The organism is Rhizobium sp. 9140 (assembly GCF_900067135.1).
In the GTDB taxonomy this organism is placed as follows: domain Bacteria; phylum Pseudomonadota; class Alphaproteobacteria; order Rhizobiales; family Rhizobiaceae; genus Ferranicluibacter.
The window spans coordinates 57319-163068 of the sequence record NZ_FJUR01000003.1 but is presented as its reverse complement, the minus strand read 5'-3'; the positions used below and the strand labels follow the sequence as shown (position 1 = coordinate 163068).

Sequence of the window (105750 nt, the reverse complement as noted above, 5' to 3'; positions counted from 1 at the left end):
GTCTCCCGTCTCTGCTCGCGGGTCGTCGCCATGGCGCTGGGCAGGGCGCTTGCCGAGGGTAGCCGGCAGAGGTCGCGCGCGATCCCGCTGTCATCGAGGCCTATCTCGGAGCCATGGCATGAGCGCCGTCTCGGCTCCGCCGATGGGTCCGGCACTCGATATTCACGCGCTCGTCGCTGGATACGCGCCGCATCCTTGCAGATCGTCGCAATCGGCGTCGGCCTTTGCGCCATCCTTCTTCTTCGGCCCCGCGGCATTCTGGGCGAGCGCAGCGCGCTCGGCCGCCGCGAAAAACGCGGGCGCAGGCCCGGGAGACGTCCTGATGACCGAGCGCCCTGACCGCATTCGCCTCACACCCGATCTGGAGATCAGCCGCCTCGTCTGCGGCCTCTGGCAGGTCGCCGACATCGAAAAGAACGGCACGACGATCGATCCGGACATGGGTGCAGACGCCTTGCAGGCCTATGCTCGAAACGGTTTCGACACGTTCGATATGGCCGATCACTATGGTTCGGCCGAGGTGATCACCGGCCGTCTCCTGTCGCGTTACCCGAATGCACCGCGACCGGTCGCCTTCACGAAGTGGTGTCCCGAGCCCGGCCCGATGACGCGCGATATCGTGCGGCGCGGCGTCGAGGAACGTCTGACCCGGCTCGGGGTCGAGCGGATCGACCTTTTGCAGTTTCATTGGTGGACCTTCCAGCACCCCGCCTGGCTGGATGCCCTCAACGAGATGCAGCGGCTGAAGCAAGAAGGCCTCATCGGCGCGCTGGGCCTGACGAATTTCGACGCGGGGCATCTGGCGCTGGCGCTGTCCGACGGCATCGAGATCACGACCAATCAGGTCTCGTTCTCGCTGGTCGACCGCCGTGCCGCAGGCGCCTTGTCGGATCTCTGCCAGAAGCGCGGCGTCAAGCTGTTGGCCTATGGCTCGCTCTGCGGGGGCTTCTCTCCGAAAAATGGCTGGGTGCGCCGGAACCGGAAACGATACCCGACTGGAGCCGCTCGAAATACAAGCGCTTCATCGACACGGCCGGCGGCTGGGCCGCGTTTCAGGGCATCCTCGAAGCCGCATCGCGGATCGCCCGGCGACATCATGTCTCTCTGTCGAACGTCGCCAGCCGCTGGGTTCTAGAACATCCAGCCGTTGCCGCCACGATCATCGGCGCGCGGCTTGGAGAAAACGAGCATCGCGGCGACAATCTGAACGTTTTCGGCTTCTCGCTCGACGCGCAGGACCATGCGGATCTTAACGAGGCTTTCGCCGCCACCCAGCCCATCCCCGGCGATTGCGGCGATGAATATCGCAAGCCGCCGTTCCTTACCGCCTCCGGCGATCTCAGCCATCATCTGAGTGCCATTCCCTCGATCTACACCGCCGAGCCGGTTCCGGGCCGGCCGGGACGCAGCCGTGTCTCCTCCGGCAGCATCTGGGAGCCGATCGCCGGCTACAGCCGCGCCGTCCGCGTGGGCAACCGCATCCACGTCTCCGGCACGACGGCCACGCATGCAGCCGACCGCTGCGTCGCGCCGGGGATGCGGGAGCGCAGGCAACCTACATCCTCGACAAGATCGCCGCATCGATCGCCGCGCTCGGCGGATCGATGGAAGATGTGGTGCGGACCCGCGTCTATCTCGCGACGCCAGCCAATGGGAGCCGGTTTCCCGCGCCCACGGCCGCGTCTTCGCACCGTCCTGCCCGCCAACACGATGATGGGAGGCGGCAATCTGATCGGCGATTACGCGGTCGAGATTGAGGCGGAAGCCATCTGCGACGGAGCCGCAGGCGGTAGCATCAGTCTGTAGCCTCAGGCGCGCTTTCGACCGGGCAGCTTCGGCAGCAGGACAGTGAGCAGGCCAAGCAGCGGCAGGTAGGAGCAGAGCCGGTAGACGAACTCGATGCCGTAGCGATCGGCAAACAGGCCGAGGACGGCTGCGCCGATGCCTCCGAACCCGAAGGCGAAGCCGAAGAACATGCCGGCGATCAGCCCTACACGGCCCGGCACCAGTTCTTGCGCGAAGACCACGATGGCGGAAAACGCGGAGGAGAAGATGAAGCCGATGACGATGACAAGCGCCGAGGTCCAGAAGAGATTGGCGTAAGGCAGCATCAGCGCGAAGGGGATGACGCCGAGGATCGAGAACCAGATGACGACGCGGGCGCCAAACCGGTCGCCGATCGGTCCGCCGAAGAACACGCCGGCCGCGGACGCTCCGAGAAACAGGAACAACATGACCTGCGCATCCTGCACGCCGACGCCGAACTTCTCGATGGCAAAAGAATGTGAAGTAGCTTGAAAGACTGGCGAGATAGGCGTTCTTCGTTGCCGTCAGCACGGTGAGGACGGCCAGGGTCCACAGCACCTGATTGCGCGGCAGCGGCAGGGCGCGGTCGAGCGTTGGACGGCCAGCCGTCGCGCGGCGATGGCGTAGATACCATGTGCTGACGAAGGATAGCACGATGAAGCCGACGACGGCGATGATCGAGAACCAGCCAAGCGTCTCCTGCCCGCGCGGGATGACGACGAACGCCGCGAGCAGCGGCCCAATGGCCGTGCCGGCATTGCCGCCGACCTGAAAGAAAGATTGCGCAAGACCGTGCCGCCCACCCGAGGCGAGGCGAGCCACGCGCGAGGCTTCCGGGTGGAAGACGGCGGAACCAACGCCGATGAGGGCAGGCACCGATGACCAGCACCTCGAAACTATGGGCGAAGGCCAGCGTAAACAGCCCAGCGCAGGTGGCAAGCATCGCCGCCGGCAGGGAGAACGGCATCGGCCAACGGTCCGTCACCACGCCCACCAACGGCTGCAACAGCGATGCCGTCACCTGAAACGCGAAGGTCAGAAGGCCGATCTGGACGAAATCGAGCGCATAGTTCGCCTTGATCAGCGGGTAGAGGGAGGTCAGCAGCGACTGCATGATATCGTTGAGCATGTGGCAGAAGCTGGCTGCCGCTATGATCGAAAAGGCCATGGTGTCTGCCCGGACCCACTTGGTGTGGTTACGCTCGCCATGATGGGTCTCCTCCCGGTTTGGGCCGTCCGTTTCGGCGCATAACGCGCCGTTCGCTTTTCCTACAGACCTTGACGCTGGCCTACCTTTGCGCTCTGGTCCACTTCTTTCGTGAGTGGGCCAAATGCGGTTTGTGGATTTTCCGACGATCGGTGTCGATCTCGATGAGCATCGGCAGAGCCTGAAGCGGATCGATGCGGCGCAGGAGCCGCTCTATGCGATCGGCCGGAACTACAAGGCCGGCATGCGCAGCCCCCTGCACTCGCACCGCAAGACGCAGCTCTGGCACGCGCGCCGCGGTGTGGTCGTGGTCGGCACCAGCGACCGGCGCTGGATGATCCCGCCCGGCCATGGCCTGATCATTCCCGCCGGCCTAGAGCATGCATCGGAAACCATAAGCCCGGTCGAAATGCTGTCGATCTACGTCGATACGCAACTGGCCTTCGTCGAGCGGCCGAAGGTGGTCAACGTCACCACACTCGCAGCAAACCTGATGGACGAACTGGTGCGCGATACGCCGCCCTTTCCAAAGCCGCGACGGCGGGAGCTGATCATGGATCTGCTGCTAGACGAGATGCAGCAACTGCCTGAAGTCCCGCTCGGCCTGCCCTTTCCGAACGACCCGCGGCTTGCCGCTGCCTGCCGGGCCTTTCTGGAGGCGCCGCGCGCGGTTGCGAGCATTGATGACTGGGCCGCAACGCTTGCCATGAGCCGCCGCAGTTTTACGCGCTTCTTTCGCACCCAGACCGGCGTCAGCTTCGTAACGTGGCGCCAGCAGGCCTGCCTTTTCGCCTCGCTGCCGCGGCTCGCCGCCGGGCACTCGATCACCAGCGTCGCGCTCGATGCCGGCTATGAGAACATCGCGGCCTTCACCACCATGTTCCGCCGGATGATGGGCAGCCCGCCGCGGCAATATCTCCTCTCGCGCTGATCGAGCAATTTGCACAATCCGGCTGGCACTCTGCTTGGTTCAGCAAGGAATATGACAATCATCTGCCGTTTCAGTGAGCATCTGCGGTTGCTACCATCGACCTCTGAAACGAGGAAACACCCATGTCTGCCCTGCCTTCCGAAAAGGCCCTGATCCCCTTCGTCAGCGTCGAGAACATGATGCGCCTCGTCCATCATCTGGGCATCGAACGCGTCCTACGCGAACTGACCGACACGATTGAGGACGACTTCCGGCGCTGGGAGGTCTTCGACAAAACGTCACGGATCGCCTCGCATTCTCGGGATGGCGTGATCGAGCTGATGCCGACCTCCGACGGCGAGATCTATGGCTTCAAATATGTGAACGGTCACCCGAAGAACATGGCCGCCGGCCTCCAGACGGTGACCGCCTTCGGGCTGCTGGCCGATGTTGCCACAGGCTATCCCCTCCTGCTGACGGAAATGACGCTGCTGACAGCGCTGCGCACGGCCGCAACCTCCGCCATGGCCGCACGGCATCTCGCCCCGAAGGGCACGCGGGTGATGGCCATGATCGGCAACGGCGCGCAGGCCGAGTTTCAGGCGCTGGCGATGAAGCCGTTCTCGGCATCACGGAGATCCGGCTTTACGATATCGATATCAGGGCGACCGAGAAGACCATCCGCAACCTCACCGGTTCGGGCCTCGCATTGCACGCGTGCGAAAGCGCCGAACAGGCGATCGAGGGTGCCGGCATCATCACCACCTGCACGGCGGACAAACAGTATGCGACGATCCTCACCGACAACATGATCGGCAGCGGAGTCCATATCAACGCGATCGGCGGGGACTGCCCGGGAAAGACCGAGCTGCACCGGGATATCCTGCTGCGTGCCGACACTTTCGTTGAATATCCGCCGCAGACCCGTGTCGAAGGCGAGATTCAGCAGATGGCGCCGGATTACCCGGTGACGGAGCTCTGGAAGGTCGTGCGAGGCGAAGCGCCCGGCCGGCGCGATGCGCGGCAGATCACGCTGTTCGACAGCGTCGGCTTCGCAGTGGAGGATTTCTCTGCACTTCGCTATGTGCGTTCCGCCTTGGTCGGGACGGATTTCTTCCAGCAGATCGACATCATCGCCGATCCCGACGACCCACGCGACCTCTTCGGCATGCTCCAGCGCGCGGCGGCCTGAGCCGCCCGCGCGCGACGAGATCAAAAGAAGAAGTCGCCCTTGTCGAAATGGGCGAGCTTCACCCCCTTGAGCAGGATGCTGTCGCCACCGGTGGCATCGATCATCACATCGCTACCCATCTGCCGGGCATGGTTTTTCATCAGGTCGGTGAAGCTGGTGATCGCCTTCACACCGGTCAGGTCGAGAATGTCATGCGCCTTGCCGCTGGCGGCGAAATCGGTGATGACATCGCGCCCGTCGCCGCTGGCAAAGACGAACTGGTCGATGCCGGCACCGCCCGTCAGAATATCCGCGCCGCCATGGCCCCAGATCATATCGTTGCCGACCTTGCCGTCGATCCGGTTGTCGGCACCATTGCCGTGGATCTGGTTCGCCAGCGCATTGCCGGTCGCGTTCACCGCCGCCGTCCCACCCAGCGTCAGGAACTCGAAATTATCGGCCAGCGCGTAGCTGACGCTGGAGATGACGAGATCGTTTCCGGCATTCTTGGCTTCGACCAACAACGTACGGGCGTTGTCGATGACATACGTGTCGTGGCCGGCACCACCCGCGACCTTGCCCATGACGGTGCCACCGCGGCCATCGAAATAGTCGCTGCCGCCGCCCAGAAGCACATCGCCTTTGATCGTGCCGCCGTTCGTCAGCGACTGCTGGCCATCGCCGCCCTTGAACGCAAGACCGGACGCCGAGGACAACACGCCGCTATTGTTGAAGCTGGCGTGATCCGCCTTGGTGAAATCGACAGCGCTGCCCTTGGAGGCGGAAATCGTGCCGCTGTTGGCGCCTCGCGCGGCGTCACCCACGACGGCGATGCCGATGGCACCGCTTATCGTGCCCAGATTGTTGACGATCGCACCATTGGCGGTAACGCTGACGGCCGTGCCACCGACCGCAATCATCTTGCTGTTCGTCACCGTGCCGTTCGCGCCGGAAAGCGCGATGCCATCGACGCTCGCCTGCAGAGCACCGGAGTTCGTGATGACGGCGTTCTTGCCCTTCGCCACGATCGCACTGGCACCGCTGCCGACCGTGCCATTATTGGTGATGATCTCCGCGACGCCGGTTGCCACGATGCCATTGCCGCGCGCGCCGATCGACCCGTTATTGGTCACGGTCGAGCCCAATCCATCAATGACAATGCCAGCGGCCGTGGCAGACGAGATGTCCTTGTTGTTCGTCATGGCCATGCGGTCGCCGGAAAGCTTCACGGCATCCGTCTGTCCAGCCATCCGGCCGTTGTTGACGACCATGGCCGCGGCACCCACCACCGAGACAGCACTGCCGGCTGCCGACGAAATGGTGCCCTCGTTGGCGACATTCGCTTTGCTGCCGACCACGCTGACGCCGGCCTGTTTGCCTAAAATACCACCGCGATTGACGATATCCATGCCGACGGCCGTCGCCGATATGCCGAAGGCGCCCGCGACGATCGATCCGGTCTCCGAGACGACGACGGACCCTTTCAGGTCGCCGGCATTGGCCGCGCCGAACGTGACGCCGGACACACCGGCCGAAATCGTACCATCAACCACGACGGCGCGCGCCTTTGCAAGACCGGACGCAACGATGCCACTGTTGGTGACCGAAAGGATCACGTCTTTGACGAGCACCAGCGTGGTGTCGGCTTCGGTGAAGCTGACACTGGTCTTCGTGTTGTTCGTAAGGAACGTCATGGCCATAGGCGGCACGCTATCACTGCTGTGGGTTGATTGCCTCTTACACGATAAGGATGCGGAAATCGACCGGCGATACACCCGGAGGGCCTCCGATGCCGTCGGTTCTGCGATAAATGCGCAACATGTGTCAACGGCGGAGTAAAAAACCGGCCATGGGGCGGAGCAAAAGTCGGCCACTATGGCGCCGGCCTGAGACGGCCGGGAGGGCGTAGCCCGAGCGGGGGTCTTAGGCCGGCGCGGCGATTTTTTGAGGGGAGTTTTAGCAGGCCTTTCGGGCGCGACTTTGAGCGAGACGATAGCTTTCGCCGTTCATCTCGAGGATGTTGACGTGGTGGGTGATGCGATCGAGCAGTGCGCCGGTGAGACGTTCGGACCCCAGTGTTTCCGTCCATTCGTCGAAAGGCAGATTGCTGGTGATCAGGGTGGCACCACGCTCGTAGCGTTGCGAGATCAGCTCGAACAGCAATTCCGCCCCGGTCTTTGATAGTGGCACAAATCCCAGCTCATCGATGATCAGCAGCTTGTAGGCGGCCATCTGCTTCTGGAACCGGAGCAGACGCCGCTCGTCACGCGCCTCCATCATCTCGCTGACCAGGGCCGCCGCCGTGGTGAAGCCGACGGACAGGCCCTTCTGGCAGGCGGCCAGGCCGAGACCGAGTGCGACATGCGTCTTTCCCGTGCCGCTCGGGCCCAGCGCAATGACGTTCTCGCGGCGCTCGATCCATTCGCAACGGGAAAGCTCTAGCACCTGCATCTTGTTCAGCTTGGGGATGGCTGTGAAGTCGAAGCTGTCGAGGCTTTTGACGACCGGGAACTTGGCCGCCTTGATCCGACGTTCGACCTTGCGGCGGTCCCGCTCGATCATCTCCCGTTCAGCAAGCCGGAACAGGTAGCCGACATGATCGACGCCTTCGGTGGCGCATAGCCGGGCCAGCTTCTGGTGCTCGCGCTGGAAGGTCGGCAGCTTGAGGGTTTTGAGATAGTGGCCAAGCAGGATCTCTGGCGCGTCGCTGCTCATGCCGCTTCTCCCGCATCAGATGACAGGAGGCGCATATACGCCTTTGCTGACGTCTTCTCGACAGTCGCCGTCGGCAGGTAGGGATAGATCGCCAGATCCAACCGCGGCGGCCGGCGCTCGACCCGGCACAGGATCAGATGCTTGACCGCATCGAAGCCGATCGCGCCGAGCTGTATCGCCTGCTTCACCGCTGCATGTAGATCGGCAAGGTCGAAGCTTTCCAGCAGGCGCAGAACCTGCACGTATTCTCGCCGCCCATGTTTGGCCATGCGGCCTTCCATCAGCCGGCGCAGCGTCGCGAACTCGTCTGGCAGATCCCAGCCCTGCAATGGAGCCGCCTGATCCAGAGAATTGATCTTCCGCTCGATCAGCGGCAGGTAATGGACGGGATCGAAGACGACGTCTTCCCGTTCCCAGCATCGCGGATGACGCGCGATGATCTCGCCGCGGCAGCCGATCACCACCTGATCGACATAGCCCGGACCCAGACGTCCTGATGGCCGTAGGCGACCGGTACGGAATAGTCGTTCGTCTTGTAGCGCACCAGCGACTGGGCTGTCACAACAGCGCTGGCCTGGTCGCAGGCATCAAACGGCGACGCCGGCAAGGGACGCATGGCCGCAAGATCGCGCTGCAGCCGTTCGCCAATCGTCTCGCTCTCGCCCCGCAGCTTGTCGCGCTGGCGTTTGCGGCACTGCTCTTCCAGAAAAGCATTGAACGCATCCCATGTCGCAAACCGCGGGATCGGCACCATGAAGTTGCGTCGGGCATATCCGACAAGACCCTCGACATTCCCCTTGTCGTTGCCCTTTCCCGGCCGCCCATAGCGATCCCGGATCAGGTAGTGGGACAGGAAGCCGCTGAACAGCGCTGCCCGCTTGCGTGTGCCGTCGGGCAGGATCTTTGCGACAAGGCAACGGTCGTTGTCATAGACGATCGACTGCGGCACGGCCCCGAAGAACGCAAAGGCGTGGACATGACCATCCACCCAGGCTTCGGCCACTGCCGCCGGATAGGCACGCACATAACATCCGTCGCTATGAGGAAGATCCAGCACAAAGAAGCGAGCTTTCTGCTCGACGCCGCCGATCACCACCGTCGCCTCGCCGAAATCGGCCTGCGCATGGCCCGGTGGATGCGACAGCGGCACAAACACCTCCTGGCGGCGTTGATCCCGCTCGCGCATATAATCCTTGATGATCGTGTAGCCGCCGGTGAAGCCGCACTCGTCACGAAGCCGGTCGAACACCCGTTTGGCAGTATGCCGCTGCTTGCGCGGCATCACCATGTCAGCTTCCAGCCACTGCTCGATCGTCGAAACGAATGCATCCAGCTTCGGACGCCGGATCGGCGAACGTCGCTGATAGCCGGGCGGTGTCGAATACGACAGCATCTTGGCCACGCTGTCGCGCGATACGTTGAAATGCTTTGCTGCCTGACGCTGCGTCATCCCTTCGGAAACAGCCAGGCGAACCCTCAAATAAAGTTCCACGGTGTAGATCCCCTGTCCCTCCTGCGATCATTGCAGAAAGGAAATAGGTGGCCGGATTTTACTCCGCCCGCGGACGGACTATTCCGCCGCTACCGTGGCCGACTTTTCCACCGCCGCTCTCACCTGGGGTCGCGGTCTCATCAGCGACCGGGTGAATCAGCTCCTGGAATCGGAGATCATCGTTGACGGGGAAGCTGGCGTCTCGAGAGGCGGGCGGGCAGCGCGCGAACTTCGATTGAATGCTGGTGCGGGCGCGATCTTGGTTGGATTTGCAAACCTCACACACTTCCACGTGGGTGTGGCCGACCTCGCGGGACAGCTCTTGTCCACCCGCAGCCGTCCCAGCGATTTTTCCGCCGGCCCGCGCGACGCCTTCGCATTCGCGCAGTCGAGCTGGGAATCGATGCTCGCCGAACTCGAAATCGGGCGGGAAAAGGTATGGGGCGTCGGCGTAGGGCTGCCTGCGCACAGCAACCTTGAGACCGCCACCTTGATTGACTCGCCATCTCTCCCGACGAGCTGGATCGGCTATCCGGTGCGAGAGAGGCTGGCCTCGATATTCGACGCACCGGTGTGGCTGGACACGAGCGACAACATGTTGGCCTTGGCCGAGATGAGGACCGGGGTAGCGAAGGGCCAGCGCGACTTCATTTATCTGAATGCGGATCTCGCCATCGGATGCGGTGTTGTCAGCGACTCCAGGGTGATGCGCGGCGCGCAAGGCGCTGCGGGAAACATTGGTCACATTACGGTGGGTGGCGATGAACTTTGCAGATGCGGGCGACGCGGTTGCTTGGAAGCGGTAGCGGGTGGGGAGGCACTGCTCAGAGCGGCGGGCTCCGCGGGCAGAAGTGGCGAGAGTGCGTATTTCGCGCGGCTCCAGGAAGAGGGGACGCCCCTGCAGGTGGGTCACCTCGCAGAAGGCGTCAGATATGGTGACGAAACCTCGCAGCGCCTTGTTGCAATGTCAGGCATGACGATCGGAAGAGCTCTCGGCGCGACCATCAACGTTTTGAACCCCGCGGTCATCGTAGCCGGTGGTGCGCTGCCCCAGCTGGGCGATCTGTTTCTCGCCTCAATGCGCCAATCGATCTATGGCCACGCGCTTCCATTCGTAACCCGCGATCTCGGAATTGTTGTTGTCCAACAGACCGAGGGCTCGGGCCTCGTAGGGGCTGCACAGATGGTAATCGATCAGATCTTCTTGCCGCGTTGTCTTGCGAAATGGATTTCGGTTGGCCAGCCGACCTCAGCCGTTCACCGCTTAGGAGAGGCGTCCAATTAAAAAACCTCAATCCAAACAGAGTGAGTGGCTGCCAGCCGACCGCTTGAGTCACGCCTGGCCTGATGCTCATCGAAGTCAGTGGTTTCACCCGGCAGGAAGAGGGTTGATACGATGGTTCCGTCGGTGTCTTGAGTCCATCACTGCCGGGCGATCTGCCCGGCGAGCCGGAACGGAGTAGCGACCGCCGCGCCCGCCGCGTCGAAAACGAAAGCGCCAACGTTCCCACCGTTGCGTGCTCGCGCTTCGGCCTTTTCAAGTTCGCCGCCAAAGCGGGCGAGTGTTGCATACCGGTCGTGACCTAGGCCGTCGCTTGCCTCGACGGACGAGATATCGATGACCGAAACGTTCGCCTTTATTGCCGCATCCCTTATTTGCGGATCGGCTATGTCTACGAGACCAACACGGGGTCGTTCACCGCCCACCAGGCTCGACACGGATAACGCGCGGTCAGTCTTCGAAACAAGAAGTGTAATTGGGTTCTTCAGTCGACCTATGTCGAGGAGTTGTGCCCGGAACACATCGACGTCGATGTCCGGGGCCGCCAGGACAATTTGCAGCTTTCCGAGAACATCATCACGGCCTTCGAGCTTGAGCTGTCTTACCGCTTCCATAGACAGGAAGCCGCCCATGCTGTGACCGAACAGGATGATGCGCTTGACCTTCGGTGCTTTGGCAAGAACCGTCAGAACGCGCTCGAGCTCTGTCCTTGAATAAAGTGCCGCATCCCGGTCGGTGACGTATCCGGTCACGCTTGCTGCGGATGGCCAAGAGAACAGGATCGGGCTGATAGTACTGGCATCAGCAGCCATTTGTGCCGCCCTGAACAAGGCTTCCTGATACCGGTAGTTATATCCGTGAACGAAAAGAGCGACGGAGCCATCGGAGGTCGCCGCACGACCTGCGGCCTCAACCCACGACGCTTCGGTCAGTTGATCCCGTCCGGTGACCAAAAAATCCCGTCGTGTGTCCGGAGTACTGGACGGGTACCTGATGGCCGCGACCGTCCGTTCGCGCGGCACCGAGAAGTCGTAGCGTTCGTATGTCAGGTTCCCTGCCCAGTTGCTGCCGAAGCCACCGTCCTTTTCGACCTTGTTCCGGTTGGTGACGGCGAGGAGACTGACTTTCTGGCCCATATTCTGGCCTATCGAGACGGGCTCGAGGACCGTTGCTGACGGCCGCGATGCACATCCCGACAAAGAAGCAATCAAAGCTAAAAACACAAGCCTGCCGGATGACCGACTGAGAATGACAAAAAGCGATACGGGCATGAATGGATCCAACCGGTTGAGTTTTTTACGGGGCGCTTTCAACGCGCCAGTTTATACAAGGGTCACGCCGAGACGGTTGACACGTCTGCATCCTGGGCAGGTATCCGGAACCAGGCGATGTAGAGAGCCGGGAGGAACAGGAGCGTCAGGACCGTGCCCACAACGATCCCTCCCATCATGGCGTAAGCCATTGGTCCCCAGAATACCTCCCGCGAGATCGGTATGAGCGCGAGAGTGGCGGCCGCCGCCGTCAAAAGTATCGGGCGCATCCGGTGTTCGGTCGCTTCGAAGACGGCCTGCCACGGCGCGACGCCCTCGCTCCTCAGATGCTCGATCTGCACAACAAGAATAACCGAGTTTCGGATGAGGATGCCAATCAAGGCAAGCACGCCGAGGATCGCGACGAAGCCCATAGGCGCATTGCTAAGCAAGAGCGCCGCGACCACCCCGATCACGGCGGTCGGCGCGACGGCGAACACCAGGAAGAGACGGCTGAAGCTTTGAAGCTGGATCATAAGGATTGTCACCATTGTAAACAGCATCAGCGGCGCAACGGCGATGATGGGAGCCTGCGAGTCCGCGCTCGATTCCACCGAACCGCCGATCTCGACCTTGTAACCCACTGGAAGGGCGTCGGTGAACTTCTGCACGTCAGGTTTAAGCTGTTCGACAATGGTTGCCGGTTGTGTCGGTCCGACGACGGCGGCCTTTATGGTGACCGTCGGGATGCGGTCTCTTCGCGCGATCTTCGGTTGTTCGAGTTCGTAGCGGAATTTCGCAACGGCGGACAGCGGCACAGATTTGCCGTCCGCCCCCGGAAGCTGGAGATTGCGCAGCGTCTCGATCGATCCACGCTCGGCGTCTTCGGCCCGGCCGATGGCATCGATCAGATAGATGTCGTCGCGGATCTGGGTGATGGAAGTCCCTTGGACGACACTGTTCAGCACGTTCGCGATATCCTCGGACGACACGCCGAGCTGACGCGCTTTGTCCTGAAGAACGTCCACCTTCACGACACGCGTCGGCTCGTTCCAGTCATAGGTCATGTTAGACAGTAGCGGCTGGCGGTTGATCACCGCGCCGAATTTCAGCGCAAGATCGCGAACCCCCTGGATGTCGGGGCCACTGAGGCGGTACTGCACTGGCTTGCCGACGGGCGGACCAATGTCCAGCAGTTTGACGAAGGCATCGGTCCCCGGGAACGTCTTCGCAAGATAGGCCTGAAGATCCTTACGCAACCTGTCGCGCGAGTCGAGATCCTTGGCGACGATAACGATCTGTCCGAACCAGACAGCCGGCGTCTGCACGTCGTAGGAGAGGATGAAGCGTGGCGCACCTTCGCCGACATGGGTCGACCAATGGTCGATGTCGGTATTGCCTGTGAGCTTCTCGCGCTCAAACTTCGCCATCTGCCGGTCGGTCTCGGCAATCGTGCTGTTTTGGGGCATGCTCCAGTCCACAATGAGTTCTAAGCGGTCGGAAGCCGGAAAGAACTGCTGCTGTACAAGGCCGAGACCGCCAAGCGACAGTGCGAAGACAACCACTGTGGCGATGATCGTGATCCAACGCCAGCGCATGGCAATGCCCAGGAGCCAGGCAAAACCGCGCGCAACGCGGCCCTTCTGATCATGGTGAGATTTCATGGTTTTCGGCAGGATTGTCACGCCCAGCAGGGGGGTGAATAACACTGCCACCACCCAGGAAGCGACAAGCGAAACGGCAATCACGACAAACAGGGTGAAGGTAAACTCGCCCGCCGCGCTGCTGTTGAGGCCGATCGGGATGAAGCCGGCGACAGTAACGAGCGTACCCGTCAGCATCGGGAATGCGGTCGAGGTGTATACATGGGTCGCAGCCGTGCGCAGATCGTCGCCCACTTCAAGCCGCGCAACCATCATCTCGACTGCGATCATAGCATCGTCCACGAGAAGTCCGAGCGCGATGATCAACGCGCCCAGCGAGATGCGCTGAAGTGAAATGCCAGTGTATTCCATGACGACAAAGGTGATGGCCAGAACGAGCGGAATCGAGATCGCCACCACGAGACCGGCCCGAAAGCCAAGGCTGATGAAGCTGATCGCGAGAACGATTGCGATGGCTTCGAACAGGGCTCGGGTAAAGCCGGAAACCGCTTCTTCCACGACAGCCGGCTGGTCGGAAACCCGTTCGACTGTCACGCCGATCGGGAGATCGGCGACGACGCGCGTCATAGCCTCGTCCAGCGCCTCACCAAACGTCGTGAGATTGGCACCGGGGGTCATGCCGACGGCAAGGCCAATCGCCGGCTCGCCCTTGAAGCGAAACAGCGACGTCGGTGGATCGACGTAGCCCCGCTTTATCGTCGCAATGTCGGTCAATGGGAAAAAGCGGTCGTTGACCCGAAGATTGATCGCCTTGAGACTGTCCTCCGACGTGAACTGGCCGCTAACCCGAATTGCGATCCGTTCCGGCCCTGCGTCGACGAAGCCGGACTGGGCGACGGCGTTCTGCGCCTGCAGCGTCTCGATGACGGACTGCTGATCGATGCCAAGCGCGGCGATTCTGCGGGTCGAGAACTCGAGATACACGACCTCGTCCTGCGCTCCGATAATGTTGATCTTGCCGGCGTTGGGGACGTTCAGCAGTTTCACGCGCGTGTCTTCCACAAGATCCCTCAGCTGCCGCTGCGTCAGGCCGTCAGAGGTGAACGCGAAAACGTTGCCATACACATCGCCGAAGCTATCGTTGAAGAACGGACCCACTACACCACTCGGGAAGTCGCCCTTGATGTCGTCGATCATATTGCGGACGCGTACCCAGTTGCCTGCCACGTCCTTCGCCTTGGTGGTCGGTAGAAGGTCGACATAGACCGTCGCCTGTCCTGCAATCGTCTCGCTGCGTGTGAAGTCGAGGGCGTCGAGCTCCTCGAGCTTCTTCTCGATCCTGTCGGTGACCTGCCGCGTGACCTCTTCTGCGGATGCACCGGGCCACCGCACATTGATGATCATCGTCTTGACGGTGAAATTCGGGTCTTCCTCGCGCCCGAGATTCAAGTAGGAAAAGGCGCCAGCAAGACTAAAGACGATCATGAAGTACCAGACGAGCGAGCGGTGCTCGAGGGCCCACTCCGAGAGGTTGAAAGGTTTCAAATCACGGACTCCTGATCGATACGGACGGTCTGACCGTCTTCAAGCGTGTTGACGCCGGCGGTGACGACGCGGTCGCCGGGGTTGATTCCTTCGGTTACAGTCACAGTGCCACCCACGACCAACGGCTCGGCGATGGTCACCGAACGCGACGACACCTTTCCGGTCGGGACGTCGATGATCCAGACAAATGCATTTGCTCCGTCCACTCGCACAGCAGATGAAGGCAGTCGGATGAGCGGTGTTTCACCACTGCTGGTACTGGCCGTTATGACTGCTCCAAGTCGGAGCGCTTCCGGTGGATTGACGAGGGTCAGCCGTGTCCGCCGAGTGCGGGTTGTGTCCTCCGCTTCGGGTGCGATCTCGCGGACCAGCCCCTTGGCGTGGATCGCTGGGTCGAGTTGCAGGGCGACATCGAATTCCGCTCCAGGCTTCAGTAACACACCTGCAGCTTCGGGAACGTCGAGTACGGCATCGCGCTCATCCGGCTGCGCCAGGGTGACAACAGTCTGACCGGCGGAGACCACCTGACCGACGTCGGCGGAAGTTGCGGTGACAAGACCGTCGAATTCGGCAACAAGGCGCGCGTAGCCAAGCTGCTCCTTGGCCTTGTCCAAATTGGCCTGTGCCTTATTGACATTGGCTTCGGCGGTCTCACGTTCCTGTTGCGCGGTCTCGAACGTGGCCTTCGTCCCGCTTCGCCTCTCGAACAGGGTGCGTTGCCGACCCTCGTTGATGCGGGCGTTGACAAGTTGCGCCTGGCTGTTGGAGAGGTCAGACTGCGCGCTGCTGACTGCTAGCTCGAGCGCCAGCGGGTCAATAGTCGCCAGAACATCGCCCTTCTTCACGAAGTCCCCGACCAGCACCTTGCGGGTGACGATGCGACCGAGAATGCGGAAACCGAACTCGGTCTGCACCCGTGCTTCTACCGTGCCCGGCAGCGAGAACGCCGCCGATGGGGACGGCTCTGCGATCTGGAAAAGAACGGGTCGCGGTTGCACAATTGCGGTTTTTTCTTCCTTCTCACACGCCGACAAAAGCGCCAGGGTCGAAAGCAGCACCGATAGCTGAAGAACTCTCTTCATGGCGTCGCTCCTTCGAAAGTCACGACGTCGCCGTCACTCAGAAACTTGGTGCCGTTGGAAACAACCACGTCGTTTGCGTTCAGACCAGATCCCACAGAAAATCGTTCGACGGCGTAGCTGGTGACACCCACGGGATGAAGTGACACCGCCCGGGTGTTTGGGTCGACAAGCCAGACGGCGGGACGTCCATCTGAGGATGCCATGGACGACCAGGGCAGCTCGATCACCGTTTGTGGCTTGTATCTGGCAGTCACGACGACACTGCTGCCGAGCGGTGCATCAAGCCCACCTTCAAGACCAAGCTTGACCCGGATGGTTCCCGTCGTCGTGTCAAGGCTGGGTGAGACCTCGCGCACTCTTGCCTTGTACGTCCCGCCGCCGGACAAAAGCCTGACCTCAGCCACGTCTTCGACCCCGCGACCGAGCAAAGCGGCCTCATCAATATTGATAACGGCATCCCGCGGGCCGTCATAGGCGAGCGAAACAATTGCTTGAGCAGCTTGCACGACCTGACCGACCTCAGCATTGCGAGCCGTGATGATGCCGTCGGCCTCTGATTTCAGGACCGTTTGCTGCAATGTATCCTTCGCTGTATCCACCTGGGCCTCCGCCGACCGGACGGTGGCCTGTGCGGTGAGAAGGGCCTCACGCGCGCTGTCGACTGCGGCCTGGGTCGTCACGGAAGTAGCGATCAGGCTTTGCTGACGGGTATATGACAGTTGTGCCTGGGTCCTCTGCGCCTGTGCGGACCGGAGGTTTGCCAAAGCCACCTGCAGATCGGCCTTTTGCTCTTTGTCATCGATACGCGCGAGAACCTGCCCGGCCTTCACGTGGTCGCCGACGTCCACCATCCGCTCCGCAATTCGTCCGCCGACACGAAAGGAAAGGTCGGCCTGGATGCGTGCGCTGATTTTGCCGGAGGTCGAGGTGGTACCGGAAACTTCCGTCGCCTCAATGACGATCGTCTCGACGTATCGCGCCTCCTTGGGCACAGGCTGTTCCGCGGGAGCGCAAGCTGTTAGCAGTGCGAGCGATATCGCCGGACTGATGCGCGTTAGTAGGGCCATGATACGCTTCTCTTGGTGTTCGAACCCTCGGGACGAGTTCTGAAAGGTGTGGTGGCGGAGCTGGAATTGGCGCGGTCTGGGTATAGCGAGCCTATGGGCCGACCGGGCTGAGACACGCGCCACGAACCTCGCCATTTCAAGACGCGCCAAAGCACGCCGCACCCTCCGGTGAGTAAGGCGACTTTTTCTTGCGCGCCGCATTTTGGGTCACGAAGGACGCAACAAGCGCCGCCAGCCCGACGACAGACTGGACCGATCCGGCGTATTCGGCGGCGACGAGATGCGCCGAGAGAGCCAGCAACACATAATAGAGCATGCCGAGATAGGCGAGGTCACTCAGGAAGACACTAATCCGCGCGAGGATCATCGCGGGACCCACAAGCTTCACGGCCGTCAGGATTGTCGGGAGATATGCCGGGTAGACCAATGCCCCGTCAACCTGGCTGAAGGTGTCGCCTTGAACCATAGAGAAGATCGTCGCAACAGGGTAAATTACGCACAACATCGCTGTGCTAACCCAGTAGATGTATTTACGAACCATTATGGGTTCCCTCTTTATGCAAAAGTTAGTTTGTGAGGCCGGCAATCTTTAGCCCACCGAGTTTTCTTGTTTTGACGCCAGGACGCCGCCGGCCGCTTTGGGCGAAGCGAAAGAGGCAATTGGCATCCACAGCTATCTGGATGTGCCGGCCAGTTCGTTGCCCAGCTGGTCTGCCGCTGAGCGTACTCCGGCCCTCGCCGCGTCGAGCCCCCGGAAATTGGCGGTGATGTCGAGCGCGTTGGCGCTCCTGCTCGCAACATGGGCGTAGAGCAGGGAGCCGGTTTCAGCGTCCTCGATCTCGACAGCATAGGAAACCCAGCCTGAGAACGTGCCGCGGCCGCCAATTGCCTGAGCGCCGGCATTGACAACGAGCCCGCCCGGGAAAACATGCGAGACGGTGGATAGCACCGGTGTGCTTGCTTCCGCACCGGTCAGGGTCAGCCTGGCGCGTAACGTACCTGGCCCCGCCTGCGCTACGGGCTGAAAGCGTCGGCCAAGAACCTTGGAGAATTCCTGATGCATGTAGCTGGCGAGTGCCTGCTTATCTGTGGCGGACATCTTGCCAAACTGTGCGTCGGGCCCTGCGTAGATCATCGTGGGAGGAATAATGACGCGACTGTAGGCGGCGAAATTCGCATCCGGCCGACGGTACGCGTAGGGCCTCATCTTGTCCGAGGTCGGGCGTAGATATGCCGACGAAGACAGCGCTTGAGACGGTGGCGGCGTGGTTGCACAGGCGGTGACGGAGAGCGCCATCGCCGAGGTCGCCAGACCGCGCGCCCACATTGACAGTGTACCGGAAGGTCCGCTCCGGGCAGTCTTGGACAGACCGGAAGTCGGGGGGCGACTAATTGGGCGATGATCCAAAGTTGATCTCCTGTGCATGGTGCGTTGTTACGGTGTTTCTGCACCGGCAGGCTGGTCCACACCTTTTTGACCGAAGATGCCGAGGCGGTGAACCGCCTCAGCCTATCCGACGTCATGGCTGACGGTCCGGATTTGAACGGGAACGGCGTGCGCTTTCCTGCAACTGGCCACCCTGAAAGGTTCGCCTTAACGCTCTATGACGCCCCTGCGAAACTCAACTCCGCCACCAGGCCGCCGCATGACGGCACCACCGGCGCACCGTTCCGGTCCGCAAACTCCCCGCGCGGCCGCACCGCCGCCATTGGGACCGCGCACGACGCCGGAACCACCACAGGCCGGGCCTACACACCCTCCCCGCGCGGCCGCACCGCCGCCGTAAGGACCACGCACAGCGGCAGCGCGGCCACCTGGGGCATAATAGCTGTTCCACTGCCCGTGCCATGGTTGGCTGGCATAGTGGTTGTTCCAATAGGCTTGGTTAAACGCAACAACAGTCAAGCCGATCGCCGGAATGAGTGCCGGTGATATTGCGACCGTTTGACCCTGATAGTAGATGCTGACATAGTTCGAGGAGACCCAGCCGCGCGCACCACCCCACGACACATCGCACCAGGAGGCTGCGTCGAGGCACCCATAAACGGTAAGAGCTGCACTTGGCGGCATCGCGGTAACCACGGGATACCATGTTCCAGGCCCCGCCCTCAGATTGACGCTTGTGACCGTGGCTCCTCTTGCTGCCGCCAACGCCGGGCCTGACATTGCGGCCATCAGAATCGCTGCAAATGCACTCAGGATGATGCGGCGCATAAGCCAAATACGCGTTTTGTTCATTACTTTTTCCTTTTGAGGTGGTCGGGACTTTCCGAGCCTAGGCGTTGGGAAACTCGACCGATAAGGTCATTTCGCTCAGGTATTTAAAGGTTGATGCCGCTCCAACGACCTTCCTCCGGGCCTTCAGCCTCGGAAGCGTCGGAGTCGTCAAAGCGGTAGCTGCTGACACATTTCGTTGTCGAAGCCACCTCGTCGGACATGCACAACTCATATCCGTCCTCGTCAGCCTGGAGCGTTACGCAGAAAGCATCCCGCTTTCCGTCTTCGGTCGAGAGACAAAACTCCTCCGAGGGCTCCTGCACCCATGGGGTTGTCTCCCATGGAACTTTGGAAGCTTGCTCGTGAGCCATTCCAGCAACAGGGCCAGACATGCTCAGAAGTAACCCCAGGGCAAATTTTGAAAACATCAGCAGTCCTCCGAAATCGATGAAGTGCTACTGATACGGTGCCCGATGCCCGATGCGACATGGATGGTTGGATTTTTTTGCACGCAACGCCGTCAATGGGGGGAGCTAAAGGCCTGGGATTCTGCGACGAACAGCAATGTACCGCTCGACAAAACAGGGGAAGATGGGCTGGCTCCGAAACAGTATCGATTGCCGACCAATTTTGCCTTTGGAGCTACCGAAACTCATTGAGAATCAAGACGTCAAATTATGCTGATAGCGATGAAATTACCTTGTTTGCCAAGGTATTTTACCTCTATCGGACCCGGCGTCGACGGCCGCTTTGCAATTGCGTTCATTGAGCGCCCCGCCCCCATGCATTAGGCTTGGAGAGTGACGTGGGATACGCTCAGGAGATGGCACCGCCGCTTCGGGCTAGCGCGTGCCACTTCTTCATGGTCCAGTCGCGTTGTTTCACCTGATAGAGTTCACAGCGAGCCAGATAGCGGGGAACGTGGAATGCCTCGAACCAGGATTCCTCGACACGTTCGCGGAGCGCACTTCCGAAGGAAAAGACCGGATATCGGCTTGGTCTCGCGCTCGACCACTACCCGTTACGGCACGCGCATTATCCCCTTTGCCTTTTGATCGGCAACCACCCTGCGCCTGCCTTCGGGGGAAACTACACCCACCGCATCAACCAATGGACGCCCAATTGCATCCATGAATTCCGTCCACGCAGTCTGCGTTGCGTTAAGTGCCGTGAGGGTTGCGGCTGGATCAAATGGATCCGCCGAGACCTGCTTCAACATTTCTTGCCGAGCCTGGATAAGTTTCTCGACTGTTTGCGCGTATCGCGGTTTTTCCTTGAGGAGAGTCTCTCGGAAAATTTTGGCGTCTGAAGGAGGGAGGTTTGCTTCCGCAACAGCCAGTATGCGGGCCAGAGGATCATCACCACTCGGAACAGGTGGTTGTGAACGCAGCATCTGCCCTCCCCAAAAAGCGACAAGGAACAAATTCAACGCGAGCGATACGCCGAGGATAATTCGCATCCATTTTTGTCTGCCTGCCTGTTCGTGAACCATGTTCCTGCTCATTCCATGAAAATAGGGATTGACGCGACCTGAAGGGTTGAGACCAGATCGTTGGAGGCGGGTACACCCGGAAAATGCATTCCAATGAAAAGACCTGCAACCACCGCGATTCCACCGCTAGAGGCAAACCCGACCCAATTCAGATCCGGCCACAGTCCGCGAACATACGCAAAAAAACGTCCGGGCAGAAGGTAAAGTCCAGGTCGCTTAACCGCTATGCGCGCAGCGACGTTCGTTCTCAAGCGCAACAAGGCAGCGTTGCGCTCGTCAGCTGGCCACAAGGAGGTTTCCCGATGCCAGGGCGCAGCACTGATCGCATCATCAAGTTTGCATTCCTCTGCAAGAACAGCTCGAGCCTCTTTCGAGACTTCCAGCAGAGCCAGAGCATCGCCCCGTACCTCGATGGGCCACAGATCAAAATTCGCACCGTAACTTCGCGCGAGTGACGTAAAACGTTCGATCGACAACATGTCTATTCTCCCTATTTATCATGCTCTGCCAGCAACCATTCACGCAAAGTGGTTCTCGCGCGTGCAAGCAGACGCTCTATCGCCTTGGCTGACAATCCAAGAATGCGCCCCGCCTCCGCGCCGGAAACCCCTTTTTCGTAGACGAGCATCATCGCGGCCTGCTGACGAGGAGGCAGCGCACGGAGAGCCGCAGCAACGGCAGCATCGCGCTCGGCTTTTGCCAATATCTCATCCGCCAATGCACCAGGATCGACAGCGTCGAAGTTATCAGGAAGTGATACCGCTTCTCTGCGACGGCGCCGGTCGATAGAGAGATTGACGACGATCTGGTAGAGCCATGTTCTCAAGCGGGCGCGTTCTGGATCAAAACGACTGGCCTGATGCCATAGCTTGACCATCGCATCCTGGGCGACGTCCTCAGCATCACGAATATTTAGGGTCAAACGGCTTGCCACACTCAGGGCAAACGAACCGTGACGCATGACAATTTCGTCGAAAGCTCTCCGGTCTCCCTGCGCAGACCAGTACAGAAGCTCCCCATCAGAAGTCTCATTATAGGCCCGGGGTTTGACCATGCCCCTCCCCAGACTCCGCTTGATCAAGAATACGAGCGCGACCCATCTAAACTCCATCTCCTGCCATGGCGCCAATTCTCGTGCCCGCATGTGCACTGCTCGCTTTTCTCGGCTCTTGCAGCTTATACGCCGGAACCCGTGTGTTTCCCCCGCAGAGCGGTTGAAATATTTTCGGCCCGGCCCGGTCGGGTCCTGGGCCTCTTAACCTCAATAGATCGCTATCGGCGTTGTCCATGTCGATGAACATTTCTGCTCCGTCGCTGCTTAGACCCATATCTGTCTCTCGATTAACGTGCCAGATCGGGTTGGCTGTAGAGATACTGAGTTTCTGAAGATGGTTATAAACTTAGCTCGATGATGCCTCCCGCCAGCATTTCTTCGATCCGTCACCAATTATTTTATTTATTAAATTAATTATTGACCGACGAGGCGTTCTTTGATTTTTTACCGGCTGTCATTGACGGGAGGAAATCCGATATGAGATCAAAACTACAATTTCTGCCGACGTCTCGTCGTCGCTTTCTTCAGGGCACAGGCGCAGCCATTGCTTCCGCCGCGCTCTCTGCACCTGCCATTGCGCAGAGCAAACAACTAACCATCATTTCAAACCGTGGCAACGCGGATCAGCGCAAGGCGTTGGAGAGCATTGCCAAGGCGTTTGGTGATTCCAATGGTGTCACCGTGACCGTCAACAATATGGATCACGAGGCGCACAAGACGGCCATTCGCAACTATCTCGTGGCGAGCCCGCCGGATGTCTGCTTCTGGTTTTCGGGCAGCCGCATGCGCAGCTTCGTGGACAAGGGTCTGTTCGAGGACATCTCCGATCTGGTTCAGCGCGAAAAATATGCCGATGTTCTCGGCGCGACGCTCGGCTCCGTCACCGTTGATGGCAAGCAATATGGCCTGCCGACCGGCGGCATTCTCTGGGGTTTGTTCTATCGTCAGGATACGTTCGACCAGTTCGGCCTGAGCGTTCCAAAGACATTCGATGACTTCTTCACGCTGGCCGAACAGTCCAGGAAGGCTGGCATCATTCCCATGAGCATGGGCACGAAGGACCAGTGGCCTTGCGGCGGATGGTTCGACCATATGAACCTGCGCATCAATGGTCTTCAGCACCACATGGACCTGATGGCAGGCAAGGTGAAATACACCGACCCATCCCTGAAAGACGTGTTCGACAAGTGGGAACAGCTGATCAAGGCCGATTTCTTCACGCCAAACGGCACTTCATTTGCCTGGGATCCGGCAGCTGCTTCTCTGGTCCAGAAGAAGGCGGCGATGATGGATCTCGGCAACTTCATCAAATATGCCTTCCCGCCGGAAGACCTTCAGCATGTGCGCTTCGCGCCCTTCCCGACCATCAAGGCGGGCGTCGAGCAGTTCGAGGATTTCTCGGTGGATTCGATCCATCTGCCTTCCGGTTCCAAGAACAGGGAACTGGCCCGCGAATTCCTCGCCTTCTTCTACAAGCCGGAAAATCTGAGCGCCTATTTGTCCCCGGAAGGCAACGTGCCTGCTCGCAGCGACTGCGCAATCGGCGACGACCCGATCCTGAAAATGGCGGTCGAGGAGATGAAGAAGGTCAAGGGCACGGCGCAATATTACGACCGTGACAGCGACCCGGACCTTGCACTTGCAGGCCTCAAGGGCTTCCAGGAATTCATGGTCAAGCCGGATCGCCGTGAGCAAATCCTCACGCAGATCGAGCGCACGCGCCAACGCATCCACGGCTAAGCTCTGCCTGAACACCAAATGGGAGGCGTTGTTGCCTCCCCTCCTCACCGACAGGATGGTCTCATGTCTATCTGGTGGCGCCGCCATCGCAACTGGCTGACGCCTGCGCTTCTTCTCGCGCCGGGTCTTATCCTTTTTCTGGTCGTCATCATCGCATCATCGATCGAGACGTTCTGGATTTCCTTTCACGAATGGGATGGCATGGGCGCCAAAACATGGGTGGGCCTGGCGAACTATGCCGAACTGATCGATGATCCGCAGTTTTATATCTCCCTGAAAAACAATGCGATCTGGCTGGTGATGTTCCTGCTGGCGCCACCCCTGGGGCTCGCGATTGCGCTTCTGGTCAACCAGAAGATCGCCGGAATGCGCATCGTCAAATCGCTCTTCTTCATGCCACTGGTGCTGGCGGCGGTTACGGTGGGCGTCATCTTCGGCTGGTTCTACGACCCGACCTTCGGCTTGCTGGCCATCATCTATCAGGCCTTTGGGGCCACGGCACCGGCGCTGCTTTCGGACGAAAACCTCGTGACCTTCGCCGTCGTCATCGCAGCACTTTGGCCCCAGGTGGCCTTCTGCATGGTGCTGTTCCTGGCTGGCCTCAACAATCTCGACGAGGAGATGATCGGGGCTGGGCGGGTCGATGGCGCGCGGGGCTGGCCCATGTTGCGACACATCGTATTGCCGCAGCTGACGCAGGTGGCTTTCATCGCCGTCGCCATTACCGTGGTCGGCGCGCTACGCTCCTTCGATGCGATTTCGGTCATGACTGCCGGTGGTCCATTCGGCTCCTCCACCGTGCTTGCCTACCAGATGTACGAACAGTCGATCTTCTCCTACCGCTTTGGCTATGGCGCGGCGATTGCGACCGTTCTGTTCCTCATCATGTCCATCTTCATCGCCTGGTATCTGCGCGGCCTCGTCAAGGCCGAGAAGGGAGCGTGATCTGATGTATCCACGTCCTATCCCCGAAAACAAAACCGTGGCCCGCATTGCCTATATGACGATGGTATGCGTCATTCTTGCGCTGTGGCTTCTACCACTCTTTGCCGTCATCATGACGTCCTTCCGGTCATTCGACGATGTGATGGCAGGCAATTACTGGGGTTGGCCAACCAAGTTCAGCCTGACAGACAATTATGTGGCCGTGTTCCAGCAGACCAAGATGCTGCGCTACTTCGCCAACAGCATGATTATCACCATTCCCTCGGTGATCATGGTCCTGATCTTCTCGACGCTGACCGGATACGTGCTGTCACGCTACCGTTTCCGCGGCTCGATGGTGCTGTTCACGCTGTTCGTCGGCGGCAACTTTCTACCGCAACAGGTGATGATGATCCCGATCCGGGATCTGATGGTGTGGGCCGGGCTTTACGACACCTATTGGGCCCTGATGATATTCCACATCGCCTTCCAGACCGGCTTTGCGACACTCTTCATGCGCAACTTCATCGCGGCCCTTCCCGATGAGCTGTTTCAGGCGGCCCGTGCAGAAGGTGCGTCGCCCTGGCAAACGCTGGTCCACATCGTCGTGCCCTTGGTGCGGCCTGCACTGGCGGCGCTCGCCATCCTGACCTTCACCTTCATCGGGAACGATTATTTCTGGGCGCTGGTGCTGACGCAAAGCGACGCGATCAAGCCCGTGACCGCTGGCCTCTCCAACCTCAAGGGCGAATGGGTCTCTGCCTGGAACATCGTGTCGGCGGCAACGATCTTCGTCGCCGTGCCCCCTGTCGTGATGTTCTTCCTGATGCAGAAGCACTTCGTTTCCGGCCTGACCATGGGAGCCGTCAAAGGATGACCGCTTCCGCCAGCCGCACAACCCAACTCTCACCGATCAGCAAGGATACGACTGACATGAGCAGCGTCGAAATCCTCAACGTCCAGAAGCATTACACCAGCTTCCACGCCTTGAAGAACATCAATCTGACGATCGAAAAGGGCGAGTTCATCGTCATGGTAGGCCCGTCGGGCTGTGGCAAATCTACCCTGCTGAAGACCATTGCCGGTCTGGAGACGATCTCCTCCGGTAAACTGATAATCAATGGCCGGGATGTGACGAAGGAAGAACCGGGCGACCGTGGCATCGCCATGGTGTTCCAGTCCTATGCCCTCTACCCGCACATGACCGTTGCCGAAAACATGGGCTTTGGGCTGCGCATGGCAAAGCGCCCGAAAGCAGAGATCGATGCTGCGGTCAAACGCGCCGCCGCAATCCTGCGGATTGATGAGCAACTGGACAAGCTGCCAAAGCAATTGTCCGGCGGCCAGCGCCAGCGTGTGGCCATCGGCCGGGCGATTACCCGTTCGCCGGAGGTTTTCCTATTCGATGAACCGTTGTCGAACCTCGACGCTGCCCTTCGCACCCAGATGCGCGTCGAGCTTTCGACGCTGCATGCCGAGCTCGGCTCAACGATGATCTACGTGACTCACGATCAGGTTGAAGCCATGACCATGGCAAGCCGCATCGTCGTTCTCAACAAGGGCGAGATCGAGCAGGTCGGCTCACCGCTGGAGCTCTACGCCAACCCGAAAAACCATTTCGTCGCGGGCTTCCTCGGCGCGCCGCGAGTGAACTTCTTCGAAGGCAAGGTCATCAGAACAGAACAAGGCACTGCTGCCGTTTCCTTTGCTGGACTTGAAGAACTCCGCGTTCCGCTGACTGCCGACGCCTCGGTGAAGACGGGCGACACGGTAACGCTGGGTGTCCGGCCAGAGCGTTTGCAAACACAGGATGCCGACCCTTCGCTGATGACGTTCGACGCGAAGGTACGCCTTGTCGAGCATCTGGGTCGGGAAACTATTGTCCATGCGGATGCCTCACCACTGATGGCTGTCGGCTCCGACACCGGCACGCACAATGTCACGATCCAGCTTGGAAAGGTTGTGCCCTTCGATGTCGGCTCATCCATCCGCGTCGGCTTCGCCCTTGATGACTGCTACCTGTTTGGCCCCGATGGCAAAACGCTCACACCTCCCAAGCCTGTGACCCAAAAGTAAACTGGAGTTTCCGCAATGAAACGGACGAAACCTGCGCCGCTATCGGCCTGGCGCACCCTTAACCTTGACGATTTTTTGCTTGGTGTGCCGCACTATCCTGAACATGTGGACGAAAGCTACTGGCAGCGCGATGCTGACCGGATGAAGGAAGCGGGCTTCAATGCCGTGCGCGTGGGCGAATTTGCCTGGCACATCTGGGAGCCCTTTGAAGGAAAATTCGATTTCGATCTGTTCGACCGCGCCATCGAAGGCCTTGGTAAAACCGGCATCAACACCATTCTCTGCACGCCTACGGCAACGCCACCGCGCTGGTTGAGTATGAATTATCCCGAAATCCTCCGTGTCGACCGCAAGGGCCGTCGTGCAAGTCACGGCTCGCGCCAGCATGGCGACACCACGAGCCCCGTGCTGCGCCATCACAGCCGCCGCATCACCAAGGCGATGGCGGAGCATTATAAGGACAACCCATATGTCATCGGCTGGCAAACGGACAATGAACTGAACACCACCGTATCCGAGTCCTTCTCAGATTCCGCAACGCTCGCCTTCCGCAACTTCCTGCGCCACAAATACGACAGCATAGACGCGCTGAATTTTGCATGGGGTGGCCATTTCTGGGCGACCTCCTATGACAATTTCGATCAAGTCGTGCTGCCCTACCCGATGGCACCGTCCTATCTGAGCCCCGGCCATGTGCAGGATTATCACCGTTTCCTGGCCACGGCGACTGCCGCGTTCCAGCGCGATCAGGTGGAAATCCTGCGGGCGACGAACCCGGATTGGTTCATCTTCCACAATCTCGGCAATCTGACCGATATCGATTTTCGCGGTGACTTCGGAAAAGACCTCGACTTCATCGGCTTCGACATCTATCCGATGCTCTATGACGAGTTCCGACGCAACGGCGGACATGGTGCCACTCAGGCACTGAAGCTCGATCTCTGCCGCAGCTATACCGGCAACTTCATCGTGCCGGAACAGGCCTCGGGCCTGGGCAGCCAGCCGGCCTTTACCACCATGACGCCGGAACCGGGCGAAATGCGGCGCATGGCACTGTCATCCGTTTCGCGTGGGGCCGATGGCCTGATGTTCTTCCGCTGGCGTCCTGCGCATTTCGGTGCGGAAATCTACTGGATGGGCCTGATCGATCATGATGATGTCGGCCGCCGCCGTTTCGACGAAGCAAAGCAGTTTGCGCGCGATATAGCGAAGATCAAGGACAAGCTGCTCGGAACCTCGGTCCATATGGATATTGGCATCGCCGGTGCGGATTTCGACAATCAGGAAGCCCACAAGACCTATCCGATCGGCCTGCCCTCTCCGCAGGACGATGCGACCCTGCTGCATCGCCATTGCTATGAGCGCGGGATTTCATGCGGCTTCATTCATCCTGAAGACGATCTTTCCCGGCTCAAGGCGCTCTACATCCCCCATTGGGTCATGTGGAATCAGGAGTGGACGGCCAATGTAGAAGCCTTCGTTGAGGCCGGCGGCACGCTGATCGTCGGCGCCATGACTGGTACGCGCGACATCAACAACCATATCATCCGGGAACTGGCCCCTGGCGGGGCGCTTGCAAAACTCTGCGGTGTTCGCGTCGAAGAATTCGGTCGTATCACGGCGAGGGATGGTGATGGTCTCTTCCAGAAGAAGGGCGTGGAGGATGGCCATTACGTGCCCCCACATATCCTCCCCTCCTCCTCGGCCTTCCGCAAATACACGATCGACATCGGTGGACGCACCATCGAGGCCGAGCATCTCTATGAGTTGCTGACGCTCGATGATGACGTGGAGACCATCGCCACTTGGTCTAACCGCTTTGCCAAGGGTCGGGCAGCAGCGACGCGGCGCAAGGTCGGCAAGGGACAGGTGATCTATCTCGCAACCTATCTCACCGATGATCTGGTGGATGTATTGGATGACGTCGTCCTCGCAAAAGCTGGTATCGAACCGCTTATCGCGGATTTGCCGGAAGGCGTGGAAGTGGTGATGCGCACGGCAGAGGATCGCAAGCTGCTGTTTGTTCTCAACACGTTGGAAACCGACCGGAAGCTGACAAACCTCGCATCCGGTAAGGACTTGCTGACAGGAAGTGATGTTTCCGGTGAATATACACTCGAAGGCTATGGTTGCCTTGTCATCGAAATTGGCTAACTCAAGCCCGTAATGTTCTCCCAGAGGGGTGTAAATCCCCCGAAACGAGCGGCGAAGGTGTCACAAGCACCTTCGCCGCTTTGTTATGCGGGAAAGGCAGGCGTCGTCATCTCGAAATTGAACAGGCCTTGCGTCGCCAGAGCCGCCGCACCGCTGCTCCAGAAATTATCTCTCTCATCCGGCACGAGTGCAGGCGGTGGCGTGAAGCAGTTGAGCTCAAGCGCCTTTCGCATCGGGTTGAACAGCAGATCGCCGAAACTCACCGCTTCACCGCCGACAATGATGATTTCCGGATCGACGACAGCGACCATGCGCGCGAGATGAAGGCCAATGCCTTCGCCAGCCTCCTGCAGAATGTCCCTGGCAATTGAATCGCCTTGCAACGCGGCTTCCTTCATCGCGTAACGGTTCACGGCCAGGTCCTTGTCCAGACCCATTGCCTTACGCCAGCGTTCGACGATCGCGGGCTCGGAGTAAAAGGCCTGAAGACAGCCATGGCGCCCGCATTCGCACAGGGGTCCGTCAATCATATGCATCGAATGCCCGATCTTGCCCGCATCCCCGTGCGCGCCACGCTGCACCTTACCGTCCACCACCGTCGCGCAACCAATCCCGACCCCGATGGCCACCGCCGTAAAGACCCGGTGCTGCCGCCCAAGACCGAAAAGATGCTGCGCCAGCGCGAAGGCCAACGTGTCATCCTCCATCCAGACGGGTACATTCACACGCTCCTGTAACATGCTGGCAAACGGCACATTTTCCCAGAAAAAGCGATGGCTTTTGATGCAGATTCCCCTCTCCGCATCGATTGTGCCCGGCATGGAAAAGCCTACTCCGGTCAGCAGCCCGGCCCCTTCCGGCGCCAGCCGCTGCAATCGTGTCACCGCTTTTTCCGCCGCATCCAGAACCGATTGCGGGGAAGGATCCTTGAACTCGATAGTAAGGGACGAGAGCGTTGCAGTGGATAGATCGGTAAGTACGCATTCCAGACTGCCAACATTCATTTTGATGCCGATGGCGAGATGGCCGGCATAGTTGATCTCGAGCGGAATGGGCCTACGCCCTCCACCGCCTGGTATCGTCTTGCCTTCGATGAGATAACCTTCCGAGATCAGATCACTGACGACGAAGGTCACCGCCGCCGGGCTCAAACCTGTCGCGGCCGCAATATCCGCCCGGCTAAGCTGCTCTTCACGCCTGATGAGATTGAGGATTAGACGACGGTTCATCGCCCGAGTGGTTTGTTGATCGATTTTCACGTCGCTGTATGCCTTGGCTTTTCCGTAAGCAGACAGGCTTGAGGTCAACCTGTCTACCACCTTGTTCGCTCAGGATAGCGATCAATGGGCTCTGCGGAAAGCTAGGCAAGTCGATTGGTGCACTTGGTTGATTATAAAACTGGCTCAGCTCTCCTGCATCGAGCAGATCCTGCGACCTTGGCTATTTGCGCAATGGGTTCGGCGATGCAGGTTGGGGTCGACAATAAGGGCAGAGATCACATGGCCTGTGTCCGTTGGCCGACCTTGTTCTCGGGCCGGTGATTTCTAACGGATGTCGTTTGCCTTCACGTTTGGGGACTTTCGCCAAGCAGCGTCAGCGCTCGCTTGAAAGAATCTGCATCGGCACCCAATTCGTTCAGGAGCGTAGCCTGAAAGTCGGCCGCTATGCGCCCAAGGCGTTGCATCAGTTGTTTTCCCGATGGCGTGAGTTCAAGTGCAACGAGCCTCTGGTCCTGGACCGAAACGGTTTTCATCAGATAACCCGACCGCGCCAAGCTATCAGCGGCGCGGCTAACAACAGACTTTTCCAGATTCACCTTCCCGACAATATCGCGGACACTGACGGGTCCTGATCCATTCAGGTGCGCCAGAACGCGCCACTCAGGTACCGACAAGCCGGCTTCGGCTTTATAGAGCGCGGCGAAACGTCGGCTCACTTGCGCAGCCGCAACATTAAGACGGTAGGGTAGGAAATCGTTCAGCTGAAAGGTCATTGGCGTCCCCGTGATGTGCGAAGCATACATAATCGTTGCGAAGACAACAATCTTGCTCGATCTCGTATTTTTTGCATTGACATCGTTGCTGGCGCAACGTTTATTCGTTGCATGAGCAACGAGTTTTAGGGGTGTGCCCGTGGATATGCGCGATTTGAGTGAGACTACAATCCGGTCCGGCTCCAAAACAGGCACTGCCGAGGGCTATATGCCGGGGTTCGGTAACGACTTCGAGACGGAGGCGCTGCCCGGCGCATTGCCTCAGGGCCAGAATTCGCCACAGAAATGCAATTACGGGCTTTACGCCGAGCAACTGTCGGGCACCGCATTCACCGCTCCCCGCGGGCAGAACGAACGCACTTGGTGCTACCGCATACGACCTTCGGTCCATCACACCGGCCGCTTCAAGCCCATCGACGTACCGTATTGGAAAACAGCGCCAAACATCCTGCCGCATGATCCGAACCGGCAGAACATTATGAGTTTGGGCCAATATCGCTGGGATCCAATTCCGTTACCAACGGCAGATCAGGATCTGAACTGGGTCACAGGCATGCGGACCATAACGACCGCTGGGGACGTAAACATTCAGGTAGGCATGGCCAGTCATGTTTATCTCGTAACTCGCTCGATGAAAGAGGAGTATTTTTACTCTGCCGACAGCGAAATGCTGATTGTTCCGCAAGAAGGACGGCTTCGTTTCTGCACGGAGCTTGGTGTGATCGAGTTAGAGCCGAAGGAAATCGCGATCATTCCGCGAGGTCTCGTTTATCGTGTTGAAGTTGTTGATGGCCCATGCCGAGGGTTTGTCTGCGAGAACTACGGCCAGAAATTTGACCTACCGAACCGGGGGCCGATCGGGGCGAACTGCCTGGCCAATCCGCGCGATTTCAAATGCCCGGTCGCCGCTTTTGAAGACCGGGAAGTGCAAAGTCGCGTTGTCGTGAAATGGTGCGGCCAATTCCATGAAACCTGGATCGGACACTCCCCTCTGGATGTTGTGGCATGGCATGGTAACTACTGCGCATACAAGTATGATCTGCGCACCTATTCACCCGTAGGAGCGATCTTGTTCGATCATCCTGACCCGTCCATTTTTACCGTTCTAACCGCGCCGTCTGGGCAAGAAGGAACAGCCAACATCGATTTCGTACTTTTCCGCGAACGATGGATGGTAGCCGAGCATAGCTTCCGGCCCCCATGGTACCACAAGAACATAATGTCTGAGCTGATGGGAAATATTTATGGCGTCTACGATGCCAAACCCGACGGCTTTGCTCCTGGCGGCATCAGTCTGCATAACTGCATGCTTCCGCATGGACCGGACAAGAACGCTTTCGAAGGTGCCTCAAACATGGAACTCAAGCCGGAAAAGCTCGAAAATACCATGTCCTTCATGTTCGAGACCCGTTTCCCTCAACATCTGACCGAGTTCGCCGCCAAGGAGGCTCCGATGCAGGAGGAGTACATTGAGGTGTGGAACAAGCTCGAGAAAAAATTTGATGGTACGCCTGGGCTGAAATGATCTCTCAGATCGGCGGGGCCTTGCTGCCAGACAGACATATCCAGTGACTTCGATGGGACACAGAGCATGACAAAGCTGCTGAGAAGCAGGATCGCATCGGCCAATGAAGCGGATTGCGAGTTTCCGATACAAAACCTCCCCTACGGTGTGTTTTCCGTCGGCGCGCAAAAGCCACGATGCGGTGTGGCTATCGGGAATGCAATTCTGGACCTGGCGGCATGCGAAGAACGGGGATTGTTGAATGCCAACGGGACGTTCATCAAGCCATACCTCAACGACTTTATCGAGCTGGGTCGAGCAAAATGGCGGGAAGTTCGCTCAAGACTGACTGACTTGCTTCGAGAAGAAGCAACGGAGGAGCTTCCCCTGATATCGATGAACGACGCAACTTTGCATCTGCCCATCAGAGTCACTGAATTCACCGATTTCTATGCCTCAAAAAACCATGCGTTCAATGTCGGCGTCCTATTCCGTGGACCGGAAAATGCCCTGCCTCCCCAATGGACGCATATGCCAATCGGCTACAATGGGCGTGCCTCATCAGTTGTCGTGTCCGGCACGCCAATTCGACGTCCTATGGGACAGGTCAAGGGGGAGGACGGCCCCGAATGGGTCGCATGTCGCCGCCTCGATCTTGAGCTGGAGCTCGGCGCCATCGTCGGAGCCACTTCCGCCCTGGGTGACCGTGTCAGCGTTGATCAGGCCGATGACATGATCTTCGGCTACGTTCTGCTGAATGACTGGTCTGCACGAGATATTCAAGCCTGGGAGTATCAACCGCTCGGGCCCTTCCAATCCAAAGCACTTGGTACGACTATCGGAGCGTGGATCGTGACACAGGCAGCGCTCGAGCCATTTCGAAGCATGGGGGCTGAACGCACCAATGCGCTGCTTCCTTACCTTCAGGAAGAGCGACCTGGATTGTATGATCTCACGATTGGCTGGATGATGAATGGTCAGCGAATGGGACAGACCAACTACAATCAAATGTATTATTCAAGCGCTCAACAGCTTGCACATCACACTGCTTCAGGCTGCCCCATGCGTATCGGTGATCTCCTGGGCTCTGGTACGATCTCAGGTCCGGCACAGGTGAGAGCGGCGGTGCAAAATTAGACCACGGTAGCGGCGGGATTGTCCCGCTTCGGGCGGCGTAAAAGTCGGCCACCTATTTCTCTTCTGCAATGAGCGCAGGAGGGCCTGGGGATCTATACCGTGGAATTATATCTGAAGGTTCGACTGGCTTGCTCGGAAGGCATGAGCCGGCGTCAGGCTGCAAAGCATTTCAACATATCGCGCGACAGCGTTTCCAAGATGCTGTCCTATTCGACGCCACCTGGCTATCAGCGACAATCACCGATCCGGCGGCCCAAGCTGGATGCGTTTGTCTCGACGATCGATCACTGGCTGGACGAAGACAGACAAGTGCCGCGCAAGCAGCGCCATACGGCCAAGCGGGTGTTTGACCGGCTTCGAGACGAATGCGGGTTCACTGGCGGCTATACGATCATCAAGGATTACATGCGCGAGCGGGATCAGCGCCGCCAGGAAGTGTTCGTGCCGCTGTCGCATCCGCCCGGCCATGCGCAGGCCGATTTCGGTGAGGCGATGGTGGTCATCGGCGGTGTCGAGCAGAAGGCGCATTTCTTCGTGCTCGACCTTCCGCACAGCGACGGCTGCTACGTGCGGGCCTATCCGGCGGCAGTGGCCGAGGCCTGGGTCGATGGCCATGTCCATGCGTTCGCTTTCTTCGGCGCCGTGCCGCAATCGATCGTCTACGACAACGACCGTTGCCTGGTGGCGAAGATTTTGCCTGACGGCACCCGCAAGCGCGCGACGTTGTTCAGCGGCTTCCTGTCCCACTACCTTATCCGGGATCGCTATGGCCGTCCCGGCAAGGGCAACGACAAGGGGAACGTCGAGGGTCTCGTCGGCTATGCCCGGCGCAACTTCATGGTACCGATCCCGCAGTTTGCGACATGGGAGGCGTTCAACACCTTTCTGGAGGAGCAGTGCCGGAAGCGCCAGCGCGACAGGCTGCGCGGCGAGAGCGAGACGATCGGCGAGCGCTTGCGGCGCGATCTGGCTGCCATGCGCGCCTTGCCAGCCTCGCCATTTGATGCCTGCGACCAGGCAAGTGCCAAGGTGACGGCGCAGTCGCTGGTGCGCTACAAGACCAACGACTATTCCGTCCCGGTCGCCTATGGCCATCAGGATGTGTGGGTGCGCGGCTATGTCAACGAAGTGGTCATTGGTGGCCGTGGCGAGATCATCGCCCGCCATCCTCGGTGCTGGGAACGGGAAGACGTCGTCTTCGATCCTGTCCATTACCTGCCGCTGATCGAGCAGAAGATCAATTCGCTGGATCAGGCAGCGCCCCTCCAGGGCTGGGACTTGCCGCAAGAGTTCGCTACGCTGCGCCGGTTGATGGAAGGCCGCATGGCCAAACACGGCCGGCGTGAGTACGTGCAGGTCCTCCGCCTGCTGGAGAGCTTCGAACTCGCCGATCTGCATGCGGCGGTGAAGCAGGCGATCCAGCTTGGCGCCATTGGCTTTGACGCCGTCAAGCATCTGATCCTGTGCCGGGTGGAACGCCGGCCGCCCAGACTGGACCTGTCCATCTACCCGTATTTGCCGAGGGCGACGGTCGAGACGACATCGGCGAAGGCGTATATGCGTCTCCTGTCGTCGGATGCGGGAGAAGTCGCATGAACACCCAAGCACCCGAGATCCTTCTCACCCATTATCTCAAAACCCTGAAGCTGCCGAGTTTCCAGCGCGAGTACCAGAAGCTGGCCCGGCTGTGCGCCACCGAAGGCGTCGATCATGTCGGATACCTCACCCGGCTTGCCGAGCGGGAGATGATCGAACGGGACCGTCGCAAGGTCGAGCGTCGCATCAAGGCGGCCAGGTTCCCGGTCGTCAAAAGCCTCGACAGTTTCGACTTCGCCGCCATCCCAAAGCTGAACAGGATGCAGGTGCTGGAACTGGCGCGCTGCGAATGGATCGAGCGCAGGGAGAACGTTATCGCTCTCGGCCCCAGCGGCACGGGCAAGACCCATGTGGCGCTCGGCCTCGGCCTGGCCGCCTGCCAGAAGGGCCTGTCCGTTGGGTTCACGACAGCGGCCGCACTGGTCAGCGAGATGATGGAGGCGCGCGACGAGCGGCGTCTCATCCGGTTCCAGAAGCAGATGGCCGCCTACCAGCTGTTGATCATCGATGAACTGGGCTTCGTGCCGCTGTCAAAGACCGGCGCGGAATTGCTGTTCGAGCTGATCTCGCAACGATACGAGCGAGGCGCGACCCTGATCACCAGCAACCTTCCTTTTGACGAATGGACGGAAACCTTGGGGTCCGAGCGCCTGACCGGCGCTTTGCTCGACCGCATCACCCATCACGTCAGCATCCTCGAGATGAACGGCGACAGCTATCGTCTCGCCCAAAGCCGCGCCCGAAAGGCCGGCTGACGCCCTTCGAAAATCGCAACGCGCGCATGAGACCCCCGCTCGGGCCTAAGCCCTCCCGGCGGTCTCATGCGCGCGCCACAAGTGGCCGACTTTTGCGCCGCCGCGTGGCAGGATTTTACTCCGCCGTTGACAAGCTCGATGGCGCAGTAACCCGTAATCAATGATCAAACCGGGATCGGACTGCACCTGCATCGGATCAAACGTGCGGGCTCCACCCCTATCGCCTCAGCCCGCGGCGCCAGGGAGCCCGCGCTCCCCGCTTCCGTCTCAGTGCGGATGACGCGAAAGAGGTGACAGAGCCGTTCGCTTGGTGCCCCGCGCTCACGTTGCTGCCGGCGACATACAGAACCTTTCGTACGATACCCTGTTCGGGAGTTTTGTTCTTCGGTACTGGTGCCGCATGGTTTGGGCCGAAACCGTGGCGCGCACATTGACGCGGCACAGTCAACGCGGACCCTGGCGCGGCGGGGAAAGTTCCACCGTAGGTTACGTCCGCAGTTTGATGTCGAAATCAGCTCCGGTCTTGGCCTTTATTTCCTCCACAGTGACGTCCTCAGCGAGCTCGATCAGCGTCATGCAGACCGGGCCACGCTTTTGAATTTCGAAGACACCAAGGTCAGTAATGACAAGGTCTGCTACCCGTCGGCCGGTCAGAGGCAATGTGCATTCGGTCAGAAGCTTCGGCTTTTCCTTGGCCTGGTGTTCCATCACGACGACGACCCTTTTTACCCCGGCTACGAGGTCCATCGCGCCGCCCATGCCTTTGACCATGTGGCCAGGGATCATCCAATTGGCCAGATCGCCATTGGAGGCCACCTGCATGGCTCCCAGGATCGAAAGATCAATGTGACCGCCGCGGATCATGGCAAAACTGTCGGCACTTGAGAAATAGCTTGTGACGGGCAGTTCCGTGATAGTTTGTTTGCCGGCGTTGATGAGATCGGCGTCCTCCTCACCTTCGTAAGGAAACGGACCCATTCCAAGCATTCCATTCTCGCTCTGCAGGCGCACATCAATCCCTTTGGGGATGAAGTTGGCGACGAGCGTCGGGATGCCGATGCCGAGATTGACATAGAAGCCGTCCTTGAGTTCAAGCGAAGCGCGCGCCGCCATCTGTTCACGGGTCCAGGACATCAGATTGCCGCCTCCGGTTGCGCGTTTCGCTTTCTCGTTGTGCGCTGCTCTATGTGCTTCATGGGCGTGGGCACATGAACGAGTGCGGAGACGAAGATGCCGGGCGTGTGGATGTGATCGGGATCGATCTCGCCTGCTGTGACGAGATGCTCGACCTCGGCTACCGTGACTTGTGCCGCCGTCGCCATGACCGGATTGAAATTGCGGGCAGTCTTGCGGTAGACGAGATTGCCTTCCTCGTCGCCCTTGTAGGCGTGCACAAGGGCGAGATCCGCATAAAGGGCGCGCTCCATAATGTAATGATCGCCATCGAATTCCTGAACAGGTTTTCCTTCGGCTATTTGCGTCCCGTAACCAGTCCTGGTGAAGAAGGCAGGAACGCCGGCACCACCTGCGCGAATGCGTTCTGCGAGAGTTCCTTGGGGATTAAACTCAACTTGAAGTTCTCCCGACAAATACTGCTGAGCAAAAAGCTTGTTCTCCCCGACGTAGGACGAAATCATTTTGCGGATCTGGCGTGTCTCAAGGAGAATACCAAGTCCTGTGCCATCGATGCCGGCATTGTTGGAAATGACGGTCAGATTCTGTACGCCAGACAGGCGAACGGCACCGATAAGCGCCTCCGGAATACCGCAAAGGCCGAAACCGCCAGCCATGATTGTCATGTCGTCATGCAGCAACTCCGCTAATGCCTCGACGGCGCTCGCGCGAACTTTTTCCATACTCTCCTCCCGAACAGGGGCGTTCCAGAGACGCCCTTTACGATGAATTTAACGAGCCACAACGCAAATTACGGCGCTGTATTGTTAAGGTCGTCATACAGACCAAGCAAAATGCCCGTCCGGCGAAAATTCAGCCCTGCTTTGAGATCGTCGGCGCCGCCCTGCCCGAGCCGCGCTCAAAGTCAGACCGGGACCAACTGTCCACCATCAAACAAACTGCCCCCTACGTAAATAAGGGGGGGCGTTCCCGAAAAGCTGGCGTGAGTAACCTCACCGACGAATATCGCGTGGGTGCCCGCCAGCATCCGACTGGTAACATGGAATTCAAGTTGTGCTGAGGCGCCGTCAATCAACGGCGCGCCGGTTTCACCCGGTGACCACTTCACCTGTGCGAACTTATCGATGCCAGATTTCGCAAACACTCCGACGACTTGCGCCTGGTCGTTTGCCAAGATGCTGACACCGAGCCTGTCTCCCGAGAATAGCTTTTCATAAGTGGAGGACGTAGCCTTCACACATACCATCACCATGGGCGGATCGAGGGAGACGCTGCAAAAGGCGTTCACAGCGAGTCCGAAGGGAGAACCTTCGGTAGACGTAGCCACAATGGTAACGCCCGTGGGAAAGCTCCGATGGAACCCCTTCAATGCTTCCGTCAATTCGATTTCGGCCATGTGAAATCCCTCCTGGCGACGTACAGTTCTGCTTGGAATCACCGGCTCCAGATCGCCTGCAGCGGGTGCAAAGTTTTTATCGGGAAGCTGATCTGGCATCGATGCCGCCGCACTCGATAATGCGAGCGCTGGTAATATTGTTTGGAGCCGACCTCGGAAGGCACTACAAAACGCGCCAAGTGTGGCAGCGCTGTTTCTCGAGCAGCGAACCCTGTTAGAGCGGAAACCAGACCTTGTCGGTCGGCGTCTCTGAACCCCTTAACCGCGCGAGTTCGTCGATCAGCGGGCGTGCTTCTGTAAGAAAGTTCTGAAACCCTTCTTCGCTTTCCCACTCGTCGATATCAAGGATGTCGTCTCCGTTGTGGTAGCGCTTATGACTGATCACACCGTGTTTTTTGAGGAGGGTGCCGAGCGCTTCACTCAAGTCCGGACGTGCAGTCGCAACTTCACGGATCTTCTCCACTGACGTGCCCTTGATCGAGACCACGACGGTAATACTCATCTATATGCTCCATTTGTTATTCGAAAATCAGATCGGAAAAACGCTCATGCCATGGAGAACATCGGAATTTTGCCAACTGCTCCAATCCTCGGCAATTTTCCCCCCTGAAATACGGCTAATGGTTATCCCGCTCACCCTGACCGTTCTGCCCGTCGGAGGCACATTCATAAATGTGCACTGGTGAGTGCCGTGAGATTCCCAACGATAGGCGATCTTGTCCTTATCCTCGACAACGTCGAGGATAACAGTCTTCAAATCCGGAAATGCGCGAGCCCTGTCGCGGATGACGGTGAGGAAATCATCCCGGCTTATGTCAGCCTGAGGAGAATGCCGAACGTAATCAGCGGTAAAAAAACTCTCCAGGTCGGAAACAGCGTCTTTTTCAAAAGCCGCCCAGAAACCACGTATTAGTTTCTCTGCCATCACCGCTCGTCCTCCGCATTGATCGAAATCTGGCGTCATGGTTCAAGTGGTTTCCTAAGCTCTTCAATATGCGCTGTGCGGATATCAACCACCCCCGAATCCGCGAGGCGGACGGTCGGACGCGCCAACGGCTCCTCGACCCTTGCACCGTACTCACTGGTCGTATTCCAAGCCTGCGAGTTGTTGTTATCCCAGATGGGCTTCCCACCAGGAGCACGAAACCGCGGGATGACCTCTTCCGCGAAGATCGTCATATTCTTCCGCGTGAGCCAAGCCGGGGCGGTCCAGCCATCACAGTTGACAACAAGACGCCCTGCCCCCATGGCCGAGGTCAGTTCTTCAATCTGCTCAGCAACTGTGTCGGGTGAGCCGCAAATTATAGATCGATCGGCAACGGCTTCCTCGAAAGTTGTTTCAGAAATCTCTTTGGCTCTATAGCCCCCACTCATCATCCCGCGAAGGGACTGTGAAGTGACGTGTCCCGGCGGGAATGAATCGTGGAAAGGCGAGCCAAAGGAGTTTTGAAGCATCGACATGAAATGGGCCTCAACCTCAAGCCGTGCCTGTTTGTCGGTCTCGGCCACATGAACCGTGGCGGTGGCGACGACCTGTGTCGGGTCCGCCGTATAGCCAGCCTCCTCACACATGTCACGAAATGTCTTAATGTTCCGGAGAAGCACCGGACGCGGCACGAGAATTGCCAGATACGTGTAATGGTTGTCGGCCGCGAACTTCAGTGAGTCTTTTGAACCCACGGCCGGCACCCATATTTCCGGATGCGGCTTTTGCAGCGGCTTGGGCCACAGGTTCGCATATGGGACTTTGAAGAACTTGCCATCCCATTCGAAAGGTCCTTCTTCCATGAAGGCCTTCTTCATGAGGTCATGTCCTTCTCGCAGGCGCTCACGTGCACGCGTAGGATCGATACCCAGCGCGTGATAATTTGGTCCGATACCGACCGGCATACCGAAGAAGAAGCGTCCGCGAGACAAATAATCCAGCGCAGCAACCTCCTCCGCATATCTCATGGGAGAAAGGTAGGTGTTCATGATAGGACCCACCGCCCCTACCCTGATGTTTTTGGTCCTTGCCGCCAAGGCGCTTGTCATGACGATCGACTGACCTGTCACGGCATTTGGACCACCGTGCTGCTCGAGCACGAGGAGGCCATCGAAACCGAGTTGTTCACCCAGCACCATGTTGTCCAAAAAGTCTTCGATAACTCTCTGCCCGCGGATGGGGTCGAAGTACTTGGTGGAAGTACTGATAAAGATCGATTTCGACAGTTTCTCGCGGCGTGGAATGAAGCTGTATTTACCGCCATTGTTGAGGTAGAACTCTAACTTATTCATGGTCACGCCTCGGAGTGTCGATTGACGAATTCAAGAACCAGGCTCGCTAGTGCCTCTGGCTCTTGCACATAGGGAACGTGGGATGTTGCGCGGGTCGAGCCATGTATCTTGGCGGTTTCAGCCCCCGGAATAAGACTGGCGTACTGCAACGCGACATCGGCGCTCATGATCCGGTCTTCATCAACGGTTATCACGCGGGTTGGTGTTCTTACCCGTGCCAACCGACGCTCAAGGCGAGGATCGTAGCGAGGGTTCCACATCAGCCGAGCCTGGGCGGTGAGTTCAGCATAGTCCTGCACCAGTTGCTCAACGCGTTCGTCGCCCTCGAGATATTCCGGATATGCGTGAGCCTCCCCGTTGAACACCCGCTCCAGGGCTTCTTCGCCAGTCTGCCTGAAAGGATCGTTCAGCAAGCTCCCGCGAAGTCCCGCCGGGGTTATCAATTGTAAGCTCGATAACCGACGTGAAAAGAAGACCGCGTAATGGGCAGCCATCCAGCCGCCCAACGAATGTCCGACCAAGTGGAAGCGGTCGAGGCCCAGTTCATCGAAAAACTGCTCGTAGTGCAGGTTGATGTCATCAAAATCCTCAAGCCAATCAGGCATCGGAGTGTCACCGAATCCGGGATGCTCGGGAACAATGACATCGGCGTGAGCGGCCATTGCATCATAAAAGGGCAGCCACCGCCGCGTTAGGCCCGCGCCGTGGAAATAAACAACTGGCGCGCCGCTTCCCTTACGCCGGTAGGCAACGTCGACGCCGGCAACCTTCAATTTTTCGGGTTCAGTGTAAAATGCCCAGGATCTCAATTCGCTCACCTTGCCTTCTTTCAAACGGCCTACCTTTCGCGCGGCGTACCTTTGGGTCGACTGGCGAATGAGGAGTTGTCCCAATTTATGGTTATTGGAGGTGCCCGAACATCACAGTAAACAATGACATGGCCTGATCAATTGCCGAATGCGGGGTTGGATTTATATGACACCACATCGTGGGTTACGTGTCGATGGAAGAGGACTTCCGATACTTGTCGAGCAAGCGGAAGCTTCTGATCCGCTGCCGAACTCGGCAGACGTGATCGTTGTTGGCGCGGGTATAATCGGCCTGCTGACTGCAATCGGCTTGAAGCAGGCTGGACTGCATCCGATCATCATTGAAGCAGCCAATGCCGGCTCAGGTCAATCAGGTCGCAACCTCGGGTTCATACGGGTCCAAGGTCGCGATGAGGCGGAGGTTGCTCTCATGGCCCGATCCAGTGAGCTATGGGGTGAACTTTCTCAAAAAATAGGCCCGCAGCTTTCGTTTCGAAGAAGCGGTCACGTGTCTCTGGCATCCAATGCGCGTGATGTTGACCGTGTCACTGAATGGGCCCGGGTTGGTGAGCGATTTGATGTCGATTTTCACCAGCTCAGAGGTGAAGAGCTTTACAAACTATGTCCGCATCTTTCCAAGAGCTACGTGTTCGGAGGATTTACACCACGGGACGGACAAGCCGATCCCCAAGCGGTGATGCGAAGTCTCCTCGATCACGTCGATCAGCTCGGCATAGCGCTTTTCCAGCAAACGCCCGTCACCTCAATCGCAATTAACGATAAATCTGTCAAAGGTGTGCAGACCAAACGAGGTTATGTCAAATCGAATGCGGTGCTGCTCGCCACAGGCGCCTGGACTAGCCGCTTGCTCGCCAAGGCCGGTATCGCTCTGCCCACGCACGCCGGGGTTGCCACAATGGCAGCGACACGTCCAGTCGCCCCACTGTCAGAAAGCACAATGTGGGAAGTAGGCCAGCTAGGCTTTCGACAGGACGCCGGCGGTCGCATCGTATTCGGCCTGGGTGGATATGTTGACGTCCACGTTCGGTGGGAAGATGTGCGGGGAGCAATATCAACTCTGCCTACTTTTTGGAGCAATCGTCGTGCCATGAACATAAAAATTGGTCGACCGCTCTTGGAAGACTTGACTGATGTATGGCGCGGGCGTGATCTTCGCCCATTCAAGTGGGCTGAATTTCTTCCCAATGACGGCTTTGTGAAAGCCGGCCTTGCGCGCCTGGCTCATATGATTCCATCCCTTGCATCGGAGCTTGAACTAGATGCCGTGTGGACGGGGCTGATTGATACGACGCAAGACTTTTTGCCTGCGGTGGGAACGGCAGGTGTCGAAGGCTTGCTTTTTGTCGCTGGTCTTAGTGGCCATGGCTTTGGGCTCGCTCCCGCCTTGGCCGAGGAAGTTACCGAGATCATGATAGGCAATCGGCCCGAGGATACCAAATTAGCTCACTTCGCGCCTGCACGCCTAAAGGGGTATAAGTCGATTCATGAATTGCAGAGATTGCCGCGCGAACACCGTTGAAGGATTTACCACTAGATCAAAACCAGCGCCTGATGTGTGCAGAACTGCCGTAACTGGTGTAGCGGCACCAGCCTGAAATCGGCCTCTTCTTCAGAGGCTTGCGTGGCCTCAGGCAGAATGTTCGCTTGTACTTGTACTGGGCGCCGAAACAGCCGTACTTGACTTCCATCGAACGGCGACCATGTCGCGTCACTTAGCGCGCTCCATTCAATCGCACGGTGAGAGCAGCGGATTGACCCGTATAGTCTGCGATATCGAGGGTCACCATGTCATGGCCTGCCATTTCCGGATGTTCGGCGATGGCCTGCGTAAAGGGCGTGCCCGTCATGACCGAACGCTGCGCCGCCTCATAGAGCATGTGATGAGCCTTGTGGCGGCCGAGACGATCGGATAGCTGCATCATCGCCGCCTCAGACACGATCAATCCGTTGGTGATCTCCACGTTCCGTTTCATGGCGTCAACATGAACGACGAGTCCAGCGACGAGACGCGCCAGGGTTTCGGCAACCGAGGCGCCCAGAATGGCGATTTCCGGGACCGCAACATCTGCGACATTGGTGGCGGAGGAATCCCCCTCGTCCATCCTGACCATCGAACCCAGGATCAGGGGCAGACGGGCCGAGAGCAGGCCGCAGAGGCTGATCAGCAGCAGCGCGGTGGACGGGTTGCGCTTCTGAGCCATAGTGGAACTGCCCACCTTCCCCATGTGGAAGGCTTCCTCAACCTCGCCGATCTCGGTGCGCTGCATGAAAACCACGTCCTGGGCTATCTTCTCTGCGGTTTTCGCGAGCAGTGCCATTGCGCAAAAATAATCGCTGGCGCGGTCGAAGGAGGAGCGCATCGGCAACACAGCAGGCTCGAGATCGAGAATCGTCGCCATCTCCGCTTCGACCGCCGGGCCTTTGTCACCCATCGCAGCAAAGGTGCCTATCGCGCCGCCAAGGCAGGCGACGAAGGAAGGCCGGATGCGGTCACGCAGGCGCTGCCGGTCACGACGGATCTCCTCCAACCAGCCGGTTAGCTTGAAGCCAAAGGTCATCGGCAGGGCATGCTGACCATGCGTGCGGCCCGCCTGCAGCGTATCGCGATGCGCAAGGGCGAGTTCACTGAGTGAGGTTTCGGCCGCAGAAAGCGTAGTGTCGATCAGCGCCTGCGTGCGGCGCATCTGCAAAGCCATGCTGGTGTCGAAGATGTTCTGGGTAGTGGCACCCCAGTGAATGAACCCGGCCGCTGGTTCGCCCGCGAATTCTTCCAGCTGACGCAGAACGGGTACGAAGGGATGCTGGGCGTGCGCGATGTCCCGGCTCAGTCGTTCGGTGTCGAAGTGCTCATGCCGGCAAGCTTCGGCGATGACCGGAACCATGTCCGCCGGAATGACGCCGAGATGGCCCTGCGCCTGCGCAAGCGCCGCCTCGACATCGAGCCAAGCCTGCAGGGTTTGAAGGTCGCTCCAGATTTCCTTCGCCTCTGCGCTGAACCAGTGGCGGGTGATAAACGAGTCGAACATTCCTGCAGTCATGACAAATCCAGATTTCGTATGGATGAAGAAATGCGCTCCGGACGAACCCGAAGCGCCAGGCGCGCATTATTCGATAGTAATGGCCGACTCTGTGATGATCTGCCGATAGGTATCGGCCTGGGTCTGGATGAAGCCGTTGAATTCACCCATTGACATTGGCGCCGCGGCAAACCCCGCATCGGCCAGGCGCTTCTTCACCTCATCCATCTCCAGCGACGCTGTAATCGCATCGCTGATTTTCTTGGCGCTGGCCTCATCGGTTCCCGCCTTGACGAACAACCCCTGCCATAGCGGCAGCGCCAGGCCCCTGAAACCCTCGATTTCCGTGAGGGCCGGAACATCCGGCAGAGCCTCAGCACGCTCTGCGCTGGTGACGGCCAGCACGCGGATCTTCCCGTCTTTCGCGAAGGTTAGAGCGGTCGAGGTCGTCAGGATGGCGGAGTCCAGGACGCCTGCGAGCAGGTCGTTGGAAACCTGTGTGCCGCCGCGATAAGGCGCATGCACGAGCTTGACGCCGGCGCGGTGCCCGACCATCTCGCCAACGAAGTGCTGGGCCGATCCGATGCCGGGCGAACCGTAGGTGATGGTTTCCGGGTTTTCCTTTGCTGCGGCGACGAGGTCCGCGAGCGTCTTGTAGGGCGATGCCTGCGGTACGACGATCGCCATCGACGTGATCGCAGTGCGGCCGACCGGCAGCGTTGCTTCCTTCCAGTCGATCTTGACCGACTTGTTGAGCATCGGCACGGCCACCGTATCGAACCCGCCGTAATAGAGCGTTGAGCCGTCGACCTTGCCGTTGACAAGTTTCTGCAGGGCGATCATGCCGCTGCCACCTGTCGCATTTTCGACGACGACCGAGCGGCCGAGACGCTTACTCAGCTCCGGCGCCATGACGCGCGCCGCATAGTCGGCGCTGCCGCCGGCGGAATAGCCCACGAGCAACGTGATTGGCCCGGAATCCTGCGCGCTCCCCGGGATTGGCGCGATTGCGAGAGCCGCGGCAGCAATCGCTGCACGCACAAAGTTCCTTCTGAGCATCATTTTCTCCTCCTCAGTACAATATATATTGTATTTGCCTGCTTGCTATGATAAGCCTTGGTAGGCCTTTGTCGCCCAACTTTCAAGCGTAAATGCGGTGTGCGGCGATTTTCTCTTGCCGATATGTATTGTATTGTACTAAAGGAAACCGTCATGAGTGATACTACCCGCCTACAATCCTATCTTCGTTCGGTGGCCATGACGGCAGCGCCGGGAGAGCGGGTGCCCACTGTCCGGCGGCTAATGCAGGACTTTTCGCTGAGCCAACAGAATGTCGAGCGTGCCCTCAAGGTGTTGAAAGAAGAGGGTCTCATCGCGGCGCATGTCGGTCGTGGGACATTCTTCACCGGCGGTCAGGCTGCTCCAGTGAAGGAAAGCCGCCCGGACGGCAGCAGCCGCACCCAGCGCAGTGTCATCCTGCTGAGGCGCTCGTCGAACAATCTGCGTGGGCGCGTCGTGCTGGAAGAATTGCAGCGGCGCCTGAATGACGCCGGACACATAACGCTTGAAGTCGGCTACTCCGACCCCGAACACGCCAAGCAGATCCTGCAGACACTGCCGCGCTTCGATGCCTGCGTTGTACAGAACTCGTTCGATACGATGCCGATCGACATGATTGCCGCGATCAGACGAAAGACCGATACGATCATCGTAGATGGCGCCTGGTTGGTGGGCACCGATATTGATGCTGTTGGTTTCGAATGGGGTCAGTCTGTCGAGGCTGCCATCGACCGGCTGCTCGTCAGCGGCCATGACTGCATCCATCTCATGACGACGTCCAGCTTCTTCCTTGCCAATGAAATGGGACTTCATCGCTGGCGCATCCTGAAGGATCGCGCTGACCTGCGGTCGATCTTGCAAACGGAGATCCGCATCGCGAAGCTGCCGCCCAAAGACTACGAGGAAACAGCCATCCTTGCGCTTCGCGAGGCGCTGGCTGTCGCCACTCCAGCCAAGCGTCGGGCCTTGGTCATTTGGGGAATTGAAGATGGCGCCAAGTTCCACGAGCTGCTGCGCGCGGAATCCCTGGCCATTCCTGTCGACCTCTCGGTTATTCTGCTGGGTCGCACCGACCTTGATCCGGAAGCCGGCGGCTTTTTTCACGTGATCGGATACAGCGCCGCCGACCAGGCCAATGGCGTCTATGACCGACTTATCGAACGCTGGCAGAAGCCGAACGAGCCCTTCGGTCTTCGGCTCCTGCCCATGACGGAACGTCCTGGTCCATCGCTTGGCGGCCAGCGCGCGCCACAATGATCTTTATATCAGGGAGGAAGACAAATGATGCGGATACGCGGCCAACGGGACTTTGGGATAGGAGCGATTTATTTGGCGCTCGGGCTCGCCGGGTTCATCATCGCCCGAGATTACAGTTTCGGCTCCGCTGGCCGTATGGGCCCCGGCTATTTTCCGACAATCATCTCCTCCCTGCTGATCGTTTTCGGTCTAGTCACCCTCGGCCGCGGCATATTGCGTGATGGGGCGCAGGTCGGCGACATCAACTGGAAGGGGCTGGGCCTCGTCACCCTGTCGGTTTGCGCTTTTGGCTTTCTGCTTGAGCGCGCCGGCCTTGCGATAGCACTCTCATTGCTGGTCCTGATTTCCGCAGCCGCGAGTGAACGCTTTCGCCTGGAGGGCCGCGCGATACTTGGGCTTCTGGCACTCGTCGTCTTTTGTGTTGTCGTTTTTGTTGAGGGTCTTGGCCTTCCCATGCCGATTTTTGGTGAATGGTTTAGAAACTGAGGCTGGCCTGATGGATATCTTTGCAAACCTCTGGCTCGGCCTGACCGTCGCCGGCACGATGTACAACCTTTTTTATTGCCTGGTTGGCGTTTTCCTGGGTACCGCGATCGGCGTCCTTCCGGGCCTCGGTCCGGTTGCCACCATCGCCATGCTGCTGCCGATCACCTTCGGCCTTCCACCGGAAGCGGCGCTGATCATGCTTGCCGGCATCTACTACGGTGCACAATATGGTGGTTCGACGACCGCTATTCTGGTCAACCTGCCAGGTGAGCCATCCTCCGTCGTCACAGCGCTCGATGGCTACCAGATGGCTCGTCAGGGCCATGCCGGTCGCGCCCTGTCGACAGCGGCAATCGGCTCCTTCATTGCGGGAACGATCTCGACGATCCTTATCGCGGTGTTCGCGCCGGCTCTTGCAGCGGTCGCGTTGCAGTTCGGCCCGGCAGAATATTTTTCGCTAATGGCTCTCGGCCTGATCGCCTCGATCGTCATGGCATCCGGGCCGCTGCTGCATGCGCTCGGCATGATCCTTGTGGGGCTCCTGCTGGGCATGGTTGGAACCGACGTCAACTCCGCTGTGCCGCGGTACACGTTTGATATGCCGCTTCTCTCGGACGGTCTGAATTTCGTGGTCATCGCCATGGGCGTCTTCGGGCTGGGTGAGATCATCGCCAATCTGGAAAATGAGGCCGACCGCTCGGTGATGACAAAGCGCGTGACTGGGCTGATGCCGACGAAGGAAGACTGGAAGCGCATCACTGCACCAATCCTGCGCGGCACGGCACTTGGCTCTCTGCTTGGCATCCTGCCAGGCGGTGGTGCCGCGCTTGCTTCCTTCGGTTCTTATTCACTGGAAAAGAAGCTGTCAAAGCGTCCCGAAGAGTTTGGCAAAGGCGCCATCGAGGGTGTCGCCGGTCCGGAAGCGGCCAACAATGCCGGCGCCCAGACATCCTTCATCCCGATGCTGACGCTGGGCCTGCCGTCCAACTCGGTCATGGCGCTGATGATCGGCGCGATGATCATCCAGGGAGTTCAGCCGGGTCCGTCGGTCATGACCGAACAACCGACGCTGTTTTGGGGCCTGATCGTCTCCATGTGGATCGGGAACCTGATGCTGCTCGTCCTTAACCTGCCATTGATTGGGCTCTGGGTGAGGATGATCGCCATTCCCTACCACCTGCTCTTTCCGATCATCATCGTGTTCTGCGCGATCGGGGTCTTCAGCGTCAACAACAACACGTTTGATGTCTATGCGATGGCGCTGTTCGGCGTCGTCGGCTACGTCTTTCGCAAATTTGATGCCGAACCCGCACCGATGCTGCTCGCGTTCATCCTCGGCCCGATGATGGAGGAATTCCTCCGCCGCGCCTTGCTGTTCTCGAAAGGCGATCCGAGCGTGCTCATCACCCGTCCTGTCAGCGCGGGGCTGCTGATCGTTGCGTTCGTGCTGCTTGCCGCCGTACTGCTGCCGTCAGTGCGCAAAGGACGCAAGCAAGCGTTTCAGGAGGATTAAATATAGAGCCTTGACCGCGAGGCCGGACTTGATCGAGCGTTTATGCAATTTTTGTAATTTTATAGAAATCCGAAAGAGGAACAGAAGATGTCAAAGTTGCTCCGCGTGGCGATGCACCGGACAAAGTCCCTAAATTGGGGGCATGCCTCAAGATTGAATTAATGGGGTGCCCCAAGTTATTTACAGCGCCTGCGCGATGCTACGCCGCGTCGCGCCCGGCTTGGCATGGCGGTAGCGTCGACCGGCCAGGTTCAAGCCGGAATATCTGTTGGTTTCCCGAAGCTATCACTCGATGCCGTCTTAGGTCACGTTCCGATAGCCCAAGCAAGCCCAGAATAGAGAGGAAATTTTTCACTCAACGGGGTGAGACCGCGGTAGTGGAGGTGCGCAGGACGCTGAAAACATGAGCGACGCTTGTATAAGATGTGCGTCACCACATCTTCACGGGGAAGCGACAGCGATCTCTTTTAGCAGGTCGACGAATGCGCTCGTGCGAACCCCCTTCGGGTTCTGGTTTAGATCTACGGTTTGCACGGCCACCAGCCGTTTTGACGGCACGACGGCGATAATCTGTCCACCGTAGCCGGAAGCGTAGAATGCATTCGGACCCCAAGTATCCTCCGGAAGTGTCCACCACATGTAGCCATAGCCCTGCCGTATCCGCTTTGCCCACGAATAGGCAGTCGTCGATTCCCTGACCCAAGACGCCGGGATGATCTGTTTTGCGCCCCACCTCCCATCATTCAGGAAAAGCTGGCCAAAACGCGCGGCATCGCGGGCGCTTAGCCGGATAGGATAGGCGGGATGTTCGGACAGCTTTTCGAGATCGTATCGGCCGTCCTTGACTGAGAAATCCTCCATACCAATCGGTCCAGCGATCCGGTTCGCGAAGCTCATAAAGATGTCCTCGCCGGTCTGTTGTCGGTAAATCGTCCCCAGAACGTTAAAGTCCCAGTTGTTATAGAACCAAAACGTCCCGGGTGAGTGACTTCCGCGTATGGGACGCTTGCGCTTGATATCAGCAGTCTCGTGGGCAGCAGGATGATAGATACCCGACCGCGACATCAGCAGATCACGAATTGTCGCGGTTTTCTCCTCGGCCGTAAGGCTGGGAGTATTGTCGTCAATACCAAGTTCGGAAAGGCGGGCCGAAAGATTGACCCGACCCTCGGCAACCGCACTGCCGTAAAGAGCGCTGAGCAGGCTTTTGCGAACGGATGCCATATTCACTTTCCTGGAGGTGTCGCCCCACCGCGCGACCACCCGTCCGTCCTGGACGATCATCAGCGCGGTAGGTCCGAGTGCTTTCGAGTGCAGCCGGGCTGCCTCGAGCCGCTCCGCCGACCAACCGGCGGAAATCGGATCGATGTCCTGCCACGTCTGGGCGTGGACCGTGCCTGCAACGAGAATACCAAGGACAAGCAAGAGTGCGAACCGTCGGATGGACATAGCGTCTCCCTTTCCAACCAAAGTGGAGCATCCAATAATGGTGGCTTTCCGGCAGTCGATACCGCTGGCAGCAATGTCGGACACCGTGTGTGAAATGGCGAAAACCAACGGGCCAAGTCGGCCTCCAGACCTGCCGCCCCTGTGAGTTAAACCAACGGCAAGTTCCCGGTGAACCGCCAAGCCGACCGGCAGGAAAGCGGTCGAGAGCGGGAGCAACGAACGGCGTCGTCGCGAACACTACGTCGGGCTCCTATCTTTCCTACCAGCTTTCTGCTGCCGGTATTAGGGAAGCAGCTGCGTCCGAGACACATCGCATTGCAGTCTGTTGGTTTCCCACGGCCTCAGCAAGCAGAAGCGCCAGTTTAGCCAAGTAGAGCTCGACCTGTTCCTTGCCGACCTCATCTATCTTTGTAGCGATTGCTTCATAGATGGCTTCAATTCCGTCGTTGCCCATCAGAGAGCCCCCTGCTGGCAGGTTGCAACGCAATAGGCGCCCAAAACCGTGGCCAATTTGGGTTCACGCCACCGGCCGGTGATATGTGTGTCCGGCCGTATGAGATAGACGGTTCCGTTGACCGCGCCGTAGGCCTCTGCGACCGGAGAGCAGCAGGAGAACGAAAGGATTGTGATGTCTGCATCAGGAGCGATTGCGGCATCGAGCTGCGCAGCAAGCTTCTCGTCAAAACATAGCACGGTGAAACCGTTCCCCAGTCTTTCGGACAGATATCCGTCATCGAGACGGACGTCCTGGAACGCGGATCCGGCCACCGGTCCCGCAGTGAAGTCCCCGTCATCTGAGATGATTACCTTGCTTCCATTGTAGGTGTAGGCAGTCATCTGGCGGGGATTGGCCAAGGCGCCCGCAAACGAATGGGTGAGAGCGAGTGAAAGCGCGGCATCACGCATGAGGCGCCAACCATAGGTGCCGGGAGTCATGAATCGAGCGGTCTTGGAAGCGTTGGCAAAGACGTCAAGCGTCGCGCCACGGCGTTCTGGCGAGTAGGTGTCAAGCAGTGCTGCGCCGGCTTTTTGATTGATAACCCAGCCGAGTTTCCAGCCAATATTGGCAGCGTCTGCAAGGCCGTTGTTCAGGCCGCGAACGCCAAAAATCGGCACAATGTGAGCGCTGTCGCCGACAAAAAATACCCGTCCGTCGCGGTAGTCATCGAGCGCAAGCGTGTTGGCCGAATAGATGCTCCACCACTCGAGCTCCCATGGTCCGGAATGGCCGATTTCATCAAGGACGGCCTGAACGCCTGCCCGGATGGCTTCTTCTTTGATCGCCTCTTCTGTCTCCTCATGTCCCTCAAGCTGATAGTCAATCCGCCAGATATTCTCTGGTTGCCGGTGGATAAGCACCGTTCCCCCGGGTCGGCAGCGTGGATCGAAAAGCGCTCTTCTTATTGTGGGAAAGTCGTGGTCCATCTGAACATCGGCGATGACATAGCGTCCCTCAAAGTTCTGGCCTCGGAGCCGGAGCCCTCGCTTTGCGCGGATACTACTTCGCGCCCCGTCGCAAGCAAGCACCCATTCCGCATCGACTGAATATATGCCATCTGGATCCTTGATCGTGAGACGAAGGCCATCCTCGGCATTCTCGATCTCATCCACAGAACTTTGCCAGCGGGTTTCGATCAGTGGGTTAGCCTTGATAGCCTCCCATAGGAATTGTTCGATATACTGTTGCTGGATATTGTACATCGGCCGGAACTTTTCATTTTCGCTGTCCGGCATCTTGAATTCGAGGATTTGTGTTCCTCGATAGAATGATCGCCCAGTCGTCCAGGGGAGTGCCTTTTCGACGAACGGTGCGGCGATACCGAGCCTGCCGAGAATGTAATAGCTCGGGCGGGCAACGCAAATCGCACGGCTGCCGTCATTGAACGTGGATTTGTTGTCGAAGACGACAGAGGAGACGCCCTGGCTTGCCAAGGTGAGCGCAGCGGTCATACCAACCGGTCCGGCGCCGACGATCGCCACTTTGATAACACGCTTTGCGTCACGGGCTTCTTTCCCCGGTGCATCGAAATATGGATAGTGAAAATAGAGAGACTCGGTCTCGCTGCGTCCTGCGGGTCTCACAATTACCTCCTCCTTGGCGCCGCTCGAATTATCAGATGATAGGCTGATGATGCGCGCCAGGTCTGTCCCCTGGAGTAGGTGACGAAACCCGTGGAGGTTCCCCTTTCAGCGCTCCCGATGTCTTGAGCGAACCCAAGGCCCAAGACTGGTACGTCTGGGGAATGAAGCGAAAACGACGGCTTCAGTCGCTATAGGCGCTCTGCTGGTTGCAGAGGGAGAAGAGTGCAGCTTTCGAATTGATCCCCAATTTTTCGTAAGCGCGTTGCCGATAGGTCTTTACTGAATTGACGGAAATATTGAGCTTCCAGGCAATTGCATCCGACGCCAGTCCCATAAGCATCGCCTCGCAAATGTCCTTCTCACGCTTGGATAGCGAATTCAGAGGACTGCGGAGCCGGGCAGCATTTCCGCCAGTATAGTGCATCAGCGCAAGCTGGGAGATGACGCGCCAGAAGGGTATTCGGAGTGTGTCCTCGCTTCGGTTGAACGGGCCGCTCTCCTTAAATCGATAGAAGTTGAGCGCCAGGGATTCCTGTTCAGTTCTCACGATAACAACAATTTTGTCTACGATTTGGCTCGTTGCAAAAAAGCTATGAAAGTATTCCTCTGGCATCTCCGCCCGCAGGTCAGAGAGGCTAAGAAGCAGCATTTCGCGCGGTTGTAGTCTGCTGAGAGCGGCGGTGCAAAATTAGACCACGGTAGCGGCGGGATTGTCCCGCTTCGGGCGGCGTAAAAGTCGGCCACCTATTTCTCTTCTGCAATGAGCGCAGGAGGGCCTGGGGATCTATACCGTGGAATTATATCTGAAGGTTCGACTGGCTTGCTCGGAAGGCATGAGCCGGCGTCAGGCTGCAAAGCATTTCAACATATCGCGCGACAGCGTTTCCAAGATGCTGTCCTATTCGACGCCACCTGGCTATCAGCGACAATCACCGATCCGGCGGCCCAAGCTGGATGCGTTTGTCTCGACGATCGATCACTGGCTGGACGAAGACAGACAAGTGCCGCGCAAGCAGCGCCATACGGCCAAGCGGGTGTTTGACCGGCTTCGAGACGAATGCGGGTTCACTGGCGGCTATACGATCATCAAGGATTACATGCGCGAGCGGGATCAGCGCCGCCAGGAAGTGTTCGTGCCGCTGTCGCATCCGCCCGGCCATGCGCAGGCCGATTTCGGTGAGGCGATGGTGGTCATCGGCGGTGTCGAGCAGAAGGCGCATTTCTTCGTGCTCGACCTTCCGCACAGCGACGGCTGCTACGTGCGGGCCTATCCGGCGGCAGTGGCCGAGGCCTGGGTCGATGGCCATGTCCATGCGTTCGCTTTCTTCGGCGCCGTGCCGCAATCGATCGTCTACGACAACGACCGTTGCCTGGTGGCGAAGATTTTGCCTGACGGCACCCGCAAGCGCGCGACGTTGTTCAGCGGCTTCCTGTCCCACTACCTTATCCGGGATCGCTATGGCCGTCCCGGCAAGGGCAACGACAAGGGGAACGTCGAGGGTCTCGTCGGCTATGCCCGGCGCAACTTCATGGTACCGATCCCGCAGTTTGCGACATGGGAGGCGTTCAACACCTTTCTGGAGGAGCAGTGCCGGAAGCGCCAGCGCGACAGGCTGCGCGGCGAGAGCGAGACGATCGGCGAGCGCTTGCGGCGCGATCTGGCTGCCATGCGCGCCTTGCCAGCCTCGCCATTTGATGCCTGCGACCAGGCAAGTGCCAAGGTGACGGCGCAGTCGCTGGTGCGCTACAAGACCAACGACTATTCCGTCCCGGTCGCCTATGGCCATCAGGATGTGTGGGTGCGCGGCTATGTCAACGAAGTGGTCATTGGTGGCCGTGGCGAGATCATCGCCCGCCATCCTCGGTGCTGGGAACGGGAAGACGTCGTCTTCGATCCTGTCCATTACCTGCCGCTGATCGAGCAGAAGATCAATTCGCTGGATCAGGCAGCGCCCCTCCAGGGCTGGGACTTGCCGCAAGAGTTCGCTACGCTGCGCCGGTTGATGGAAGGCCGCATGGCCAAACACGGCCGGCGTGAGTACGTGCAGGTCCTCCGCCTGCTGGAGAGCTTCGAACTCGCCGATCTGCATGCGGCGGTGAAGCAGGCGATCCAGCTTGGCGCCATTGGCTTTGACGCCGTCAAGCATCTGATCCTGTGCCGGGTGGAACGCCGGCCGCCCAGACTGGACCTGTCCATCTACCCGTATTTGCCGAGGGCGACGGTCGAGACGACATCGGCGAAGGCGTATATGCGTCTCCTGTCGTCGGATGCGGGAGAAGTCGCATGAACACCCAAGCACCCGAGATCCTTCTCACCCATTATCTCAAAACCCTGAAGCTGCCGAGTTTCCAGCGCGAGTACCAGAAGCTGGCCCGGCTGTGCGCCACCGAAGGCGTCGATCATGTCGGATACCTCACCCGGCTTGCCGAGCGGGAGATGATCGAACGGGACCGTCGCAAGGTCGAGCGTCGCATCAAGGCGGCCAGGTTCCCGGTCGTCAAAAGCCTCGACAGTTTCGACTTCGCCGCCATCCCAAAGCTGAACAGGATGCAGGTGCTGGAACTGGCGCGCTGCGAATGGATCGAGCGCAGGGAGAACGTTATCGCTCTCGGCCCCAGCGGCACGGGCAAGACCCATGTGGCGCTCGGCCTCGGCCTGGCCGCCTGCCAGAAGGGCCTGTCCGTTGGGTTCACGACAGCGGCCGCACTGGTCAGCGAGATGATGGAGGCGCGCGACGAGCGGCGTCTCATCCGGTTCCAGAAGCAGATGGCCGCCTACCAGCTGTTGATCATCGATGAACTGGGCTTCGTGCCGCTGTCAAAGACCGGCGCGGAATTGCTGTTCGAGCTGATCTCGCAACGATACGAGCGAGGCGCGACCCTGATCACCAGCAACCTTCCTTTTGACGAATGGACGGAAACCTTGGGGTCCGAGCGCCTGACCGGCGCTTTGCTCGACCGCATCACCCATCACGTCAGCATCCTCGAGATGAACGGCGACAGCTATCGTCTCGCCCAAAGCCGCGCCCGAAAGGCCGGCTGACGCCCTTCGAAAATCGCAACGCGCGCATGAGACCCCCGCTCGGGCCTAAGCCCTCCCGGCGGTCTCATGCGCGCGCCACAAGTGGCCGACTTTTGCGCCGCCGCGTGGCAGGATTTTACTCCGCCGTTGACAGACGGGGCAACACTCGCCTATACCGATGAGGGATCAGGCAAAGCACTGATCCTGTTGCCCGGCTGGTCGCAGTCGGCGGCAATGTTCCGGCATCAGATCGTCCATCTATCAAAAAGTCGGCGCGTCATCGCACTCGACTTTCGTGGGCATGGTCAATCCCCCGATGCGACGCATGGTTATCGGATCTATCGGTTCGCCCGCGACGTACAGGAACTGATGCAGCATGAGCAAATCGAACGCGCTGACATTGTCGGGTGGTCGATGGGAGCCTCTGTGGCCTGGGCAATGATCGACCTGTGCGGCACCAGGCAGATTGACCGCCTGGTCTTCGTTGATGAACCGGCGTCTGTGATGCGCCAGCCCGGAATGAGCGAAGAGGATGTGGTCAATGCGGGTGCCCTTTTTGACAGCGCCACCATGCTTTCAATTGCTGAGCAAATCATGGGCGCCGATGGCCATGCAACACGAAGCGCCTTTCTCGACTCAATGGTGACCAAACAAATCCCGACAGAGCTAAAGGATTGGCTGCTGGCGGAGAACCTCAGGGTGGATCCCCGGCTTGCCGCTAGCCTTTTCGTCAATCACTGCTCAATCGACTGGAGTGATATTCTTACCCGGATCGACCGGCCAACGCTCATCGTGGGAGGCCGTGTCAGTCATGTCGACGCTCGCTCGCAGAAGTGGATTCACAGTCAGATCGCGGGATCAAAGCTGATCATCTTCGACGAGAATGAAGGTGGGGCGCACTTTTCCTTTATCGAGGCGCCAGACCGTTTCAACGAGGTACTCGCTGGCTTCTTGTTGTCGAGTTAGTCGGCGGAGCCGGTCTATCCCTATCAAAATGCCGGTCCGGATTAGAGGCTTGGCGCAGGTTTGATGGGATCTAATCCTCGATTTCCCGGGCCGAACTCCCGCGCCTCGGAGTGCGTCATTGCCGCTCGGAGAGACTGAGCATGGCTCAGGATGCCACCACCCGTGCAGACGGATGAATAAACTAACGCTCCAGCCTCACCCTCAGGCGTCGAGCTCGTTCCTTGAACGCCTCCTCCCCTCCCTCAAGGATGTCGCACACCTGCTGGCGCATATCGGCGTCCTCCATGCCGCCGGAAAAATAAGTGATCGGGGGCAACTCGCCAGGCCCGTGCGGTCCAGCGTTCGCAACGATGATCTGATCTGCGTCGGTGTTGATCACAAGATTAGCGTTGTGGGTCACCATTATGACCTGCCGTTTGGCCTTGGCAGTCACAAACAGGCTGACAAGCTCGTCAAAAATCGATTTCGGATCGAGGTTCTCCTCCGGCTGATCAATGATCAAGGGCCGGTGATCGCTCTCATCGAGCGCAAGGTAGAGCAAGAGCAGGACGATCCCACGGGTACCGGGCGAGAGTTTGGTAATGTCCGTACCCTCGTAGTCGATGCTGTACTCGATCTGGATATGCTCGGTACCAAACAGCCATTTGGCAAAGCGCACCAACCAGCTTCGATAAGCCGCCTGATCATTGCTCGCCACATTGGCGACAGCGAGGAGCTCTTCCTGCCAGGCGTCGGTGAAATGCTGAATGGCCGTGTCTATGGCAGGGACATCGCCTGTTTCCCAAGCCTTTCGCAGGTGAGTGTTGGCCCATTGCTCTAGCGAGCCCTTGCCCTTGAAGTCGCCCGCGCGCCGCAGATCGAAAAGTTTCTCGCCAAGTAAAGCCCATTGTTTCACATCGGCGTGCCGGGAAGCTGAGAATGACAGCTTCTGCAACGTGCCCTTGGCTGCCTGCAATCTATCCACCAAAGGTCTGTAGAGATCGCGCAGAACCTGTTCCTCGGCGATAATCGACTCGAACACACGAAGATAGGTTTCGCGCCGTTGCTTGCTGAGGCTTGCCATCCGCTCGGATGCCCCTTGGCAATCGGCAAGCGTCGTGCGTGTGGTCTCGATCTGGGTGTTCTCTTCTGCGATGCGCCTGACCAAAGCGCCAAACTTGTTCGCGGTCTCGGTATCAATATTGATCAATCCTTGCAGACGCGCCGATTCTGCCTCGAGCACAGCAAGTGTGGTCTTTTCCGGATCGGCATCGTCCGCGAGGTAGGACAGGTTGGGGTCAGAGAGAGGCGCAGGAGCCGAACCCCGCCAGCCTGCTGCATTCGCGCGTGCGGTTTTGAGCTTTGCCGCAAGAGCGGCATCGACATTACCGTGATATTCCAGCAGGAAGTCCTGCCAGTCGGAATCTTCGAGCCGCGCAGCGACGAAGCTTGACTTGGTTTGACGCAGAGCCTCCGGCGCCTTGTTCTGGCGAAAGGCCTTCACCTCGTCTTGCAACGCGAGAAGCGTAGTTTCCTGGTTCGTAAAGAACCGCACGAAAGAACGCACCTTCTCAGCCGCGTTGGCAATGACAGTGAGCCGCTCGGCCCGAACTTCGCTCCCTTTGACAATCAGCTTGTCTCGATCCGTCTCCAGCCCTTTGACGATCTGCTCCTTCTGGGCGATCTGCTGGGTGAGGCCCGGAATTTGGCGCCGCTTTTCCCGTTCCAGTCCAATCTGGTTTGAAAGTGTGGCAATCGCCTCCTCTTCGCGCTGGCGCGCAAGACGAAAGCGGGTGGCACGGAGTTCCAGTAACTGATCGAAACGGAAAGTTCCGTCCTTTTCAGGGTGAGCCTCGAAAATGACCCGTTCGATTTCACCGAGCAGGGCGTCTGTCATACCGTCGGCCGAGCAAAGTTCCTCGACAAACTTCTGTGAAAGATAGCGTGCTCGCGGGAACCGGCCATCCAGATCGGCATCGTATTCGTAATCGAGCAGTTTGCGCTCGGATGGATCGCCGCTGCCCCAATCCAGCCGGACACTGGCTCCCTCCAGCAAATTGCCCGCGCGCACGAGAAACGAGGCCGGACTGAGATGTTCGGAGGCTGCGTCGCAGCCGGCGGCGATTGCGTCGGCAAGCGCCGTCTTTCCGGATCCACGCGCGCCGATGATTGCCACAAGCCCGGGATTAAGCTCGATGATGGGTGTTGCAGCCCAGGGGGCGTTAAGGATCGAAACGCGGGAGATGACCTGCGAGGGCGTGGCGCGGATCGGGGGTGCTGCTCCGACGAACGCCCGCCCGGCCGGATCGATGACCGCCTGACGGAGCGAGTCGAAATGCGCCCCCCCTTTCACCCAGGAATAGCGGTCGCCGTCAGGCGCGCCGATCTTTGCTGTTTCATGGGCGTCGCTGCCGTGAAGACACGGTTTGAGCGCACCATAGCGGGCGCGAATTTCATCGGGAGTTGCGCTGCTTTTGCGACCGAGCCAGAAATCGCGTTGGCTGGCGCTGCTCGCGAAGATGATGTGAGCGAACCTTTCCACTTCCTGCCGCTGCGCGCCTTCGGATTCGCCTCGCATGCCGGAGGTACCGTCATGTTCGCTGCCCGCGACCGCGATGAGGATGTTGTTCCTGGCCCAGTCGATGGCGCGGTAGAGCTCGCTTAACTGTTCGAAGCTGACTTTGAACTGGGTCGCACCGCGCGCGAGCGCGGCCCGTCCCGAAAGAGTGGGATCGATTTTCGATCCCAGGCGCATGAGTTCGTCGGGCGTGCATGTGAATCGATCGCCAGAATATTCGAACGTCAGCTGCGCGAGAAAACGCTGTGTCGCTCCTACGTGATCCGGATCCTTCGGGTTGACGAGAAGATGACAGTTGACCCAATTGCCCTTGACGGTTCCGAAAGCGAGACGCAGCTCCACATTTGGGAACACCAGGTCGACACCGGGGAGCCGGCCGCCAGCTTTCGCCTCACGGACGCGTTCATATGTGTCGAGCAGATAGTAGTCGGTCACGCCAAGCGCGCGAATTGCAGGCGTCGCCGCCTCTATCTTGGCGAGGTATTGCTCCCAGCTGTCGGAGCCATTGAACTGATCATTGAGCACAGTCCCCGGTGCATGAATATGTGGCTCCCATCGAAGCCACCGCGATCCTGAATTTCCCACATTGCCCCCAATCGTCTTTTTATATTTCGCCCCACAAACGCCTCAACGACGTCATTCTCGCAAACCAAGGGCGCGCAGCCACGCGTCGATTTGACCGAACGCGTCCTGCTGCCATTGCTCAGGCGTGCGGCCGTCAAGGATATCCGTCTCCGCGACGAATTTTCGAACACTCGTTGCGCCGTAACCATCCAGCGCGTCGAACTTGTCGGCGATATATTGATAGCCTTGTGCGCCGCTCTTTTCTTCGAGCAAAGGTTTGCAGGCTTCAGCCAGGGCCTCGATCCCATCGGGATAGTTTCTGATGCTGTAATAGATATCGTAGGCATCTTTCTGCTTGTGGCGGCCGTTGAGGGCGTAGCCTTTCATGGCGAGCAATGCGGGAATAGAGCAGACGGCGACCTCGACACGATTGGTGCCGCCGCCAGGCATATCGCCGGTGATTGCGACCAGCTGATAAAAACGCAGGGCAAGATCCGCGCCGTCGGCACGCTGGACAGCGAAATCGCTCAGGATCGGCGGACGGTTTTTGACGATCTCCGCATCACGGGGCATGAGGAAATCGACGACGATATCGATCGGCGCGCCACCATCATCAACCGGTACTTCGCGAACGAGCTGGAAGCGCCGCAGCTCCTCACGCTGCTTATAGCCCTGGCCCATCAAGGCCTCGACCAGAGACACGTACTCGCCGTCTCCGAGAGCTTCCGCATCCAGGCCAAGATCGACATCAAGAGTACCAACGTGAGGCATGTCCTCATTGTCGAGAAGCAGCCAGGGAACGGCACCGCCGATCACGGCGAACTTTCCTTTGAAGCTGCCGAGTATCTGCCCGATCTCAACCAGGACACCTTTGACAGCTTTTGTCGTGCGGTCCTCGTAGTCTGCGGCGGACTGCGGGTCGGGCGTGACTATCTTTGCCATGTAAGAAGGTCCTGTCTGAGGTGTTCAGCCGCCTCGGCGCCGCGCTCTCCTGATACGGCAAGATCGAGATAAGTTTGTACTGGGCTTGTACAGACAACTCCCGGAGCAGGCTCGGTGGCGTCATTGAATAGGCCATGGTCCTTCAGAACAGTGACCACGATATTTGCCCCCGATGTCGCGGGTGACAGTTTGAGAGCAGTGCGCAAGGCCGTCAGTCCGGCGGGATCCGCGTAAAAATATTGGGTCGCTACCCGCCCGTAAGGCGCCAGCCAATGCGCCGCCGAAAAGGATGCGAAAATCGCGTTCCGCCCATCACTCCTTACGCTGAGAACACCCCGCGCCGCGTCCTCCAGAGATTGGCCATGGAGTGTTGTATAGAAGCCCATGCGTTCGCCGGGCGGTGGTTCATAAGCGTCGCGCCAGGCATCCAGCAGCGCGTCGGGGCGCGACAACCGCAGGCCGTCATCTGCGACCTCTGCCCATTCCCGATCCACCAGCTCGCTGCGAACGTTGCTGACATGTCCGAGACTTACCTCTGCGGTGTGGGCGAGATCCGCCACGCGCCATGCGCGATCCGGATCGCGGAGGAGCACTCTCAAAACCTGCGCGGATTTTGGCTTGAAGATGGATTTCAGGCTTCGCTGAATGGCAGGCGGCTTCGTGTCGACCCGACGCTCGATAAAGACGGTATCGAAGACGATCCGCGCATTTCCGACCAGGTCGAGATATCCTACTTCAAACTCATTGCAGAGCGCTTGCGCTTCGGGAGATATATATGGTGCGATGAAGATCGGCATCGCCCGCGGATCAAACATTTTCGCAGTCTTGCGAAGTTGAAGGAGCGCCGCGCGCACATGCCGCGGCTGCCCTTGAGCTTTGACTTCGCAGGCGAGAAAGCGGCTATGCCCTTCCCAACTGAGTTCAACAAGAATGTCGAAACCAGAATTTGATGGCGCCTGTTCGACTTTCATCATCTGAACGAAAGGGACAGCGTGCAACAGTGCGGTGATCGCTTCAGTCGCCTGGTCCTCTAGCTCGTTCACTTCGTTAATAGTTTTCAGCATCTGCTGAAAATGGCCAAACCGGTGAAATTTGTCAACTTATTTCACTCCACGAGTTATGTTCAGCAAATGCTGAAATCCCCGGCGAGATCGCTTCGGCAGAAACCCATGGGTTCAACAGCTATTACGCAAAATACCTCGATGAGGACGGGGCTGCGCTCAAAGTGCCGACGGCGCCGCCGCCACAGGTGGAAGCGCGAACGCGCGACATGGCCGCCCTGGCGTTCAGGGCTCTCGGCTGCGATAGCATGCGCGTGTCAACCTGACGCCGGATATGACATTCGTCGTCAACGAGGTGAACACCATTCCGGGCTTCACCAACATCAGCATGTACGCGAAGGCAACGGCTGACTATGCCGAAATAATCGATTGCCTGGTCGAACACGGGGTAGCTCGGGCAAGCCGCGTCGGCCAAACCAACCGCGAGCATCGTGCTACAAGCTAGCCCTACTCGCGATCTCTGCGAGGAGCCGATTCTTGAAAGTTCGTACTCCGCTGCTTTTGCACGAATGACGTACTTGTAAAGAGTGGGGCCCGACAACGAGGGATGTCGGTGGAGTTAGCACTCTAGAGCTTGCGTGGCGACTGTGGTTCACGACGTCAGCAAAACAACACCTAGGACAAGAACCGCACATCCAACAATACGCCACAGCCCAACGGATTCGCGTAGGATGACCATCCCCATTACAGCTCCGATCATCATGGACATTTCGCGCATCGGTGCCACTATGCTGAGCGGGGCACCCATATTTAGCGCGGTTAGGATCAGAATATAGGAGAGCGGAGATAGCAGTCCTACGCCAACTGCCAGCAGCCAGTATCCGCGCATCGCGGCTCTAGCCCGGCCAGGATCAGCAATCACCAGTGGAGCGAGGAGAAAAAAACGCAGAAGATTGGAAAACCAGTCCAATACTACGGGAGCTATTCCAAGGGCTTTCACCGCATAGGCATCAACCACAGTATAAGATGCAATTAGTCCGCCAGTTGTCGTTCCCCACTTTATACCGGTCAGACCTCCAGGTTTACGAAAAGCTTCGAGCCTGCCCTGCGTTGCAATCAACGCAATCCCGCCAACAACAGCCATGAGACCGGCAATGACCTGGATAGGAGGGCGCTCGCCAAGAAGTAGTATGGCACCGAAAGTTGACAGCATTGGCCCAGTTCCCCGAGCAACGGGATAGACGACTGAGAAGTCCGCCTTTTGATATCCACGCTGAAGAGACAAACTATAGGCGAGATGGATCAAACCGCTGCATACAATAAAACCAACCACTGACCAGTCCCATTGAATAGTTTGTCGCGCGATCAAGTAAATGACCCAAGGTGCATACGCAACGCACGCAACGAAATTATAAGCGAACACAAAGGTCGGGCCGACAGATGACGCACGTTTAGACAGCAAGTTCCACGTTGCGTGAACAAGAGCTGCTAGAACAACAAGGAAAATGGCTGCAAAAGTCATTGTTACTATTTTTTCATTTGATAGTTTGAGCCGTTTATCGCGTAATCCGTAAGGTGCTTAATTTCACGGAACTATCGCCAAAACCATTTCGCGCATTCGCAGCGTCGTTGTTCGGACGAGATCCCTATGTCGGTGAGTTGGTAATGCTCAAGGTCCGCTAGATATCTGCGCTGACGAGACCGATCGGCCCACCGCGCGAGAACTTTTATCGACCAAGTGAGGAGACCATTCATATCCAGGACTCGCAATTTTCTCCAATACATGTATGTCTGTAGCGCCCTAAACCCCTGCAGATAATCGATTTCTTCGAAATAACTATGTGAGGAATACGAACATATGCGCCGATTGCCTTCACTTAATGCCCTTCGTGCTTTCGAGGCGGCAGGTCGCTTGGGTCTGATGAAGCTTGCGGCGGAAGAACTAAATGTGACCCACAGTGCAGTCAGCCGCCAAATCCAACATTTGGAAGAGCTTCTAGGCACGCCATTGTTCGAGGGACCGAAGCATGCCCCTAAACTCACTGACGCAGGCAAGACTTTAATTCCGGGCCTGAGTGCCGCCTTTGATCAAATTGATTCGACGGTTCGCCTCGTGACAGATGCCGAATCCGGATCGTTAGACGTCTCCTGCCTTGGTACTTTCTTGATGAAATGGTTAATCCCACGACTTCATCGCTTCCGGGCCGATCACGGATCGATCGACGTCCGTTTAAGCACGGCGGACTCACCGGTTGATTTCTCGCGCGAACGTTTTGACGTCGCAATTCGTGTGGGCCAGGAGCCGTGGCCCGAGGACTGCGAGGTGTTTCCCTTATTCGCAGAGAAGTTTGGACCCGTTCACGCGGCAAACCTGAATTTGCAGCGGGAGAACATTTTCACATTGCCTCTTCTGCGTACGCAAACCCGCCAATCAGCTTGGGAAAATTGGATCGCTCGATCAAGCGTGAAGGTTGATGCCGAGCACGGAACGGAATTCGAACATTTCTACTTCATGCTCGAAGCTGCTGTGGCGGGTTTGGGCATCTGTATCGCGCCGTGGCCGCTTGTCGCTGACGATATTGCGGCTGGCAGGCTGGTCGCTCCATTTGGCTTTACAGACAGCGGCCAAACGTATGTCGCCTTGCGGCGTAGACAGCGCAACAAGAAGTCCGTCACATTTTGCACTTGGCTAACGGACGCGGCTCACGAATTCGCTCAATCATCGAACCAGAAAGGCGATCACTTTGAAAAACTTTCGCGGGAAACTTCTTCGATCAATCGCGCCAGCAGGTAGATGCGTGGTGCGATAAGCGCCCGTTCAATATACTTCTCGCCAGCTGTGTGAGCGCCGCCACCTACAGGTCCAAGTCCGTCGAGTGTCGTTGTTCCGGCTGCAGCGGTGTAATTTCCGTCTGTCCCAGCCCCGCTGGCCTCCGTTCTTAGGTCCATGTCGATTTCACGATAGATGCCCTGCGCCATTTCCACCAATCTCGCGGTTTTATCGGTCGAAGGGAATGGAGGGCGCCCGCGTTCCAGCGATGTCCGCACCTGTGAGCAGGCAAAGAGCTGTTTCGTAGCGGCCAGTTGAGCCGCGTCGCTTTCGAGACGGTCGAATTCGCTGGGATCCAGAACACGCACGTCTGCCTGGGCCTTCGCCTGAGCGGGAATGATATTGCTCCGCTCGCCGCCGTTCAGAATCGTGAAATTGAATGATGTGCTCAGCTCCGGCCGCTCCAATTGCCTCATCTGCAGAATCTGGAAGGCAATCTCAGTCACGGCATTGCATCCCTTTTCCGGCTCCGCGCCTGCATGCGCAGCTTTGCCAAGGACGTCCAACCGGAAGTAGCCGATGCCCTTGCGTGAGAGCACGATGCGATCATCCGGAGTGCCGAATTCAAGGACGAAGGCGACATCATGTTCTTGCGCAAGCGACCTGATGAGCTCCTTTGATCCCGCCGACTGCTTCTCCTCGTCCGTTGTGCTTAACAGGGTCACTGTCCCGTACGCATCCCGTCCCGCCTCCCGAAGCAGGCGGACGGCCATCAGCGCCATTGCAATGCCACCTTTGTCATCGAGGACGCCAGGCCCGTAGATCCGACTTACCTCCTCTCGCCATGGAAAGGTTTGCAGAATTCCTGCCGGATATACCGTGTCCATATGGGAAACCAACAGAATGTTCGTCTTGCCCTGACCTCGCCATCTTGCAACCACGTTATTTCCCGGCCCGGTGCTGGCAGGGATGAGCTCAATCTCCGCACCGATCTCACGTGCCTGGGACTCCAATTCAACCTCCATTGCATGGATGCCAGTTGCGTCCAGCGAAGGAGATTCAATCTCCACCATCTTTCGTGTGGCCTGTAGGAATGGTTCCACTAGCTGCTTTGAGGCGCGGTCGAGCGCATCCGTTTGTTCTTGGCTCATTGTGGGTCCTGGAGCTCCAGCAAAGACCGCAAAGGCCATGAACATTTGACGGATGGCCTTTTTGTTCATGACGCGCCTCGCTTACAATTTCTGAATGACGGAATGGGTGAATTGAGAGGTTGTGGCGCTTCCGCCCTGGTCAGGGGTACACATGCCTGTCTCTGCCAGCGTCAAATCGATCGCTATCTCGATCGCTTTCGCCGCATCGATAAGATCGTCTCGTTTTGCCCGCCGGCCGAGCCAATCGAGCAGCATTGCACTCGAGAGGATAAGTCCTGTCGGGTTGGCCCTGTTTTGTCCCGCGATGTCAGGGGCCGATCCGTGTGCGGCTTGCGCCATGGCACGTTCGTTACCGGCATTGAGTGAGGGTGCCATGCCCAACCCTCCAGCGATCTCGGCTGCTTCATTGGAAAGGATATCGCCGAACATGTTGGTCGTGAGCAGAACATCGAATTGCCCGGGATCGCGGACTAAAAGCGCGGCCGCTGTATCGACCAGTAATTCCTCAATAATGACGTCCTCAAAGTCCATCGCCGCCGAGCGCACCGCCTGCAGAAACAATGCGTCCGAGAGTTTCAGAACATTGGCCTTGTGAATTACCGCCAACTTCTTGCGGCGCGCCGATGCGAGTTGCAGGGCCTCATGCGCGATGGCGGCGCTGGCGGCGGATGTAATCTTACGCAATGCAAACGCGGTGTCTGGATCGGGCATGAATTCTCCCGATCCGGCGTGCATCGTGCGACAGGCATAGAATCCTTCCGTGTTCTCACGGACGACAACTAGGTCGACGTCAACCGATCGGTCGAATTTTTTACGGCTCCGACAAGGTCGAAAATTGGCGAAGAGATCAAGCCCCGTGCGGAATTCAGCAGATGCGTTGACCCCACCGAGTTCAGCAGTGGGGTAGCTGAAGGTTGAAAGGGGCGCGAGCACAATTCCGTCCGCGGCTTCTGCCGCACTGCGGACGGACGAGGGAAGAGTTGAGCCCTCTTTAGCAAGCGTCGCCAGTCCCAGCGCGCGGCGCTCCAGTGTGAGCCCAAGGTCGCGTTCCTTGTTCAAATAAACGAGGATGTCAGCGCAAGAGGCGGCTATCTCAGGGCCTATACCGTCCCCGTCCAGGATCAAGATATCCATGCGCGTTCGTCAGCTTGCGCTGTCCCTGGCGGCGTCTCTGGCCAGCGCGGCGTCGTAACCAACTTCTCGGAAGATTTCCGCGACGGGGGTGATGATATTGTCGGCTTCCATTGATCTGTCGTTTTCGAGCAAAGACATGCAGATCTGACGCATGGCGAAGTGGGAGGCGCGCAAAAGATGGTTTGCGTGAATAACGATACTCGCGCCTCGTGCATGAAGATCCTGCGCCCGCACATTGTTGTAGGTCGTGGGTACGCAGATCACCGGCTGGGTAAAACCCTCACCGCGGAAGCGATCCAGGAACTCAAAGACGCTGGTAGGCCCGCGTTCCTTCGAATGAATCATGACACCGTGGGCGCCGTGTTCCAGGTAGACTCGTGCGCGCCGCAGAGCGTCCTCGACCGTTTCGCCGGCGATCAAGCTCTCCAAACGGGCAAATATCCGGAAATCTTCGGACAGAAGAGCCTCGCGCCCGCGATAGATCTTTTGGCCGAACGTGACGGGATCCTCGAGAACGTGGGTTGAACTCAAAGAGAGGCTGTTGCGTTTGGGGTGCTGCTTGTCTTCAATGACGACGGCACTGACACCCGCGGATTCAAGGCGAGCGCAGAGATACTCGAACGCAGTGGGATCCCCGCCTGTATCGCCGTCGACAATCAACGGCTTGGAGGTCGCACTCAAAATTTCGTCCACCAGCTCCAGCCGGCGCTCCAGCGCATAGAGCTCCATGTCCGGCAGCGCGCGGGCCGCAGAACTGGTCAGACTGGAGAGCCAGAGCGCGTCGAAGCGGCGGCCTTCGTGGCCATTTCCGACCCCCGACGTTTCGCTAGATATGAGGGCGGAGATTCCACTGTGCGCCTCGATTGCCCGCACCAATGCGCCCGCAGACAGGAGCTGTTGAAGCTTGGCCCGCCGCTTCTCTGGCAGGATTCGATTTCCTATCGTCATTTCTGTTAACCTCCGAGCTGAATTCTTCCTTGCGCAGCAAAACGCGTTGCAATCAATGGCAAGAGGCCGCCAGCGTTGATCATTTCAAGCATGCGGGCTGGCGGCGGTGAGAAGTTTGCGGGACGGACGGCGCCCGCGACCTGGCCGGAATGGAGGTCGACAGAGATAACGTCGCCCTCCGAAACCTGCAGGTCAGCAACTTCGATCGCTATCAGTCCGAGATTCCAGGCGTTCCGAAAGAAGATGCGGCCAAAGCTGGGTGCAATCACCGCGTTGATGCCGGCGGCGAAAAGGGAACTGACCGCCTGCTCTCGAGAGCTACCGATCCCAAAGGTTGTGCTGCTGCAAATGACATCCCTTGGCCGGAAAGTTGCGGCCAGCCCAGGAAAAATGTTCTCGAACACATGCTTGGCAAGCTCGTTTGTGTCGGTGAACATATGTTTGTATCGGCCGGGAATGATGTCGTCCGTCGAAATGACGCGGTCGATCTTCCGGACGCGCAAAAGGGTAAGTACAGTCATGAGGTCAACTCCGAAAGCTTGGGCAGCTCGCCGCGGATAGCGGTGTGAGCCGCGACGAGAGGGGAGGCCAGATAGATTTCCGCCTCCGGATTCCCCATCCGCCCTAGGAAATTCCGGTTCATGGTGGAAAGGACGCGGTCGCCAGACGCGGGGATGCTGCCTTGGGTCCCGAGACACGCACTGCATCCCGGAGGCGAAATGATTGCGCCTGCTCGCACGAGTTTGGTGATATATCCGAGCTCCATCGCTTCGAGATAAACGCGCTGTGAGCCTGGAGTGACAAGACATTGAACGCCCGCCCGAACCTTGGCGCCACCAAGCACCTCAGCCGCTTCTGCAATGTCTTCAAGTCTCCCGTTCGTACAGGTGCCTATAAAGACATAGTTGATTTGCAGGCCCTCGCATTCGCTGATCGGCACAGCGTTACCTGGTGAATGCGGCTTCGATATCATCGGGGGCAAACCGTCGATGTTCAAACTGATGACACGGGGATCATCGGCGGCCGGCAGGTTGATGGGCTGCATGTTGCTCGGGCGTCCAACACCCGGCGGAAGGAACGTGCATTTGGCGCCCATTTCCACACCGAGGTTCGCAACGCTGGCGCATGAGTCGAGACCTAGCTCGCTGAACCACTCCCCGGTCCATTCAACCGCCTTGTACAGAAATGGAAGCTGGGTGTTTTCCGCCAAGGCAAAAAGTGCAACGTCACGCGCGCGGGCAGCCGAGCCCGGACGACCGAGGACGTTTATCCAGACGGTTTCCGGGACACGTAGCCAAGTCTCTCCGGTCACCATCGCCGCTGTGCAGTCTGATGCCCCCATCCCCAATGCTAAGCACTGCGTTGCGCCACCTGTACAGGTGTGAGAATCCGAACCGACGACGATGGTGCCAGGCTCGTACCAGCCCTCTTCTAGCGCGACGACATGACTGATGCCTTCACCAGCGCGGAACACCCGAACGCCCAAGCGCTCGGCCAGACGTTCGGCTTCGCGCAAACGTGCCGCGATATGTTTGTCAGGGGCGATAACCGAATGATCAAAGAAGATCCCGATGCGCTCGCGATCGAAGACTTCCGAAAAGCTGAGAGCGGCGGTGCAAAATTAGACCACGGTAGCGGCGGGATTGTCCCGCTTCGGGCGGCGTAAAAGTCGGCCACCTATTTCTCTTCTGCAATGAGCGCAGGAGGGCCTGGGGATCTATACCGTGGAATTATATCTGAAGGTTCGACTGGCTTGCTCGGAAGGCATGAGCCGGCGTCAGGCTGCAAAGCATTTCAACATATCGCGCGACAGCGTTTCCAAGATGCTGTCCTATTCGACGCCACCTGGCTATCAGCGACAATCACCGATCCGGCGGCCCAAGCTGGATGCGTTTGTCTCGACGATCGATCACTGGCTGGACGAAGACAGACAAGTGCCGCGCAAGCAGCGCCATACGGCCAAGCGGGTGTTTGACCGGCTTCGAGACGAATGCGGGTTCACTGGCGGCTATACGATCATCAAGGATTACATGCGCGAGCGGGATCAGCGCCGCCAGGAAGTGTTCGTGCCGCTGTCGCATCCGCCCGGCCATGCGCAGGCCGATTTCGGTGAGGCGATGGTGGTCATCGGCGGTGTCGAGCAGAAGGCGCATTTCTTCGTGCTCGACCTTCCGCACAGCGACGGCTGCTACGTGCGGGCCTATCCGGCGGCAGTGGCCGAGGCCTGGGTCGATGGCCATGTCCATGCGTTCGCTTTCTTCGGCGCCGTGCCGCAATCGATCGTCTACGACAACGACCGTTGCCTGGTGGCGAAGATTTTGCCTGACGGCACCCGCAAGCGCGCGACGTTGTTCAGCGGCTTCCTGTCCCACTACCTTATCCGGGATCGCTATGGCCGTCCCGGCAAGGGCAACGACAAGGGGAACGTCGAGGGTCTCGTCGGCTATGCCCGGCGCAACTTCATGGTACCGATCCCGCAGTTTGCGACATGGGAGGCGTTCAACACCTTTCTGGAGGAGCAGTGCCGGAAGCGCCAGCGCGACAGGCTGCGCGGCGAGAGCGAGACGATCGGCGAGCGCTTGCGGCGCGATCTGGCTGCCATGCGCGCCTTGCCAGCCTCGCCATTTGATGCCTGCGACCAGGCAAGTGCCAAGGTGACGGCGCAGTCGCTGGTGCGCTACAAGACCAACGACTATTCCGTCCCGGTCGCCTATGGCCATCAGGATGTGTGGGTGCGCGGCTATGTCAACGAAGTGGTCATTGGTGGCCGTGGCGAGATCATCGCCCGCCATCCTCGGTGCTGGGAACGGGAAGACGTCGTCTTCGATCCTGTCCATTACCTGCCGCTGATCGAGCAGAAGATCAATTCGCTGGATCAGGCAGCGCCCCTCCAGGGCTGGGACTTGCCGCAAGAGTTCGCTACGCTGCGCCGGTTGATGGAAGGCCGCATGGCCAAACACGGCCGGCGTGAGTACGTGCAGGTCCTCCGCCTGCTGGAGAGCTTCGAACTCGCCGATCTGCATGCGGCGGTGAAGCAGGCGATCCAGCTTGGCGCCATTGGCTTTGACGCCGTCAAGCATCTGATCCTGTGCCGGGTGGAACGCCGGCCGCCCAGACTGGACCTGTCCATCTACCCGTATTTGCCGAGGGCGACGGTCGAGACGACATCGGCGAAGGCGTATATGCGTCTCCTGTCGTCGGATGCGGGAGAAGTCGCATGAACACCCAAGCACCCGAGATCCTTCTCACCCATTATCTCAAAACCCTGAAGCTGCCGAGTTTCCAGCGCGAGTACCAGAAGCTGGCCCGGCTGTGCGCCACCGAAGGCGTCGATCATGTCGGATACCTCACCCGGCTTGCCGAGCGGGAGATGATCGAACGGGACCGTCGCAAGGTCGAGCGTCGCATCAAGGCGGCCAGGTTCCCGGTCGTCAAAAGCCTCGACAGTTTCGACTTCGCCGCCATCCCAAAGCTGAACAGGATGCAGGTGCTGGAACTGGCGCGCTGCGAATGGATCGAGCGCAGGGAGAACGTTATCGCTCTCGGCCCCAGCGGCACGGGCAAGACCCATGTGGCGCTCGGCCTCGGCCTGGCCGCCTGCCAGAAGGGCCTGTCCGTTGGGTTCACGACAGCGGCCGCACTGGTCAGCGAGATGATGGAGGCGCGCGACGAGCGGCGTCTCATCCGGTTCCAGAAGCAGATGGCCGCCTACCAGCTGTTGATCATCGATGAACTGGGCTTCGTGCCGCTGTCAAAGACCGGCGCGGAATTGCTGTTCGAGCTGATCTCGCAACGATACGAGCGAGGCGCGACCCTGATCACCAGCAACCTTCCTTTTGACGAATGGACGGAAACCTTGGGGTCCGAGCGCCTGACCGGCGCTTTGCTCGACCGCATCACCCATCACGTCAGCATCCTCGAGATGAACGGCGACAGCTATCGTCTCGCCCAAAGCCGCGCCCGAAAGGCCGGCTGACGCCCTTCGAAAATCGCAACGCGCGCATGAGACCCCCGCTCGGGCCTAAGCCCTCCCGGCGGTCTCATGCGCGCGCCACAAGTGGCCGACTTTTGCGCCGCCGCGTGGCAGGATTTTACTCCGCCGTTGACAGTTTCTTCATCGCAGTTCCCTCCCTTATCCAAGGTGGTGTGGGTTACAATCCATAAAGCCGGAACGTCGGACGTCCCGTCAGTTCGCGCACGCCTCCGAGTGCAACCAGCCGCTCGAACAGGCGCCGGCTCGAGCGGTCGCTTACTGTCCGGCCGGTCTGAGCTGCCTGTGCATCTTCGCTGATCAGGATCGCCACCATGGCGTCGGCATCCTTGCTGCGCAATTGCGGTGCCAGGGCCAGCAGTCGGTGCGCGCGCCGTGCCAGATCAGCGTAGAGATCGAAAGCCGCTGTCGCCCCTCGCCCGTAGGCAAAGGCACAGGCGGTCTGCCACCGTTGCGGATCGGCACGCGGACCGCCGGCGAAACGCAAGTCATCCCGCTTCAGATGCGCGGCCAGCAGCGGCACGGGAACTGGCCAGTTCAGACGCCGGGCAAGTACCGCATCGGCGAGCCAGAGCGCCAGCGGGCGGCTGTCAGGACGCAGAGTCAGGCTGGTTGCGACCGTCGCGCTCGCCGCCTCGATCGGGTTCCTGGTTCCGACGCTCGCCGCCAGGGCATTGTCGATGGCCTCCTGCGCCGGTGCGTCGATAGTGAGCGACAACAGATCGGCGAAGATCACCAGCCATTCGGCGTTGAGTGATACTGGCCCAAGTGACGATCCCCGTCCCAGCGCCCGCCAGGCCTGCAGGATCCGGCCGGCGGGACCGGGATCGTCGCCGGGCCGGGTCAGGTAGAGATGATCGCGCAGCGCCGCCGCATCTTCCGTGCGGCCCTGCAGGCGGACGACCGCTTCCGCCGATTGAAGCGCCAGACGCTGGCGCCAAAGCTGGCCCAGGGGATGGTGGCCACGGGCGATCTGGTGAATGCTGCCAAGCGCAGCACCGGCGAAAAGCTCGGCGTCTCCGGCGGCTTGGCGGGCGCCGGCGGCGCGCGCCCAGTCCGGCACGGGTGGGAAGGTCGGTGGCAAATCGGGTAAGGTACGGGGTCGTGAAGCCATGTCACACGCTAACTTCAAACGGCGCTTTTGACAACACAGAACTATATAAACCGCCGTGCCCGTCGTCACATAAAAACGTCCGATAATCTTGCATTATCGGACATAATGCTCATTATAGAGAAATGGCCCAAATCATCGAGCAGAACAGCGAAATTCACGTCGAGGAGACCTCAGCGCCGTCTCTCAGCACAGCCTCCGGCGGTGATGTTTCCGCGCCGGAGGTGTCGGGCGACAGCCCCCTCCCCTCTCTCGCCGTTCAGGACCAGACGCCCGCCCATCTCGCAAGCCTTGCTGATCGCGCCCGGGGTTATGTCGAAGCCGCCAGCTCCGCCAATACCCGCAAGGCTTACGCTTCGGACTGGAAGCATTTTGCCGCTTGGTGTCGGCGGTCCAATCTGGCTCCGCTCCCGCCACACCCGCAAACCGTCGGGCTCTACATCACCGCCTGCGCTTCCGGCACAGCTGAACGGGGCGCCAAGGCCAACTCCGTCTCAACCATCGAACGACGACTCTCCTCGCTATCCTGGAATTATGCCCAGCGCGCGCTCTCGCTTGATCGTAAAGACAGGCACATCGCCACCGTTATGGCCGGGATCCGCAACAGCCATGCCAGGCCGCCGGTGCAGAAGGAGGCGGTCATGGCCGAAGATATCATCGCCATGGTCGAGACGCTCGACCGCGGTTCGCTGCGCGGCCTGCGCGATCGTGCCATGTTGCTCATCGGTTTTGCCGGCGGCCTCCGTCGTTCCGAAATTGTCGGCCTCGATCTAAAGGCAGATCAGACTGAGGACGGCCGAGGCTGGATTGAGATCCTCGACAAGGGCATGCTTGTCACCCTGCGCGGCAAGACTGGGTGGCGAGAGGTCGAGGTGGGTCGTGGCTCGTCTGATGCGACGTGTCCAGTCGCCGCGATCGAGACCTGGATCAAGTTCGCCAAGCTGGCCCATGGCCCCCTCTTTCGCCGCGTCACGGGGCAAGGGAAGGCTGTTGGCTCGGAGCGTCTGAACGACAAAGAGGTGGCGCGGCTTGTGAAGCGGGCCGCAATGGCCGCAGGCGTTCGCGGCGATCTCAGCGAGATCGAGCGCGCCTTCAAGTTCTCCGGTCATTCCCTTCGCGCTGGCCTTGCCTCCTCGGCCGAGGTCGACGAACGCTACGTCCAAAAACAGCTTGGCCATGCTTCCGCGGAGATGACCCGCAGATATCAGAGACGACGTGATCGGTTCCGCGTGAATTTGACCAAGGCTTCAGGGCTTTAGCTGGCCCCCTCCCCTCCTCCGCGTGAAATTGTAAGGGGAGATTTTGATGTCGGAATTCTCGCTTAGCGTTTCAATTGAAATCGGGAGCTAAAAACCACAGACGGCGGCCTCGGAGATCGGCCGCAGCAGGCTCTGGATGGATAATTTGGCAAGATCGTAAGGCATTGAATCTATGGTAAATGATTCGTTAAGCGAAAGCTATAGGGCCAATACGGTTCCGTACTTCTCATTAATGTGCCCGCGGTGGCTCACCTCCGATAAGTAATGCTTATCGGAGGTGATTGATTTCTCCCCGCAAATCAGCGTGTCAGTCGGCCTGGATGACCGGAAACGCTTGGTTTTCCGACCTTTCGGGCAGATTTCGGCGAGGTTCAGCGGAAGCGTCGCTGTAATGCGAGCCATCCGTAGCAAGCCCTCCCCTGCCGATGAGCATAGATTCCTCCATAGCCTTTTCCCTCATACAGGCCTTCGTGCTCTTCCCCTCCTCTGATCTCCTTATTTTCGGGCATTTCCGCCGCAGATGACCGCCAGCACGCGCTTCATGCGACTTACGTCAGGATGCCCGTCCGCCGTCGCATTTCGAGTCTGGTGGGGCTGCATTTAGAGTTTCGCGATCAAGTAAGCACGAGGTTTATTGCGACGACGACAGCATTTTATCCCGAAGATGCAGGAATGTTCGCTCTACGAAAAACCAGAGAACGACTGCGACAACAAAGCTTGCGATCAGGTAGACAACAAAGCCAAAGCTGCCTTGCAGATTCTCCTCTCCGACAACCAGGCGCGTGACGTGAAAGACGGACTTGTGCGTCAGGTAAAGGCTGTAGGAGAGAGTCGCTACGAGAGCTGCACCTGGAACGGGCCAGCGGCTTAGAATGTGCTCAAGATCGAGCATGGCGCAGAACAGAAGTGCAATGCCGATCGAGATCAGCGGAAAGCCCGCGACCGCGCCGAGTGGCGCCTGAAACACCGGAAATATGCCTTGTCCTGCAAGAGGTCCCCGATCACTAAAGCAGATGAGCGCTAAGATCACAAAGATCAGACCTGAGGGTATCGTGACCTTCGGCGACAGATACTGCCTGTAAAGTTCTGGCTTAAAGAAGCGGGCGCTCGCAAGCACCACGCCGAACAGCAGGCCATCGAGACGGGTATATGTTGGGTAGTAGACATCTCGGAGGTATGTTGCAAAGGCGGGGCGGAACTGGCCTTCTGCGACAAGGGTGCCAACCTGGATATCCCAGATCGCGTAACGCAGCACCACACCAACGAGCATCAGCAGTCCTGCGAGGGCAAGCACCCATCCCGTTCCAATGCGCTTATATAGGAGGAGAACCAGCAAAGGCAGGACGAGATAGAACTGCTCTTCGACGGCAAGTGTCCATGCCTGAGAAAAAGCGTTGCCCTCCCTCGGATCGAACCCGAGATTGACCGTGAAGGTCGCGAATTTCCAGAGAGGCTGCATCGCCGGATTGTCGCGAAGGACTGGAACTAAGGCGTAAATGCCAAGGACCACGAAGAAGGCCGGGAAGATGCGGAACGCACGGCGGAGATAAAACGATTTGAAATCAACTGCTCCCGTGCGCGTAACTTCCTTGAACAGTTGCGTGCCGATCAGGTAGCCGCTGAGCACAAAGAAGATATCAACGCCGAGCCAACCATACTCGCGGACAGTCACCAATACGCCGGGGGTGGCGTTCAGCGGCAAGTGGACGAGCATCACCAGCAAGATCGCCAGTGAGCGCAGAATGTCGGGGCCAACCATCCGTGTACCAGTTGCCACGGCGCTCGCCTGCGAGTGCCACGGAAGGCCATCCGCATGCGAATTGTTACTTGTGGCAAGCATGGTCATGCGCAACGCTCCAGAAGTTTCATGGCAAAGGCTGATGCCACCTAACTTACTGATCTGCGGTTGCAATGGAACGGCCCAATATGGAAACCGTCAATTAACCTAAATTTTTCGTAAAATTTTAGCGAAGGCCGCAATGGTCGGTATTGGCATTCCTGCCGACCGGGAAGATTCCGGTGAACTTCGACGATCAAAAGAGATATTATTACAACGAAATGTATTCCGCTCAATCGGGCCAATCGACAAGTAAAATTGGGCGCAAGGACGGTCACAAAGGACCCATTTTGCTCGATATTGCGGATCAAAGACGCGGCCAGCCAAGGTGCGCGACCGCAGCTAATCCGCTACTCGCTGCGGGCCGTGGCGCGATGACGCTTGCCGCGCGCCAGTTCGACAAAGCGGCGCTTGATCCCGTTGAACAATGCCGGTGGCAAAGGGCCAAGGTAGCCTGTTTCGCTGTCAACGGGCCGGACATCCGGTCCCAACCAGACAAACCGGTTGCTTTCCGTCAGGATAATCCAGGATCGTTCGTCGTCCAGTCCAAGACGCCGTTTTGTCGCCGGCGGGATTTCGATCGCTTCACTCGGATCAGAGGGCGGCGAGTGCGTTGTCGGCAGGACACGGACTGCGGGCGTGCCATCGTCCAGGGCCGCGACAATCGCCAACACCAGCGCCGGACGGTCCTTGTCGCCCTCCTCCCGGCCTTCGAGATGCTGCCAATGCCAGAGATAGGAATAACGAAAGACCCAACCGACTTCTGGTTCAGTCGGCAGCATGTTTGCCCGTCAGCAGTTCGGCGTTGAGCTGATCGAGACCCGGCTCCATCTGCGACGCTTCAATGACGGCAAGTTCATCGTCACTCATCGCCGTGGTGAGATCCACGCGACGGTCGCGTTTGGCCAGACGCAGATAGTCCTCATAGGCGATCAGAACCGTGCGCGGCCGGCCGTTCTTGGTGATAATCACCGGCTCGCGGACTGCGGCATCCTGATAGGCGCCAAAATTCTTGGAAACGGCTGCTGCTGTCACGGTCGAGGTCATGGCAGAACTCCTTTGTTCCGGAATATACGTGCTTTCCGTAAGTTTTGCAAACGCACGTTTAGCATTGGACATGTCCCATGACGAAAAAGACCTTGTGGGTATCGTCTGTCACCCAGAATGTTTTAAACCGCGCCGAACAGCTCGACACCATCGCGTCGGTGCTGCCGATCGACCGACGTGACAAGCTTGCCGAAATCCTGACCGACCAGGACGTGGAGACCCTGCGTCATCTGATCAACGAAGGTATGGGTGAGAATACGCTGCGGGCATTGACCTCCGATCTCGGTTATCTCGAAGCCTGGTCGCATGCCGCGACTGGCGGCGCCCTTCCCTGGCCGGCGCCCGAGGCGCTGCTCCTCAAGTTTGTCGCCCATCACCTCTGGGACCCAGCGAGGCGCGAAACCGATCCGGACCATGGCATGCCGGCTGAGGTTGACCAGGCCCTTCGAGATGTCGGCTTTCTCCGATCAACCGGGCCGCACGCGCCCGATACCGTGCGCCGGCGTCTGGCCCACTGGTCGACACTGACTAAGTGGCGCGGTCTCGACGGCGCTTTCGCCTCACCTGCCCTCAAGTCCGCGATCCGGCTCGCCGTTCGTGCCGTGCCACGCCAACGCCGCCGCAAGAGCGCCAAGTCGGTCACCGGCGACATCATGGCAAAAATGCTGGCCACTTGTGCCGGCGAAAGCCTTCGTGACCTCCGTGATCGGGCCATCCTGATGGTTGGCTTTGCGTCGGGTGGGCGCCGTCGCAGCGAGATTGCCGGGCTGCGCAGAGAACAGTTGACGGCTGAGCCGCCGATCGCGGTTGAGGGCGGGGCTCCCCTGCTCTCGCTGTCAATCCATCTAGGCCGCACAAAGACCAGCAGCGGCGACAGCGATGAGGTTGTCTACCTGACCGGCCGGCCGGTTGATGCCCTGAACGCTTGGCTTGTTGCCGCCAAGATTGAAAGTGGCAGTGTGTTTCCGGCGATTGATCGCTGGGGGAATGTTTCCCGTCGGGCGCTCGATCCGAAGGCGATCAACGATATTGTCAAACAGCGGGCGACGATGGCCGGGCTGGAGGCGGGGGAGTTTTCCGCGTACGGGTTACGGTCGGGCTATTTGACCGAAGCCGCAAACCGAGGCGTTCCTTTGCCGGAGGCGATGGAGCAGTCGCGCCACCGATCGGTACAGCAGGCGTCAAGCTACTACAACAACGCAACGCGTCGGAGCGGCCGGGCTACGCGATTATTATGAGGGCACCGTCGTCCTCCGTACGGTGATGGCAGCATGTTCACTGAAGCTGTATTTCCGTGGCGTTAGGAAAACGAGCTGGTAAACGAACGTCATGCTCAAGCCGCAACTCGCCGCGCTGTTTCCCAAAGCAAGGCTGAAGCTTCTAACTACTCTACCGCGCGGCGGAAAGGAGGACCACTAGTACTGATTTCGGAATACGTTCGTCTATTTCAGTTGCAAACTTCTGTTTTGAGTCCTGATCTGGACCTCGCAGGTGATTAAGAAACCTTAGCTGCAACAGGGGGTTAGTTTGTTGTCAGCTGACTACAATCGACGGCTTCCTAAAGCTCCTGATATCGGGGACATCATGCACTTATAGCCCCGCCAGAGTTCGCTTTCAAAAGCGCCATTATCATCGGGCCGAGCGAAAATTCACCGCGGCGCGTTCTGGAGGTGAGATCGCGGAGATAGCCACCAGCGGAATTGATGTGCCCAGCTCGCTCAAGTATCGCTGCCATCGCGACGGCCGCATTCTCGGCGCCCATTGCCTCGCAAGCATCCTGATAAGCTGAAGCGCTTACTCCCAAGGTCGACCGAACCACGACTGCGGCGGACATCAAGTCCCTCCAACTCTGGACCTGGCCTCCAGGCGCATAGGCCGCAATTTCAGGGCATGCTCGCATCACCAAACCAATAGGGAAACTCTTTAGCGGCTCGGCCAGTCGGTCTGATTTTAACATCGGTCTCTCGCCCCGCTCTTTTTCGGAGCTAGGTTCAAATTCATTTATAGATTCGGTATTTGAATTCTGTATGTGCTGACGGATTCCGTTGTCATTGGTAGCGGTTTTTTGTGAAAAGATGTTGCTTTCCAATATGCTGAGCACGTCTTCGCGCAAGAGTACTAGTTCGTCCAGGATGGATTCAACGGCCTCAATCGACTTGGCGGTCCTAAGCCTTGCTACGGCCCCGATGTAGATTGTCTCCATCGTCGCCCAGTCGCCAGGCGCACCATCTTCAACAGCAGCCGCGATAAGCTTACGCACGTCCCTGCGCGCGATAGTCGTCCGCTCCTTAACTACCTTGAAGCGTCGTGCCTCATCGGCCACCCGCTGCGCCATGAGAGCGAGTTCTTCCGCCCTCGCAAGCAAGGGGGCAAGACTGAACCCATATGCTGTCTCCACCTCGCCGTCCTTGCCACGTCTCACGTAGCGTTTACCATTGGGGCTGTCGTTACGATTTATCAGCCCGGCACCCACCAATACAGCCAAGTTCTCTCTCAGTGTCGTGCCCGCGATGCCGTTCGCTCGTGCGCTCAGTTGAGCATTAGACGGAAAGACCACAAGGTTCGCATCTTCGCTGAGGTCCGTCTCTGGATAAAACGACAGGAGAGCGTTGAGCACAGCAAGCGCCCTATCGCGCAGGCCAAGTAGCGCGCGCGCTTCGCAGGCGTCACGGTATACTTTCCACTTGTCCGCAACTTTTCCCTTGCGAATGTCCGCTGTCTGGAATTGGGCCCTGACCAAGGCAAGCGTCATCGGCCGCCGCCCGAATGGCGTCGTTACACTTCCACTTTGCATTTTTCTTTCACCTTTCGATCGGCAAAGGGAATCAGCTCACCAAATCGGTGCCAAAGACTATTGACTGGGATTCATGGAAATGCGATTCTCAGGCTGCTTAGACCAATGAGAGAGGCTTCCACGACGGCAACGTTTGGGGGCCTTTTTCTTTTGCGGTTTCTTCCTTTTCTAACCTTCGGATCCGGGCTCGGTCTGCCGGAAGTTCTCGTAAAGATCAGGAATTCGATCCATCACGAACTTGGCAAACGCCTCGTCCCGATCTCTATCAATCTCAATTTTACAAACCCTGCCGGAGACCGCGAGGGTAGCGATCTGAGTACCCTCGGCAGACTTTGCGGAAAGTACCGGCGTCTTTTCCGCGCTCGGTCTATCGATCGCCTTTATCGCGCGAAGAACCGCGATAAAGCGATCATCCGAAGTCTTGTGACCAAACGACTTGTCAGTTGTAGCCTTACGCGCTTTGCTTTCCGCTCGTACATTTTTCAGACCGTCAGCAAGCTCTTGCCACCGCGGCCGACCTATCTTCGGAGCCCGGCCGATCGCTTCGGCCAGCCAACCTGGAACAGCGCGGCCTACGTTGATGAGCTTGGATGCTTCCTGCCGATCAACCGACAAAGCGGTTTGAATGAGGGTCCGCTCAAACCCGCCTTCCTCGAGTTTCAGCGCGAACATTGAACGCTCTATAAAGGTAAGATCTTCACGGGCTGAATTTTCAATGCCTTGTGCGACAACAAGGCGATCGTCACTAAGTTCGCGCACGTAAGCCTTGACCTTAAGACCAAGCTCAGTGGCAGCTCGTACGCGACGATGGCCATAAGAAATCTGATAACGGCCAATCTCAGTGGGATGAGCCCGTACTAGAATTGGTATTTCTTGCCCGTGCTCAAGGAAAGAGGCTTTGAGAGCTTCGACAGCCGAAGCATCCTGATCCGCAAAACGATCGGCGAAAGGGGATGGGTCGATAAGAGACGGATCGAGGTCAATCGGAAGAGCGCCGTCAGCAACTTTTTGCTTGAGTTCTTCGTAGTCCCTCTCAACTTCCGAAAAAGTGTCCTTCAACGACCGAACCGCTCCTGACGCTACGCGCTGCATTGGTTGACGTGTGTCAGCGGTCGGCGCCTCATCAGGCCCTGCGGCAAAGAGATTGCGGACTGACTGAGTTCGTTTGCTCATCTATCATTTCCCCAATCAGAACGTTTAACTACTAGCACCGACGACATCACGTCGTCAGCTGACAACAAGTTAAGCGATTGATTCTTTTGAGAGTGGAGCACCATCATCTACCCCACACTTCATTGATTAGGCCGACAGCTTCGTGATTCACTGCACTAATGGATTCCATCGCTCGATCATAGGTCGATCGACCGACCGCACCACGCGACAACTCGTAAAGAGATTGCTTGGTCAAACCGGCATTAGCAATTGCGGTCGATTTCCATGCTGCCGCAGCCATCACATCGGTACCGAATACATCCCGAAGTAAACCGACGATTTCCTGTTCAGGTACATCTCGGGGATCATGGCGGGTCACAAGGAACCTCAGAAAATCATAGTCGAGCTTACCTCCCGCCTCTTCGATTACGGAGACAAGATCGGAGGTCATTAGGAGAAATTGGCTCATGGAAGCTACGTCCACCATTTGTGGGTGGACGGTGACAATCATTCCTGTCGCTGCATTCAGAGCACCCATGGTGAGGAAGCCAAGCTGAGGAGGGCAGTCAACAACGACAATGTCGTACTCGTCTTTGACCTGATCAATGGCGCTTGCAACACGCCTGAAAAACAAATCTTCTGGCCGTCCTCGGTTTTGGAGCATAAATCGCGGGGTCTGATGCTCAAACTCCATCAGCTCCAGATTGCCGGGAACGATGCTGATGCCCGTGAAGTAGGTCTTGCGGATCACATCTTTCATCGCCACACGCTGGTCATCATACCGGATGGCGCCGTATATCGTGGTATTCTCCGCAACATCGAATTCCGGCTGATAACCAAACATCGCGGAGAGCGAGGCCTGGGGATCAAGATCTATGGCAAGGGCTCGATAACCCTGGAGCGCCAGACCCTGCGCGAGATATAGAGATGTCGTGGTCTTGGCCGAGCCACCCTTAAAGTTGGCGACTGTGATGATTTGAAGTTTTTCACCCTCCCGGCGACGGGGCCAGAAACGCGCCGCTTCCTTAGGGCGTGCCTCGGCGAGGTACTGCCGCAAGCCATTGATTTGTTCAAGTGTATAGGAGCGTCGGCCACCGGTCCCGATATCAGGTGCCGGGCCGAGGCCATCTAGGGAGAGTTGGCGCAGGTAGCCATCCGAAACACCAACGATCTCGGCTACCTCCCCAGAGGTGAACGACCGAAGCGACTTCTGCGCGGTCGGGGGAAAGGCGCGTTCACCGACCGCACGGAGTCTCGCGGATAGAGCTTCCGCGCGCTGCGTAATATGTGCGGACGTTGCTGCCCTACTGATGTGCCTGTCGATCACGTTCACTTTAGCCTCAGGTTCAAGACGGTTTATCAGCGTCAGACGCGCTATTGCCGTCTGAAGATAGCGCATGATTCCCGTCTGTCCGCAAGAGAAATAGGGTTAACAAAACCTTAACGCACTTTGATGCAACAAACTGTTCGCGCCTTTTTTTCAACGTTTCCAGAGTTTTAGCCTAGTATAAATTCCCGCCCAAAATTTCTTTCCCTCACAATCTGTTCGGAAATATCCAAGACGCCGACAGGCCGTCTCTCCAACTTGCGCCACCGTGCAGGAAACGACAGAGAATCGCGAGGTACAAATTTGTACGTGGACAGCTTGGTGCCGTCCCGCTTTTTTCTCCCGCAAATCAATCAGCGAGGAGAAAGCTGCAATGCTTCAGTCGCATTCCCGCCTTGTGCGCAAGCTTCAAGAAGCACTGGGCGATCGTCTATGTATTGCCCTCGACGACCCTGGGGTCGTCGAGATCATGCTCAACCCGGACGGCAAAGTTTTCATCGAGCGGTTAGGGCAGGGTATTGCGCCTGCGGGTGAGATGGCTGCGACAGCTGCGGAAACAATCATTGGCTCCGTCGCACACGCTCTCCAATCCGAGGCGGACGACGGACGGCCGATCATCTCCGGCGAGCTCCCTATTGGAGGGCACCGCTTTGAAGGACTGCTGCCTCCAATCGTAGCGTCGCCAACCTTCACGATCAGGCGAAGAGCCTCCAGGCTAATTCCACTCGACGACTACATCGCTGACAAGGTGATGACGGAGGCACAAGCTACAGTGATTAGGAGCGCGATTGCGAACCGGCTAAACATCGTGATCGCCGGGGGAACGGGTTCGGGCAAAACGACACTGGCCAATGCCGTGATTGCCGAAATCATAGCTTCAGCACCGGATGACCGCATGGTCATTCTTGAAGATACTGCGGAAATCAGGTGTGCGGCAGAGAATGCAGTGTGCCTGCATACCAGTGACACGATCGATATGGCGCGGTTGCTCAAGAGCACCATGCGCCTCCGTCCCGACCGCATCATCGTTGGCGAAGTCCGCGATGGCGCCGCACTGACGCTGCTGAAAGCCTGGAATACGGGCCATCCCGGTGGCGTCACCACCGTCCACTCCAATACCGCCATGTCCGCCCTGCGTCGCCTAGAGCAACTGACCGCCGAGGTCAGTCAGCAGCCGATGCAGGCTGTGATCGGCGAGGCCGTTGATCTTGTCATCTCGATCGAGCGCGCGGGGAGGGGGAGACGGGTACGAGAAGTCATCAATGTCGAGGGCTTCAGCGGTAGCCGCTACCAGACCGAACATTACGCTCAAATTGATGAGGACATTCATGCTGCATAATCGCTCCTTTCGCCTCGGACTGCTCGCTGCGTTGTTTTGCACAGCCGTTGCCGCGCCCGCCCTCGCCAGTTCCGGTGGAAGTCTCCCCTGGGAGGGGCCGCTTGAACAGATTCAGGAATCCATCACTGGGCCAGTCGCAGGAGCAATTGCCCTCGCCGCCATGGCGATCGCCGGCGGAATGCTGATCTTCGGCGGCGAGCTCAACGATTTCGCGCGACGCCTCGTCTACATCGTACTGGTCGCCGGTATCCTGCTGGGGGCGACGACGATTGTCGGACTGTTCGGTGCGACCGGCGCGTCGATCGGCATCACTGCCACAAGTTTGCCAGGGACCGTTTCCCAGCCGATGTCCGTTGCAAGAGGGGAGGGGGCCAATGGGTGAGCCGCATTCCGCTCTCCAACGCAATCGCATTCACCGCGCTCTTTCACGACCGAATCTGCTGATGGGGGCAGACCGAGAGCTCCTGCTTTTCACAGGGCTGGTGGCGATCATCCTGATCTTCGTCGTGCTCACCCTGTATTCAGCGCTGTTCGGCATCGCCATCTGGTTCGTGATCGTCGGCGCACTGCGCATGATGGCAAAATCCGATCCCCTCATGCGTCATGTCTACGTGCGGCATTTGCGCTACCGGCATCACTACCTGCCCACGTCTACGCCGTGGCGGCGTTTTTAGAGGTGCAATGATGGTCGCTTTGCGTTCCCTTCGCCCGTCTGCACCGTCGTTCGCCGATCTCGTGCCCTATGCCGGACTGGTCGACAATGGGACCATTCTTCTCAAGGACGGAAGTCTCATGGCGGGGTGGTATTTTGCCGGCCCTGACTCCGAGAGCGCCACGGATTTCGAGCGCAACGATCTGTCCCGTCAGATCAATACGATCCTTTCACGGCTAGGTTCCGGCTGGATGATCCAGGTCGAGGCCGTGCGCATCCCAACGACTGACTATCCTTCTGCGGAACGCAGTCATTTCCCCGATGCTGTCACTCGAATGATCGATGATGAGCGGCGCAAGCACTTCGAACAAGAGCGCGGGCATTTCGAGAGCCGGCATGCGCTCGTCCTGACATATCGCCCTCCCGAGCGCCGGCGATCTGGCGTCACGCGTTATATCTACTCGGACACTGAGAGCCGGACGGCGACCTATGCCGACACAGTGCTCGACAGTTTCAGGCGCTCTACCCGAGAGATCGAGCAGTACCTCGGCAACGTCATCTCAATCGAGCGTATGCGGACGCGTGAGGTGCCGGAACGCGGTGGCACCCGCATTGCCCGCTACGATGAGCTGTTCCAGTTCATCCGGTTCTGCATCACCGGTGAAAACCACCCAGTCCGTCTGCCTGAAATTCCGATGTATTTGGATTGGCTGGCGACCGCGGAGCTGGAGCACGGCCTCACCCCGAAAGTAGAAAACCGGTTCCTCAGCGCGATTGCGATCGACGGTTTGCCGGCCGAGAGCTGGCCAGGTATCTTGAATAGCCTCGATCTCTTGCCGCTCACCTACCGCTGGTCGTCGCGCTTCATCTTTCTGGATGCTGAGGAAGCCAAACAGCGGTTGGAGCGCACGCGCAAGAAATGGCAGCAGAAGGTACGGCCCTTTTTCGACCAGCTCTTCCAGACGCAGAGCCGATCGGTTGACCAGGACGCAATGGCCATGGTCGCGGAAACTGAAGACGCGATCGCCGAGGCTTCTTCGCAGCTGGTCGCTTATGGCTATTACACGCCGGTGATCATCCTATTCGACGAGAGCAGAGAAAAGCTTGCCGATAAAGCCGAGTCCGTTCGAAGGTTGATCCAGGCTGAAGGATTTGGCGCGCGGATCGAGACGTTGAATGCGACGGACGCGTTCCTCGGGAGCCTGCCAGGCAACTGGTACTGCAACATCCGGGAACCGCTGATAAACACCCGCAACCTCGCTGACCTGATCCCCCTCAATTCCGTCTGGTCGGGCAGTCCGCTTGCGCCCTGCCCGTTCTATCCACCCGACGCGCCGCCACTGACACAGGTGGCTTCCGGATCGTCACCCTTCCGACTGAACCTTCACGTGGATGATGTCGGGCATACGCTTATTTTCGGACCAACCGGTTCCGGCAAGTCAACGCTTCTCGCGCTCATCGCAGCGCAATTTCGCCGGTATGAGGGTGCGCAGGTTTTCGCCTTCGACAAAGGCAACTCCATCCTTCCGCTTACGCTGGCCGTGGATGGCAATCATTACGAAATCGGCGGCGAGGCAGGGGAGGGGGCTAGGCTTGCCTTTTGCCCTCTCTCCGACCTCTCGACCGATACCGACCGCGCCTGGGCTTCCGAATGGATCGAAACACTCGTCTCCCTGCAGGGTGTCACGGTCACCCCGGACCACCGAAACGCCATATCTCGGCAGATCGGTTTGATGGCGGGGGCGCCAGGCCGGTCGCTGTCGGATTTTGTGAGCGGCGTGCAGATGCGGGAGATCAAGGACGCGTTGCACCACTACACTGTTGACGGCCCCATGGGCCAGCTTCTCGACGCTGAACGGGATTCGCTAACCCTCGGTCTGTTCCAGTGCTTCGAGATCGAGCAACTGATGAATATGGGCGAGCGAAATCTCGTCCCCGTGCTGACCTATCTGTTTCGCCGGATCGAAAAACGGCTCACGGGGACACCAAGCCTCATCATTCTCGATGAGGCTTGGCTGATGCTCGGCCACCCGGTGTTCCGCGACAAGATCCGCGAGTGGCTGAAGGTGTTACGAAAGGCAAACTGCGCTGTCGTTCTCGCCACCCAGTCAATTTCGGACGCAGAACGTTCGGGCATCATCGATGTCCTGAAGGAGTCTTGCCCAACCAAGATCTGCCTCCCGAACGGTGCGGCTCGGGAATCCGGGACACGAGAATTTTATGAGCGTATCGGCTTCAATCCTCGCCAGATTGAAATCGTCGCAACCGCCATTCCAAAGCGTGAATATTACGTGACGTCGCCGGACGGACGCCGCCTTTTCGATATGGCGCTGGGGCCGCTCACCCTCTCCTTCGTCGGTGCTTCCGGCAAAGCCGACCTCGCTCGGATCCGGGAACTTCTCTCAACCTTCGGCAAAGACTGGCCAACCCAATGGCTCAATGAAAGAGGGATCAATCGCTATGCTTGACCATATCCTATCGCTCAAAAGAAAATCCGCGACCGCTGTCGTGGCAGCTTTTGCAGTCTGCGCTTCGGCACCAGCATTTGCCGGCTCAGCGACGGGCGCCGCAACCGAGTGGACACAGCTTGCCAACAATGCACAGCTCGTCGACCTCCTTAAAAGCTCCGGCCTGCAAGTCGACAATCAGCTGACACAGATCAGCCAGTTGGCCGAGCAGATCCAGAACCAGCTGAACATCTACGAAAACATGCTGCAAAACACGGCGCAGCTGCCCGATCACATCTGGGGCCAAGTCGAAAACGACCTCAACCGGCTGCGGGATATCATCGATCAGGGACAGAGCATCTCTTTCTCGATGGGGAGCGCAGATGATGTGCTGAAACAGCGCTTTCAATCCTATGCTGATCTTCAGACTGCCGCCGCCAACGGGACGGACCTATCCTCGAACTATGCCCGTTGGTCAGATACCAACCGCGACACCATCGCCAGCACGCTCAAGGCTGCAAGCCTGACGGCTGACCAGTTCGACAGCGAGGAGGATACGATGCGCTCCCTCCGAAACATGTCGGAAACGGCCGATGGCCAAATGAAAGCTCTGCAGGTCGGCCACGAAATTGCGGCGCAACAGGTTGGGCAAATGCAAAAGCTGCGTGGTCTCGTCTCCCAGCAAATGACGATGATGGGGACGTGGCTGCAAAGCGAGCAGACCGACAAGGATCTGGCACAAGCTCGGCGGGAAAAGTTCTTCAACGCCGACACCAGTGCCGTCCCCGACGGTCAGAAGATGGAGCCCCGCTGGTGAGCCGCGCGATCGTCATTGCTATCGCGCTTTTGGTCGCGGCGGCATCAGTGTCAGCAGCAACGGTATTCATCATGAAGTCCGACGAGAGATCCTCATCCAAAAAGAGCGAGAAATTTTTCGGTGTGAAAAAGGACCTGCCCCCGATCGAAAAGGGCCAGGAAATGCGTCCAAGATGGTGAGGGCACGGATCGAGTTGATGCTTTTTGCAACCGGCCTTGCCTGCCTTATGCTGGCCGGCCCAGCGTTTGCACAGCAGGGCCAAGTCCTCACGGAGCTTGAAAATCAGGTTTCTTCCGCTGCCAAGGGCTGGGAAACAACCATCATGGATGCGGCAAGGTCTCTGTTCTGGATCCTCGCCGGAATAGAGGTGGGGATTGCCGCAGTGTGGCTCGCCATTCAGTCGGCATCCCTCGACAGCTGGTTCGCAGAGCTTGTGCGGAGGATCATGTTCATCGGTTTTTTTGCCTTTGTTTTGACCCAGGGACCAACGTTTGCCAAAGCTGTTGTCGATAGTCTCTATCAGATCGGGGCCGGTAGTGGGTCAGCTTCGCCCGCGGAGGTGTTCGATGCGGGTATCCGTGTCGCTTCGCAGATGTCGGAACAGGCCAAGTTCGGTGTCTTCGAGGATAATGCTCTTGCGATCGCAGCCGTTCTCGCCATGGGTATTGTTGTGATCTGCTTCTCGCTGGTGGCAGCGATTTTCGTGGCTGTGATGGTCGAGATGTATGTCGGCCTACTCGCGGGAATGATTATGCTCGGCCTCGGTGGATCCTCGTTCACCAAGGACTTTGCTGTCCGATATCTCGTTTATGCTTTCGGCGTTGGCATGAAGCTCATGGCGTTGGTCATGATCGCTAAAATCGGCTCCGGTGTCCTCTTGGGACTTGCTCAGGCCCCAACCGCCGAGACCGACCAGTTCATCACGACACTTGCGATCGCCGGCATCTCGGTCGTTGTGTTTATCATCGCGATGTATGTTCCAAACATCATGCAGGGCGTCGTTCAGGGGGCGTCTGTTTCCGGCGGGATGGAAGCCATTCAGCACGGTGGGCAGGCGGCGTCTTTCGCGACTGGCGGAGCCTTCCTGGCCGCAGGTGCGGCCGGAGCAGGATTTGCAGCAGGTCAAGCGGCGCGGGCCGCCGGATCATCCTTTGGAGGAGCGGCTATTCGCGGAGTGGGTGCAGGCCTTGGCTCGGCCGGGCAGGCCGCAGGATCCGCAGCCAAGGAGAAGGCGATTGGGTCGCCCGGTGCCTATGCCGGCTCCATCCTTGGCCTGGCGAACGCGAAGCTCGACCAGGCTCGTGGCAAAGGAGCCTCAACCGCTCAACCGCCGGAACGACAAGACAAACCGTAAATTCAAGACAGGGAAAACATTATGGCAGCGCAACGCGCCCCGGAGAACCCGTACATTGCCGCGAGGCAGGAATGGTCGGAACGATACGGCTCTTACGTGAGGGCGGCCTCGGCATGGCGGATGGTCGGTATCTTGAGCCTCGGCATGGCGGTGATCGGTTTTGGTTATTCATTATATCTGAGCACGCAAGTGAAGCTCGTTCCCTACATCGTCGAGGTCGACAAGCTCGGAAACACCGTATCGGCAGGATTTCCGCAGCAGATCGAATATGCCGACGCCCGAGTCATCCGGGCCACGCTCGGCGGATTTATCACCAGTTTCCGCTCCATTACGCCCGACGCTGTCGTCCAGAAGCAATACATCGACAGGACCTATGCGCTTCTCAGGACGAGCGATCCGTCAACCCAGAAGATCAATGCCTGGTTCCGCGGCAACTCGCCATTCGAAAAGGCCGTGAATGCGACCGTCGCCATCGAGGTGAACAACATCGTCGCGCTGTCGAACCAGACCTATCAAATCGACTGGACTGAGTACGAACGGGACCGCAAGGGCAAGGAAATCGCGACACGCCGATTTCGCGGCATAGCCACGGTGGCGATCACCGCGCCCCTGGACGAGGCAACGATCCGGCTCAATCCGATCGGCCTCTATGTCAAGGACTTCGACTGGACCGCGCAACTGTAAGGGCAGGGGACTTCAATGAATACAAGGTTAGATCGGGCAGCGATTTGCTGCATGACCGCACTTGCGCTTTTGATCACGGCGACGACAACGGGCTTTACCCAGAACCTGACGACGAATGAGGCTAAGGGAACCACGCTATCCAACAAGTGGCGCGGGCAGCGAGGCTTGGTGACGACGGGAGCCGACGGAAAAGTCATCTTCCTGTTCGGTGAGACGCAGCCTTCTGTCGTCTGCTCACCTTTACAGGTCTGCGACATCGAGCTTCAGGGTGGGGAGATTGTGCGCGACGTGCTTGTCGGGGACACGGTACGCTGGAAGATCGAGCCGGCCACATCCGGTGCTGCAGGGGGCCAGGCAATTCACCTGATCGTCAAACCGTCTGAGGCGGGTCTGGTGACGTCGATGGTGGTGACGACCTCAAGACGCACCTATCATATCCAGCTCAAATCGCACCCGAACCAGTACATGGCCCGCGTCGGCTTCGAGTATCCGGAAGAGGCCGCGACGAGATTGTCCGACATCAATGCTCGTATTCAGACGATGACCAATTCCGACGGCGGCGTGCCGCCCGAGCAACTTGCCTTCGCCTATTCACTGAGTGGCAGCGCGCCCTGGAAGCCGAAGCGCGTCTATTCAGATGGACAGAAAACCTACATACAATTTCCGCGAACACTCTCCGGTCAGGATGCGCCGGTCCTCTTCGTGGTCTCTGGCGGGCAAAACCGGATCGTAAACTACCGGATGAAGAACGACATGATGATTGTCGATTACAACATCGACAAGGCTGTCCTCGTTTCGGGCGTCGGCTGGCGTCAGCAGAAAATCACTATCCGGCGGGGAGGCTGATCGATGCGCCTTTGCCTTTTTCCTTTTGTCGCTGCCGTTCTTCTCTCTGGTTGCCAGACCGGAACTGACGCGCTCACGACGAGCGCCGCGCCTTCGACGGTAACAGGCCCCGCCGCAAGCGCGATCGCCGGCGACATAGCTGGACGTTATGCCGAGCAGGCAGGGTCAACCGCCACGCCGATCAGGCTTCACAACGACACATCGGATTTCGCGACCGCGCTCAAGGCCGCGTTGAAGGGGTGGGGGTTCACTGTCGTGACGGATGACAACGCGCGCTCCTTGAAAGACACCGCCAAACCGATCGAGCTGGCATATTCGTTGATCGACGTTGACGGACAGGTGCTGGCGAGACTTTCCAGCCAGACACTCGAGCTTGGGCGGGCCTATTCCGTGTCATCAGGCGGCGCCACGCCGGCGAGCCCGCTCTCATTAATGAAGCGAAACTGAGGAGAGGCAGATATGGTCCAGTCGCTCCAGCTCGGCAATCCGAGCATCACCTCGCAGGAAAAGGGCATGAAACGGCTCAATCGCCTGCCGGTGTTCTTTGGCATCGGTATCACAGTCGTCGTCGCCTGTGTCCTTGTCTACGGCATCTCATCCAGGGGACTGCGGTTCGGCGACAGAATTCCGGATGAAGCAGGCTCGAACGTCCCGGCCTCGACCTTCGCTGATCAGATCAAGCGCGGGGTGAAAGACGGCATCATCGGGGATCGCGAAGAGCAGTCCGTATTCCAACCCACGCCCACAACCCGGACAAAGGTGGAAGCCAAGCCGATTGAAGAAGAGCAGATAAAGCAGCAAGCACGGGAAGAGCGCCGACCGCAAATGGAGTCGGAAGAAGAATGGTTGGCCCGACTTCGCCGCGAGCAGCGCGAACAAGTCCTGCGTGAACAGCAGCGACAGCGGATGGCCAGCCTTCAGGCGCGTGCCACTGCCTTTGACTCGCCGCTGAAGGTCAAAATCTCGGAGCTGGGAAATGTGCCCAGCGACACCAGGACAACAGACCGGCAGCCAACCACCAATAACGGTGCCTCCGATCTCTATGCGGCGGCCATGAAATCGGGTTTGATGGGTCAGAATGCCGATCCGAACGGACAGACTTCGAAGGAAGATTTCTTCAACGCCGACATCAAGGATCTCGGCTACCTGCCGAACCAGGTTGTACCCCAACAGTCACGCTATGAACTGAAGCGCGGCTCCGTCATCCCCGCGACCATGATTACCGGCATCATCTCCGATTTGCCGGGCCGGATTACAGCGCAGGTGAGCCAGCACATCTACGACAGCGCCACAGGACATTTTCTTCTCATTCCGCAGGGTACCAAATTACTCGGACGCTATGACAGCAAGGTCTCGTTTGGCCAAAGCCGCGTCCTGGTTGTCTGGACGGATGTCATCTTCCCGAATGGCTCGACTTTGCAGATCGGCGGCATGGCTGGAACGGACTCGCAGGGCTATGGCGGGTTTTCCGACAAGGTCAATAATCATTATTTCCGCACCTTCGGTTCGGCGGCGCTTGTTGCACTGATTGGTACTGGCATCGATATGGCAGTTCCCGAGAGTTCCACCCTCGCCACACAGGATACAGCCTCTGACGCGGCACGCAGGAACTTTGCGGAGACCTTCGGCCGCGTCGCGGAGCAGACGATTTCCAAGAACCTGAATGTTCAGCCCACCATCCAGATCCGACCGGGCTACAAGTTCAACGTTCTTGTCGACCAGGATATTGTATTTCCCGGAAATTATGGCGGTTGAGGCACACGTTGCCGCAACCGCCCTTTGGCCAATTCCTGGGTCAGGCCGATATGCGCACGGTCTCGCTGTCCGCAATTTTGCGCGGCCGATATCCTGCATAAAGGGGAGCCGCGACACCAAGCGTCTGCTGCATGCGCATGCGAACTTCCTCTGAAACTTCGAAGATACCGCAGCAAACCGGAGAGCGACCATAGCCGTCCGCACGGCCAACCTCTTCAACGGTGAGCCCCGCCCGACGATAGACGCGCGCCAGGTGCGGCTCGTAGTTCGAGACAAGCGTCTCGATACCGTGAGACAATCCGCATTCGCACAACGCCAGCAACAGCATGCCGAAAGCCTTGCCCGTTTCCAGGTTCGGAAAGTCCTCGGAGAGTATTTCCTCATCGAGGCACATTCGCGTCCCTTCGTAGATTCCAGGTGCAATCAGGTTTGCACCCGCAAACGTGTTATAGAAGACGTCGTAGAGAAGCGTTGGGCCGGTGGTTGGCATCAGCCGCAGCGTTCCATAAAGGCGATCCGCGCGATCATTGCACCACATCAGGTAAGCTGGCCGCAGAACATCGTACTCGTCGCGCTCGCAATCACCGTCGATTGTCACGGCCCAACCGAGTTGATCGTGAAACACACGTTTGCGCAGGCGAAATGCCTGATCCATGAGAGACTTATAACGGGTGTACTGATGCGCCTGAACCAGAATGAACAAAGTTTATCTCCAGCTGTTGATGATGGCTGGAAGATGCCGCCTCCCGGGGAAGCCAGATATTCCCGCATATGCTCAAGCCCATATGCGGGTATTGTCAAAGTCTGGCTGGCGGTCGGCTCATATCGTGATCACGCGCAGCTTCAGGGCAAGAGTGGCCGCCGCCGAGATCGTGGCGCAACCAAGTTTCGTCCTCGCCGACTTGATGTAGCTGCGGGTCGTGTGATGGGATAGGCCGAGAATAAGCGCGATATCCTTGTAATCCTTGCCGAGCGCGCTCCAGTAGAGGCACTCACGTTCCCGCGGACTCAAGACCGGGATCGGATCGCTCGCTCCATGTAGCTCGAACACGGCCATCTGGTGGACGAGATACGCGAGATCGACCCATTCACTCCGATGAGCATCCACCAGATCCTCCCAGTCTTCGGCGGAGGCGTTCGAATTCAAAGAGAGGATGGCGCGACGGCCGGCTTTATCCGTTATAGGGATGGAGAAGCCAAAGCGGCCGATCCCATGGCGTGTTGCGTCTTCCAGAAACATCAGCATCTCGGGTGCGACTTCGAGTTCTCGCCAATCGAATGGCAACTGGCGCAGAAAGCCCTCGCGCGCAACAGGATCGATGGTGACATAGCCCTTCAACAGATAAGTGGATACCCACGCATCCGGGTAGGTCGTGCGCACGAACGGGGCGTCAAAATCACCAATCACCGTCGAAGCGAGATGGTAGGTAATGAAATCGACGTGATAAAACGACTGTATCAAATGGAGCGCCTCGGTCACCGCGCCCGTCTTTGCAAGGCGCTCCCTGACGTCAGAAAAATCGGCGAAAGATCCTGTCAATATACGTTTCCAACACGGCGGACTGACAATCCGCCGCAGAGATCGAATGATCAGCCAAACGAGTTCGGCGGCGATGCAGAACTTCAAGGGATCGTGCTGTAGCCTGATTGCTTTCGCGTTTCAAACGCAACTTCTCGACGAGAAAGGGCCTCGCGATGCAGAGGTTAATTTAGTTCGACTATTGGTCGATCTCCGCGTTTCATTTTGGACACAAAAGCGACAACGACTCTAGGTTCCTTCTTCAAGCGTTGGCCGCGAGCCGACCCAGTACGCCAACAAATCTGCGGTGGCGCGAACAAGGTTAGGTCGCTATAAGCGCTGGTGAGGCAGTACGCGCTGCCTCCGGGCTTTGTAACCCGAAGCACACCGGTTTGGTGCCCGCCGTTAGGGCGCCAGATTCCTCGACCTATGGTCGGGGAGCCGTGGACGTATGTCCAGGTTCCTCGGAACTAAAGGTCCATGGGCTGAGTGTGCTCGGTTACAAACTCCCCGATCGCCAGGGGTCAGGAACTATGCGGGGGCGCACCGCGCATTCCTGTTTTGGGAGTTGAACATGGACGCCGACGACCGATTGAATGGCGAGGCAGTCGATCTGAAGCCGCTGGTAGGCCTCCTGCATGGGCTTCCGTCACCGCTCGTCGAGCGTCTCACGATCGATGCAATCCGCGAACATCGCGAACTGTTGGAGCAGGCAGAAAATCTGTTCAATGAACTGCCGGCTGACGTTAAAGCCGGTAAGGAGCTTGTTAGCGATACCCATATTGCCTATCTCGAAGCAACCATCAGGATGCACGCGCAAATGTCGGCGCTGACCACCCTGCTGCACATTCTGGGCTATACGCCCAAAACCTGACCCGCCGGATCAGCCTAAATCAGGCCGCGTCGGATGGCCAAAGCCACCACCTGTGCATGATTGGCCAGATTGTAGCGCGTTCTGACATCGTCAATCGCAGAGCGGACGCCAGCATACTTTGCCTGCTCTAGTTCAGCGATCACCTCGACGGTTTTGCCAAGCGACAGCCAGCGAATGTAGTTCACCTGCTTCGGCGTCAGGACAATCTTTTCCTCGATGGAGGGCGTGACACGCATGTGCTCAAGACGCGTATGAAGCTGGGCGACCGCTGATGCGGCCATAATCGCATCGATCTCCATATCACTGGCAAGCGAAGGCTTCGCCGATGCAAAGGTCAGCATGGACATGGCACCGTTGGCGGTGGCGACCGGGATGGAAACGCCCGAGCGAATGTTGAAATCAGCGGCTTTCGAAAAGAAGTTTTTCTGCTTTTTGGACAGCGAGCTCTTGTCGGCTTCGCCGGACCAGGCGAAAGCGCGCCTTATCAGCTGGGCCTGCCGCATGACCGGATCGATGAACCGGTAGTCCAGCGTGTCATAGATTTTCTGCCAGTCGATATCGTAGTTGGAGACCGCATAGGTCTGCCCAGGACGAATGTTGACGAAGGCATAGCCCACAAAATCGAACCGATCAGCAAGATTGGCCAGTGCGCCCTTGACCATGGACTGATCGTTTCCGATCACAGTGATATCCAGCAGTTTCTCGACCCAGTTTGTCATCCATACTCTCCCTGTAAATCGCACCCGTTCCGCGGTGGCGAAGTGCGTCGGCAGTCAGAGGGACCGCGACGCGCGCGAACAGTGACCTGGTAAAGAATGAAGCATATTCAATCGCGTAAGTTGACCATGATGGAATGGTTTTCTAAATCGTTTTCTCGGAATTGCAAACCACGGATTTTGTTTACTCGCGGAAAACGTGTCAGCTCACAATTGGCCAAGCGATCTCAGCTTCATGGCCCCTGAGCAGAAATCTGTCATTGTTTTGCGAAATGCTTTACATGGAAGGACCCATTTAGAGCGAACCCATGTTGCAGCTTACCCACGACACCGAACAGCTTGCCCGGGAAATTGCGGCCCGTGTCGGGCGCAGACCGGACGATATCATACGCGCTGCCCTCGAACGTGAAGCTCAGGCCCTCGGGGTTTTCGGCGACCTGCCTGTGAGACATCGCATGACCGTCGAACAGATGACAGCGATCGGGGAAAAGGTTTCTGCCCTACCGCTGCTTGATACATCATCCCCGAAAGAAATCCTCGACGACCTGCATCAACCATGATTGTCGTCGATCACTCCGCAGTCGTCCACGTAGCCGCAATCAGGACACAGAAGATCAGGAGCACTACGGCTTTACCAACTTGACGAACTTAACCAACCTTGCCATATATAGATCTCCGAACGGAGGGTGAGACATGGCATCTCTGAAGTCGAAAACCAGCATACGCGACGGTTCGAGCAGGCGCGACAAAACGGGCGCTGAACCCATGGCTTTTTTCCTGACGACAGCGGCGGCCCCGCTTGCAAAGGGGACAGCCGCCTTCAAGATCAAGATCCCGGACAATGCCTCAAAAGCGCTGACCGGCAATCCCAATCGCGTCAAGGCGCTCCTCCAGGAATACGGTCAGGCGATCGCAAAAAGCCGTTCTGCTGGCCACCCGGTCAGCTTCCGTGTCGATGTCGATTCCGAAGGTGAGATGGTTGTCACTCCCGTTGAGGCGGTGGAAATGACAACGGTGCCTGTCGTAGAGGAGAACGATGCACTGGATCCGGAATTGGAGCAGGCGTTGGTGGCCGCACGGGCGCGGGGACGCATAAAGGCTGCTGAGGTCCTCAGCGGCACTGACATGCTGAATGCCGACGAATTCGCCAAGCTGCTTGGCACGACAAGGGTAACGGTGAATTCAAAGCGCCAGACCGGACTGGTATTGGGGCTGGATGGCGCGAAACGCGGCTTTCGCTTCCCGGATTGGCAGATCGATGCCGATGGCAAGCCGTTTGCAGCGCTTGCAGCGCTCCACGAGCGACTGGGCGGAGCCTGGGCGGTTTACCGGTTCCTGGTCCAGCCCCACGGAGAGCTGGACGGACTGACAGGTCGCGAGGCATTGGAGCGGGGACGGACCGAGCAAGCGCTCGAGGTTGTCGAGAGCATTGGTCGAGATTTCCGCTGAATGGCACGTACTCTGCCGCCTCCCGGCTTTGCAAATGCAAGCCTTCACCTGCATACGGTCGCAGCCGGACTTCGGTTCGGTCGCATCTATCTGGGCACCTACCCTGATCCACTGGGCTTCGGTAAAACGCCGAGCCGTTTCAGCGACCCACGCCGGCGCAAATTCGCAAACCGGTTCGGGGTGCTCTATTTGGGCGATACGGTGAAGGTGTGCTTTCTCGAAGCCGTCTTGCGCGATCAACGCGATGGGGTCCTCGGCGACCTGCCGATAGCTGAATCCGAATTGTACGACCGCAATTTCGCAGAGATCGAGGTCATCAATCCGCTGATGATGGTCGATCTTCGAGACGACGGGCCGATCAAGATGGGTGTGCCGACGGATGTCGCGAAGGGCTCAAAGCAATCCCTCGCACGGAAGTGGGCGGTCGCCTTCAATGAACACGACAGCCAGGTGGACGGCATCATCTACCCGTCTCGGCTCAACGGCCACACCAACCTTGCACTGTTCGATCGAGCTATTGGAAAACTGAAGGCGGTCCGCACGACGAAGCTGATCCGCGCGCCGGGTCTGGCTGATATACTAAACGACCTCAATGTCGCAATTGTCGAACCTGATCCCTGATATTTTACCTGTCCTCGAAGTCGGATCCAGCACTACTTCTGCCCACCGATCCGGGACAAATCGACCCGAATTCCCGCAGTCCCAACCTCTTTTTCGTCTAGGGGCTCCCCTTCGCTCTGGGAGGGGTTAGCATCCGCAGGTTTGTCCGCGGCATCCGAAGAAACTTCCTTCCGATCGACGATTGTTCCTCCTGGATCCTGCGCCTGAAACACGCTTTGCCCCTCGAACTGGCCGGTGTTCCAGGCGTAAACGGCATCTTCGAAGATCTGTGGAAGCACCTCTTTGCTCGTTGGGTTGCCATACCACTGTGAAACGATGCGCATGATCTTTGAAAACATCTTCGTCCCCATGCGAAGATTTTCGCAAGGCTCCATCAGATCTGGTTTCAGCTCGGATGCGTCCTTCACGCCGACACCCGCCGGGAACTGTGTAAGGCCCACACGCACGACGGCCTGCCCGACATACTGGCGTATGATCTCCATAGCCTCGTCGGGCGTCTTCGGTTTTGGTACAAGGATGAGCCGCCCTCCGGCTTTGACGGTGACGGCCAGCGGATCGCCCGGACCGACAGCGGCTACGAAATGCTCGACGATGGCGGGTTTCAGCGAGGGATCGGCGCATTCCGCGATAAAGGCAGCATCCATGACGAAGGCTCCAAAGTTCAGGTATTGAAGGAAATCACAAGGGGGACGCCGAACAGGGCGGACCAGGCTTTGGCGCTCGCGCGCTGGATGGCGACGATGTTGCCACCCGTCGTCCACCAGCCATTGCCGATCAAAACGATCGCGTCGGGTCGGTGTAGCATCGACTGGAGAATGGGCCACAGTACGAGCTGCTCGTAGCAGATAAGAGGCGCGATCTTTCGGCCCGCGACCTCGACGACAGGATTGGCCAAGAGGTTGGCGCGGGCGCCGCCAGTCTCTCCTGTCCATCGCTCCCATGGACGCCACATCGAAACCGGAACAGGCATGCGCTCGCGATAGAGGACACGCCCCCCATGCGCATCGATGGCCACCATGACGTTGTCGTAGCCAACCGCATCGACGACCGCCGCGCCGGCGACTACAGTCACGTGCGTTTCTTGCACCTCATTCCGCCAGAAACGTTCAAGCGTTGGCGTCCAAAAGCCCAGTGTGCTCTCGGGAAGCACGACGACGGTCTCTCGTGTTCCGGCAGCCTGCCGAACAGCCGTCACCAGGTCACGTTGAAGTCGAAGGGATTGATCGCGGCCGAGACTCGCGCCCATTTCAAGGTCGACACCACGCCACCCCTCCGGTAGAATCTGATTTGTCCCCGATGCGGCGGACCAAAGCCATAGACCTGACAGGGCAATGGCGATAGCCGGCCCGATCCGGGTTACGAGACCGATCAGGCCGGCTGTCAACGCGAGAAGCCCCCACCATCCCCATTCTGGAAACAGTATGCCGGCCGCCGTCAGCGGATGCGCCCAGCCTGTGATGCCGAGTGGCGGCAGACCGGTGAGAGCCAAGATGAGCAGATAGCGTGCTGATTTTGCCGAGCCCGACCGCATCGTCCAAAGCGCCGCATGGACAGCAACGAAAGACGATGCCGCCGCGACCCAGAAACTGAGGCCGACCCAGAGATCCGCAGCAAAGAACTGTGCGACGCCGGATGGCAAACCCCGTGACGCCGCCAGGAAATAGCCGGCCGCGACGAGGGCCGCTGCGATCCGCGTTGGTGATCGCGCCCACAGAAGCGGGAAGAAGGTTGCCGCAGGCAGTAGGGCCGCCTGGCCGCTCCAGCCGATCGTACCGACCACCACGGCAAGCGGGACGAGAACGGCCGTGATCACGATCTCACGGGGCATAGGTCAACACCTCTTGCGCCAGACCGAGCATGCCTGAAACAGGCACCGGCCCAAAATACCGGGAATCCCAGGAGCCGATGAAGTCGGAGTGCAGATACACCTCTCCGGCTCGCACCATCCCGCTTTGATCGTGCCGAAGAGATCGCCCCTGTGCATCCTTCTCTATGATGCGGGATCCGGGGATCGGCACGCCATCAATGGCGAGACGATCGGTGACGTCCACGCGCTGTCCCGCCACCGCGATGACGGTCTTGATCAACGGTCCGAACCCACCGGGGCAAAGTCCCGGACGGAGATATCCGCGCTGCCTCGCCTCGCGCGTAGCAGTATTGTCAGGCGGGCACACGAAAACCGTTTCCCCGGATCGGACCGAGCGGTTGAGAGGAACGATGCGCCAGAGGCCGAGCGGCTCACTGGGCGTCGTGTTGATGCGCAGACCACCAACCCAACCGGCCGCAAAGAGGACGATCAACAGACCGGCGGCCACGGATAACGTGAAGCAGGCGCGGCGACGTTGACGAGGCACCGTGCCACCTTCAAGCATCATCATGATCATTTGAGGGAAAGCCCCTTTGTCTGGGTTTGCCGCGCTGTTTCAGCCTGCTTCAATGCCAGCGTGGTGCGCTCGTGCGCGGCGATCTGCTGCACCGTGCGCATGCTGTTCCACGCCGACTGCACTTCGCTTTTTTGCGAAGGGTTCATCCCGGCCGTCAATTTGTGGAAGGTCTCGCCGTTTGCATCTTTTGCCGAGATCGGCAGCAGGCTGCGTTCTCCGAAACGCTCGGACACAGCCTTGGCAAACCCCTCCAGTTCCGCTTTGACCATCTTCTCGGCCAGCGCATATTCGAGACCGGCAGGAAGATCGTTGCGATCGATCGCATCGCGGATCCTATCCAGCGTCTGCCTGGCCGATGGAGAGAGGGCAGGGATGTCGACGGAGACCTTGAGACGGATTGCCCGCTCTTGCGCTTCATGCTTGCGCTCCGCCTCGACGCGCGCCGTCACATAGCGCTCGAGGTTTCGCACCAGGGCAGGCGCGTTGACAAGCGCCGTGTCGCGCGCCGCCTTCTCATTCGCTCTGGCGAAGATGCCGGTTTTGCCCTTGAGCGCTCCAAACCTTTCCGGCTCAGCTGCGATCTTCGCAAGCGTTGTCTGCGCTCTTGCCGGATCTTTCAGCATGGCGTCGACATTGACCGCCTTGAACGCGGTCTCCGGCTCGGCGAAGACCTGGGTAAAGCGTGCCGTGACCTCCTGCCATTGCTTCTTCAAACCCGGATCGGCGACTAGGCGATCCTCAACGGCATGGTCGATCGATTTCGGGAACGTGGTGATGCCTGACACCATTGGCTTTGCCTCCATGACGGGGTTCGGGGTCATTTGGGTATTCGGGCCCTTGAGACCGAGCTGTGCGCCGATCGTCGCCAGGCGGGCGGTGAGATTGACGAGCTTCTGTTTTTGGCGAACGGTCCAGTCGAGGCGGTCGCGAACGAGGGTGCGCGCGACGTTGACCAGATGCATGCCGCGCGCGTCGGCGAAACGAAGGGCCGCGCGATAGAAGGCGCCCCTCTCGTAGTCGAGCGTCGTTTCCTTGGAGTTCTTCCGCGATAGAAGCTCGGCCAGGCCACCCGCCTTGGCGAAGGATCGCGAACCATAATAGACGCCGAGATCCTCCCGATGACGGGTCATTGCCACATAGGTCAGGTGACGGTCGAGGGAGAGCGAGGCCAGAACCTTGACCCTGTCGACGGTCGCTCCCTGGCTCTTATGGATCGTCGTCGCATATCCATGATCGACGTTGTTATAGAACCGCTGCTCTACGCTGATAACTTTGCGATGTTCGCCTTCGCCGATTTCGGCAACGATACGCCCCGGGGCGGCTTCCACGACCTTGGCCAGCATGCCGTTCTTGACGCCCAACGAGCCTTCATTCTTCAAGAAGACGATCTGGTCGCCAGCGGCAAAATGACGGATGCCGTCTTCCGTCTTGAAGACGTGACCGCCATCGACAAGTCCGCGCTCGACTAGCTTGGCGCGCGCCAGGGCATTAAGCATCCGCACGTCGCGGCGAAGGTGGGCGAGGATTAGAGAGGACCGGGCTGGATCGTAGTCGCGGTTCCAATCGGAGATTAGGTTTTCGACGGCTTGCGACTTCAAGGTCGATGCCATCATCCGACCGTTTGCACTGTAGGACTCGACAGCCTTGGCGATGTTGCCGCGGGCGAGATCGAGCGAAGCGTCGCGCATCCATTGCTCGCGCTGGCGATATACGGTTTCGAGTTCGGCGTAGCCGATACGATCGGTGATTGCCCGAAACGCAGCACCGGCCTCAATCGGCTGGAGCTGCTCCGGATCACCGATGAGAACGAGCTTTGCCCCGCGGACCGTTGCCTCTTCAACAAGCTGCGCCATCTGTTTCGAAGAGACCATGCCGGCTTCGTCCAGAACCATAACGGTCTTGTCATCGAGATGGTCGCGACCTTGAGCCCAGCGCAGTTCCCAGGAGGATAGTGTACGGGAAAGAATACCCGCTTCCTTTTCCAATCCTTCGGCAGCCTTCCCCGCCAGGGCGGCACCAACGACACGATAACCGGCCGCCTCCCAGGCCTCGCGTGCGGCCTTCATCATCGTGGTCTTGCCGGCGCCGGCGCGGCCGATCACGGCTGCAATCCGCTCAGGACCTGCAACATGCTCGATGGCCGTTTTCTGCTCGTCCGAGAGGCGCTCATGGCGCTCGAACACCGCCCCGATGAACTTCTGCCGGACGCGGTGTGACGATCGCTGGGACAGCCAGATTGACCGGTTTGCCATCTCAGCCTCAAGGCGGATCATTTCGCGCGTCGTGTACCGCGCTGGCGTCCTGACACCGGAGGTAAAGTCGATACGCTCACGGTCGAGACGCAGCACGTCCATATGCTGCATGATCCGCGCCATCAGGCTCTGGAAGAGAGCCGCGTCGTCGACATAGCGATGGAGGACTTTCGCCACGTCCTGGTTGTCGAAAACGCTCTTCTCCCGAGTGATGAGATCAAGCACGATGCCGGGATTGCGCTGGATGCGCCGGACGTTCTCCGCGCGCCGCTCTTCCTGCAATTCGATCCGCTCGAGCTTCCGTGACCCGGCTGTCGCCAGCCCGTTTTCCGTTTCCGATTTTCGCTCGATGGCGGTGGCGCCGACCCCGATATGAATGGTCGGGGTCAGGTCGATACCCTGCTTTTCGAATGATCGGCCATCGATGCGGATATCGAGCCCGGCAAGCGCCAGGTGCCGATTTTGGACAGCAAACCATCCATCACGAAAGGCATTGAAATCCTCGGAGCCACCCGCCCAGAGTTCATAGATGATTTTGCCGGCGTCATTGCGCATGGGCTGGCCGTCTGGTCCAAGAACAGCGACCTTCTTGGCACCGAACCCGTCCTCGCTCAGAGGCCGCAATGTCGTCATCAGGTGGACATGCGGGTTGCCGGGTGCATCGTGATAGACCCAGTCTGCGACCATACCCTTTGACGTGATATGCTCGGCAATGAAGTCTCGCATCAGCGCGATGTTCTGCTCGGACGAGAGTTCGACCGGCAGCGCGATGGTCACATCCTTGGCGAGTTGGGCATCGACCCGCTTTTCGAAAGCTTCGACTCTGTTCCAGAACGCTTCCGAGGCTCCCGAGACCGATCGATCGGCAATCATGGCGCGCAGCCAGTCTGGCGCATCGGCAGGGGTCACGAACTCCTCGTGCAGAAGACCCTGCTTCCTGGTGTAGTCGATTGTGCGTGCTTCCCGCTCATACTCCATCCTGGTGCAGTGCCGGTAGGCCGCAGACAGCACTGCGCTGCGGCCAGAGCCACGAGCGACGATGCTGACTGAGAAATGCGGGACGGCCACGGGCGGATCGCTCCTTCTTGCGAACGAAATCAACAGGTTGATCGCAAGAGGCAGCCCCGCCAGGGGGCTAAAGCAGAACGTCGCATCAGCGACGTATAATTGCGCCCTTGGATCCGCTCTTGTCGAGCGGCGGGATCATTCGCCAAATGCTGACGCTTTGGCGAGGTACAAATTTGTACCTGTCCTGCCGGGGAAAAATCGGGGACTCTCATCCCACCATTCCACGGATATCACTGGAGATTGCATCCCGATGAAGAAGCCAACGTCGAAAATCCGCGAAGAACTTGCCCGCCTGCAGGAACAGCTGAAGCAGGCGGAAACACGCGACGCCGAACGCATCGGCCGCATTGCGCTGAAGGCGGGGCTCGGAGAGATCGAAATCGACGACGCCGATCTTCAGGCGGCGTTCGAGGAGGTGGCGAAGCGGTTTCGCGGAGGTAGAGCCGGATCGAACGGAAAGGAAAAGAGTGCCGCTGGAACGACCGGAACGTCGACGGCCACGTCGCTCAGTGCTGGCGCGGCTGCGGGCCAGGCTGGCGAGGCTTGAGCGGATGCAGCGGCTGACCACAGCAGAGGCAAGAAAGAAGGATGCTCGCGAGAAGATCGAATTGGGCGGCCTGATCGTCAAAGCAGGCCTGCGCTATGAAAAACGCGCGCTGTTGCTCGGTCTGTTGATCGAAGCGAAGACGAGGATCAAGGCCGATGAGGCGGAGCGATCCCGTCTGATCGCAATCGGCGCGGAGGCATTCGGCAATGACAGCGAATAGGATCCTGCTCGCCGTTGTCCCGATGCTGATGATGATAGCCATCGCCCTCGCGTTGCTGGGGATCGAACAGTGGCTCGCCAGTTTCGGAAAAACGGCAGAGGCCAAATTGACCCTCGGCCGAATCGGACTGTCGCTGCCCTATATCGCAAGTGCTGCGATCGGGCTGATCTTTCTCCTCAGTGCCCAGGGATCGGTCAACATCAAGACCGCAGGGTGGGGCGTCGCTGCCGGATCGGGCGCCGTCATCGCCATTGCCGTCGTTCGGGAAGGAATGCGGCTTTCGCAATTTGCCGGACAGGCGCCTGCGGCCAGGTCGATCCTGTCCTACGTCGACCCGGCAACAATGACAGGTGCTGCCGCAGCTCTGTTCTCTGGCATGTTCGCGCTGCGCGTCGCGGTGATCGGCAACGCCGCATTCTCGCGTTCCGAGCCGAAACGCATCCGCGGTAAACGCGCGCTGCATGGCGAGGCGGAATGGATGAAACTGCCGGAAGCAGAGAAACTGTTCGCAGACGGCGGCGGCATCGTGATCGGCGAGCGGTATCGTGTCGATCGCGACAGCACGGCGGCACTCTCGTTTCGGGCCGATAAGCCTGAGACATGGGGCGCCGGGGGCAAGTCACCGCTGCTCTGCTTCGATGGTTCGTTCGGATCGTCACATGGCATCGTTTTCGCCGGCTCCGGCGGTTTCAAGACTACGTCGGTGACAATTCCAACGGCGCTGAAATGGGGCGGCACGTTGATCGTACTTGATCCATCCAATGAGGTGGCGCCGATGGTCAAGGCGCACCGGAGCGAAGCCGGCCGTGATGTGATCGTGCTTGACCCGAAGGATCCGGATATCGGGTTCAATGCCCTGGACTGGATCGGTCAGCATGGCGGGACGAAGGAAGAGGATATCGCTGCGGTCGCCTCGTGGATCATGAGCGAAAGCGGCCGCGCCAGCGGCGTACGGGACGATTTCTTTCGGGCATCCGGCTTGCAGTTGCTGACGGCGATCATCGCCGATGTCTGCCTCTCGGGTCATACGGAAAAAAAGGATCAGACGCTGCGGACCGTGCGCATCAACCTCTCGGAACCGGAGCCGAAGCTGCGCGCGCGGCTTCAGGAAATCTACGACAACTCCGAGTCCGATTTTGTGAAGGAGAACGTGGCAGCGTTCGTGAACATGACGCCCGAAACCTTCTCCGGTGTCTATGCCAACGCGATCAAAGAAACACATTGGCTGAGCTATCCGAACTATGCCGGTCTCGTGTCCGGTTCGACCTTTTCGACCGATGACATCGCGTCGGGAACGACCGACGTGTTCGTCGCACTGGATCTCAAAACGCTGGAAACCCACGGAGGTCTGGCGCGGGTGATCATCGGCTCATTCCTGAACGCCATCTATAATCGTGACGGGGCGATGCCGGGACGCGCTCTGTTCCTTCTCGACGAGGTCGCTCGCCTGGGTTTCATGAGAATCCTTGAGACGGCACGCGATGCCGGCCGCAAGTACGGGATCACGCTTCTCATGATCTATCAGTCGATCGGCCAGATGCGCGAAACCTATGGCGGACGCGACGCCACCAGCAAGTGGTTCGAAAGCGCGAGCTGGATCAGTTTCTCAGCGATCAACGATCCGGAGACCGCGGACTATATCTCCCGGCGTTGTGGAACAACGACGGTCGAGATCGACCAGGTCAGCCGCAGCGTTCAGGCGAGGGGTTCGTCACGAACCCGATCAAAGCAACTTGCCAGCCGACCATTGATCCAGCCGCACGAAGTCCTGCGCATGCGTGCCGATGAGCAGATTGTGTTCACCGGGGGAAATGCGCCGCTTCGATGCGGTCGCGCGATGTGGTTCCGGCGAGCCGACATGAAGTCCTGCGTTGGCGATAACCGCTTCCATGGAAAACGTGAGCCATTGGAAATCAAGGTCTGAGGGAGAACCCGGACCCGGAGATCGGGCGATGAGATATTGGGAAGCCTGCGAGGCACAGGTCACGGCAGAAGAGGCCATCGAAGAATGCCGCATCCATCAAATTGAGGCAATCGTTCGCAATAGCGATAGGGCTTTAGTAGATGTCACGACCGGTGATGTCATCGCTCAGCCAGACCAGCAAGCCAACGATTGCGGCGCCGATATTCTCGGTTACCTGGGATACTGATCAATGGCAGTCGGCTATCGCGGGAGGATCGTTACCGGGATCGGCGAAGACCACAGCCGGGCTTCGTTCGCTTCAGCGAATAGAGCCGTACGCCAAAGGCGGACCGCCCCGCGCTCCTTCTGTCCATACTTCACAAAACTGAATCGTTCCGCGACCATCGATTCACAACTGTCGTTGGACGCATGGGCCCGATTGCGCGATTCTCTCAC

Annotated in this window: 93 protein-coding genes and 6 pseudogenes (1 of these 99 only partly in view); 48 read left to right on the top strand and 51 right to left on the bottom strand. The window is 58.7% G+C overall.

Annotated elements, in window-relative coordinates; genetic code table 11:
* Window positions 1–183 precede the first annotated feature (183 nt).
* From GA0004734_RS26585 to GA0004734_RS26795, 3 genes and pseudogenes are all read left to right on the top strand, one after another.
* A pseudogene (locus tag GA0004734_RS26585) lies at window positions 184–339 on the top strand (branched-chain amino acid ABC transporter permease); the annotation flags it as partial.
* A pseudogene (locus GA0004734_RS26800) lies at window positions 323–898 on the top strand (aldo/keto reductase); the annotation flags it as partial. The pseudogenes GA0004734_RS26585 and GA0004734_RS26800, both read left to right, overlap by 17 nt.
* A complete protein-coding gene (locus GA0004734_RS26795) occupies window positions 895–1806 on the top strand; it encodes an aldo/keto reductase (RefSeq protein WP_348626120.1) in 912 nt (303 codons plus the stop codon). The pseudogene GA0004734_RS26800 and the gene GA0004734_RS26795, both read left to right, overlap by 4 nt.
* Before the next feature lie 2 nt (window positions 1807–1808).
* On the opposite strand, the pseudogene GA0004734_RS23650 reads toward GA0004734_RS26795, so the two are convergent.
* Window positions 1809–3015: pseudogene (locus tag GA0004734_RS23650) on the bottom strand (MFS transporter).
* A 122-nt stretch (window positions 3016–3137) separates the two neighbouring features.
* Here GA0004734_RS23650 and GA0004734_RS23645 point away from each other — a divergent pair.
* Window positions 3138–3944, top strand: coding sequence for an AraC family transcriptional regulator (locus GA0004734_RS23645; RefSeq protein ID WP_092936420.1), 807 nt, complete (start codon window positions 3138–3140; stop codon window positions 3942–3944).
* A gap of 122 nt (window positions 3945–4066) precedes the next feature.
* Window positions 4067–5115, top strand: a pseudogene (locus GA0004734_RS23640) (ornithine cyclodeaminase).
* A 20-nt stretch (window positions 5116–5135) separates the two neighbouring features.
* Here the strand turns inward: GA0004734_RS23640 and GA0004734_RS23635 are convergent.
* The 3 genes and pseudogenes from GA0004734_RS23635 to istA (GA0004734_RS23625) all read right to left on the bottom strand — a co-directional run bounded on the left by GA0004734_RS23635 (window position 5136) and on the right by istA (GA0004734_RS23625) (window position 9259).
* Window positions 5136–6788: a calcium-binding protein gene (locus tag GA0004734_RS23635; protein WP_139056333.1), complete on the bottom strand. Its 1653-nt coding sequence runs from the start codon at window positions 6786–6788 to the stop codon at window positions 5136–5138.
* Window positions 6789–7050: 262 nt separating this feature from the next.
* A complete protein-coding gene (gene istB / locus GA0004734_RS23630) occupies window positions 7051–7809 on the bottom strand; it encodes an IS21-like element helper ATPase IstB (RefSeq protein WP_035226016.1) in 759 nt (252 codons plus the stop codon).
* Window positions 7806–9259: pseudogene (gene istA, locus GA0004734_RS23625) on the bottom strand (IS21 family transposase). The gene istB (GA0004734_RS23630) and the pseudogene istA (GA0004734_RS23625) overlap by 4 nt, the downstream one beginning before the upstream one ends.
* 136 nt (window positions 9260–9395) lie before the next feature.
* Between istA (GA0004734_RS23625) and GA0004734_RS23620 the strand changes: the two are divergent.
* Window positions 9396–10586 (top strand): ROK family protein, encoded by a 1191-nt coding sequence (locus GA0004734_RS23620; RefSeq protein ID WP_245292615.1) that lies wholly within the window; start codon window positions 9396–9398, stop codon window positions 10584–10586.
* 137 nt (window positions 10587–10723) lie between these two features.
* Here the strand turns inward: GA0004734_RS23620 and GA0004734_RS23615 are convergent, their stop codons facing one another.
* The 9 genes from GA0004734_RS23615 to GA0004734_RS23560 all read right to left on the bottom strand — a co-directional run bounded on the left by GA0004734_RS23615 (window position 10724) and on the right by GA0004734_RS23560 (window position 21895).
* Window positions 10724–11854: an alpha/beta hydrolase gene (locus tag GA0004734_RS23615; protein WP_052820783.1), complete on the bottom strand. Its 1131-nt coding sequence runs from the start codon at window positions 11852–11854 to the stop codon at window positions 10724–10726.
* Window positions 11855–11916: 62 nt separating this feature from the next.
* Window positions 11917–14982, bottom strand: coding sequence for an efflux RND transporter permease subunit (locus GA0004734_RS23610; RefSeq protein WP_080823932.1), 3066 nt, complete (start codon window positions 14980–14982; stop codon window positions 11917–11919).
* The gene (locus tag GA0004734_RS23605; RefSeq protein WP_052820751.1) at window positions 14979–16064 is read right to left on the bottom strand and encodes an efflux RND transporter periplasmic adaptor subunit; all 1086 of its coding nucleotides are present in this window, start codon (window positions 16062–16064) and stop codon (window positions 14979–14981) included. Before GA0004734_RS23605 ends, GA0004734_RS23610 begins: the two co-directional genes overlap by 4 nt.
* A complete protein-coding gene (locus tag GA0004734_RS23600; protein ID WP_052820750.1) occupies window positions 16061–17131 on the bottom strand; it encodes an efflux RND transporter periplasmic adaptor subunit in 1071 nt (356 codons plus the stop codon). Before GA0004734_RS23600 ends, GA0004734_RS23605 begins: the two co-directional genes overlap by 4 nt.
* Before the next feature lie 136 nt (window positions 17132–17267).
* Window positions 17268–17672, bottom strand: coding sequence for a hypothetical protein (locus GA0004734_RS23595; RefSeq protein ID WP_052820749.1), 405 nt, complete (start codon window positions 17670–17672; stop codon window positions 17268–17270).
* Window positions 17673–17804: 132 nt separating this feature from the next.
* A complete protein-coding gene (locus GA0004734_RS23590; RefSeq protein WP_245292614.1) occupies window positions 17805–18428 on the bottom strand; it encodes a DUF3313 domain-containing protein in 624 nt (207 codons plus the stop codon).
* A gap of 1942 nt (window positions 18429–20370) precedes the next feature.
* Window positions 20371–20841: a periplasmic heavy metal sensor gene (locus GA0004734_RS23570; protein ID WP_003501907.1), complete on the bottom strand. Its 471-nt coding sequence runs from the start codon at window positions 20839–20841 to the stop codon at window positions 20371–20373.
* Window positions 20842–20849: 8 nt separating this feature from the next.
* Window positions 20850–21320: a hypothetical protein gene (locus GA0004734_RS23565; protein WP_052820746.1), complete on the bottom strand. Its 471-nt coding sequence runs from the start codon at window positions 21318–21320 to the stop codon at window positions 20850–20852.
* 11 nt (window positions 21321–21331) lie between these two features.
* Window positions 21332–21895, bottom strand: a complete 564-nt coding sequence (locus GA0004734_RS23560) for a sigma-70 family RNA polymerase sigma factor (RefSeq protein ID WP_234823805.1) — start codon at window positions 21893–21895, stop codon at window positions 21332–21334.
* A 477-nt stretch (window positions 21896–22372) separates the two neighbouring features.
* Between GA0004734_RS23560 and GA0004734_RS23555 the strand changes: the two genes are divergently transcribed.
* From GA0004734_RS23555 to GA0004734_RS23535, 5 genes are all read left to right on the top strand, one after another.
* Window positions 22373–23635 (top strand): ABC transporter substrate-binding protein, encoded by a 1263-nt coding sequence (locus tag GA0004734_RS23555; RefSeq protein WP_052820745.1) that lies wholly within the window; start codon window positions 22373–22375, stop codon window positions 23633–23635.
* 63 nt (window positions 23636–23698) lie between these two features.
* Complete coding sequence (locus GA0004734_RS23550; RefSeq protein ID WP_052820744.1) at window positions 23699–24580, top strand: carbohydrate ABC transporter permease; 882 nt, start codon at window positions 23699–23701, stop codon at window positions 24578–24580.
* A 4-nt stretch (window positions 24581–24584) separates the two neighbouring features.
* On the top strand, window positions 24585–25436 hold the full coding sequence (locus GA0004734_RS23545; protein ID WP_052820743.1) for a carbohydrate ABC transporter permease: 852 nt from the start codon (window positions 24585–24587) through the stop codon (window positions 25434–25436).
* Between the two features lie 56 nt (window positions 25437–25492).
* Window positions 25493–26635, top strand: a complete 1143-nt coding sequence (locus GA0004734_RS23540) for an ABC transporter ATP-binding protein (RefSeq protein WP_052820782.1) — start codon at window positions 25493–25495, stop codon at window positions 26633–26635.
* A gap of 15 nt (window positions 26636–26650) precedes the next feature.
* Window positions 26651–28789 carry a beta-galactosidase gene (locus tag GA0004734_RS23535; RefSeq protein ID WP_052820742.1) on the top strand — a complete coding sequence of 713 codons (2139 nt, stop codon included), beginning with the start codon at window positions 26651–26653 and terminating at the stop codon, window positions 28787–28789.
* Between the two features lie 83 nt (window positions 28790–28872).
* Here the strand turns inward: GA0004734_RS23535 and GA0004734_RS23530 are convergent, their stop codons facing one another.
* Together GA0004734_RS23530 and GA0004734_RS23525 are read right to left on the bottom strand one after the other, a co-directional pair.
* Window positions 28873–30096 (bottom strand): ROK family transcriptional regulator, encoded by a 1224-nt coding sequence (locus GA0004734_RS23530; RefSeq protein ID WP_092938431.1) that lies wholly within the window; start codon window positions 30094–30096, stop codon window positions 28873–28875.
* A gap of 257 nt (window positions 30097–30353) precedes the next feature.
* Window positions 30354–30782 carry a MarR family winged helix-turn-helix transcriptional regulator gene (locus GA0004734_RS23525; protein WP_052820781.1) on the bottom strand — a complete coding sequence of 143 codons (429 nt, stop codon included), beginning with the start codon at window positions 30780–30782 and terminating at the stop codon, window positions 30354–30356.
* A gap of 145 nt (window positions 30783–30927) precedes the next feature.
* Between GA0004734_RS23525 and hmgA the strand changes: the two genes are divergently transcribed.
* The 4 genes from hmgA to istB (GA0004734_RS23505) all read left to right on the top strand — a co-directional run bounded on the left by hmgA (window position 30928) and on the right by istB (GA0004734_RS23505) (window position 35774).
* Window positions 30928–32307 carry a homogentisate 1,2-dioxygenase gene (gene hmgA / locus GA0004734_RS23520; RefSeq protein WP_052820740.1) on the top strand — a complete coding sequence of 460 codons (1380 nt, stop codon included), beginning with the start codon at window positions 30928–30930 and terminating at the stop codon, window positions 32305–32307.
* A 66-nt stretch (window positions 32308–32373) separates the two neighbouring features.
* Window positions 32374–33423, top strand: a complete 1050-nt coding sequence (fahA, locus tag GA0004734_RS23515) for a fumarylacetoacetase (RefSeq protein WP_245292613.1) — start codon at window positions 32374–32376, stop codon at window positions 33421–33423.
* 99 nt (window positions 33424–33522) lie between these two features.
* Window positions 33523–35019: an IS21 family transposase gene (gene istA / locus GA0004734_RS23510; protein WP_139056207.1), complete on the top strand. Its 1497-nt coding sequence runs from the start codon at window positions 33523–33525 to the stop codon at window positions 35017–35019.
* Complete coding sequence (istB, locus tag GA0004734_RS23505; RefSeq protein ID WP_092930036.1) at window positions 35016–35774, top strand: IS21-like element helper ATPase IstB; 759 nt, start codon at window positions 35016–35018, stop codon at window positions 35772–35774. The genes istA (GA0004734_RS23510) and istB (GA0004734_RS23505) overlap by 4 nt, the downstream gene beginning before the upstream one ends.
* A 486-nt stretch (window positions 35775–36260) precedes the next feature.
* Here istB (GA0004734_RS23505) and GA0004734_RS23500 read toward each other — a convergent pair whose 3' ends face one another.
* The 7 genes from GA0004734_RS23500 to GA0004734_RS23470 form a co-directional block, all read right to left on the bottom strand.
* Window positions 36261–36908, bottom strand: a complete 648-nt coding sequence (locus tag GA0004734_RS23500) for a 3-oxoacid CoA-transferase subunit B (RefSeq protein ID WP_052820727.1) — start codon at window positions 36906–36908, stop codon at window positions 36261–36263.
* The gene (locus GA0004734_RS23495) at window positions 36908–37630 is read right to left on the bottom strand and encodes a CoA transferase subunit A (RefSeq protein ID WP_052820726.1); all 723 of its coding nucleotides are present in this window, start codon (window positions 37628–37630) and stop codon (window positions 36908–36910) included. The genes GA0004734_RS23500 and GA0004734_RS23495 overlap by 1 nt, the downstream gene beginning before the upstream one ends.
* A 182-nt stretch (window positions 37631–37812) precedes the next feature.
* Complete coding sequence (locus GA0004734_RS23490) at window positions 37813–38403, bottom strand: flavin reductase family protein (protein WP_197283347.1); 591 nt, start codon at window positions 38401–38403, stop codon at window positions 37813–37815.
* Between the two features lie 115 nt (window positions 38404–38518).
* Window positions 38519–38806 (bottom strand): hypothetical protein, encoded by a 288-nt coding sequence (locus GA0004734_RS23485; protein ID WP_052820724.1) that lies wholly within the window; start codon window positions 38804–38806, stop codon window positions 38519–38521.
* A gap of 27 nt (window positions 38807–38833) precedes the next feature.
* Complete coding sequence (locus GA0004734_RS23480) at window positions 38834–39268, bottom strand: ester cyclase (protein WP_080823926.1); 435 nt, start codon at window positions 39266–39268, stop codon at window positions 38834–38836.
* Window positions 39265–40581: an LLM class flavin-dependent oxidoreductase gene (locus GA0004734_RS23475; RefSeq protein WP_052820722.1), complete on the bottom strand. Its 1317-nt coding sequence runs from the start codon at window positions 40579–40581 to the stop codon at window positions 39265–39267. Before GA0004734_RS23475 ends, GA0004734_RS23480 begins: the two co-directional genes overlap by 4 nt.
* Before the next feature lie 2 nt (window positions 40582–40583).
* On the bottom strand, window positions 40584–41414 hold the full coding sequence (locus GA0004734_RS23470; RefSeq protein ID WP_052820721.1) for an alpha/beta fold hydrolase: 831 nt from the start codon (window positions 41412–41414) through the stop codon (window positions 40584–40586).
* Window positions 41415–41556: 142 nt separating this feature from the next.
* Between GA0004734_RS23470 and GA0004734_RS23465 the strand changes: the two genes are divergently transcribed.
* The gene (locus GA0004734_RS23465; RefSeq protein ID WP_167378266.1) at window positions 41557–42930 is read left to right on the top strand and encodes an NAD(P)/FAD-dependent oxidoreductase; all 1374 of its coding nucleotides are present in this window, start codon (window positions 41557–41559) and stop codon (window positions 42928–42930) included.
* A gap of 193 nt (window positions 42931–43123) precedes the next feature.
* On the opposite strand, the gene GA0004734_RS23460 is transcribed toward GA0004734_RS23465, so the two are convergent.
* On the bottom strand, window positions 43124–44437 hold the full coding sequence (locus tag GA0004734_RS23460) for a class-II fumarase/aspartase family protein (RefSeq protein ID WP_234899596.1): 1314 nt from the start codon (window positions 44435–44437) through the stop codon (window positions 43124–43126).
* A 78-nt stretch (window positions 44438–44515) separates the two neighbouring features.
* A complete protein-coding gene (locus GA0004734_RS23455; RefSeq protein ID WP_245292617.1) occupies window positions 44516–45340 on the bottom strand; it encodes a Bug family tripartite tricarboxylate transporter substrate binding protein in 825 nt (274 codons plus the stop codon).
* A gap of 300 nt (window positions 45341–45640) precedes the next feature.
* On the opposite strand from GA0004734_RS23455, the gene GA0004734_RS23450 reads away from it, so the two are divergent.
* Genes GA0004734_RS23450 through GA0004734_RS23440 form a run of 3 tightly spaced genes read left to right on the top strand, consistent with a single transcriptional unit; the run spans window position 45641 to window position 48743 of the window.
* Entirely contained in the window at window positions 45641–46744 is a 1104-nt protein-coding gene (locus GA0004734_RS23450) for a GntR family transcriptional regulator (RefSeq protein ID WP_092938427.1), read from the top strand.
* A 24-nt stretch (window positions 46745–46768) separates the two neighbouring features.
* Window positions 46769–47230, top strand: coding sequence for a tripartite tricarboxylate transporter TctB family protein (locus tag GA0004734_RS23445; protein ID WP_052820717.1), 462 nt, complete (start codon window positions 46769–46771; stop codon window positions 47228–47230).
* 10 nt (window positions 47231–47240) lie between these two features.
* Window positions 47241–48743, top strand: a complete 1503-nt coding sequence (locus GA0004734_RS23440; RefSeq protein WP_052820716.1) for a tripartite tricarboxylate transporter permease — start codon at window positions 47241–47243, stop codon at window positions 48741–48743.
* A gap of 441 nt (window positions 48744–49184) precedes the next feature.
* Here the strand turns inward: GA0004734_RS23440 and GA0004734_RS23435 are convergent, their stop codons facing one another.
* The 4 genes from GA0004734_RS23435 to GA0004734_RS23420 all read right to left on the bottom strand — a co-directional run bounded on the left by GA0004734_RS23435 (window position 49185) and on the right by GA0004734_RS23420 (window position 52923).
* Window positions 49185–50300 carry a serine hydrolase domain-containing protein gene (locus GA0004734_RS23435; protein WP_234899597.1) on the bottom strand — a complete coding sequence of 372 codons (1116 nt, stop codon included), beginning with the start codon at window positions 50298–50300 and terminating at the stop codon, window positions 49185–49187.
* 151 nt (window positions 50301–50451) lie between these two features.
* Window positions 50452–50646, bottom strand: coding sequence for a hypothetical protein (locus tag GA0004734_RS23430; RefSeq protein ID WP_052820714.1), 195 nt, complete (start codon window positions 50644–50646; stop codon window positions 50452–50454).
* Window positions 50646–52274, bottom strand: coding sequence for an FAD-dependent monooxygenase (locus GA0004734_RS23425; protein WP_052820713.1), 1629 nt, complete (start codon window positions 52272–52274; stop codon window positions 50646–50648). The genes GA0004734_RS23430 and GA0004734_RS23425 overlap by 1 nt, the downstream gene beginning before the upstream one ends.
* Before the next feature lie 181 nt (window positions 52275–52455).
* The gene (locus GA0004734_RS23420; RefSeq protein WP_092938423.1) at window positions 52456–52923 is read right to left on the bottom strand and encodes a helix-turn-helix transcriptional regulator; all 468 of its coding nucleotides are present in this window, start codon (window positions 52921–52923) and stop codon (window positions 52456–52458) included.
* A 142-nt stretch (window positions 52924–53065) separates the two neighbouring features.
* Between GA0004734_RS23420 and istA (GA0004734_RS23415) the strand changes: the two genes are divergently transcribed.
* The 3 genes from istA (GA0004734_RS23415) (at window position 53066) to GA0004734_RS23405 (ending at window position 56262) form a co-directional block, all read left to right on the top strand.
* Window positions 53066–54562, top strand: a complete 1497-nt coding sequence (istA, locus tag GA0004734_RS23415; RefSeq protein ID WP_139056207.1) for an IS21 family transposase — start codon at window positions 53066–53068, stop codon at window positions 54560–54562.
* Window positions 54559–55317, top strand: a complete 759-nt coding sequence (gene istB / locus GA0004734_RS23410) for an IS21-like element helper ATPase IstB (protein WP_092930036.1) — start codon at window positions 54559–54561, stop codon at window positions 55315–55317. Before istA (GA0004734_RS23415) ends, istB (GA0004734_RS23410) begins: the two co-directional genes overlap by 4 nt.
* Before the next feature lie 66 nt (window positions 55318–55383).
* Entirely contained in the window at window positions 55384–56262 is an 879-nt protein-coding gene (locus tag GA0004734_RS23405) for an alpha/beta fold hydrolase (RefSeq protein ID WP_092938421.1), read from the top strand.
* 181 nt (window positions 56263–56443) lie between these two features.
* On the opposite strand, the gene GA0004734_RS23400 is transcribed toward GA0004734_RS23405, so the two are convergent.
* From GA0004734_RS23400 to GA0004734_RS23390, 3 genes are read right to left on the bottom strand one after another with little or no spacing between them, the layout of a single operon-like run.
* Window positions 56444–59404 (bottom strand): TrlF family AAA-like ATPase, encoded by a 2961-nt coding sequence (locus tag GA0004734_RS23400; protein WP_052820703.1) that lies wholly within the window; start codon window positions 59402–59404, stop codon window positions 56444–56446.
* 51 nt (window positions 59405–59455) lie between these two features.
* On the bottom strand, window positions 59456–60325 hold the full coding sequence (locus GA0004734_RS23395; protein ID WP_052820702.1) for a nucleotidyl transferase AbiEii/AbiGii toxin family protein: 870 nt from the start codon (window positions 60323–60325) through the stop codon (window positions 59456–59458).
* Entirely contained in the window at window positions 60313–61389 is a 1077-nt protein-coding gene (locus GA0004734_RS23390; RefSeq protein WP_052820701.1) for a type IV toxin-antitoxin system AbiEi family antitoxin, read from the bottom strand. Before GA0004734_RS23390 ends, GA0004734_RS23395 begins: the two co-directional genes overlap by 13 nt.
* A 77-nt stretch (window positions 61390–61466) precedes the next feature.
* Here GA0004734_RS23390 and GA0004734_RS23385 point away from each other — a divergent pair.
* A pseudogene (locus GA0004734_RS23385) lies at window positions 61467–61831 on the top strand (D-alanine--D-alanine ligase A); the annotation flags it as partial.
* Window positions 61832–61978: 147 nt separating this feature from the next.
* Here GA0004734_RS23385 and GA0004734_RS23380 read toward each other — a convergent pair.
* Complete coding sequence (locus GA0004734_RS23380; protein ID WP_052820700.1) at window positions 61979–62848, bottom strand: DMT family transporter; 870 nt, start codon at window positions 62846–62848, stop codon at window positions 61979–61981.
* 336 nt (window positions 62849–63184) lie between these two features.
* Between GA0004734_RS23380 and GA0004734_RS23370 the strand changes: the two genes are divergently transcribed.
* Window positions 63185–64120, top strand: coding sequence for a LysR substrate-binding domain-containing protein (locus GA0004734_RS23370; protein ID WP_080823919.1), 936 nt, complete (start codon window positions 63185–63187; stop codon window positions 64118–64120).
* Here the strand turns inward: GA0004734_RS23370 and GA0004734_RS23365 are convergent.
* From GA0004734_RS23365 to GA0004734_RS23345, 5 genes are read right to left on the bottom strand one after another with little or no spacing between them, the layout of a single operon-like run.
* Window positions 64066–65316, bottom strand: coding sequence for a glutamate carboxypeptidase (locus tag GA0004734_RS23365; RefSeq protein ID WP_092938419.1), 1251 nt, complete (start codon window positions 65314–65316; stop codon window positions 64066–64068). The two genes, GA0004734_RS23370 and GA0004734_RS23365, sit on opposite strands and share 55 nt — an antisense overlap.
* Before the next feature lie 12 nt (window positions 65317–65328).
* Window positions 65329–66381 carry an isocitrate/isopropylmalate dehydrogenase family protein gene (locus GA0004734_RS23360; RefSeq protein WP_080823917.1) on the bottom strand — a complete coding sequence of 351 codons (1053 nt, stop codon included), beginning with the start codon at window positions 66379–66381 and terminating at the stop codon, window positions 65329–65331.
* A gap of 9 nt (window positions 66382–66390) precedes the next feature.
* Window positions 66391–67329 carry an isocitrate lyase/phosphoenolpyruvate mutase family protein gene (locus GA0004734_RS23355; protein ID WP_080823916.1) on the bottom strand — a complete coding sequence of 313 codons (939 nt, stop codon included), beginning with the start codon at window positions 67327–67329 and terminating at the stop codon, window positions 66391–66393.
* A gap of 5 nt (window positions 67330–67334) precedes the next feature.
* On the bottom strand, window positions 67335–67850 hold the full coding sequence (locus GA0004734_RS23350) for a LeuD/DmdB family oxidoreductase small subunit (protein WP_080823915.1): 516 nt from the start codon (window positions 67848–67850) through the stop codon (window positions 67335–67337).
* Window positions 67847–68845, bottom strand: a complete 999-nt coding sequence (locus GA0004734_RS23345; RefSeq protein ID WP_210173774.1) for an aconitase family protein — start codon at window positions 68843–68845, stop codon at window positions 67847–67849. Before GA0004734_RS23345 ends, GA0004734_RS23350 begins: the two co-directional genes overlap by 4 nt.
* 208 nt (window positions 68846–69053) lie before the next feature.
* On the opposite strand from GA0004734_RS23345, the gene istA (GA0004734_RS23340) reads away from it, so the two are divergent.
* Both istA (GA0004734_RS23340) and istB (GA0004734_RS23335) read left to right on the top strand, forming a co-directional pair.
* The gene (istA, locus tag GA0004734_RS23340) at window positions 69054–70550 is read left to right on the top strand and encodes an IS21 family transposase (protein WP_139056207.1); all 1497 of its coding nucleotides are present in this window, start codon (window positions 69054–69056) and stop codon (window positions 70548–70550) included.
* Complete coding sequence (istB, locus tag GA0004734_RS23335; protein WP_092930036.1) at window positions 70547–71305, top strand: IS21-like element helper ATPase IstB; 759 nt, start codon at window positions 70547–70549, stop codon at window positions 71303–71305. Before istA (GA0004734_RS23340) ends, istB (GA0004734_RS23335) begins: the two co-directional genes overlap by 4 nt.
* Before the next feature lie 175 nt (window positions 71306–71480).
* On the opposite strand, the gene GA0004734_RS23330 is transcribed toward istB (GA0004734_RS23335), so the two are convergent.
* Window positions 71481–72434: a DUF1403 family protein gene (locus tag GA0004734_RS23330; protein ID WP_080823909.1), complete on the bottom strand. Its 954-nt coding sequence runs from the start codon at window positions 72432–72434 to the stop codon at window positions 71481–71483.
* 122 nt (window positions 72435–72556) lie between these two features.
* Between GA0004734_RS23330 and GA0004734_RS23325 the strand changes: the two genes are divergently transcribed.
* Entirely contained in the window at window positions 72557–73690 is a 1134-nt protein-coding gene (locus GA0004734_RS23325) for a site-specific integrase (protein ID WP_092938415.1), read from the top strand.
* Between the two features lie 631 nt (window positions 73691–74321).
* Here GA0004734_RS23325 and GA0004734_RS23320 read toward each other — a convergent pair.
* The 3 genes from GA0004734_RS23320 to GA0004734_RS23310 all read right to left on the bottom strand — a co-directional run bounded on the left by GA0004734_RS23320 (window position 74322) and on the right by GA0004734_RS23310 (window position 76574).
* Window positions 74322–75536, bottom strand: coding sequence for an acyltransferase family protein (locus tag GA0004734_RS23320; protein ID WP_092938413.1), 1215 nt, complete (start codon window positions 75534–75536; stop codon window positions 74322–74324).
* A 341-nt stretch (window positions 75537–75877) separates the two neighbouring features.
* Entirely contained in the window at window positions 75878–76309 is a 432-nt protein-coding gene (locus GA0004734_RS23315; protein WP_092938411.1) for a plasmid maintenance toxin (PemK-like), read from the bottom strand.
* A complete protein-coding gene (locus GA0004734_RS23310; protein WP_092938409.1) occupies window positions 76296–76574 on the bottom strand; it encodes a type II toxin-antitoxin system Phd/YefM family antitoxin in 279 nt (92 codons plus the stop codon). The genes GA0004734_RS23315 and GA0004734_RS23310 overlap by 14 nt, the downstream gene beginning before the upstream one ends.
* 77 nt (window positions 76575–76651) lie before the next feature.
* Between GA0004734_RS23310 and GA0004734_RS23305 the strand changes: the two genes are divergently transcribed.
* On the top strand, window positions 76652–77812 hold the full coding sequence (locus GA0004734_RS23305) for a site-specific integrase (RefSeq protein WP_092938408.1): 1161 nt from the start codon (window positions 76652–76654) through the stop codon (window positions 77810–77812).
* A 344-nt stretch (window positions 77813–78156) separates the two neighbouring features.
* Here the strand turns inward: GA0004734_RS23305 and repC are convergent, their stop codons facing one another.
* The 3 genes from repC to repA form a co-directional block, all read right to left on the bottom strand.
* The gene (gene repC, locus GA0004734_RS23300) at window positions 78157–79368 is read right to left on the bottom strand and encodes a plasmid replication protein RepC (RefSeq protein ID WP_092938406.1); all 1212 of its coding nucleotides are present in this window, start codon (window positions 79366–79368) and stop codon (window positions 78157–78159) included.
* Window positions 79369–79536: 168 nt separating this feature from the next.
* Window positions 79537–80541, bottom strand: a complete 1005-nt coding sequence (gene repB / locus GA0004734_RS23295) for a plasmid partitioning protein RepB (RefSeq protein ID WP_092938404.1) — start codon at window positions 80539–80541, stop codon at window positions 79537–79539.
* A gap of 103 nt (window positions 80542–80644) precedes the next feature.
* Window positions 80645–81844 (bottom strand): plasmid partitioning protein RepA, encoded by a 1200-nt coding sequence (gene repA, locus GA0004734_RS23290; protein ID WP_245292616.1) that lies wholly within the window; start codon window positions 81842–81844, stop codon window positions 80645–80647.
* A gap of 376 nt (window positions 81845–82220) precedes the next feature.
* Here repA and trbB point away from each other — a divergent pair, with 376 nt between their 5' ends.
* Genes trbB through trbI form a run of 11 tightly spaced genes read left to right on the top strand, consistent with a single transcriptional unit; the run spans window position 82221 to window position 91741 of the window.
* A complete protein-coding gene (gene trbB / locus GA0004734_RS23285; protein WP_092938400.1) occupies window positions 82221–83186 on the top strand; it encodes a P-type conjugative transfer ATPase TrbB in 966 nt (321 codons plus the stop codon).
* On the top strand, window positions 83176–83568 hold the full coding sequence (locus tag GA0004734_RS23280) for a TrbC/VirB2 family protein (RefSeq protein ID WP_092938398.1): 393 nt from the start codon (window positions 83176–83178) through the stop codon (window positions 83566–83568). Before trbB ends, GA0004734_RS23280 begins: the two co-directional genes overlap by 11 nt.
* Entirely contained in the window at window positions 83561–83860 is a 300-nt protein-coding gene (locus GA0004734_RS23275; protein ID WP_092938396.1) for a conjugal transfer protein TrbD, read from the top strand. Before GA0004734_RS23280 ends, GA0004734_RS23275 begins: the two co-directional genes overlap by 8 nt.
* Window positions 83861–83870: 10 nt before the next feature.
* The gene (locus GA0004734_RS23270) at window positions 83871–86306 is read left to right on the top strand and encodes a conjugal transfer protein TrbE (RefSeq protein ID WP_092938443.1); all 2436 of its coding nucleotides are present in this window, start codon (window positions 83871–83873) and stop codon (window positions 86304–86306) included.
* Entirely contained in the window at window positions 86299–87102 is an 804-nt protein-coding gene (trbJ, locus tag GA0004734_RS23265) for a P-type conjugative transfer protein TrbJ (RefSeq protein ID WP_092938394.1), read from the top strand. The genes GA0004734_RS23270 and trbJ overlap by 8 nt, the downstream gene beginning before the upstream one ends.
* Window positions 87099–87281 carry an entry exclusion protein TrbK gene (trbK, locus tag GA0004734_RS23260; RefSeq protein WP_018326239.1) on the top strand — a complete coding sequence of 61 codons (183 nt, stop codon included), beginning with the start codon at window positions 87099–87101 and terminating at the stop codon, window positions 87279–87281. The genes trbJ and trbK overlap by 4 nt, the downstream gene beginning before the upstream one ends.
* 17 nt (window positions 87282–87298) lie before the next feature.
* Window positions 87299–88456 (top strand): P-type conjugative transfer protein TrbL, encoded by a 1158-nt coding sequence (gene trbL / locus GA0004734_RS23255; RefSeq protein ID WP_245292612.1) that lies wholly within the window; start codon window positions 87299–87301, stop codon window positions 88454–88456.
* A gap of 21 nt (window positions 88457–88477) precedes the next feature.
* The gene (locus GA0004734_RS23250) at window positions 88478–89140 is read left to right on the top strand and encodes a conjugal transfer protein TrbF (RefSeq protein WP_092938390.1); all 663 of its coding nucleotides are present in this window, start codon (window positions 88478–88480) and stop codon (window positions 89138–89140) included.
* Window positions 89141–89155: 15 nt separating this feature from the next.
* Window positions 89156–89986, top strand: coding sequence for a P-type conjugative transfer protein TrbG (gene trbG, locus GA0004734_RS23245; RefSeq protein WP_092938387.1), 831 nt, complete (start codon window positions 89156–89158; stop codon window positions 89984–89986).
* A gap of 3 nt (window positions 89987–89989) precedes the next feature.
* Window positions 89990–90433 (top strand): conjugal transfer protein TrbH, encoded by a 444-nt coding sequence (gene trbH, locus GA0004734_RS23240; RefSeq protein WP_092938385.1) that lies wholly within the window; start codon window positions 89990–89992, stop codon window positions 90431–90433.
* A gap of 12 nt (window positions 90434–90445) precedes the next feature.
* A complete protein-coding gene (gene trbI / locus GA0004734_RS23235) occupies window positions 90446–91741 on the top strand; it encodes an IncP-type conjugal transfer protein TrbI (RefSeq protein WP_092938383.1) in 1296 nt (431 codons plus the stop codon).
* A gap of 40 nt (window positions 91742–91781) precedes the next feature.
* Here trbI and GA0004734_RS23230 read toward each other — a convergent pair whose 3' ends face one another.
* Window positions 91782–92444, bottom strand: a complete 663-nt coding sequence (locus tag GA0004734_RS23230; protein ID WP_092938381.1) for an acyl-homoserine-lactone synthase — start codon at window positions 92442–92444, stop codon at window positions 91782–91784.
* Between the two features lie 117 nt (window positions 92445–92561).
* A complete protein-coding gene (locus tag GA0004734_RS23225) occupies window positions 92562–93368 on the bottom strand; it encodes a helix-turn-helix transcriptional regulator (protein ID WP_348626119.1) in 807 nt (268 codons plus the stop codon).
* A gap of 466 nt (window positions 93369–93834) precedes the next feature.
* On the opposite strand from GA0004734_RS23225, the gene GA0004734_RS23220 reads away from it, so the two are divergent.
* Window positions 93835–94134, top strand: a complete 300-nt coding sequence (locus GA0004734_RS23220; RefSeq protein ID WP_092938379.1) for a transcriptional repressor TraM — start codon at window positions 93835–93837, stop codon at window positions 94132–94134.
* A gap of 14 nt (window positions 94135–94148) precedes the next feature.
* Here GA0004734_RS23220 and traR read toward each other — a convergent pair whose 3' ends face one another.
* Entirely contained in the window at window positions 94149–94853 is a 705-nt protein-coding gene (gene traR / locus GA0004734_RS23215) for an autoinducer-binding transcriptional regulator TraR (RefSeq protein WP_092938377.1), read from the bottom strand.
* A 305-nt stretch (window positions 94854–95158) separates the two neighbouring features.
* On the opposite strand from traR, the gene GA0004734_RS23210 reads away from it, so the two are divergent.
* From GA0004734_RS23210 to GA0004734_RS23200, 3 genes are all read left to right on the top strand, one after another.
* Window positions 95159–95410, top strand: a complete 252-nt coding sequence (locus GA0004734_RS23210) for a type II toxin-antitoxin system VapB family antitoxin (protein WP_035227100.1) — start codon at window positions 95159–95161, stop codon at window positions 95408–95410.
* Between the two features lie 205 nt (window positions 95411–95615).
* Complete coding sequence (locus tag GA0004734_RS23205) at window positions 95616–96299, top strand: XRE family transcriptional regulator (protein ID WP_092938375.1); 684 nt, start codon at window positions 95616–95618, stop codon at window positions 96297–96299.
* On the top strand, window positions 96300–96920 hold the full coding sequence (locus tag GA0004734_RS23200; RefSeq protein WP_092938373.1) for an RES family NAD+ phosphorylase: 621 nt from the start codon (window positions 96300–96302) through the stop codon (window positions 96918–96920).
* Between the two features lie 32 nt (window positions 96921–96952).
* Here GA0004734_RS23200 and GA0004734_RS23195 read toward each other — a convergent pair whose 3' ends face one another.
* Genes GA0004734_RS23195 through traA form a run of 4 tightly spaced genes read right to left on the bottom strand, consistent with a single transcriptional unit; the run spans window position 96953 to window position 102624 of the window.
* Window positions 96953–97564, bottom strand: coding sequence for a TraH family protein (locus tag GA0004734_RS23195; protein ID WP_092938371.1), 612 nt, complete (start codon window positions 97562–97564; stop codon window positions 96953–96955).
* A 17-nt stretch (window positions 97565–97581) separates the two neighbouring features.
* Window positions 97582–98748 (bottom strand): conjugal transfer protein TraB, encoded by a 1167-nt coding sequence (locus GA0004734_RS23190; protein ID WP_092938369.1) that lies wholly within the window; start codon window positions 98746–98748, stop codon window positions 97582–97584.
* The gene (traF, locus tag GA0004734_RS23185; protein ID WP_092938367.1) at window positions 98738–99304 is read right to left on the bottom strand and encodes a conjugative transfer signal peptidase TraF; all 567 of its coding nucleotides are present in this window, start codon (window positions 99302–99304) and stop codon (window positions 98738–98740) included. Before traF ends, GA0004734_RS23190 begins: the two co-directional genes overlap by 11 nt.
* A complete protein-coding gene (gene traA, locus GA0004734_RS23180; protein ID WP_092938366.1) occupies window positions 99301–102624 on the bottom strand; it encodes a Ti-type conjugative transfer relaxase TraA in 3324 nt (1107 codons plus the stop codon). Before traA ends, traF begins: the two co-directional genes overlap by 4 nt.
* A gap of 250 nt (window positions 102625–102874) precedes the next feature.
* On the opposite strand from traA, the gene traC reads away from it, so the two are divergent.
* The 5 genes in view from traC to GA0004734_RS23155 are tightly spaced (at most 28 nt apart) and all read left to right on the top strand, a layout consistent with a single transcriptional unit that may run on beyond the window.
* Window positions 102875–103171 carry a conjugal transfer protein TraC gene (gene traC / locus GA0004734_RS23175; RefSeq protein ID WP_070149938.1) on the top strand — a complete coding sequence of 99 codons (297 nt, stop codon included), beginning with the start codon at window positions 102875–102877 and terminating at the stop codon, window positions 103169–103171.
* A 4-nt stretch (window positions 103172–103175) separates the two neighbouring features.
* Window positions 103176–103391, top strand: coding sequence for a type IV conjugative transfer system coupling protein TraD (locus tag GA0004734_RS23170; protein ID WP_015647743.1), 216 nt, complete (start codon window positions 103176–103178; stop codon window positions 103389–103391).
* Window positions 103378–105315, top strand: a complete 1938-nt coding sequence (gene traG, locus GA0004734_RS23165) for a Ti-type conjugative transfer system protein TraG (RefSeq protein WP_092938364.1) — start codon at window positions 103378–103380, stop codon at window positions 105313–105315. The genes GA0004734_RS23170 and traG overlap by 14 nt, the downstream gene beginning before the upstream one ends.
* Before the next feature lie 28 nt (window positions 105316–105343).
* Window positions 105344–105541: a hypothetical protein gene (locus GA0004734_RS23160; RefSeq protein ID WP_092938362.1), complete on the top strand. Its 198-nt coding sequence runs from the start codon at window positions 105344–105346 to the stop codon at window positions 105539–105541.
* Between the two features lie 3 nt (window positions 105542–105544).
* Window positions 105545–105750 carry the beginning of a WGR domain-containing protein gene (locus GA0004734_RS23155; RefSeq protein ID WP_348626118.1) on the top strand. It continues 286 nt past the right edge of the window, so 206 of the gene's 492 nt are visible here — the first part of the coding sequence; it begins with the start codon at window positions 105545–105547; the stop codon falls past the right edge of the window.

Bases quoted from the DNA above. Each gene is read 5' to 3' on its own strand.
- GA0004734_RS23645 (WP_092936420.1), top strand. From the start codon at position 3,138: ATGCGGTTTGTGGATTTTCCGACGATCGGTGTCGATCTCGATGAGCAT.
- GA0004734_RS23635 (WP_139056333.1), bottom strand. From the start codon at position 6,788: ATGACGTTCCTTACGAACAACACGAAGACCAGTGTCAGCTTCACCGAA.
- istB (WP_035226016.1), bottom strand. From the start codon at position 7,809: ATGAGCAGCGACGCGCCAGAGATCCTGCTTGGCCACTATCTCAAAACC.
- GA0004734_RS23615 (WP_052820783.1), bottom strand. From the start codon at position 11,854: ATGCCCGTATCGCTTTTTGTCATTCTCAGTCGGTCATCCGGCAGGCTT.
- GA0004734_RS23605 (WP_052820751.1), bottom strand. From the start codon at position 16,064: ATGAAGAGAGTTCTTCAGCTATCGGTGCTGCTTTCGACCCTGGCGCTT.
- GA0004734_RS23600 (WP_052820750.1), bottom strand. From the start codon at position 17,131: ATGGCCCTACTAACGCGCATCAGTCCGGCGATATCGCTCGCACTGCTA.
- GA0004734_RS23595 (WP_052820749.1), bottom strand. From the start codon at position 17,672: ATGGTTCGTAAATACATCTACTGGGTTAGCACAGCGATGTTGTGCGTA.
- GA0004734_RS23590 (WP_245292614.1), bottom strand. From the start codon at position 18,428: ATGGCGCTCTCCGTCACCGCCTGTGCAACCACGCCGCCACCGTCTCAA.
- GA0004734_RS23570 (WP_003501907.1), bottom strand. From the start codon at position 20,841: ATGGTTCACGAACAGGCAGGCAGACAAAAATGGATGCGAATTATCCTC.
- GA0004734_RS23565 (WP_052820746.1), bottom strand. From the start codon at position 21,320: ATGTTGTCGATCGAACGTTTTACGTCACTCGCGCGAAGTTACGGTGCG.
- GA0004734_RS23560 (WP_234823805.1), bottom strand. From the start codon at position 21,895: ATGGTCAAACCCCGGGCCTATAATGAGACTTCTGATGGGGAGCTTCTG.
- GA0004734_RS23555 (WP_052820745.1), top strand. From the start codon at position 22,373: ATGAGATCAAAACTACAATTTCTGCCGACGTCTCGTCGTCGCTTTCTT.
- GA0004734_RS23550 (WP_052820744.1), top strand. From the start codon at position 23,699: ATGTCTATCTGGTGGCGCCGCCATCGCAACTGGCTGACGCCTGCGCTT.
- GA0004734_RS23545 (WP_052820743.1), top strand. From the start codon at position 24,585: ATGTATCCACGTCCTATCCCCGAAAACAAAACCGTGGCCCGCATTGCC.
- GA0004734_RS23540 (WP_052820782.1), top strand. From the start codon at position 25,493: ATGAGCAGCGTCGAAATCCTCAACGTCCAGAAGCATTACACCAGCTTC.
- GA0004734_RS23535 (WP_052820742.1), top strand. From the start codon at position 26,651: ATGAAACGGACGAAACCTGCGCCGCTATCGGCCTGGCGCACCCTTAAC.
- GA0004734_RS23525 (WP_052820781.1), bottom strand. From the start codon at position 30,782: ATGACCTTTCAGCTGAACGATTTCCTACCCTACCGTCTTAATGTTGCG.
- hmgA (WP_052820740.1), top strand. From the start codon at position 30,928: ATGCGCGATTTGAGTGAGACTACAATCCGGTCCGGCTCCAAAACAGGC.
- fahA (WP_245292613.1), top strand. From the start codon at position 32,374: ATGACAAAGCTGCTGAGAAGCAGGATCGCATCGGCCAATGAAGCGGAT.
- istB (WP_092930036.1), top strand. From the start codon at position 35,016: ATGAACACCCAAGCACCCGAGATCCTTCTCACCCATTATCTCAAAACC.
- GA0004734_RS23500 (WP_052820727.1), bottom strand. From the start codon at position 36,908: ATGTCCTGGACCCGTGAACAGATGGCGGCGCGCGCTTCGCTTGAACTC.
- GA0004734_RS23495 (WP_052820726.1), bottom strand. From the start codon at position 37,630: ATGGAAAAAGTTCGCGCGAGCGCCGTCGAGGCATTAGCGGAGTTGCTG.
- GA0004734_RS23490 (WP_197283347.1), bottom strand. From the start codon at position 38,403: ATGCCAGATCAGCTTCCCGATAAAAACTTTGCACCCGCTGCAGGCGAT.
- GA0004734_RS23485 (WP_052820724.1), bottom strand. From the start codon at position 38,806: ATGAGTATTACCGTCGTGGTCTCGATCAAGGGCACGTCAGTGGAGAAG.
- GA0004734_RS23480 (WP_080823926.1), bottom strand. From the start codon at position 39,268: ATGACGCCAGATTTCGATCAATGCGGAGGACGAGCGGTGATGGCAGAG.
- GA0004734_RS23475 (WP_052820722.1), bottom strand. From the start codon at position 40,581: ATGAATAAGTTAGAGTTCTACCTCAACAATGGCGGTAAATACAGCTTC.
- GA0004734_RS23465 (WP_167378266.1), top strand. From the start codon at position 41,557: ATGACACCACATCGTGGGTTACGTGTCGATGGAAGAGGACTTCCGATA.
- GA0004734_RS23460 (WP_234899596.1), bottom strand. From the start codon at position 44,437: ATGTTCGACTCGTTTATCACCCGCCACTGGTTCAGCGCAGAGGCGAAG.
- GA0004734_RS23455 (WP_245292617.1), bottom strand. From the start codon at position 45,340: ATGGCGCCGGAGCTGAGTAAGCGTCTCGGCCGCTCGGTCGTCGTCGAA.
- GA0004734_RS23450 (WP_092938427.1), top strand. From the start codon at position 45,641: ATGAGTGATACTACCCGCCTACAATCCTATCTTCGTTCGGTGGCCATG.
- GA0004734_RS23445 (WP_052820717.1), top strand. From the start codon at position 46,769: ATGATGCGGATACGCGGCCAACGGGACTTTGGGATAGGAGCGATTTAT.
- GA0004734_RS23440 (WP_052820716.1), top strand. From the start codon at position 47,241: ATGGATATCTTTGCAAACCTCTGGCTCGGCCTGACCGTCGCCGGCACG.
- GA0004734_RS23430 (WP_052820714.1), bottom strand. From the start codon at position 50,646: ATGGGCAACGACGGAATTGAAGCCATCTATGAAGCAATCGCTACAAAG.
- GA0004734_RS23420 (WP_092938423.1), bottom strand. From the start codon at position 52,923: ATGCTGCTTCTTAGCCTCTCTGACCTGCGGGCGGAGATGCCAGAGGAA.
- istB (WP_092930036.1), top strand. From the start codon at position 54,559: ATGAACACCCAAGCACCCGAGATCCTTCTCACCCATTATCTCAAAACC.
- GA0004734_RS23405 (WP_092938421.1), top strand. From the start codon at position 55,384: ATGCGCGCGCCACAAGTGGCCGACTTTTGCGCCGCCGCGTGGCAGGAT.
- GA0004734_RS23395 (WP_052820702.1), bottom strand. From the start codon at position 60,325: ATGGCAAAGATAGTCACGCCCGACCCGCAGTCCGCCGCAGACTACGAG.
- GA0004734_RS23390 (WP_052820701.1), bottom strand. From the start codon at position 61,389: ATGCTGAAAACTATTAACGAAGTGAACGAGCTAGAGGACCAGGCGACT.
- GA0004734_RS23380 (WP_052820700.1), bottom strand. From the start codon at position 62,848: ATGACTTTTGCAGCCATTTTCCTTGTTGTTCTAGCAGCTCTTGTTCAC.
- GA0004734_RS23370 (WP_080823919.1), top strand. From the start codon at position 63,185: ATGCGCCGATTGCCTTCACTTAATGCCCTTCGTGCTTTCGAGGCGGCA.
- GA0004734_RS23365 (WP_092938419.1), bottom strand. From the start codon at position 65,316: ATGAACAAAAAGGCCATCCGTCAAATGTTCATGGCCTTTGCGGTCTTT.
- GA0004734_RS23360 (WP_080823917.1), bottom strand. From the start codon at position 66,381: ATGGATATCTTGATCCTGGACGGGGACGGTATAGGCCCTGAGATAGCC.
- GA0004734_RS23355 (WP_080823916.1), bottom strand. From the start codon at position 67,329: ATGACGATAGGAAATCGAATCCTGCCAGAGAAGCGGCGGGCCAAGCTT.
- GA0004734_RS23350 (WP_080823915.1), bottom strand. From the start codon at position 67,850: ATGACTGTACTTACCCTTTTGCGCGTCCGGAAGATCGACCGCGTCATT.
- istB (WP_092930036.1), top strand. From the start codon at position 70,547: ATGAACACCCAAGCACCCGAGATCCTTCTCACCCATTATCTCAAAACC.
- GA0004734_RS23330 (WP_080823909.1), bottom strand. From the start codon at position 72,434: ATGGCTTCACGACCCCGTACCTTACCCGATTTGCCACCGACCTTCCCA.
- GA0004734_RS23325 (WP_092938415.1), top strand. From the start codon at position 72,557: ATGGCCCAAATCATCGAGCAGAACAGCGAAATTCACGTCGAGGAGACC.
- GA0004734_RS23320 (WP_092938413.1), bottom strand. From the start codon at position 75,536: ATGACCATGCTTGCCACAAGTAACAATTCGCATGCGGATGGCCTTCCG.
- GA0004734_RS23315 (WP_092938411.1), bottom strand. From the start codon at position 76,309: ATGCTGCCGACTGAACCAGAAGTCGGTTGGGTCTTTCGTTATTCCTAT.
- GA0004734_RS23310 (WP_092938409.1), bottom strand. From the start codon at position 76,574: ATGACCTCGACCGTGACAGCAGCAGCCGTTTCCAAGAATTTTGGCGCC.
- GA0004734_RS23305 (WP_092938408.1), top strand. From the start codon at position 76,652: ATGACGAAAAAGACCTTGTGGGTATCGTCTGTCACCCAGAATGTTTTA.
- repC (WP_092938406.1), bottom strand. From the start codon at position 79,368: ATGCAAAGTGGAAGTGTAACGACGCCATTCGGGCGGCGGCCGATGACG.
- repB (WP_092938404.1), bottom strand. From the start codon at position 80,541: ATGAGCAAACGAACTCAGTCAGTCCGCAATCTCTTTGCCGCAGGGCCT.
- trbB (WP_092938400.1), top strand. From the start codon at position 82,221: ATGCTTCAGTCGCATTCCCGCCTTGTGCGCAAGCTTCAAGAAGCACTG.
- GA0004734_RS23280 (WP_092938398.1), top strand. From the start codon at position 83,176: ATGCTGCATAATCGCTCCTTTCGCCTCGGACTGCTCGCTGCGTTGTTT.
- GA0004734_RS23275 (WP_092938396.1), top strand. From the start codon at position 83,561: ATGGGTGAGCCGCATTCCGCTCTCCAACGCAATCGCATTCACCGCGCT.
- GA0004734_RS23270 (WP_092938443.1), top strand. From the start codon at position 83,871: ATGGTCGCTTTGCGTTCCCTTCGCCCGTCTGCACCGTCGTTCGCCGAT.
- trbJ (WP_092938394.1), top strand. From the start codon at position 86,299: ATGCTTGACCATATCCTATCGCTCAAAAGAAAATCCGCGACCGCTGTC.
- trbL (WP_245292612.1), top strand. From the start codon at position 87,299: ATGCTTTTTGCAACCGGCCTTGCCTGCCTTATGCTGGCCGGCCCAGCG.
- GA0004734_RS23250 (WP_092938390.1), top strand. From the start codon at position 88,478: ATGGCAGCGCAACGCGCCCCGGAGAACCCGTACATTGCCGCGAGGCAG.
- trbG (WP_092938387.1), top strand. From the start codon at position 89,156: ATGAATACAAGGTTAGATCGGGCAGCGATTTGCTGCATGACCGCACTT.
- trbH (WP_092938385.1), top strand. From the start codon at position 89,990: ATGCGCCTTTGCCTTTTTCCTTTTGTCGCTGCCGTTCTTCTCTCTGGT.
- trbI (WP_092938383.1), top strand. From the start codon at position 90,446: ATGGTCCAGTCGCTCCAGCTCGGCAATCCGAGCATCACCTCGCAGGAA.
- GA0004734_RS23220 (WP_092938379.1), top strand. From the start codon at position 93,835: ATGGACGCCGACGACCGATTGAATGGCGAGGCAGTCGATCTGAAGCCG.
- traR (WP_092938377.1), bottom strand. From the start codon at position 94,853: ATGACAAACTGGGTCGAGAAACTGCTGGATATCACTGTGATCGGAAAC.
- GA0004734_RS23210 (WP_035227100.1), top strand. From the start codon at position 95,159: ATGTTGCAGCTTACCCACGACACCGAACAGCTTGCCCGGGAAATTGCG.
- GA0004734_RS23205 (WP_092938375.1), top strand. From the start codon at position 95,616: ATGGCTTTTTTCCTGACGACAGCGGCGGCCCCGCTTGCAAAGGGGACA.
- GA0004734_RS23200 (WP_092938373.1), top strand. From the start codon at position 96,300: ATGGCACGTACTCTGCCGCCTCCCGGCTTTGCAAATGCAAGCCTTCAC.
- GA0004734_RS23195 (WP_092938371.1), bottom strand. From the start codon at position 97,564: ATGGATGCTGCCTTTATCGCGGAATGCGCCGATCCCTCGCTGAAACCC.
- GA0004734_RS23190 (WP_092938369.1), bottom strand. From the start codon at position 98,748: ATGCCCCGTGAGATCGTGATCACGGCCGTTCTCGTCCCGCTTGCCGTG.
- traF (WP_092938367.1), bottom strand. From the start codon at position 99,304: ATGATCATGATGATGCTTGAAGGTGGCACGGTGCCTCGTCAACGTCGC.
- traC (WP_070149938.1), top strand. From the start codon at position 102,875: ATGAAGAAGCCAACGTCGAAAATCCGCGAAGAACTTGCCCGCCTGCAG.
- GA0004734_RS23170 (WP_015647743.1), top strand. From the start codon at position 103,176: ATGCAGCGGCTGACCACAGCAGAGGCAAGAAAGAAGGATGCTCGCGAG.
- traG (WP_092938364.1), top strand. From the start codon at position 103,378: ATGACAGCGAATAGGATCCTGCTCGCCGTTGTCCCGATGCTGATGATG.
- GA0004734_RS23160 (WP_092938362.1), top strand. From the start codon at position 105,344: ATGAGATATTGGGAAGCCTGCGAGGCACAGGTCACGGCAGAAGAGGCC.